Below are 101,097 nucleotides of genomic sequence, written 5' to 3'. Positions count from 1 at the left end.
CGGTAGGGCTTAGCGCATATTTTGCCGTCATAGCATCAAAGAACTTGCAGAATTCGTCTGCCATACAAAATATTTCAGTAACTTTTGCTTCGGTGAGCATAGCGATTTTTTGTTTGTAATTATTTACGCCAGTTCGGGATAAGAAAGTGCCCTAAAAAGTTGGTAATCTCACTATTATTTTATAGCTTTATAGTTGAAAATCAACAACCTACAAAACATATATAGCGATGATTACCACAGACAAAGTTACAGAAATCTTTTGTATATTGGATGAGTTCTGCAAGAATTTAGATGCCGAGTTAACTAAAAACCTACACATCGCCCCCATAGACGAGGGGTATAAGCGCATGCGAAACCGCAAAGGGCAGATGTCCAAGAGCGAAATAATGACCATCCTGCTGTGCTACCATTTTGGCTCTTTCCGCAACTTCAAGCACTATTACCTCTTCTTCATCAAGGAGCATCTGGCAAGCTACTTCCCTAAGGCCGTGTCCTATACGCGTTTCGTGGAACTCATGCCCCGCGTGTTCTTCGACCTGATGGCCTTCATGCGCATCCAAGGTTTTGGAAAGTGCACGGGCATTAGTTTCGTGGACAGTACGATGATTCCCGTATGCCACAACATGAGGAGGAAATTCAACAAGGTGTTTGATGGACTTGCCAAGAACGGAAAGGGAACGATGGGGTGGTGTCATGGCTTCAAGCTTCATCTGCTGTGCAACGAGATGGGCGATGTACTCACGTTCTGCCTAACTCCCGCAAACGTGGACGACAGGGACCCTAGGGTGTGGAGAGTCTTCACCAAGGTGCTCTACGGTAAAGTGTTTGCCGATAAGGGCTACATCAAGCAAGAATTCTTTGAGAACCTCTTCAACCAAGGCATCCACCTCGTTCATGGGCTCAAATCAAACATGAAAAACAAGCTTATGCCCTTGTGGGACAAGATGATGCTGCGCAAGCGATATATAATAGAATGCATCAACGAACTGCTCAAGAACAAGGCCAACCTTGTCCATTCACGCCATCGCTCCGTACATAACTTCCTCATGAATCTCTGTGCGGCATTGGCTGCATACTATTTCTTCAAGAATAAGCCTGAGGCACTGCCAGTGCGCATTGAAAAGAGTAGGCAATTGGAACTTTTCTAAGCAAATCCTTATCCCGAGCTGGCGTAAACCTTTCGCAGGTTTGGCAAAGCGTGCACGCCCACGATGTGTGGCGATAACGCCCATCACATCTGCGGCAAAACGCTGCACAAACCATACCTATCTGCCACTCACCATCCACCAGTGGGGACGAACACGACCAACGCCATCAGGTGGACAATCTAGCCTTAAACTTACAAAATAGAGTAAAAATCAGTGGCAAACAATTACCCTTTGGTGCTGTGGTCAGCAATAAAATGTGTATTTTTGCAATAGCTTAAACGTTTAATATGCCAACAGATATGCAGTTTGTTTCTACGAAAGAGTTTGCCGAGGCACATGGCGTGGCCGAACGTACAGTGCGCAGCTATTGCGCACAGGGCAAGATTTTGGGCGCACAACGCATTGGAAGAAAGTGGTGCGTACCCACCAATGCTACCCTACCCACACGCAGAAACGCCAACAAAAGCATTTCGCCGCTGCTCGAAACGCTTAGGCGAGAGAAGGACTGTGGCATGAAAGGCGGCATCTACCACCATACGCAGATAGCCTTAACCTACAATTCTAACCACATCGAGGGTAGCTGCCTTACCGAGGAACAGACGCGATACATCTTCGAAACCAACACGATTGGCCTTACAGACAAGGCCATCAAGGTGGACGACATTGTGGAAACCACCAACCACTTTCGCTGTGTCGACTTCATTATATCACACGCCAAGGCTGCCTTAACAGAACGAATGATTAAGCATTTGCACGCCTTATTGAAGAGTTCCACATCAGATTCGGCCAAATCGTGGTTTGCCACAGGCAACTATAAGCGGCTGCCTAACGAGGTGGGTGGCATCGAAACAACTGCTCCACAAAAGGTTGGCGAGGCCATGCGCACGTTATTAAAGGAGTATCGAGCAATAAAAGAGGTTTCGCTAACACACATTCTCGACTTTCATCATCGGTTTGAAACCATCCATCCTTTCCAAGACGGCAACGGGCGCATTGGTAGGCTTATCATGTTTAAGGAATGTCTTAACCATCATATTGTGCCTTTCATCATCACCGACGAGTTGAAAATGTTTTATTATCGCGGTCTTCGCAACTGGCCAAGCATAAAAGAATATCCCCTCGACACCTGCTTAACGGCACAAGATAGCTATAAGGCGCGGCTTGATTATTTCCAAATAAAGTACTAAGTGGCCAAAGGTTGTGCATCTTTTCGCACCCGCTAACGGCAGATTATACCATTTTTTCGCTTTGCTTTCGTCGCCATTCGATATTTTTTCATTAACTTTGTTGGTAGAACAATAAAGGATATAGCTATGACACAAGAAGAAAAATTGAAGATAGAAGAACGGATTATTGATGTGCTAAAAACGGTTTACGACCCCGAAATTCCGGTTAACATATACGACTTAGGATTGATTTACAAGGTTGACTTGCAAGAAGACGGCACGCTAGACCTTGATATGACCTTCACTGCACCAGCCTGTCCGGCGGCCGATTTCATTCTCGAAGACGTGCGCACAAAGGTGGAAAGCATCGAAGGTGTTACCTCTGCGAACATCGAATTGGTGTTCGAACCCGCTTGGGACCAAAGCATGATGAGCTACGAGGCCCGCGTGGAACTGGGATTTGAATAAGCAAAGGCCACTAAAAACCCTTGGTTATGAAGAATGTTTATTTTCTTTCGGACGCGCATCTCGGCTCGTTGGCCATCGAACATGGCCGCATGCACGAGCGGAGAATTGTGCGTTTCTTGGACAGCATCAAGCACAAAGCCGAGGCGATTTATTTGCTTGGCGACCTCTTCGACTTTTGGAACGAGTACAAGATGGTGGTGCCCAAGGGCTATACGCGTTTCTTAGGCAAGCTATCCGAACTGACGGACATGGGCGTTGAGGTGCATTTCTTCGTGGGAAACCACGATCTTTGGACATACGGCTACCTGGAAGAGGAGTGCGGACTGATTGTACATAAGAAACCTCTTACAACGGAGATATACGGAAAGGTGTTCTACTTGGCGCACGGCGATGGGTTGGGCGACCCCAACAACTCGTTTAAGTTGTTGCGAAAGGTGTTTCACAACCGCTTTTGCCAAGTGCTTTTCAACGCCTTGCATCCCCGTTGGGGCATGGCTCTCGGGCTTAATTGGGCCAAGCATAGCCGAATGAAACGCGCCGAGGGCAAAGAACCGCCTTACATGGGCGAAGATAAGGAGTATCTTGTGCTGTACACCAAGGCTTATATGAAGGACCATAACAACATCGACTTCTTTCTCTATGGGCATCGCCACATAGAACTCGACCTGATGCTATCGAAGAAAACGCGCATGATGATACTCGGCGATTGGATTTGGCAATTCACATACGCCGTGTTCGACGGCGAACATATGTTTATGGAGCAGTATGTGGAAGGCGAATCGCAGCCGTAAATTGGGGAAGAAATTCCAGGCGTGGCTTGTCGGACTTGTCAGACCTGTCGGACTTGTCGGACTTGTCGGACCTGTCTGACCAGCCAGGCCAGTTGGACCAGTCCAGCTAATAACTAACCCTTTTACACAAGCCTTCCTTCCTCGTGATAGCTGTAATAACGGCCATCGGTAACGATGATGTGGTCTAGAAAGTGGATGCGCATGGTTTCGCAAGCCTTCTTTACGGTTTGTGTAAGTCGGTCGTCGGCCGTGCTAGGCGATGTGTTGTTGCTGGGATGATTATGACAAAGCGCCAGTATGGTGGTGTTGTTAAGCAGGGCCTCGCGCATAATAACACGCACATCGACAGCCGTTTCGCTGATGCCGCCATGCGAAATACGAAAAGCTTTAATCAATTTGTAGTTCTGATTCATCAGCAAAGCCCACGCCTCTTCCACGTCGAGGTCTTGCATTCGGGCGTGCATAAAGTTGTAGATAGCCGTTGCCGAACCAAGGTCTTGCCGCTCTTCGGCCTGCTCTTGCTGACGTCGCTTGCCCAATTCGCATGCCGCCATGATGGTAACGGCCTTGGCCTCGCCAATCCCACGATAGTTCATCAGCTCGTTAAACGAAAGTCGGCCAAGGCGTTTAAGGCTGTTACCGCAATCGTTGAGCATGCGTTTCATCAAATCAACAGCCGATTCGTTCACCGAACCCGACCCAATAAGGATGGCCAAGAGTTCGGAATTGGTTAGGTTTTCGGCACCAATGCGCGCCATTTTCTCTCGCGGACGGTCTTCTTCCGCCAAATCAATGATTTTCATGATTAAGACTTTTAAAGGTGAAAAGGTGAAAGGGTGAAAAGGTGAAAAAATGGCTAACGCCCATCAACTTGTCAACTCGTTAACTTGTTAACTTGTAAACTAGCAAGGGTGAAAAAATAGCTAACGCCCATTAACTTGGATGCTTGGTTGTTCTAGGCAATCTAGTTATCCTAGAGTTTCTGGGCAATCTAGTTATTCTAGGCAATCTAGTTGTTCTAAGTAATCCAGGCCACCTAGTTGTATTTATGGTATCTAGGCAATCTTGCTTAACTGCTCATCCTCGCTTACTACTTTACTCCCTTTACAACTTACTACTTACTTATAAAACGTTTTTTCAAAGGCACTGAACTCGTCTTTTCCTTTAACACAGCGTCGCCACCATGCTTGCAAGAACCCAAACCCATAGCCCAGCAGCTGAGTAAAGGCTGCCGCCACGCTAAGCAAGGCGATATGTAGGCTGCCAAACATGGTAAGCGCATGCACGAAAAGGGCCAACGAGTAAACCAATAGGGGCGAAACACCGGCTATAACGAGCCATTGGCCCAACACCACACAGCCTAACAGCCATGCAACAACGCCAGTCAAGGCCACGCCAGCAAGCAAAATAACCCCTAAGGTGAACACCATAGGCAGCAGATGCACCAGTTTTAGCGATTCGGGATACTTCTTATAGAGGTTAATTCGAGCGATGCCGCTGTTGTAAACCTGACGGAAGAACTTGCGAAAATCCGTACGCCGCTTGTGCCACACCCACGCATCGGGAAACAAACGACAACGAAGTTGCGCCTTAAAGATACGTATCGAGAAGTCGATGTCTTCGCCAAAGCGCATCTTCGAGAACCCTCCCAACTGCGAATACGCACTGCGCCGCACGCCCATGTTGAACGATCGCGGGTAAAACTTGTCCATCTTCTTCTTTCCGCCGCGTATTCCACCCGTCGTTAAGAAAGCGGTCATCGAGTAAGAAATGGCTTTTTGCTTGGGTGTAAACGAGGGATGGGCTGCATCGGGACCGCCAAAAGCATCGGCATCGTCGGCGTTCAGCTCGTCTTCCACGGCTTGCAGGTAGCCAGACGGCACCACCACGTCGCTGTCTAGTATCAACACATAGTCGCCTTTGGCCCTTTCAACGCCGTAGTTGCGGCTCTGTCCAGGGCCAGAGTTCTCCTTATAATAATAATGTAGGTTGAGCAAGCCGCGGTATTTCTCGCATACATCGTGGCAAGGAACGGCCGACCCGTCTTCAACCACAATCACTTCAAAGTCGGTTATGGATTGTCGAGTAAGGCTTTCCAGCAGTTCGTCCACCTCGTCTGGGCGGTTATAAACGGGTACGATAAACGAGTATTTCATTTGGCGGCATGTTTTAGGCGTGGTGCGAAGTAGGTTTGTGGCTTTCGTAGCAGTGTGGCAAAAAAGGCCAAACCCACCTCCAACGCCATGTTGGAGGTGAGCATCGGGGTCTTATTGTCTTATTCTTTCACTCTTTGCAGGTACGACCCGTCGCGCGTGTCAACCTGAATCAGTTCGCCTTCGTTGATAAAGAGGGGCACGCGTACCACCACACCCGTTTCCAAAGTGGCGGGCTTTGTGGCGTTGGTAGCCGTGTCGCCCTTGATGCCAGGCTCGCTGTGCGTGATGCGCAACACCGTTTTCACGGGCATTTCAGCAAACAACACAGTTCCATCTGTGGTATCGGTAACAACTTCCACCACGTCGTTCTCTTTCATAAACTCAACACCCGTGATAGCATCTTTGGCAATGGGAGCTTGTTCGAAGGTCTCTTGGTTCATGAAGATATATTCTTCGCCATCCTTATATAAAAATTGATAGGGACGACGTTCGATGCGAACGTCTTCCAACTTAAAGCCAACTTGGAACGTACGATCGAGCACACGACCCGTGGTAACGTTCTTCAACTTAGTACGCATCACGGTGTTTCCCTTGCCGGGTTTTACATGTTGAAAGTCGATACAAGTGAAAATTTGGTTGTCAAGACGGATACATGTGCCGATCTTGATTTCTTGCGAATTAATCATTTCAGTTCGTTTATATTATTATAATAATGTGCAAAGTTAGCCATTTCGTTGAATATTTCATCCGTTTAAGGTATAATTTAACGGATGATAAGTGCTAAAAATCACCCACTAAGTACGCCCCACCATCTTAAAAACACCTATTTTATGAGATAAAAAATGTAAAATGCGGTGAAAAACCATTTTCTTAATGTATTTTTGCGTAATAAATTGACAACAAATACACATACTTAAAACAATGAAAAGAATACTGACTACCGTCTTAACAACGGCCGCTATGCTCACTGCCAACGCTGCCAACCCCGCAGAAGGCGTGTTGAAAGTGAAGGGTACGCTGAAAAACTTCGGCGACTCGCTAATCCTTTTTGTCGCCGAACCAGGGCATAACCCCAGCCCTCGCGACACTTTCGTGATGAAAAACGGTGCGTTCGACTTTACCGTTAAACTCGCAAAGGTATCCGATTTGACCGTGGCAACGCCCGAAGCCGTTAGGGGACAATCGCGCCAATACCTCACTTTTGTGGGCGTTCCGGGAGAAACACTTGTGCTAAACGGCGATGCAGACGGCAAATATACTTACGAGGGCTCTAAGTTCTACAAGGAGTTTGCCGAGATGAAAAACGCTCTTGACAACTCCAACTCGGAGTTGGAGGCGCTCATTAAGTCGCTTAACGAACGCATGGAGAAGGGCGAAAAGCAAGAAGACCTGATGAAAGAGTATCAGGAAAAGGCACCTGCCCTGCAAGCTAAGGCGGGTTTGGCCTACAAAGATTTCATCAAAGCGCACCCCGATTACGAGGCAAACGCCATCATCGTAGCCAGTCTGGCTAAACTGGAAGAAATGGAAGAGGCTGCCAGCATGATGTCGCCTGCTGTTAGGGAAGGCCGAATGAAAGACTTCTACATGGCCAGCATCAACAGGGTGAAGAAACAAAAAGAAGAAGAGGACAAAGCCGCTAGGGTGCAAGCCGCAGGCGTTGTTGCTCCCGACTTCACGCTGAACAACCTCAATGGCAAGCCTTTCAAAATGTCGAGCCTTAAAGGTAAGTACGTTGTTCTCGACTTCTGGGGCTCGTGGTGCGGCTATTGCATCAAGGGTTTCCCAAAGATGAAAGAGTATTACCAGAAGTACAAAGGCAAGTTCGAGATACTGGGCATCGACTGCAATGACACACCCGAAAAGTGGAAAGCTGCCGTTAAAAAGCACGAGCTGCCCTGGCTGAACGTGTACAATCCACGCGAAAGCAAGCTGTTGGGCGACTATGCCATCCAAGGATTTCCCACAAAAATCCTCGTAGGACCCGATGGTAAGATCGTTAAGACCATCGTTGGCGAAGACCCCGCCTTCTATACGATGCTCGACGAGCTGTTCGGCAAGGCCAAATAAGCACTCAACCCCAACGAAAATATATCGCAAACGCGGCAAGGAGGGCTGCATTGCGCACCCGTTGAATGTAACATCGTGCGCCCCATCCCGCACCGCAAACCGCAGATCCACGTGTTTTCAAGCCTTCGCCCAATGCGTCGGAGGTTTGGAAACACGTTTGGCAAGTTCGGCAAATCGCCCCCAACGGCATCCACGCCACGGGCATACACCTTGCCCAACACGCCGCAAACAAGCATAAACCCTTAACAAATGTCGTTCTCAATCACAGTTAAACAGAAACTTTTCGACCTCTCAACGCCACGTGTAATGGGCATTCTCAATGCCACACCCGACTCGTTTTACGCTGGCAGCCGCGCACGAACTGAGAAACAAATAGCCCTACGAACCAACCAAATTATCGAGCAAGGCGGTACGATGATAGACGTGGGGGCATTCTCAACCCGACCAGGAGCAGAGCAAGTGAGCCAAGAAGAAGAAATGAAACGCTTGCGCAAAACACTCGCCGTGGTATGCAAAGAACAGCCAGAGGCCATTATCTCGGTAGACACCTTCCGCCCCGACGTGGCACAAATGTGCGTAGAAGAATTTGGAGTAGACATCATTAACGATGTTTCCGACGGCGGACTAACGGGAGTTGCCAACGTTCCGTTGGAACCAGAACCAGGCGAACTGCCGCAGATTTTCCACACCGTGGCCCGCTTGGGCGTGCCTTACATACTGATGTCTGTGCAACCCACGCTGCGCGATGTGCTGCTTGGGTTTGCCCGAAAGGTGTCGCAACTGCGTACTTTGGGCGTTAAAGACATCATTTTAGACCCTGGTTTCGGTTTCGGAAAAACGGTAGAAGACAATTACCTGCTGCTTAACGAAATGGAGAAGATGCAAGTACTCGACCTTCCCACGTTGGTGGGCGTGTCGAGAAAGTCGATGATATACAAAACTGTGGGCGGCAATGCCGACACTGCCCTTAACGGAACCACCGTGCTACACACCATCGCCCTGATGAAAGGGGCCAACATCCTGCGCGTGCACGATGTGAAAGAGGCCGTAGAAGTGATTGCACTCTACAGCCGAACGATGTCGGCAACAACACCATAAACCCATCCATCACCTGCCCGAACGCGCTCATTGGCGGCCATCGGACTTACATAAACCAACCAATATGTTCTTCAACTTCGGAATAAAAGACATCATCGACATCGTGCTAGTGGCACTGATGCTCTATTATCTCTACCGACTGATGAAAGAGTCGCGCTCGCTCAACATCTTCATCGGCATCATGTTCTTTGTGCTGATATGGTTGTTGGTGAGCCAAGTGTTCGAGATGCGCCTGCTTGGCGGCATTCTCGACAAACTTGTCAGCGTGGGTGTGATAGCCCTCATCATCCTCTTTCAAGAAGACATACGCAAGTTTCTCTATTCCCTAGGGGCCCATCAGCGCGTGCGCGGCGTGATGAAATACTTCTATAAGAACGACAACAACCCCAAAGAAGATAAGGAAACCATCATCCCCATCGTCATGGCCTGCATGTCGATGGCGCGCGGAAAGGTAGGCGCACTAATCGTCATCGAACGCGGCGAACCGCTAGACGACATCGTTGATACGGGCGACCTTATCGATGCCCGCATCAACCAACGCCTCATCGAGAACATCTTCTTCAAGAATTCTCCACTTCACGATGGCGCAATGGTTATCTCCAAAAAGCGCATTAAGGCCGCGGGTTGCATCCTGCCCGTATCGCACAACCAAGACATTCCCCGCTCATTGGGCCTTCGTCACCGTGCTGCAATGGGCATCAGTCAGAGTAGCGACGCAATGGCCGTCATCGTTTCCGAAGAAACGGGCAACATATCCGTAGCCATTGGCGGCAAGTTCCGCCTGCGCCTTTCGGCAGAAGAACTCGAAAGCATATTGACGGAAGAGGCGTTTAGGTAAGGGAAACAGCCTTACCCCCTACCCCTCTCCAAGCAGAGATGGGAGTAGAAGGCGAGAAAGATTATCAGAAACTCAAGGTCACGGTAATGGCGGGCAGCTTTGGAAACAAGAAACAGCACTATGCCGTTGAGCGCATCAAGGCACGCAACATGTTCTGCGAAACATTGCTACTATTCTACGGAATCCATACGGCAAATGCCGCCTTCCTTGCCGCAGGGCAGATGGCCAAGGGCATGAAGAAGGCAGCTTGATAAAAAACAAGGTGGTTTTATACCGACCCATAGGCAGGTATGAAAGGAACAGGTGTGTCCAAACGGCTCGTCATTTGGGATTTATGCGCACAAAACACATCAAGAACTCTTCCAAAACATTTTTCAAGGAATAAGGATGTGGCATTTGTCAACCTCCAAGATTCCTAAGAGAGAATTAACTGAATTGCCCTAAAGTAAATCTGGTATAAGACATTTCCTTATAGTTGCGGGTGCGAATTTGGGAGGATTTTTCTTCAAAGAGAAATGCAAAAGCATAGTAAATGGCCAAAAACGGAGGGGACGGGCGCCCGAAAATTACTCAAAAATCATCGCTTGGGCGCATTTTATATAGCTTTTAGCGGGTTTTCCTTTCTAGAATGGTTCGGCCGAAGAACGCGATTTTAAAACATAATTACCAATTTAACAAATCACCAAAAGGCTTTTCCCGAGATAGGAGCACGGGTTCTGTATTGGCACAAACGATAGGGTTGAGCATGATGGGCGCAATGATGTGAACGATGTTAACCCCAATCGGCCATTGTCGGCTGTACGGATTTTGTGTATTGTCGGGCATGTTGTCTGTCTTATGGTCAAACAGAATTGGGTTTGGAAAGTCGTAGCTGCATTGTGAGCGAACAACGCCCTCCTTTTACTCAGCGTAAAGGTTAATGGATGCCAGACTACGCACGCTTTGCATTCAACTAACAAATATTTTCCAAAAGCAATTCTGTTTGACTATATTATTGAGGGCCTAGCGGGCTATGTCAGGAGGATACAGGCATGACGCCGACAAGCAAACGAAAGATGAACGACAAATGATGGAAACAACCTAAAATGTTTGATAAGCTACCTAATGGCCTGTTGGGGTTTAAGTTGTTGTCGCAAAAGTTCAGCATGCGGCTAAGTTTCCATTCATTTTGTCACAAGTTGTATAATGTTCGTTTCGCGCTGCATAAACATTCTACCAAAAATCGAGCATAATGGAATAAAGGGAACAAGTTGAGTGGCTAGGGGCTTGATGCTGAAAACGTTGTTGAAGTGTTAAAAAATTGCGCCCGAACAAAAAATATGTTCTAAAAGTTGGCGACATGTAAAATATTATGCGTAACTTAGCACTCGACAAACGAAAGGGGTCTTTGCCACTGAAAAGCTCAACATACCGTGAACGACATTTAGTTGTGCAAACAAGACTTCCATTCAGCTAAACTAAAATCTTAAATTCTACGCACAATGACGTTTACACAGATTCTCTCTTGCATCATTGCCCCTGTGCTAATGCCTCTATTTACACGCCGTGAACATTGGAAAGTGAAAGTGTATTTTTGTGTGCTTTGCGCACTTTGCACGCCTTTGGCTGGCATACCGCTTTTTCTTTTCTTGCGTAAGTTCTGACATTCATCCTCGTTTAGAATGAAACATCAACTTGCCGTGCATCAGCTTTGGCCACGGCAAGTGTAGAATGTTGCGCATGATTATCGTGGGTGCGACATGGTTTGTTTTTTGAAGATATGTGCCATGTCGTTGAAAGGTTTACGCCTTGTATGCGGTTGCAGGGTGTAAGAGGAATGTGCGGAGTGCTTTTCGTTTAACGGCAGGTTCTGGTAAAGGCACGTTTCTTAGGCATGTTCTAAAACACCCCACAAGGTTCTTCAATCGCAGTCCGTTGGTGTAGCACCTCACTGTCTTTCTGCTTTTATCTGGCATCTTTCGCTTGCTGTTTCAGTCGCATAGTCCACCACGCCCCTTCACGAAGTAAGCAAAATCCGTTCAGCTCAAAGCTAAAAATTATGGTAAAGCTAATTTTGTGTCCCCTGCCTTTAAGTGTTTCTTCGTGTATGGCTTTTCGGTGCCTGTTGGTTTATATCTGGCATCTTTGGCTTGCTGTTTAGTTGGCATTGCACGCAATGTACCTTCAAGAGGTAAGCAAAATCTATTTAGGTAAAGTCCCAAAAACGGCCAAAGCAAATTTTAGAACGAGCCTTAAAACCAACAAACTCATCCACTTAAATGCTTAAATCCTCATTATCATTTGGCTGTTTAAAAAGAAATAAGTAATTTTGCACCTCAAAAGCGAGATTATAACAATAAATTAAGATAAAGCAATGAAAAGAACATTTCAGCCCCACAACCGCAGAAGGGTGAATAAGCACGGCTTCCGTGAGAGGATGTCAACGAAGAATGGTCGTCGCGTTTTGGCTGCTCGCCGTGCGCGCGGTCGTAAGAAACTCACCGTTTCTGACGAACATCACGGCAAATAAGTCGCGGCCACGGCCTCGCTTAACGACATTGCAAGGCAGCGATGAAACAAATTGTTTCGTCGCTGCCTTGTTCGTTTGGGGAATTTGAGGAAACAGCCTCACCCCCAGTCCCCAACCAGCCTCACCCCCAGTCTCCCTCGGCCTCACCCCCAGCCCCAATCGGCCTCACCCCCAGCCCCTCTCCAAGGGGAGAGGGGAGTGGTATGCCTTGTGTATTACGTTGTGTTATAGTCAAACAGAGTTGGATTAGGAGAGCCACAGATACACTGTAAGCAAACCAAAGTGTTCCTTTTCCCCTGCGTAAGGGTTTATTGATGCCATGCTACGCACGTCTTGCATTCTTCTAACAACAATTTTCAAAAGCAATTCTGTTTGACTATAATGGATTAACCTTTAAATAGAGGAAACGGTTCTTTCCGCCGTTTCTCCTTTGCCAGTGGGGAATATAATAAGTTTATGAGTTTACCTGTTGACGGAGTTAATTTAGCGTGTACTTCATTAGCTACGCCAACGAGCTCATTATTCTAATCCTCTACACTTCGGCAATTTTACTGTCAACTCCAATTACATTAAGAGTCAAGACAACTTCATTAAGGCTTACGTTTAGTTCGTATCCAATCCAAAAAACCATTCCAAGAAAGAATTAAAGCTTTTCCACTGTGGTTGAAGTTTTCCATTTTGAAAATCAATCAATTTTTGTCCGAGTTCAAGTTCCAAAACTTCTCCTGTCTCTCGGTTGTAAAAAAAGCCACCCTCTGTTTCAAAGCTATCTAATGGAATGTATTCTTTTGGAAGAACTAAGTAGGATTGCAGAGATTCTATTCTTCGAGTATATGTCGAGTATATCAAATACCAACAAATATTTTCAATACTACCAGCTCTTCCTTTAAAGCTTATTTCCGCTGTATGCAGACAGAAATAGGCCAAGTCCGATTCAAGATCAATCCCCAACTCCAATAGAGCCTTTGTGTAGTCTTCCTCTTCCTTCTCTAGATAGAAATTATTTCGTTTTAGATAATTGATAATGGTTTTACTTAACATGCTAATGAACTTTTATTTAAAGTCGTCTTGGCTTTTAACTGTATCTATAACATTGAGAAGGCTTTATTGACGTTGTGATGCACAAACGAATCAAGATAAACGCTCCTCTTATGTGCGAAGTATTGGACAAAATTACAATTAAATTTGAAACTCTACACCATTTTTCAGTGGTAAAAAGTTGTCGTGTTTCGAAAAATAACCTGTGGAGGTTGTTCAGTGTATTCTCTGCAAGTTGAATTCACCACATTACCCACTAGAAGATTTATTTCAAGAGGTTTGTTTTTAAGGCACACCTTATTCTACTTTTATGTATATATCCAGTTTTTCCATCTTTTGTTTGCACTTTCCACCATTGCCCATCATTATTCAAAACTGTTAGCATTTCGTTGGTTGCAACTCGTTTTATGACTTTTGATGTAGAACTTGCTCTTTCACGGAGATTAGCATACCCGTCGGGGTCGTCAACGAAGTAAGCGTCATTGGGATCGATAGCATTCTCCATTACCAATACTGCTGCTACCAGCTCTTTCAATTGGCTGTTTCCATAATAATTGTTTTTTTTGAGGCGATGGGCTAAATGTTTGTCCTTAGACATGAAGTTGCTTAGATGTTGATATGCTTTTTCATCTTTTATTCCCCCGATGTTGTCTTTGTTCTTTGTGTCATACTCAATCAAACATGCCATCAAGTACGCCAAACACGCATCCTTTACTTGTTGTGCGTATTTTAGTTTTGTGAAAAGCTCAAAATAGGCATAAACCAAGTCGTCAAACGGAGTCATTGTTTCGTTCGTCCTGTTAGACGTACGGAATATTTCGGCAATGAGATTACGGCGAAATCCTCTTTTCTTGTTATTATAGAATAATATGCTTTCTGCACAATCCCTATAAAATGAATGATTGGGCACGTTTTTTGCAAAATCAATACTTTTGGTCATAAGCATTTTGTTGCGTTCATAATCGATGTTAAAAACGATGTCAATTGCATAATCGGGATTATTTAAGAAGAAAGAAAGCGTTGCTGCATTATCGTTGAACAACAGCTTGTTATAAGCTAGAAACTTTTCGCCTATACCGTTTTCTCGTGTAAAGAGAACCCTTTTGGCATCTTCTTCCGTTGGGTCTTCTTCCTTTTCGGGTTGGTAAAAAAGTCCTTCTGCCTCAGTGAAGATAAACCTTCCCACTTCGTTAATCGTATATTCTATGCACAGTCCTATATTTACGGTATGGTCTTGTGCCTTTTTATGAAGAGAAATGCCCCAATACTCCATACACCTATCCTGAAACTCTTGATACGTAGGAGCTTTATATCCATTTTCTTTGCCATATTCTTCCAATATAGCTGTTTGTATTAACGCTTGCTCGTCCATTAGTTTCCTATTTACATAGGCAGTGTCTTTTTTATTTCGTCCGTGGCAGAAGAATGCGAATAGGCTAAACAAGGCCATCAAAGCATACTTACTTATCATCAGTTTGTGGTTTGAAACCAGTGGGTTGCATAATCTTCTAAGCATAAATCTCTATGAAGTTGTCTTTGTTTTTAATGTTACAAACTATGAGGGGGTATTATCTTTGTGATGCGCAAACGAATCAAGATAAACGTTCCTCTCGTGTACGAAGTATTGGACAAAATTACAATATAATTTGAAATTCATCGTCCTAAGACTTTATTTTTCGATAATTTTACCTTCGCTCCTATTTATAATCGAAAGTAAAAAGATTTGGAAGATATTAAGGAAAAACGTATCTTTGCATCATGACATTAAACTTATCCATAGAAGAATTCAAAACCCTTCGTAGGCTTCAGCACAGTAGGGAATTTCGGCCCTATTGGATTCAGATTACCTGCATACTGATGCTGGCGCATGGTCACGATGTGGAAACAATCTCCAACGACCTTGGAATAAGCCCATTCTGCGTGTACAACTATGCAGAGGCCTATAGGACGGGTGGCATTTCCAAACTGACCGACAACCGCTAAGTTGACGGTGCGCATTAAATTTAACTAGATGGTAAGGATTCTGACTATCATTTTGGCTGCCTCATGGTCGATGGCCATCGTGGCGCAAGAGAAGGTGACCGGGCATGTGTACGACCCGTCACACAAGGCAATCGTAGGAGCTACTGTTGTGATGCTCAGCAGTCCCGATTCAACTTATATCTGTGGCGAGGTGAGCGATGCCCAAGGGCGTTTCGTGATGCCGCGACCGCAGGGCGAGTGGATGATTGCGGTGTCGTGTCTGGGCTATGAAACCGCCATCGTCAGGCCGAACGCTGGCGACTCGTTGAGCATCGTGCTCAGCGAGGCACAGCATCAGTTGGACGAGGTGAGGGTACAGGCTTCGCGCCCTGTGTCGCAGCTTATCCGCGACGGCTTTCGCTATGTCGTTCGCGGCACGGCTCTCGCACGCGCAGGAAACCTTGAGGACGTGTTAGCCGCAATGCCGCTCATGAGAAAAACGGAAAGCGGATACGATGTGATGGGCAGAGGGCAGGCCGTGTTCTTTGTAGACGGCCACCGCATATACAACTTGTCGGAGCTCGACCATCTCTCGTCTGATGCCATCAAGAGCTTGGAGGTGGTCACAAATCCTGGCCCTGAATACGATGCCGCTATCAAGGCTGTGGTGCGGGTAACAACCTATACCAGCGTTGCCCAGGGGCTGAGCGTTGATGCTCGCTCTACATGGTACCAAAACCGCAACACCAGCGCGATAGAGCAGATGAACTTGCGCTATAGTGCGCGGCGGTGGACGGTGTACGACAACTTTGAATACCGGTTGGACAACTATTTGAAATGGAAAGACCTCACCCAAACGGTCCATGTAGACACGCTGTGGAACGAAATCAGCAATGAGCAGGAACATCGTAAGCACAACCGTGTGGAGAACACGGTGGGCATTGACTACCAAATTGCCGAGCAGTCGTATGTTGGAGGGCGATACCTGTTGACCCTCGACACGCGTAACCGCATGGATTTGAGTTCTACCAACCGTATCTCTGCAGACGGACAGCCGTACGACCTACTGCGCACTGATGGGCAGGAGCGTGGTCACAGCAACCCGAGCCACCTATTCAACGTCTATTATTCTGGAGCCGTCGGTAAATTCAAAATCAATACCGACCTCGACTACCTCCACAGCACGACCGAAACAGACAATGCTTATGACGAGACAAGCCAAACCGGCCGTAGCCGTGCGTTCTCGGCTGTCAGCCATATCAACAACAGACTGCTGTCGCTGCGTGTCTCAGTCGGACATAAACTGTGGCGTGGTGATGCAACAGTGGGCGCGGAGTATGTCCGTACTCGGCGCAACGACGACTACACCAGCACCCTTGGCGAGATGCCCACATCGCAGAGCTTGTTGAGGGAAACGCAGCGTGCGGCTTTTGCCGACTACTCTGTGCTGACCAGCGTAGGCCTCTTCGGTCTCGGTATTCGCGCGGAGGATTCACGGTTCACCTTCCATCCCGGCAATGGCGAGGCCGATGTGAGCCAGTCTGTCTTCCGGGTCTATCCCAACCTCTCGTGGGGCATCCGTGTCGGACAGTTGCAGGCCCAGTTGCTTTACTCCACCGAAGTCAGCCGCCCCACATATCGTCAATTAAGCAAGAATGTGCTCTACGGTAGTCGTTACACTTGGCAGATGGGCAATCCGCTGCTGCGGCCGGAGTACGTACACGAATTAACGCTGCAAGGCGTGTGGCGGATAGTTCAGTTCCAGTTAAGTTACTCAGACACGCGCAACGCCATCATCAACTGGGGCACGCAGTCGGCAACGCACAGTGCAGTGTCGATAATGTCTTACCGCAACCTGCCGTCGGTTAAGCAGATGCGGCTGGCAGTGGTCGTGTCAAAGGGGTTTGGCGCGTGGACACCCCAACTTACGGCGGTGATGAACAAGCAGTTCCTGCACTTGACAACAGGCACGGGGCGGTACAACTTGAGCAGTCCCATCTGGGTTGTCAAACTGTCCAACAACTTCCAGATAGGCCGCACGCTGTCACTCTTCCTCACTGGCGACTATCAGAGCCAGGGCGACTACCGAAACGTGCATCTCAGCCGCGACATGTGGTCGGTCAACTTCAACGCCGTCAAAACACTGTGCCACGACCGCCTGAGTGTGCAGCTCAAGGTCAATGACATCTTCGACAGCAAGAAGGACCGCAACGACATCTACAACGACCAGATGGTGATGCGTCTGCTAAACCGATACGACTTCAGGGCCGTCTCAATAACCCTGCGATACAAGCTGAACAGTAAGGACTACAAATCCCACAGTCACAGCGATGCCGACCAAGAAGTCAAGCGGTTGTAACTAACTGAACGTTTTCGTTAAGTCAAATGAACAATGTCGGGCTTGCCCGAACATTGTCATGGCGAGAAAACGCACTTTTCGAGGAACGAGAGAAGAACTTTCGGGACTAGCTTGTATTCCTTTGCTTTTCTCGAATGGGGAGGTTAATAAGATGTACCTTGTAAAAAGTTAGGTGAAATGATGAGCTTATGGGTTTGCGAATTGACAAGTTAACGAGTTGGCTAGTTAACAGTTGACAAGTAAGCAAGTTTACAAATCAATGGGTTAACCATTAAATAGATGAAACTGTTATTTTCGCCTTTTCACTCTTTCCCTCTTTCACCTTTGCCAGAGGGTAAAGTAATACGTTTGTGAGTTTATCTGTTGGCGGAGTTAATTTGGCGCGTGCCTAATTAGCTCCGCCAACAAGTTTGTTATTCTACTCTTTTATTCTTCGGTAATTTTACCGTCATCCCTAATCAGTTGTCCTTTAAAAAAAAAGGCTCAGCCAAATTTAGATTGAGATAAATTCTTGGCGAAGTAGGTTTTTAAGGGACGATTAGATAATATGAATTATATTTTAATGAAGTCGTCTTGGCTTTTAATATTTCTATAAATTGAGAGGGGTGCAGGGCTAATCAACTTACTGGCTTATAATTTCGCGATAACCCAACAACTGGCGAATGCACCACCTCATCAACAAAAAAATCACAAAACCTCATCAACTCAAAACTTAAAATGATTATTTATATTTTACAATGTCACTCTAATTTTCACATCGTTCTAGCGAAAATATGGGTTAAAAAGTAGGTAAACAGGCACTATTTCTAGATTTTGTTGCCTTTCATTTTGTCTATTTTTAAGAACAAAGCCTGCATTTTGCACCATTTTACCTTTCTAGATTGGTTGCCAACTCATTATTGTTTACGCCCAATTACCCACTTTTAGCACCTAAAATCCCACTTTTTAACACCTATTTTACCCTTTTCGGCCATGTGTTTCGTGGTTTTAGAAGATTTTGTTTATACCATTGCGGTGGATATTTATGCTTTTCGCCTTGCATTTAGCAGCATTTTGCGCTGCATTTAGCACCAAAACACATTGCATTTAGTACCAAAACACCCTGCATTTTGCATCAAAACGTACTGCATTTAGCACCAAAACGCACTGCATTTAGCACCAAAACGCCCTTCATTTTGCAGCAAAACACCCCAAAACTGGTGCAAATGGCGGTCTTTACTAAATAAATATTCATTTTGCCAACATTCACATACAACCCTTTTCCCATCAAAACAAACCTTCGCGAGAATCGATTTTTTGCGGCAAGGTGGGCCGTTGGTGGACAAAAAGGGCACTCATTATGTTAAAATCTTTACCGAAAAGATTACAGTGGTTGGCCGGCTGGCGAGTGAACAGGCAGGCAAGAGAACAAGCGGATAAGTGGGCAAATTAATCGCACTTTTCGAAGAACGTTTTCGTTAAGCCAAATGAGCAATGCCGAGCTTGTCCGAACATTGCCATGGCGAGAAAACGCACATTTCGAGGAAGGAGAAAAGAACGTTTTCGTTAAGCCAAATGAACAATGCCGAGCTTGCCCGAACATTGTCATGGCGAGAAAACGCACTTTTCGAGGAACGAGAAAAGAACGAAAAAGGCATGCCTTTATAGAAACATTAAAGGTAAAGGCAACTACGGGGCTAAAACATTCGTTCTGAAAAGGCGTTCTCAACTTTTATTGCTAACTTTGCAGTGTAAGCAAACACAGTAAAACAAAAAATATGAAAACGAAGAGATTTTTGTTGGCAGCGACCCTGATGCTGACTGCGGCAACATCGGCCTTTGCCCAAAAGACTTTCACCCTTAATTTGTGGTCGTCGGCACCGGCTGTGGCAGGCAGCGACGATAAGGATACGGCAAAGGTGCAGGTGTTTTTGCCACGCGAGAAAATGGCTACGGGCAGGGCGGTGGTTATCTGTCCGGGTGGCGGATACCAGACGTTGGCGATGGATAGCGAAGGGCGCGACTGGGCACCGTTTTTCAACAATATGGGCATTGCGGCCATTGTGTTGAAGTATCGCATGCCCAACGGTGACAAGCAAGTGCCCATCTCTGATGCCGAAGAGGCCATGAAACTGGTGCGGCGCAATGCGGCCGAATGGCGCATTAAGCCTAACGAGGTGGGCATTATGGGCGCATCGGCTGGCGGACACCTGGCCTCGGTGCTGGCAACAAAGGCAACGGGCGATGCCCGACCCGACTTCCAAATTCTGCTCTATCCCGTTATCACCATGCAGCCGGGGCTTACCCATCGCGGTTCGCGCGAGCGTTTCTTGGGCAAGAACCCCAGTAAGGCCGACGAACGCGAATACAGCACCGACCAACAAGTTACGCGTTCAACGCCGCGGGCATGGATTGCGCTGAGCGACGACGACCGTACGGTGATGCCCATCAATGGCGTTAACTATTACGCAGAGCTTTATCGGCACGATGTTCCGGCATCGCTGCATGTCTTTCCTGGCGGAAGGCACGGCTGGGGGCGCAAGCAGACTTTTAGGTATAACTTAGAAATGGAACTCGAACTTAAAGCGTGGCTGCAATCGTTCTAGACTTTTAGCAACACCCAATTTATCAAAATCATGGCTACCCGTGTGGGGGGGGTGTGGCTATCACGCAAAGATAGCCACACTCCCTCTTGCAAGTAGCCATGTTTCATGTTAGTGATGGCGCAAAGCTTGCGGGCTGATTGTTTCTTAACAGGGCGGTAGGCGAAGGGAGTTACCGCTGTTTTTAACCTGCAAATGTTGCCTATTCAAGGCTGAAACTGCCATGTTGTTAACCCTGTTTTTGAGCCATATTGTGGGCGTTATGCCGTGAAACATGGCGGTGTGCAAATGCAAATTCTTTTCTAAAAGTTTTCGTAACCCATTTATTTTCATTACCTTTGCACCGTTCAAACACGAATGTTGTCTATTATGGCTGGGGGCAACGGTTGGTTGGACAAGTAATAATAGACAAGGTTTCTAGGTTCGTGGGTTGATGAATTCATGATATTTGGATAACGATTAGCAACGATGAAGTCATCAACAAACAAGGTTTCGTTTGGTGTAAACCCCGCTTGTGGTGCGCTCTCAGGCTTGCCAAGGCCTGCATCTGCTTTTGCAACATGCCCCTAAGTGGGCGGTGTTGGCGGGTAGACATGCCGTTTGTGACGTTATCTTTGGTTTGATACGACCCCAACCGCGAAACCATTTTAACAACAAGAAGAATTGAAGACATTTAAAGAATTAGGCGTGAGCGAGCCTATATGCCGCGCCATTGAAGAGTTGGGTTTCGAGCAACCCATGCCTGTACAAGAAGAAGTGATACCCTACCTGCTGGGCAATGGCAACGACGTTATTGCCTTGGCACAGACGGGAACGGGCAAAACAGCAGCCTACGGCATACCCGTACTGCAAAAGGTAAACCCCGAAGAGAAGCACACGCAAGCCCTTATACTTAGTCCTACGCGCGAACTTTGTCTGCAAATAGCCGACGATTTGGCCGACTTTTCTAAGTACGTGCAAGGTCTGCACGTCGTGCCCGTGTATGGCGGAGCCTCTATCGAGATGCAAATTCGCCAGTTGCGCAAGGGTGCACAGATAATCGTGGCCACCCCAGGCCGACTTATCGACCTGATGAAACGCGGCGTTGCGCAACTAGACAACGTGAACAACGTGGTGCTAGACGAGGCCGACGAGATGCTGAACATGGGCTTTACCGAGAGCATCAACGCCATATTCGAGGGCGTTCCTGCCGATCGTAACACGCTGCTCTTTTCGGCAACAATGAGCAGGGAGATTGAAAAGATAGCCAAAAACTACCTGAACGACTACAAGGAAATTGTGGTAGGAAGTCGTAACGAAGGCGCCGAGAAGGTGAACCACATATATTATATGGTGAATGCCAAAGACAAATACCTGGCACTTAAACGCCTGGTTGACTTCTATCCGCGCATTTTCGCCATCATTTTCTGCCGTACCAAGCTCGAAACGCAAGAAATAGCCGACAAGCTTATTCGCGACGGATACAATGCCGAGGCTTTGCACGGCGACCTAAGTCAGCAGCAGCGCGACCTCACCATGCAGAAGTTCCGCAACCACAACGTGCAGTTCTTGGTGGCTACCGATGTGGCCGCACGTGGATTGGACGTTGACGACCTGACACACGTTGTTAACTACGGATTGCCAGACGACATCGAGAGTTACACCCACCGCAGCGGACGAACAGGGCGTGCCGGCAAAAAAGGAACGTCTATCAGCATCATCCATACGCGCGAACGCTCTAAGGTGCGTGCCATCGAGAAGATTATCCAAAAGGAATTTGTAGACGGAACATTGCCCACGGCCAAGGAAATATGCAGCAAACAGCTGTATAAGGCTATGGACGCCATATCTAAGGTTGACGTGAACGAGGAAGAAATTGCCCCGTTCCTCGAAGAGATTAACCGCCACTTCGAGTACATCGACAAAGAAGACCTTATCAAAAAGATTGTAAGCATGACTTTCGGCCGTTTCTTAGACTACTACGCCAACGCGCCCGAAATAGAGAAACCGTCGCTGAAACGCAACGAACGCGAGGGCAAAAGGGCCGAACGTGGTGGCGGTCGCGATGCCCAGCGTGGTGCACGCAGCAAGCGTACGGAGCGCGGTGCACGTGGCGCACGCAAGGCCGAGGCCGGTTATCGCCGCCTGTTTGTTAACTTAGGTAAGGACGATGGGTTCTATCCTGGCGAGGTAATGCAGTTTATCAACCGCAATGTTCAAGGTCGTGTGGCCGTGGGTCACATTGATTTGTTGGGCAAATTCTCGTACATCGAGGTTCCCGAAGGCGATGCCTCGCGCGTTATGCAAGGCCTTTCGGGTGCTAGTTATAAAGGTCGCGACGTGAGATGCAACGATGCCGACGAGGGCGGACACGGACGTTCGGCCGCGGCTAAGGGCGGCCGAAAGGGGCAACGCTTTGCCGATTCGGCTCCCGCAGCAGGCGGAAAACGTGGGCGTAAGGCGCAACACCAATTTAACGACGATAACGAAACGGGCGATTGGCGGCAGTTTTTCCAGCAGCCTGCGCCCAAACTAAAAGGCGCAGAACCCGATTTCTCGGAAGAAGGTTGGGCACGCCGTCGCCCGAAAGGCTAGGGGTAGTCGGACCAGTCCGACTGGTCAGACTAGTCCGACAGGTCCGACTCGTCTGACCGATCCGACCAGTCCGATTAATCAAAAACAAAGGTAAAAACGAAAAATAACGCATTGATTATTCGTCATTTCCTTTTTTATTACCTACCTTTGTGCCAATTTATTTTTAGATGTTTTAAAACAATAAGTTTTTAGATGAACGTAATAACGAAAACAATTTCATTGCCTGATGGCAGAACCATCAGCATTGAGACCGGGAAAGTGGCAAAGCAGGCCGATGGTTCGGCTGTCGTTCGTATGGGCAACACCGTACTACTTGCTACTGTTTGTGCCGCAAAAGATGCAGTTCCCGGAACAGATTTTATGCCTTTGCAAGTTGATTACAGAGAGCAGTATTCTGCCGCAGGGCGTTTCCCCGGTGGCTTTACCAAACGCGAAGGCAAGCCCGGCGACAACGAGATTCTTACCTCGCGCCTAGTAGACCGCGTTTTGCGACCCTTATTCCCATCAAACTACCATGCAGAAGTTTATGTAAACGTGATGCTGTTGTCGGCAGATGGTGTTGACCAACCCGACGCTTTGGCCGGCTTGGCCGCGTCTTCGGCAATGGCATGTTCAGATATTCCCTTCGATTTCTACATCAGCGAGGTTCGCGTTGCTAGGGTTAACGGCGAGTATGTTGTTAATCCCACCTTCGAGCAAATGAAGGAAGCCGACATGGATATCATGGTGGGCGCAACCAAGGATAACATCATGATGGTGGAAGGCGAAATGGACGAGGTTACCGAACAAGACCTTATCCAAGCCCTCAAAGTGGCTCACGATGCCATCAAGCCCATGTGCACCATGCAAGAAGAACTGGCTAAGGAACTGGGCAAAGACGTTAAGCGCGAATACGACCACGAAGTAAACGACGAAGATTTGCGCAAGCAGATGAACGACGAGCTGTATCAGCCCGTGTACGATGTTACCAAGCAGGCTCTGGCTAAGCAAGAACGTCACGATGCTTTCGACAAAATTGTTACCGACTTCTTGGAGAAGTACGATGCCGAAAACACCGAAAAACTTACCGCCGAAGAGCTGGAAGAGAAGCACGCTTTGGCTGCACGCTACTACGACGATGTGTTGCGCGATGCCATGCGCCGTTGCATCCTCGATGAGGGCAAGCGCCTTGATGGTCGTAAGACCGACGAAATTCGCCCCATTTGGTGCGAAGTTAGTTCGCTGCCCATGCCTCATGGTAGCGCCATCTTCACCCGTGGCGAAACGCAAAGCCTTTCAACATGTACCTTGGGCACAAAACTTGATGAGAAAATGGTAGACGATGTGCTCGACAAGAGCTACATGCGTTTCCTTTTGCACTATAACTTCCCCCCATTCTCAACAGGCGAGGCCAAGGCACAACGTGGCGTTGGTCGTCGCGAAATTGGCCACGGCCACTTGGCTTGGCGTGGTTTGAAGGGGCAAATTCCCGCCGACTATCCTTACACCGTGCGCGTGGTAAGTCAGATTTTGGAGAGCAACGGTTCTTCGTCTATGGCCACCGTATGTGCCGGAACGCTTGCTTTGATGGATGCTGGTGTGCCTCTTAAAAAGCCTGTAAGCGGTATTGCTATGGGTCTTATCAAAAATCCGGGCGAAGAAAAGTACGCCATCCTCAGCGACATCCTTGGTGATGAGGACCACTTGGGCGACATGGACTTCAAGACAACGGGTACGAAAGACGGACTTACGGCCACGCAGATGGACATTAAGTGCGATGGCTTGAGCTTTGAAATTCTTGAAAAGGCCCTGATGCAAGCTAAGGCAGGCCGCGAGCACATCCTTGGTAAGCTTACCGAAACCATTGCCGAGCCACGTCCCGAACTTAAACCCCAAGTTCCACGCATCGTGCAAATCGAAATTCCCAAAGAGTTTATCGGTGCTGTTATTGGCCCTGGTGGAAAGATTATCCAGCAGATGCAAGAAGACACGGGCACGACGATTACCATCGACGAAGTGGATGGTAAGGGTAAGGTTCAGGTTAGCGCACCCGACAAAGCCAGCATCGATGCAGCCCTATCTAAGATACGTGCCATTGTGGCCGTGCCCGAAGTGGGTGAAATTTACGAGGGTACGGTTCGTTCGGTTATGCCTTATGGCTGTTTCGTAGAGATTATGCCAGGCAAAGACGGACTGCTGCACATCTCTGAAATAGATTGGAAACGCCTTGAAACAGTTGAAGAGGCTGGCATTAAGGAAGGCGACAAGATGCAGGTGAAACTGCTCGACATCGACCCCAAGACGGGCAAGTACAAGCTGTCGCGCCGCGTGTTGATGGAGAAACCCGAAGGATATGTAGAGCGCGAACGCCGTCCACGTGGCGACAGACCCGAAAGGGGTGAACGCCGCGGCCGTCGCGACGATCGTCACGACCGCGATTAATGCAAGTCGCCGCAAACCTTTGTCAGCCTATCGCGCCGACAACATGCGCTGCAACAAGCTAGCGTTCGGGCGCACATGGCGCCCCCTACACAAGCATAACATTTAATTGGTGAGCTGCCTTTACGATAAAGGTGGCTCACTTTTTTGGGTTATAGAGGAGAATAATAAGCCATAAACCAATAAGCTTACGGCTTTGTGAATGCAAAAGCCTCGCCACCTGATGAACTTACTATTAAAAAGGAATTGGTTTTAGAAATTGTTAGCATGCCCCACTTCGCCGTCAACAAATCAACACAGCATACGCCAGTTTGGTATAGGCAATTTTTAGAGCATGCCTATAAGTAATCCTTTCTCTTCCCCCTTTTTAGTGGGGAGAGAAGTGCTGCATAGACACCCGAACAGTTAAATAATTATTTTTATTTTACAAAACTACTCTAATTTCCACGCCGTTCTAGCGAAAATGTGGGTTAAAAAGTAGGTAAAAAGGTACTGTTTTTGGAATTTCACGCCTTGGGGCTTGTCTGCTTTTAAGCCTAGAACCTGCATTTTGCACCATTTTGCCTTTCTAGTTTGGTTGCCAACTCGTATTTTTCCAACTCCAAAAAACCGCTTTTAGCCCCTAAAATGCCACTATTTAATAGTTGTTTTGCCCTTTTGTGCCATATTTTTAGTGGTTCTAAAAGGGTTTGTTTATGCCATTGCAGCGTATATTTATGCTTGTCGGCTCGCATTTAGCAGCATTTAGCCTTGCGTTTAGCAGCAAATTGCACTGCGTTTTGCTGCATTTTACCTTGCGTTTAGCGGCAAAACGCATTGCATTTAGCACCAAAACACATTGCATTTAGCGGCAAAACGCACTCCATTTAGCACCAAAACGCATTGCATTTAGCAGCAAATAGCCCCAAAATGGGTGCAAATGGCGGTTGCTTGAAATAATTATTCATTTTGCCGTATTCACATCCTACCCCCTTTTTGCATCAAAACCAACCTTCGCGAGAATCGATTTTTTGCGGCAAGGTGAGCGGTTGGTGGCCAAAAAGGTACTCATAATGTTAGATTTCTTGCTGAAAACTAGACAAAGCCGCTGTGCCGCATACACGCACATGGGCAACGTAACGTATGCACGTACGCTTATGGTCGCCAGCGGAGTGGTTGCAAAGCACGCATATATTTATCCCGAATTTGCGCACAGCATGTACTTGCAGTGCTGCGAAAAGTTTTCTGTGCAGTCGCTACAAGCACTTTGTAGTGCCAGTACAAGGTACTTTGTAGTGTCGGTACAAAGTGCTTGTAGTGCCTGTACAAGGTGCTTGTAGTGTTAGTACAAGGTGCTTGTAGCACCAGTACAAGGTGCTTTGTACTGATGCTTGCGCCCGAATGTGCAAGCTCGCCTGTAAGACAATCAATTCCAAAAACTAATTCTTTTAGATTATAAAGCCCCTCAAAATTCTTACTCGCTATCGTAAACTTGCCGCAATACATCAAACGATTTCAGTTCGGGAAAGTCGGGTATGTGCAGGCGATAGAAGTTGATGGCTAGTTGCGTACAGCGGTTCCGCTCGTTGTGCGAGAGGGCGAAACGGTGCATCGTTTGGGGCGTTATGCGCATAAGCGTGGCCATTTGGGCGGCATCGGCCGGGGAGAGATAATCGTTGTGCATGGGAATGGCCGGTACGAAACAGCCACTTCGTAGGTCGAAAAGGCAGCCGGGCGAGTAGTTTTCCAAGTTAGGATAGAAACCTAAAAACCGCGAAAGCCTTATCATGAAGGCCAGGTGGAAGTTGGCGAACAGCTGTTGCGCGCCGTCGAGCCAGCGAACACTCGTTTCTACGTAGCGATATAGCGGCACGTTTTGCTGCTCGCTACGTGTGGCGTGACAAAGAAACTCGGCCAAGAAAAGCGTTATGGCCAGTTTAGCCTCGCTATATGGTATAGACGTGAAGGGGTAGGCCATGCGCGCATCACGTAGTCGTTGCAGTCGCGTGTTGGGGCGGTGGTCTAGTTCAATCTCCAAAATCGTAAGCGGCTGAAACAGCTGTTTCTTAATCTTCGCTTTCTGCGTGCGTGGAATGTTGCTCACAAACGAAACTCGCCCGAACGTCTCCGTGAGCATGTCGGTTATCAGTTGGCTGTCTCCGTATTTGATGGAGCGTAGCACGATGGCATGAGTTTTTACGAGCATAGACCTGATGATATTATGTAATGAGTGGGTGGCAAAAACACGCCTTAAAGCGACTTTACCCTTGCAAAAATACGAAAAATCAGCCTTTTAGAGAAAAATATCACATGAAAGTTTGGTAGGAAGAATAAAAATGCGTACCTTTGCAACCGCAAATAAGCGATGGTCCCTTCGTCTATCGGTTAGGACGAGAGATTTTCATTCTCTAAAGAGGAGTTCGACTCTCCTAGGGACTACTAAAAAATAAAAAGGAAATAAGAGATGGCAAATCACAAATCATCATTAAAGAGAATACGCCAAACAAAGGTGCGGACTCTGCATAACAAGTATTATGCGAAGACAATGCGTAATGCCGTTCGTAAGCTGCGCGCTCTTACCAATAAGGACGAGGCTGTTAAGCTTTATCCTACCGTTCAGAAGATGCTGGACAAACTTGCAAAGACCAACATTATACACAAGAACAAGGCAGCCAACTTGAAGTCGAGTTTGGCTCTGCATATCAATAAGCTGGGCTAATAGCTCGGTTTTAAGTCGACTTTTACAAATCCGCAGTTCCAAAATAAGGAGCTGCGGATTCTTGTTTTTTTAGCGGTACTTCGCTTAGGAGTTGGGAGATTAAGGAGTTAAGCCGTATGTTTTTGAAATGATGGGCAGACGAACTTATGGGCAGTGCTGTATGCAGTAAAACGATGTGCGGCTCCGTTGTTAAGGGAATGCTGTTTGCCGCTATGAGAGGGACGTAAGAATGTTCTTTGATTGATAATATTTCTCTCACTAGCTGTAACCTATCTGGTTTTATTTGTACTTTTGCGATGCTCGTACAGATTAGTTTTGCGACACTAGGCAAGCTGAATTCTTCGGAAAACGCGATGCTGTGCTTTTTGTCTAGAGGTAAAAGGAGAGAGAGTAAGGCAATGAGTTGCGCAATTAAGGAAGAAAAAAGATATTAGGCGAATCAGTAAAATGTGGACAACTGAACGGATTGGGGCACTTTGGGGAAAATATACAAGGTGCTTTCGATTCTCTAACTTCCACGTCTCTATATTCTTAAATTTACTACAAATTAAAAAGATAAGTATATGAAAGTATTAATTACTAGTTGTGTTATGGTGTTTGTCATGGCAATATCTGTTGCGAAAACGCCGGAGAACATAAGCTATGAGACTCTGAAAAATACACCACCAATGCAATGGACTTGCCAAGAAATAGAGAAAAACCAAGACCTTCTCGCTTCAATGCAAAACGATGACTACAAAATTTATGCAAGCAACGTCAAAGAAAAGTTTGAGTTATATGCGAGTCCTTCATCTCCTGACGACAAATACCTTATCACGCAGGCTGTACTAAAGGTCGAAAATCCTATGTTTGATACTGGCAACTTGCTTAAACACATCTCATCGTGGATTGAAACGAATAAAGGATGGAAGGTGTTAGGGGTGGATAAGAAAAACAATATAGTCAATTCAGCTGCATCAATCAATATCGCAAACAATGCAAGCTTTTTGACGATAAACAAAATATCAATCGCTCCAACGCTAAGCATACAACTCGTAGACGGTAAGATGCTAATCATGTCATTCATGGTGGACAGCTACCAAAACGTTGAGTTCCACGGTAGTGAAGACAAGCGTCCGATTACATATAGTGCTAAAATATCAAAGGTTTTCCCTTTCGTTCCCAAGTCGTCTTATAAAATTAGTTATGCAAAAGCATATGTGAACACATACAAATATTTTTGGAACTTCATTTCACAACTTCGAGATAATCTAAATGATAGTTTCCAAAAGGATAACCAGTTGCTTGCCCAATTACATTATGAATACTCCAGAGACTCGCTTAACGCAAAATACGGAGAACCAACAAAGATTGTCAAAGGTACGACAACTGACCCTGACCTCAATAAAGAAATTATCTTTTATGAGAATGCAAAAAAGGTTGTGTGTATGGGTAAAACAATAGATTTTAAGGATGTTGTTAGCTGCGAAGTAGCTGATGATCCCGAATTTATTCCTGGACGTACGACAACCTATGGCGCGGAAATCTCCTTTTTCGGACTAGGATTCGGTGGATCGGAAACGCGTGCTACCCCAGATAAGACCATACACAATTTCGTTGTGCACGTCAAAATAGATAACCTAGCAATGCCTTTCGTGCATATAGCAACTGGTAGGGACGAACAAAAGGCAAGGGAAATAGCATCTAGTTTTGAATACATCATTCGACACCAGCAGGATAAGACTGAACGCATCCAGCCTGTTACGCCCAAGAAAAGTACAAGACAAAGGCGATAATCCAGAGAAAAATCTGTCTATCTAGTTTGCCGTTTTAGCAGGTTTGGCCGCAATATGCTGTGTAGGAGGCATTCAAAGTCCTTACTGTTGGCGAAGATAATGTAGTAACGAACATCAGTTACTCTTGGTTTGACATGAGCAACACAATAAAACCTGAATAACATGCAGCAAGTTGTAGGGTGTGGGGACAAACAAACGCGCATTCTGCAACTTTAAACGGTAAATAACATTTCTTGTGTACGTCAAAATGCAGTTAAACCTTTCTGTTTCTCACTGATTTTTAGTATCTTTGCATATTAAAATTCCTAATCAAGACAATGGTAGAAAATCAAAACAACGAGAACAACTACTCGGCCAGTAACATCCAAGTGCTTGAAGGCTTGGAAGCGGTGCGCAAACGCCCCGCGATGTACATCGGAGACATCAGCGAAAAGGGACTGCACCACCTCGTTAACGAAACTGTGGATAACTCTATCGACGAGGCTATGGCCGGTTATTGTAGCAACATCGAAGTAACGATTAACGAAGATAACTCCATAACCGTGCAAGACGACGGGCGAGGTATACCCGTAGACGAACACGAAAAGCTGCACAAATCGGCACTGGAAGTGGTGATGACCGTGCTGCACGCCGGCGGTAAGTTCGACAAAGGCTCGTATAAGGTGAGCGGCGGACTGCATGGCGTGGGCGTTAGCTGCGTAAACGCATTGTCTTCGAGAATGCTCTCGCAGGTGTTCCGCGACGGAAAAATTTACCAACAAGAGTACGAAACGGGTAAGCCGCTTTATCCGGTAAAGGTTGTCGGCGAGACGGATAAGCGCGGAACGCGCCAACAATTTTGGCCCGACCCCAGCATTTTCACCACAACGGTGTACCGTTGGGACATCATTGCATCGCGCATGCGCGAATTGGCCTACCTCAATGCCGGCGTTAAGATAACCCTGACCGACCTTCGCCCCGATGAAAACGGCAAGACACGTACGGAGACGTTCCATGCCAAAGATGGTCTGAAAGAGTTCGTGCGTTACGTCGACCGCCACCGCACACACCTCTTCGACGACGTTATCTACCTTAAAACGGAGAAACAAAACATCCCCATCGAGGTGGCTGTGATGTATAACACCGATTACAGCGAGAACATACACTCGTATGTGAACAACATCAACACCATTGAAGGCGGCACCCACCTCACGGGTTTCCGCATGGCCCTTACGCGTACGCTCAAAGCATACGCCGACAACGACCCCGTTATATCCAAGCAGATAGAGAAATCGAAGATTGAAATAGCAGGCGAAGACTTCCGCGAAGGACTTACCGCCGTTATCTCCATCAAGGTGGCCGAGCCGCAGTTTGAAGGCCAAACCAAAACCAAGCTGGGCAACAGCGAAGTGTCGGGTGCCGTTCAGCAGGCCGTAGGCGAGGCCCTTGGCTATTATTTGGAAGAGCATCCCAAGGAGGCCAAACTTATTTGCGACAAGGTGATATTGGCCGCCACTGCGCGTATCGCCGCCCGCAAGGCACGCGAGAGTGTTCAGAGAAAGAACCCCATGTCGGGTGGCGGACTGCCTGGTAAGCTGGCCGACTGCTCTAACAAAGACCCCAAAACGTCTGAAATATTCCTCGTCGAGGGCGACTCGGCAGGTGGTTCGGCCAAGCAAGGGCGCGACCGCTACACGCAAGCCATACTTCCGCTGAAAGGAAAGATATTGAATGTAGAGAAGGTGCAATGGCATAAGGTGTTCGAGGCCGAGTCGGTAATGAACATCATACAGAGCATCGGCGTGCGTTTTGGCGTTGAAGGCGAAGACGATAAGGAGGCCAACATCGACAAGTTGCGCTACGATAAGATTATCATCATGACCGACGCCGACGTCGATGGTTCGCACATCGACACGCTTATCATGACCCTTTTCTATCGTTTCATGCCCCGCATCATACAAGAAGGTCACCTGTATATCGCCACACCGCCCCTGTACCTCTGCACCTATAAGAACAAGGTGCGCGAGTATTGCTACAACGAACAGCAACGCCAAGCCTTTATCGACAAGTATGGCGAAGGGCAAGAAGACAACAAGAGCATACACGTGCAACGCTATAAAGGTTTGGGAGAGATGAACCCCGAACAGCTTTGGGAAACAACGATGGACCCATCAAAGCGCCTGCTTAAACAAGTGACGATACAAAACGCCGCCGATGCCGACGAGATTTTCTCCATGCTTATGGGCGACGACGTGGAACCGCGCCGCGAGTTTATCGAACAAAACGCCACTTACGCCAACATCGACGCATAAGGGCAACCGAGTATATAGCAAAGTTTCTGAGTTCGTTAGTTGGTGTGTTCATCGGCCCTCGAACGCTTTCTGATGTATAAAGTAGCAGGCTTTGGGCAGAATGGAGCGCACAGCAGAAAACATCAAGCTAACAACTCGCAAGCTTACATGTATATATAATAAGGAGAGACTGCCTTTCGAGTGCAGCCTCTTCTTTGTTATTGGGCAGGTTCTAAAAACAAACGCGCAATTGTTGGCACCTGTCCTTAACGGTGATTATTAGCAAAACGGCCACGCTGGCCGCCCAAACGCCTGTGCAGGCAGTGCCTTGCGCGCTGCGGCTTATGGCGCAGTTAAGTGGAAAACGCCGTGGTAAGCGAATGACGTTTACCGCATATCTTTTCCACAAAAAACAACAATCGACAAATGAGAAAGACTATCTTAGCAACAGCAACCCTACTTTTTTCGGCCCTCACATCGTTCGCCCAAGGTGTTCCCTTGCGCATTTGGGACAATCGGCCCGGCTCCTTCTTCGAGAACAGCATGCCCATTGGCAACGGAAAACTCGGTGCAATGGTAGACGGAAACCCGCATTGCGATTATCTTAAACTGAACGACATCACACTGTGGAGCGGCAAACCCATCGACCCAAACGAAGATGCAGGCGCACACAAGTGGATTCCGCAGATACGCAAAGCCTTGTTTGAAGAGAATTACGCACTGGCCGACTCGCTGCAATTGCGCGTGCAAGGGCATAATTCGGCTTGGTATCAGCCGCTTTCCACCCTGTGCATCTGCGATGTGAAAGCGGCTGCAAACGCTGATGCGCCTTTGAAGAACTATCGCCGAGAGCTCGACTTGGATAGTAGCTTGGTAAAGGTGAGTTATGAAAGTGAGGGCGTGAGCTATCGTCGAGAGTACTTCGCCTCGCATCCCGGCCGCGCCATCATGGTGCGCCTTACGGCCAACAAGCCCCACGCCATCAGCCTGCAACTGTCGCTTACCTCGTTGCTCAACCATCAAACACGTGTGGAAGGAAACACCATCAGGCTCATGGGTCATGCCGAAGGCCACCCCGACAGCACCGTTCACTTTTGCAACCTGCTGCAAGCGAAGGCCACAGGCGGCACCATAACGGCGCAGGATAGCACGCTCTTGATAAGCAACGCCACACAAGTGGTGCTGTATATCGTTAACGAAACAAGCTATAACGGCTTTGACAAGCACCCCGTAACGCAAGGCGCACCTTATGTGCAACTGGCAGAAACCGACTTGAAGAACCTGCAAAACTGCACTTTCGAACAGCTAAAACAAAACCATACGGACGATTATCAGGCCCTTTTCGGACGCCTTGCCCTGCATTTGGACGGCACAAAGCTAGATATGCACCGAACAACCGAGCAGCAACTGCAAGACTACACCAAGCGGGGAGAAACCAATCCTTATCTCGAAACGCTTTATTTTCAGTTTGGTCGCTATCTGCTCATCAGCTCATCGCGCACACCTGGCGTGCCTGCTAACCTGCAAGGGCTTTGGAATCCGCACGTTAGGGCACCTTGGCGAAGTAATTACACGGTTAATATCAACCTCGAAGAGAACTATTGGCCTGCACAAGTGGCCAATCTGGCCGAACTGACCACGCCTTTAGTTGGCATGGTGAAGGCCCTATCCGTGAACGGCCGTTACGCTGCACGAAACTATTACGGCATTAACGAGGGCTGGTGTTCGAGCCATAACACCGACCTGTGGGCCATGACGAACCCCGTGGGAGAGAAACGAGAAAGTCCTGAATGGGCCAACTGGAACCTCGGAGGAGCATGGTTGTTGAGCAACCTTTGGGAACAGTACGACTTTACACGCGACCGCCATTATCTTCGCCACACACTCTACCCACTGATGAAGGGCGCGTGCGACTTTATGTTGCAGTGGCTCGTGGAAAACCCTAAGCAGCCGGGCGAGCTGATTACTGCGCCCAGCACATCGCCCGAAAACGAGTATGTTACGCCCGATGGCTACCACGGCACAACGGTGTATGGCGGTACGGCAGACCTCGCCATATTGCGCGAACTGTTCGCCAACACGGCTACCGCAGACGAAATTCTGAACGGACGGCCAACGGCTTACAGCAAAATACTGCGCCAAACGATAGGCCGCCTGCACCCATACACCATCGGAAAGGAGGGCGACTTGAACGAATGGTACTACGATTGGAACGATTTCGACCCCCAACATCGCCACCAAACCCACCTTATCGGGCTGTATCCGGGTCATCACATCGCGCCCGAAACAACGCCCGAACTAGCTGAGGCCGCCCGAAAGACACTTGTTCAGAAGGGCGACATCTCCACGGGATGGAGCACGGGATGGCGCATTAACCTTTGGGCTAGGCTTTACAATGGCGAGAAGGCTTACCAAATATATCGTAAACTGCTGACCTATGTGGCCCCCGATGCCATCAGGAAGAGCGATGCAGGCCCTGGTGGCGGCACCTATCCCAACCTTTTCGATGCCCATCCGCCTTTCCAGATAGATGGTAACTTCGGCGGAACGGCTGGCGTTTGCGAGATGCTGATGCAAAGTGCACGCGGCATTAGGCTCTTGCCTGCGTTGCCCGCGGCGTGGCCTTCGGGCAGTGTTAAAGGCCTTTGTGCGCGTGGTGGTTTCGTTGTCGACTTCTCTTGGCGCAATGGTAGCGTAACCCAAGTGCGCATTAAGAGCAACGTGGGCGGACAAACCACGCTGTACTATAATGGAAAGGCGCACAAAGTGAAGTTAAAGGCGGGTAAGGAGGCCGTCTTACGATGAAGTGCAGGGTGTGCATGATGGGTGTTCCTCTCGCCGTTGCCCTTGTAGCATTGGCATGGGCTGTGTCGGCGCCTGTTCGTGGTGCAAAGGCCATGTTTGCAGCCACGAATAATGTCTGTGCGTACAACGCCAGTGCTTTTTCGGACCCCAAAGGAGATGGTATGCAATATGCCGATGGGGCTTTGGCTGTTGTTCCCACATCGCACGCCCAGTCTTCGCCTATTATATATAAGGAGTACCAAGGCCAATATAACGCTGCTTTTTGCGTAGGTGGCGAAAATATTGGGGCAGCGTGTTCCGCCACTCCTATTATATATAAGGAGTGCCAAGGGCAAGATACTGCTGTTTTTCGCACAGACAGCGAAAGCCTTGAGGCTGTGTGTTCTGCCACTCCTATGATAGATGAAGACTCGCAGATGCAGATTCAAAGCTTGGTTGCTGGCGATGAAGACAGTTTGGTTGCGCCGCGTTCAGTACCTGTTTCAACTCCATCGAAATCCGTCGTAAACGAGGAAGGGACGAGTAATTTCGCCATTGCGCCAACATCTTCCATGCGTCTAACCCCTTATCAAGCGCCGTGGATAAGTGCGCCACAGCCAGATTCCACTGCGATGCAATGGTTTTTGCGAACGTATAAGCAGAACGGCAAGCCGCGCAAGGCTTACGTTAGCGTGGCCACCACAGGCAAAATGCAGCTGTTGGTGAATGGAATGAACGTAAGCAGAAACCTCTTTGAACCTCATCGCGCACAAGACGACACATCGGTTGTTAACATCGTCTACGATGTTACGCCGTTCCTATCCCGCAAGGCCAACACCATCTCGCTGTGGTATTGCCCTACAATGCCCCATGTGGGTCGCCGTCAAGTGGCCGTTTGCTATTGGGGCGAAAATGCGGACGGCACTCCTTTTGCCTTCCAAAGCGATGAAAACTGGGCTTGTAGGCGAGCAAATCGAGGACTGCAACCGCCTGAAAGCGAGTGGCAAGACGGCAGCGACAAGGCCGTGGCGTGGCAAATTAACTATGCCGACACCATCTCTTGGCAATCGTCTGTGCGCTATGCACACCCCGAAACGCTGCCTCCCCCCACGCCCTCACGGCTCGTTTGCGCTCCGCGAGTGGCCAAAGTGTACGGCCCTAGCTATGTAGACGTGCGCAACGATACGCTTACATGCGTCTTCCCCCATCATTTTCAGGGCGTTGTACGTATTACTTTTAGGGGAACTCGAACAGGAGAAAAAGTTTACATCAACGGTTTTCGCTATATTTGCAACGGCGCAACAGACGAGCAGTTTTTTAGCAAATTCATCGTTAAAACCACCTATAAACTTATTGTCCACGGAGACAAGTACTTTCGTTCTGAACATGTCCAAAATGTCGAGGCAATGGAAACCTCAATTGGTCTGTATGGGAAGTTTCTTTTTTAATAAGTAACTATTTTCAAATTTTCGTTCTTTTTTCTTGTCGAAAGCTTGCGGTTCTGCTCAAAATTTCCTATATTTGCGAAGTAAAAGGTAAGGAAATGCGGAAACTACAATTGAACGACTTGACAATTCCTATTGTCAAAGAAAACTGCGACGTTGTGAGTATGGACGACGACTTAGTTCTCGTCGACGACCTCAACAAGCTGTCGGACCTCATGGGTCCGTACAAAATGCAATGCCTGGTGCTGGCCATTTGTGCTCAGGGCAGCGCCAGGTACACAGTAGACACGATTACGTATGAGCTTCAACCCAACCACATCATGGTTGTCCCTGCTGGCCCAATACTCAACAGCGGGGAGCTAAGCACCAACTGCAAGGGTATAGCCATACTGTTGTCTAAGGACTTCATGAACGAAATCATCATGGGCATCCATGAACTTTCGTCCTTGATACTCTTCTCACGAACCAACCCTGTTTTTACACTCAATGCCGAAGAGGGGGGAGAAATGCTTCTCCACCTGTCGCTCATTGAGAAAAAAATGCAGCAGGCTGGGCATAGGTATCGCAAAGATACGGTGCGTTCGATGATTACGACGATGATTTACAACGCCTCGGACGCCATCTATCGGGTACAACAGACAACGGACTTGAAGAAGACACGAGCCGAAGCCATCTTCGCCAAGTTCATTAAAATGGTGGAACAGAACTTTAAAAAAGAAAGACGCGTAAGCTGGTATGGCGAACAATTGGGCATCACACCTAAGTATCTCTCCGAAACGGTGCGCAACGTTAGCAAGCGAACACCCAACCAATGGATTGACAAGTACATCACGTTGGAGTTGCGCGTGCAACTTAAAAACACCACTAAGAGCGTGAAGGAAATAGCCCAAGAACTCAATTTCCCCAACCAAAGCTTCCTAGGGAAGTTCTTCAAAGAACAGGTGGGAGTTTCCCCGTCGCAGTACCGTAAACGGTAACCGCCCTCAGGTGCATGGTTCTCTTTCTGCAATGTCGCCCCAACAAATGAGTACATCATGGCAGATTGGGCTCGGCACATGCACCACCGAGCAGGCAAGGAATAGAGTTAGAGTGAATTAGAAACTTGATTCCGGAGCAGAGAATTTAGAGTTAGACTTAACTGATAACATTTATAGAAACATCGTAGAAAGAGTTAGACAGAAACATAAGAGAACGGGAATGAGAGGGTTGGCACTTGTCGTATTGCAGCTTTCGTTGGTGCAATATGCATACCTCCTCATTCTTCCTGCAAGTGCTGCAATTAGCCTTTAAGGGCACTATTGTATCTTTGCCCTATGGATTTGAACTCCTTTTCCACTTCTTCTGCATGTGTGTTGCATGCCAACCTTAATGAATGAGCACTCGGCTTGCGTATTTGACATGCCGATAGCAGTCTTGGCGTATATATCATAGGCCATAGTGCGGCCAAAGGGAAGGCAACCGGCACGGAGTGAAGGCAAGTGCAACAGCATCCCTTGTTGAGGGCTGGGGCCTGCGGCGTAGGCATTAGCTGCGGCCTGGCCGTTCCCTAGCTTGTCAGCATCCCCTCATTGGTTTTTCGCGTTGGCGGTTTCTCCTTGGGTGTTACCTCAGTAGTCCATAATCACCAAAATAAATAACGTTCAAACACCCTTGGAGGAGTTGCCCCTCGTTGCTTGCGCATCATACCGCACCTGAACCGCAATGCGCATGGCATCGAATGGCGCGGAAAACCATTTTCACAATGCGGTAGAAGTACGTGTGCTGCTTGGCATCTGTACGTGTGTTTGATGCAAAGGCATCTGTTTCCTTGAACCCCAATCGGTTCATGTGGCACCTGTACAGATCTTGTGTATTGTTGAGCATATTGCCTGCCTTATTTTTGAAGGCGTAGCCTGCTACGTTAAGAGAATAAGGCTGGCAGAATGCCGACAAGCAAACGAAAGATGGACAGGAAACGGTGGAAATACGCTAAAATAATTGATAAGCGGTTAACGGCCGATTGGAGTTGAAGTGTTCGTGTGTTTCTCGATGTAAACATCCCAACTCTTGGCATCTGTGCATGTACTTTTTTGTATAAGTGCATGGTACTTCTTTGTATAAGGGTGTGTTTTTCTTCGTACAAGTGCACGCGTTTCGTTGTGCAAGCCTGTTAGCTATTGGGTTTTAGTGCAAAAAATCTAGTTGTTGCCGTGTGCGTTTCTTTGCGTAAGCGCGTGATTCCTTTGTATGAGTATACGTGTTTCCTTGTATAAGCGCAGGTGTTTTCTTTCTGTAAACATGTGAACTTCTTGTTTTGCTTGCATCTTGTATCGTGTAAGCGCATTCCTTGGAGGCGTAAGTCTGTTCAGTAAGCAAGTAAAAATTTGTAAACCAATCCAGCAACAACAAAAAAAAAACGTGTAAAGTAAATTTAGACCTAGTCATGTGTCTTGTGTTTTGCTGCATATTACACTGCGTTTTGACTGCATATTGCAATGCGTTTTGACTGCAAAATGCATTGTATCATCCTGTTCTTCCCCTTTGAAACAGAATTAGAGGCGAGCCAGTATTTTATTTCTCCCAACATTTTGCCATTCACCACCTTTACACTACCTTTGCAAAGAATATCAAAATAAATATACGCATGGATTGGATTAACGGCCTGTTCACCGTGCATTCAGCCATTCAGACCGTAGTTGTACTGTCGCTGATATGCTATGTAGGCCTAATTCTGGGTAAGATACACGTCAAGGGCATTTCGCTTGGCGTGGCTTTCGTCTTCTTTATCGGCATCATTGCAGGCCATTGGGGGTTAGACATCGACCCCACCGTGCTACAATATGCCGAGGCCTTTGGTTTGGTGCTCTTCGTTTACACGCTGGGATTGCACGTTGGCCCCAACTTCTTCGGGTCGTTACGCAAAGAAGGCATCTCGCTCAACCTGTGGGGATTTGCCGTTATAGCCGTGGGAACCATCCTCGCACTGGTGCTTTCGGAAGTAACCAACGTGCCAATGCAAACGATGGTAGGCATACTTTCGGGTGCCGTTACCAACACGCCAGCCCTTGGAGCCGCCCAACAAGCACTCGAAAACTTCGGCTTCTCCACGCGTAGTGCAGCACTTGGCTGTGCCGTAGCCTATCCTTTGGGTGTTCTAGGCGTTATCTTCGCCATGATATTCCTCCGTAAATTCTTTGTAAAACCCGACGACTTGGTGCCCCGTTCGCCACAAGACGAAGACCATACTTACGTGGCACAGTACGAAATTGTGAACCAAGCCATCGACGGAAAAACGCTGGCCGAGATTTCACAAATGGCACATATCCGCTTTATCGTATCGCGAATATGGCGCAACGAGCAAGTTATTGTGCCCGTTTCAACCACCAAATTAAGACTAGGAGACAACGTGCTTGTGGTAACAACCGACGACGAAGTGGGCGGAATGGAGTTGTTGTTGGGGAAGAAAGTGGATAAAGATTGGAACAAAGACAAGATAGACTGGAACCACATCGACAAGAAAGTGGAGTCGAAGGTGGTGGTTATCACCCGTCCGATGCTCAATGGCAAAAAGCTTGGTTCGCTGCAGCTGCGCAACACCTATGGCGTAAACGTCAGTCGTGTTACGCGTGGCGACACCAAACTTCTCGGCACAAACGATCTGCGCTTGCAATATGGCGACCGCGTTACGGTGGTTGGCGAACACGATGCGCTTGAAAACGTGGAGCATTATCTTGGCAACGCAGTACAAACGCTTAACGAACCCAACCTCGGTGCCATCTTCCTAGGTATGCTTTTGGGTCTTGCCCTGGGCACCATCCCCATCATGCTGCCCGGCATGAGTGCCCCCGTACGCATGGGATTGGCAGGCGGCCCCATCGTGATGGGCATACTTGTGGGCAGCATTGGCCCACGTTTCCGCCTTGTTTCGTACACAACGCGCAGTGCATCGCTCATGCTCCGCCAGTTAGGTTTGTCGCTCTATTTGGCCTGTTTGGGCTTGGATGCCGGTCAAGACTTCTTTAAAACGGTGATACGCCCTGAGGGATTGCTATGGGTGGGGCTTGGTTTCGTGCTCACGGTGGTACCTGTTCTGCTGGTGGGCTATATCGCCTTGCGCACTAAGCGACTCGACTTCGGCTCTATTTGCGGCATCCTTTGCGGGTCGATGGCCAACCCAATGGCACTTACTTACGCTAGCGAAACGCTCGAAGGCGACACACCTGCCGTTACTTACGCCACCGTTTATCCCCTCGGCATGTTTCTGCGCGTGATTATCGTGCAAATGATGGTGATGTTTTTCTTGGGATAATGAGAAAGGAGTTGTAAAGGTGAAAGGGTGAAAGGGTGAAAAGATGGCTAACGCCCACCAACTTGTCAACTCGTAAACTTGAAAGGTGAAAAGGTGAAAGGGTGAAAAAATGGCTAACGCCCACTAACTTGTCAACTCGTAAACTTGAAAGGTGAAAAGGTGAAAGGGTGAAAAAATGGCTAACGCCCACTAACTAGTCAACTCGCAAACTTGAAAACTAGTCTAATAATTTACGAGTTTGTAGATGCAGACATCTTTTCACCTTTTCACCTTTTCACCTTTTCACCTTTTCACCCTTTCACCTTTTCACCTTTTCACCAACGATGCCGCCCTCTATTCTTCGCACGAAGTTAGCCTTTCAGTTCGTCTTCTAAGGCAAAGTATTTCCACAAAGGGGCGTACATCATGGCCTGGTAAAGCTCATTGTTTTTGAGCATGCGTAACATCTCGTCGCGACTAACAACATGTACTTGAATATCTTCCGTGTCGTCTAGATGTTGCCCCGACACATTCTCCACGTCTGTGGCCAAAAAACAATGGCAACGGTTAGTCATTGTACCTGGATTGGGCGCAATCGTCATCAGCGGACGCCACGTACCGTTACCATATCCCGTTTCTTCCAGCAGTTCGCGCTGTGCGGCCTGCATCGGTTCTTCGCCTTGTTCCATCACGCCTGCACAAATCTCCATCGCTGTTACACCCAAAGCGTGGCGGTATTGGCGAACAAGCACAAAGTCGCCCTCGCGAGTAATGGCCACGGTGTTCACCCATTCGGGATATTCAAGCACGTAATACTCGTCTACCACCGCGCCCGTGGGCAAACATACCTTATCGCAACGTGCCGTTAGCCATTGTTTACGTATCAGATACTCGCGGCCCAGCACCTGCCAAGCCATTTCGTTGCCTTCTTCGCGCGTCTTTTCGTTCGGCGCAAGGTTTCTCTTTTCTTCTTTCATATTTTTGGAGTTATGAAGTTGTTATGGAGTTATGGAGTTATGGAGTTAAGGAGTTAAGGAGTTAAGCCAAATGCTTGGTTGCAGAGTGGATGGCAATCCTTGTCAACTTGTCAACTGGTCTACTCGTCAACTGGTCAACTGGTCTACTCGTTAACTGGTAAACTAACAAAGCATACCACTCCCCTCTCCCCTTGGAGAGGGGCTGGGGGTGAGGCTTTACTCCCCTCATTTGTTGAGGGATTGTGGGTGAAACCACTTATCATCTTCCACCCTCAATCCCAGCTTTTCAACCTCAATTACTTCGGCATGCAGGTACATGCGGTCGGCCTTTCGCCCGTAAAGTGGGTCGCCAAGGATGGGCAAATTTAGTCCATCGGGGTGTGCGCAGTGTACACGAAGTTGATGCGTGCGCCCAGTTAGCGGATAAAGGGCAACGATGGTGCGCCCCTCTTCGTGCCCAATCACCTCGTATCGCGTAACAGCAGACTTGCCATTTAGCCAGTCTACCATCTGTCGCGGACGGTCCAAGTAGTTGCTATTTAAGGGCAGTGATATTTCGCCCCGCTGCTTTTCGGGCGGCAACAATCCGTCTAGCACCGCCACATAGCGTTTCTTTACCTCGTGATTTTCAAAGGCCAACTGCAATGTTCGGTGCATTTCCTTGGTCTTTGCGATGATCATCAGCCCCGATGTGTCTTGGTCTAGTCGATGAACAATAAGGGGCGAGTCGGTATCTGGGTAGCGTTGGCGCATCATTTGGGCAACCGATGTGCCGCCATCTTTGCCAGGAACACTCAACATGCCATGCGGTTTGCTCACCACCACCAAGCCCTCGTCTTCGTAAACCACACGTAAGGCAGCGCGGTCTACGGGCTTTTGCGGTACACACGCCACCTCCAAGCCCTGCAACATAAAGCCTAACGTTGGCCCACATTTGCCAGGGCAGGCAGGATAGAACGCCCCTTCGCGCCTTATCTCGGTTTTGGGCGACCGCCCCAACCAAAACTCGGCCATGCTAAGCGGACGATAACCCATAACGAAAGCATGCTGCAACAGCTTTGGCGCGCAACATTCGCCCGTGCCGGCAGGTGGTGTTCGTTGGGGTGTTGGGGCGAAAATGTCGAGCAAGTTGCGACGTTCGCCGCGCGCATTAAGCATTTCAAACTGTTGGAAAAGCCAGCGTTGCAAGGCATCCGACAGGCGTTTGCGCTTGTTTTTTAAGTCTGTCATCGCCTTTTCCTGCACATTCAGTTCGGCCTGCAAGCATTCAATTTGGGCCTTAATCCGCTGTTTCAGTCGGCGCAATTCCGCCTTTTGAAACTGACTTTCGGCCACCATCGCCGCTTGTTCTTCGGCTGTTGCGCCCCGTCTGCGCTTGTTTTCGCGTTCTTTTTTGGCCTCAGCCATCATCGTTCGGTAAGCGTTAAGTTCCGTTTCTGCCGTTTCTTGTTCGTTGGCAATGCGCGTTTTCAGTTCGTTAAGCAGCGGGTTACGCTCCATTTCGCTTAGTTGTACGTTAATTTCGCTTATCTCGCGTTCGTGTATTTTGAAGTAACCATCGGGCTGCAAGTAGTCGAACACGGGCGGAACAAAGCCTTCCCACGTTGCCTTACCGCCTAATTGCCCCGAAAATGCGGCCAAATAGCCCAACTCTGTGCCGTGGGGCGCGGGGCGTTCAACCACTAATACGCCGAACATCTTGCCCTGTGCCACCTCTTCGCGCCATGTTTCGTGCTGGGCAACAAGTCCCTTTACCTGCTCGGCAGCCATTAGGCACAGCGCATCAGGCTCGTAAAAGAAGGGGTTGTTCATCTTTTCGGGCCTTGGAAGAGTGGTATGTAGGGGATGGAACATGATGTGGCGGAATGGTAAATAGTGTGAAAACCCATTGTCGGGGCAGGGCTTGCTGTTGCAAAGTTAATCAAAAAAACGTACTTTTGCCCACATCGTAACACGAAAATGGAATGAAGACAGACATGCAAAAAATGCGCAACGGCGAACTTTATCGCTTTGATGGTGAAGAAAGCTCACCAATTTGCCCACCGCAACAACCACATCTGCCAACGATTAACAACCATATTATGCGAAATAAGTTTTTTATTGGTCTGCTTTTGGGGCTATTCCTGCCCCTCCACCTTGTGTCCCAAACTCGCGAAGACGTTGTGGCCATCAACACAGCGATGTGGGAAACGAAGAAGATTAGCGAGAATATAGAGGTGCGACAGATGCGTTGGCCTTTGCTATACGGCTGTGCCCAAACCGTTACTGTGGCCGAAATTACGCCCAAACGCGGCCTAGCGTTCGACATTGCGGTTGCAGATGGCGGTGCAACGGTGGGCGAAATGGCGCGCCGCACCAAGGCATTGGCAGCCATCAACGGTTCGTATTTCGACATACATAAGCGTTCGGCCATCACTTACTTACGCCAAGGGCGCACCGTTATCGACACAACAACCACGGCCGAACTGGCCCTTCGCGTAACGGGAGCTATCCGAACGCACGGCCGAAAGCTCCACATCATGCCCTGGAGCAAGGCAATAGAGCAGCGTTACCGTTGTCGGCACGGGTCTACATTGGCCTCTGGGCATCTACTTCTCTATCGCGGCAAGGACGTTTCGTTGCGTAGCAGCAGCATGGGGTTCATAGTTAAAAAGCATCCACGCACGGCCATCGCCCTCACTTCGCGCGGAACGGTGCTTTTCGTCACCGTAGACGGACGGCATCCGGGTTATGCTGGCGGTATGAACCTTATCGAACTGCGCCACTTTTTGCAACAGTTGGGCTGCACCGATGCCCTTAATCTAGACGGCGGAGGTTCCACAACACTTTGGGCAAAAGGGTATAATGCCAATGGCATTGCCAACTATCCTTGCGACAATCGCAAGTTCGACCACGACGGAGAGCGCAAAGTAGCCAATGCGGTGGTGGTGATGAAGAGGGGGAAGTGAGGGATGTGAGACATCCAACCATGCGCATTCTACTTTTCGACAACAATAAAATGAGAATGCGTATGCTTTTGTTAAAACCATTCCTTTAATCGCGTTCGTTTCGCATTTTATGCTTAACTTTGTCACTAGTCTTGGGCTTTACAAACTTAACAGCACAGCATTCGCGGGCAACAATCCGCACTTGCACCATGCTCTATCCGCCCCAAAAACGTAACAAGCAATATAATATGGACTACATCGAAATAAAAGGATACCAGTCTATCAAGTCGGCCAAGATAGATATTGCCCCCATCAACATCCTAATAGGTGCTAATGGTAGTGGCAAAAGCAACTTCGTTTCTTTCTTCGAGTTGCTTCACAGACTGTGCGGACGCGGATTAAGCGAATACGTGGCCTTAAAAGGCGGCGAAGACAAGATACTTTTTCAAGGCCGAAAAGTAACCGAAAAATTCTCATTCCATATTGAATTTGACGGTGGCCAGAATGGCTATGCGGCTGAATTGACGGCAGGCAACGATGGTTTTGTATTCACCGACGAGCAACTATACTATAAGGGCGAGCCAAAAGGCATTACCCGTCATGGCAAAGAAGCAAACCTTAGCCTTACCGACAACTACAGAGCAGCATACATATTGAAGTACATGGCTAAGTTTAGAAAATACCATTTCCACGATACCAGTGCCAATTCGCCATTCACAAAATACAGCAATACATCAACAGACACTGCCTTTCTATATGCTAATGGTGGCAATCTTGCGGCTTTTCTCTACAAGATACGTAGCGAACAGCCATTGGTGTACAACCGAATTGTAGCCTGTATCAAATCAGTTGCCCCTTATTTCTCGGACTTCTACCTAGAACCCAATGAAGAAAACAACCTAAGACTGCTTTGGCAAGACAAGTTTAGCGACATGACTTACGGCGCAACCGACCTCTCTGACGGCACCTTACGCTTCATCGCTTTAGCCACATTGTTCTTACAACCCAATCTTCCTACCACCATTATTATAGACGAACCCGAACTGGGACTACATCCCTTTGCCATCGCTAAGCTAGCAGGGATGATCAAATCTGCATCAAAACGCAATTGCCAAGTGATTGTTGCCACGCAGTCGGCCGACCTAATAGCACATTTCGAGCCATCAGACATCATCACCGTAGACCAAGTTGGCGGTGAAACACACTTCACACGACAAAGCGAAGAGATGCTAAAAGCATGGCTCGAAGAAAATTATACGATAGACGAACTATGGAAACGCAACATGATAGAGGGCGGACAGCCCAACTACGAGGGATGAATAGGATTATAATCATTTGTGAAGGGCAAACCGAACAAGAGTTCTGCAAAACCCTGTTACAGCGGTATTTCAGTAACCAAAACATCACGCTACAAGTCCCATTGATCAAGAAAACGATGGGCGGAATAGCCAATTGGAATGTGCTGAAACGTGAAATAGAAACCTATCTGCGCCGAGAAAAAGACGTTTTGGTCACTACACTGATTGATTATTATGGCATTAAGGATAGCCACGGTTTTCCTTTGTGGGCTGAAAAACAAGCAATTGCCGACAAAAGCCAACGCCTTGACGAACTAGAAGCCGCGATGCTAGCTGATGTGGATGCTAATTTGCGCCCACGTTTTGTGCCTTATATGCAACTACATGAGTTCGAAGGCTTGCTGTTTAGCGACAAGCAGGCCTTCTATACAACGTTTTACAACAGCAACGAGCTAGTGGACAAAGCTTATCTTGAGCAAACGTTTGCAGATTTCGACAACCCCGAAATGATTAACGACGGTGTTGAAACATCTCCCTCGCACAGGCTCGAACGCATCATCAGTGGTTACGAGAAAGTGGTTTACGGATGCTGTTTGGCAGAAGCTATTGGCCTTGACAAGATGAGGCAAAAGTCGCCAAGGTTTGACAATTGGCTGAAAAGACTTGAAACAAATATTGCCATAACAAAGCCGAATAATCCATAAGGCAACAATGTGCACTTAGTGAACAAGGTAGGTAAACCATTTCATCAATGTCCATAACCTACCACTCACCCTACAATAGCTGCGTTTGTCCAAACCATTTTCGGTTCTTACCCCCACAAAATCCCTTAGTCCTTTACAACGCCTTAGCAATAAGATAGCCACCACCGAGCAGCCAACAATAAAGCAGGGCAGCAAGGAGGAAGGGTTTGGCACCAGCCTTTTTAAACTTATCGATGCTGGTTTCTGCGCCCAAAGCGGTCATCGCCATTGTGAGAAGAAAGGTATCGAAGGTGTTAATGGCATCGTTAACAGCGGGAGAAAAGAGGTTTAGCGAGTTGAAACCGATAACCACCAAGAACAAAACAGCAAACCAAGGGATGGTTATCCCCTTGCGTTTGGTTTGCGTTTCGGCATCGCCCTGCTTGCCGTGTGCCACAAACCAGCTCACCACAAGCAACACAGGAACCAACATCATCACCCTAATCATCTTTACAATGATGGCTATATCAGACACGCCTTTGCCCATTGCGTTGCCTGCACCCACCACATGGGCCACCTCGTGCACCGTGCTGCCCGTCATAATGCCCATCGATTGCGGCGAAAGGTCTAGCACACCATTGCGATAAAGCACGGGATAAAGAAACATGGAGAGGGTTCCGAAGATAACAACAGTAGACACGGCCACGGCTGTTTTGTAGGGTTTGGCATTGATTGCGCCCTCTGTTCCCAACACGGCAGCCGCCCCACAGATGCCTGCGCCCACCGAAGTAAGCAGCGTTATGCTGCGGTCGAGTTTCAAAATTCGGCCGATAAGCAACCCTCCGCCAATGGTTATGCACACCACGATGGCATCAACCACAATGGCAGACAGCCCTACGGCCGTTACGTCTTGCAGCGTTAAGCGGAAACCATACAGCACAATACCCACTCTAAGCACCCTTTTGGCACAGAAAGTGATACCCGGAACCCACGTCGGCGGCAGGTTGTTGCGTAGGCTGTTGGCATAAATCATGCCCAACACGATACCGATAATCATCGGACTAACAGAGAATTTCTTAGCCCAAGCCATGTCGCCAAGATAGAAAGCGGCAAGCGAAAAGAGGGCTATAAGCAAGATGCCGTGCAGCATACTGCTGCGTTGTTCGTTTAACATTGTGTGATATTATATTTAAAAAGCCTCACCCCCAACTACAACCGGCCTCACCCCCAACCCCTCTCCAAGGGGAGAGGGGAGTGGTATGCCTTGTTAGTTGACAAGGATTGTCGTCCACTCTGCAGCCAAGCATTTGGCTTAACTCCATAACTACTTAACTCCATAACTACTTAACAAGGAGTCTCGTCCACTCTGCAGCCAAGCATTTGGCTTAACTCCTTAACTCCTTAACTCCATAACTCCTTAACTCCATATCTCCTCAACTCCTTAACTCCATAACTCCTTAACTCCTCAATCCTTACTCCTCCCCTCCTTCTGCCATCAAGCTCTCCGCCACCTCGCACAATTCGGCGTACCATTCGCGCCCGAACCGCTCGGTTAACGGACCTTCCAAGAAACGATAGAGGGGTAGATTTAGTTCGCGACCCTTCTTTACGGCCGGCCTACACACATCCCAGCGGTGATAGTTAAGGCCAACAAGGTCGGCATCGAAACGCTTTTCGCGAATGGGATAAAGTGCACAGGATATGGGCTTGCGAAACGAAGAGAGCCCTGCTCGATGCGCCCGGTCGAACGTGCAAAGGCAAAGTCCCTTGTCGTAACAAGTAAAAACACAGTCTTTGCCGTTAACGATACTCGTCACCAGGTCGCCTTCGCGGTCGTTATAGGCCACGCCCTGCTTGTCGATAACGGTCTGCGCCTGCGCCGACAGGTCGTTCCACACGATGTCCAATGCGTCTTCCATAGCCGCAATCTCATCAAGTGTAACGGGCGCTCCTGCATCGCCCTCGATACAACAAGCACCTTTGCAGGCATCGAGGTCGCAACAAAAGCGTTCGGTAATGAGGTCGGAAGAGATAAGTACGTTGCCCACTTGCATAATGGGCGGTATGTTGTTGTTCATTGTTTACCAGCTGATGGGCGTTAGTCCGCGCGAAGAAAGATAGGCGTTGGCCTGCGAAAAGTGATGGTTGCCAAACCAACCGCCACGATTGGCCGATAGCGGCGAGGGGTGAACCGATTGCAAGATGCAATGCCTACGAGCATCGATAAGCGCGGCCTTCGAGCGCGCATAGCCGCCCCAAAGAATAAAGACAAGTCCCTCGCGCCCCGCATTTAGCCGCGCTATGGCAGCATCGGTGAATGTTTCCCAGCCCTGCCGTTGGTGACTTGCTGCCTGATGTGCACGCACGGTGAGCGTGGCGTTAAGCAAAAGCACACCTTGCTCGGCCCAACGCGTTAGGTTTCCGCTTGTGGGGATGGGTGTGCCGAGGTCGTTGTTAATCTCCTTAAAGATGTTTTGCAGCGAGGGCGGAAAAGGCACGCCATCGTTAACCGAAAAGCTTAAACCATGCGCTTGTCCATCGTCGTGATAGGGGTCTTGCCCAATTATCACCACTTTCACCTTATCGAAAGGGCATAAGTTAAAGGCATTGAACACCAGTTGTGCAGGCGGAAAGCATTGATGCTGCTTGTATTCGAGATGCACAAAGGCAGACAAGGCCTTGAAATAAGGTTTCTCGAACTCGTCGGCCAGCTGCTCTTTCCACGAAGGTTCTATCTTTACATCCATGCTTATGGTTTGTATTATCAGTTTACAAGTTGACCTGTTAACAAGTAGATAAGGCCGTAAGCTTACCTCATTGTTAACCTGTGCTTGCGAATAACGTTGTTTTTGACATACAAAGGTATGAAAAAATGCGCATTTACATAAGGCCTAATGCCCAATTGGGGTTATTACTTACCAATTGATGGGCGATTTCCCACGCTCACGAAGATACTCGTTAGCTTGCGAAAAGTGTTTTTTGCCAAAACTACAACCAAAATTAACTGCCCGCGGCGAGGGATGAGCCGATGTCAAAACGAGATGCTTGTTAGAATCGATACACCTGCCTTTCTTGCGCGCCTCTACACCCCAAAGCATGAAAACAAGTCCTTCGCATTCATCATTCAACCGCTTAATAACAGCATTGGTAAACTGTTCCCAACCTTTCCCTTTATGACTGTTAGAATCACCAGGACTCACAGTTAGGATGGTGTTGAGCAAAAGCACGCCCTGCTCGGCCCATCGTGTTAGGTTTCCGCTGGTAGGGATGGGCGTTTTGAAATCCTCGCTTATCTCCTTAAAGATGTTATTCAGCGATGGCGGAAAAGGCACACCATCGTTAACCGAAAAGCTTAAGCCATGCGCTTGCCCCTCTCCTGGATAGGGGTCCTGCCCGATTATCACCACTTTTACCTTGTGGAAGGGACACAGATTAAAGGCATTAAATAAATCTTTTTCAAGTGGAAAGCATTTATTCTGCTTATACTCGCCATCTACAAATTCAGACAATTCCTTGAAATAAGGCTTTTCAAACTCATCGGCCAGTTGCTCTTTCCACGAGGATTCTATCTCTACGTTCATGTTTACAGTTTGTATTATCAGTTTACAAGTTGACGAGTTGACAAGTTAACCAGTTGACCTGTTAACAGGTAGACAAGGCAGTTTGCCTGTCTTGCCATGAACTAGAACTTACCGAAAACATCATTTTACGACATACAAAGGTATGAAAAAAAGCCCATTTACACGTTAGCCTACGCATGCTTATTTATCTACAAGGGGTCATTAAAAACCTACTTTCTATCTTTTGTCGATGTCCAAGCAATGTTAAATCAAGTATTTATATTTTACAAAACACATCCTTCTCGCCCACCCATTCTAGCAAAAACAAACGCTCTTTAGCAGGCAAATTGCCGCTATTTTCCATCTTACACATCTTTTGTTTGCCTGTTTTTAGGGTCAGAACCTGCGTTTTGCACCATTTTAGCTTTCTAGTTTGGTTGCCAACTCATTATTTTTTGCGCCCAATTACTCGCTTTTAGCCCCTAAAATCCCACTTTTTAACCACTATTTTGCCCTTTTTAGCCATCTTTTTAACGGGTGTAAAAGGTTTATTTATACCAATTGCGGTGAATATTTATGCCTTTCACCTTGCGTTTAGTAGCATTTTACACTGCATTTTGCAGCATTTTACCTTTCATTTTGCACCAAAACGCACTGCGTTTTGCACCAAATTGCACTGCAATTAGCGGCATATTGCACCATATTTAGCAGTAAATAGCCCTAAATCTGGTGCAAATGGCGTTCTCTTTAAATAAATATTCATATTATCTCATTCGCAGACTAACCCCGTTTTGCGCCAAAACGAACCTCCGCGAGAATCGATTTTTTGCAGCAAGATGAGCAGTTGGTTGAGAAAAAGGCACTCATAATGTTAAAATTTTTGCCGAAAAATTTACAAAGGCTGACGAGTTAACGGGATGACCAGTAGACTAGTTAACCTGTGGACAAGTTAACGGGTTGACGAGCGAACCAGTTGACGAGCAGACAAGCAGACCCGTTAACAAAGCTGCACCAGCACTGCTATTAAGTGCTGGTTTAACAAAACGCTTGTTCAATAAGTCTACTCCAACCCCCGCAATCGTTCGCGACAGCTCTCCAAAATAGCAATTAGTTCTTCTTGTTTATCGGCACGCAGCATCGCTATGCGCGTCTGTTTAAAATCAGGAATGCCCTTAAATATAGGACTTGCCGCAAGATGACGGCGCGTGTGCAGTATGCCGCGATACTCGTCAATACGCTCAATGTTGATGCGCAGTTGCTCTTCCAGCAAGTCAATCTTTCGGTCGATGGTGAGCGAAGGGTCTTGGGGCAAGCCTTCAAGATGGTCTTTCATCTCCTTAAACACCCAAGGCCGACCGAATGTGGCACGCCCAACCATCACCGCATCAACGCCATAACGACTGAAAACCTCTTTGGCTTGCTGCGGCGTACAAATGTCGCCGTTGCCGATAATGGGGATATGGATACGCGGATTGGCCTTCACTTCACCGATATAACGCCAGTCGGCCTCGCCCGTATACATCTGCGAGCGCGTTCGGCCGTGTATGGTAAGGGCTGCGATGCCACAATCTTGCAGCTGTTCGGCCAACGTGGGGATGATAATTTCTTCGCAATCCCATCCCAATCGCGTTTTCACCGTTACGGGCGTACGCACCGCACGCACCACTTCGCGTGTTATCTCCAACATCAAGGGCACATTTCTCAGCATGCCCGCACCAGCCCCTTTGCCTGCCACTTTCTTCACGGGGCAACCAAAATTGATGTCAATCACATCGGGACGGCTTTGTTCCACGATACGGGCAGCCTCTACCATCGACTCCACATCGCGCCCGTAGATTTGTATTCCCACAGGGCGTTCCTCGTCGCTGATGGTTAGTTTGCTCACGGTAGACTTCACCGAGCGCACCAATGCCTCGGCACTAACAAACTCGGTGTACACCATTGCCGCGCCAAAGCGTTTGCAAAGCAGGCGAAACCCTATGTCGGTGACGTCTTCCATCGGGGCAAGGAAGAGCGGATGAGCATCAAACGATATGTTTCCTATTTTCATAAATGCAAAGGTACGAAGACTTAACCAATAAACAAAACATGCAGACAATGGGGCTGCCTTGGCCCAAGCGGAATGCAAAAAACTTGGATATTTCTTGCCCCAAAAGGCCGTTTTTTCGTTTTTTCTTTATATTTTCGTGCCACGAACCCTTATATCGACATGCCCATGGAACAGCTATTGCACTATGTTTGGAAACACAAGCTATTCGCAACTGCACCTTTGAAAACAACCGAAGGCGTAGATGTGGAGGTGATTGACGTGGGATTGCACAACGATAACGCCGGTCCCGACTTCTTTAACGCCAAAGTTAAGCTTGGAGATACGCTCTGGGTGGGCAACGTAGAGATACACGATATGGCATCGCAATGGTTTGAACATGGGCACCAAAACGACCCTCGATATAACAATGTGGTGCTGCACGTGGTGGGAAAGGCCGACATGGAGTGCCTAACGCAAGACGGCAAGCAACTGCCACAAATGGAATTGGCCGTGCCTAGCGGCCTAGCGGCTCACTATGGCGAGCTGTTGGCGGCCGATAAGTTCCCGCCTTGTCACCACATCATCCCCCAATTGCAGCGACTTACGCTGCACAGCTGGCTGGCCGCCCTACAAACAGAGCGGCTTGAAAGCAAAACCGAGGCGGTGATACGGCGTGTTGAGCGAGCAAATGGCTCTTGGGAAGGTGCATTCTTCATTACTTTGGCACGCAATTTTGGGTTCGGCGTAAACGGCGATGCCTTCGAACGCTGGGCTGCCAACGTGCCTTTGCGATGCGTTGACCACCATCGCGACAACGCTTTTCAGATAGAGGCCCTCTTTATGGGACAAGCAGGACTGCTAAACGATGTGGCCATACCCACCCGACACCGAGACGCAGCCACGGCCGAAAGCTACTTTGGGCTACTTAAAAAGGAGTACGCTTACCTTGCGCACAAGTTTAACTTGCAGCCATTAGACCCTTCCTTGTGGTTGTTTCTTCGACTCAGGCCGCAGAATTTTCCACACATCCGCCTGTCGCAACTGGCCGTTCTTCACCATTCGCGCCGGGCATCGTTGGCCAACATCGTGGCTTGCGAAAATCTAACACAGCTGCGTAAAGCCTTAGTCACGCAGGTTTCGGGCTATTGGCAAACGCATTATGTGTTTGGCGGAGAAAGCAAAGCCAGCGACAAAGCACTCTCTACGGCCTCGCGCGATGTGCTCATCCTCAACACCGTTGTGCCTGTTCTCTTCGCTTACGGCCGTCATCGCCACAACGATGCTCTGTGCGACCGCGCTTATCAGCTGCTAGATGAACTGAAAGCGGAGGATAACCACATCATTAGGATGTGGAAAGCGTGCGGTCTAGAAGTGAATAACGCTGGCGATACGCAGGCTCTTATACAGCTTAAAAACGAATATTGCGACCGCAAAAACTGCCTAAGATGCAGAATTGGGTATGAATATTTGAGGAGATAACTTGTTGAGGAGTTAAGGGGTTGAGGAGTTATGGAGTTAAGCCAAATGCTTGGCTGCAGAGTGGGCGGCAATACTTGTTGAGGAGTTAAGGAGTTAAGCCAAATGCTTGGTTGCAGAGTGGACGGCAATCCTTGTCAACTCAACTACTCAACAACTCAACAACTAACTCATCAACTAATAAGGCATATCACTCCCCTCTCCCCTTGGAGAGGGGTTGGGGGTGAGGCTTAACCAACAAAGCATACCACTCCCCTCTCCCCTTGGAGAGGGGTTGGGGGTGAGGCTTTACTCTCCTCCCTCTTTGTTGAGGGGCTGGGGGTGAGGCCGGTTATAGTTGGGGTGAGGCTTTTAAATAACTATATAATATATGTACACATTCACAACCGAGATGGAAGTTCGCGATTACGAATGCGACATCCAAGGCATTGTTAACAACGCCAATTATTTGCATTACACAGAACACACGCGCCACCTTTTCTTGAAACACACAGGGCTAAGCTTTGCTGGCCTGCACGAAAAGGGAGTGGATGCCGTGGTGGCACGCATGACTCTGCAATACAAAACACCACTGCAATGCGATGACATCCTTGTGTCTAAACTTCGAATTACGCAAGAAGGCATCCGATATGTGTTCCATCACGACATCTTCCGCAAGCGAGATGATAAACTTTCGTTCCGTGCCACGGCCGAACTTGTATGCTTAGTGGACGGCAGACTGAGCCGAAGTGAGGAAATAGACAAGGCTTTCGCACCCTTTGTAGATCAGCAATCGGCCGATAAATAAGCCATGTTCCCGTTAGCTAACGGTTATAGAAACGGCAAAAAATAGAGCCAAGTAAACATGTTACCCGTCAACATGTTTACTTGGCTACGGCCTTGTATATTTATAAACACGTCAACTCGTTAACTTGTCTACGTGTAAACTTGTCTGCTTGTCTACTTGTTAACTCGTAAACTAAAAGAAACTTAACCCTATCCATGAACGACAACGAGACCCGAAACGCCATCGCACTGACGCGCGTTAATTACTTTAACCTTGCTGGTTTGGCACAGCTATACCGACTGTTGGGTTCGGCCACGGCCGTTATTGCACACCGAAACGACTTGCGCGAGGTGCTGCCCGATGCCTCGCCACGCCTGCAAGAGGCTATGCGCAACATCGAACAGCACCTAAAAGCGGCCGATGCCGAAATGGAATACAACCTGCGCAACGGCATACGGGCACTTGCTTTGGCCGACGACGACTACCCACAGCGACTTAAAAACTGCGACGACGCACCGCTTGTGCTGTTTTATAAAGGTACGGCCAACCTTAATCGGGCACGCGTTATCAACATTGTTGGCACGCGCCACTGCACAGCCTACGGGCAAGATCTTATTCGCCGCTTTGTTTCGGAGTTGAAAAACCTTTGCCCCGAAGTGCTTATCGTTAGCGGACTGGCATACGGCGTAGACATCAACGCGCACCGACAAGCCTTGGCAAACGGGCTAGACACGGTGGGCGTGCTGGCTCATGGGCTGGATTATCTATACCCCACCCGCCACAAACAAACGGCCAACGAAATGCTTACACAGGGCGGACTGCTCACCGAATTTCTCACCAACACCAACGCCGACAAGCTAAACTTTGTGCGAAGAAACCGCATTGTGGCCGGCATTTCAGACGCTTGTGTGTTGGTAGAGAGTGCTGCACATGGCGGAGGACTTATCACTGCGGCCATCGCTCGCGACTACAACCGCGATGTTTTCGCCTTCCCTGGTCCCGTTGGCGCACCATATAGCGAGGGCTGCAACAACCTGATACGCGACCATAAGGCCCAACTCGTTTCCTCGGCAGCCGACTTTGTACACGCACTAGGCTGGGAAACCGACCTTAAACGCATGCAAGCCACACGCCAAGGCATAGAACGACAATTGTTTCCACAGCTCTCTGGCGAAGAACAAGCCGTGGTTCAGGCGTTGCAAAAGCTGAACGACCAACCCATAAACCAACTGTCGCTCACGGCCAACATCCCCATTTCGCAACTCACCGTGTTGCTTTTCCAACTCGAAATGAAAGGTCTTTTAAAGCTTTTGGCAGGCGGCAGCTACCATCTTTACGTCTAAAAAAGGTGAAAGGGGATAAAATGAAAAGGCTAAAAAGATGGCTTTTATCCCTTTTTTCGCTAACTTTGCGCAGTAAATTAGGGCATTACACGCCATTGGCACTGCCCCACAGCAAGTTCAAAGGCTAACTGCCGAGAACGCATTACATCATAATAGTAGAAAAAATACAACCCATGAACATCGCCATTATAGGCTACGGAAAGATGGGCCGCATGATTGAAGAGATTGCCAAACAACGCGGCCACCACATCGTTTGCATCATCGACAAAGACAACCAAGCCGACTTCGACAGCCCCGCCTTTGCTTCGACAGACGTGGCCATCGAGTTTACCACGCCCCAAGCGGCCTTCGACAACTACCGCAAGGCCTTTGCACACAACGTAAAAGTGGTGTCGGGCTCCACGGGATGGCTTGCCCAACACGGCGAAGAGGTGCGCCGAATGTGCCAAGAAGAAGGCCAAACGCTGTTCTGGGCCAGCAACTTCTCTATTGGCGTGGCCATTTTCCAGGCCTTAAACCGCCGTTTGGCCGAACTGATGAACCGCTTTCCGCAATACAATGTGCACATCGAAGAAACCCATCATGTTCACAAACAAGACGCGCCATCGGGCACGGCCATTACTTTGGCCGAGGAAGTGGTGACACAACTAGACCGCAAGGCAACGTGGGTAAAGGGCGAACAGCACTTAGCCGACGGCTCAATCGTACGCAGCGAGCAAACAACCGACGACCAATTGGCCATCGACAGTTTCCGTCGCGGCGAGGTTCCAGGCATTCATTCCATCGTTTACGACAGCGAGGCCGACAGCATCAGCATCACCCACGACGCCCATTCGCGCCGCGGTTTTGCCGAAGGCGCAGTGCTGGCTGCCGAATATGCCGCCACACACAATGGCTTATTAACGATGAACGACCTCTTTAAGTTCTGACAACAACATGCGCCTGCACCCACATACGGCACCGAAACCAACCATGTTTCACCACAACGTAAGGGGCAAAAGGCACAAAACATATAACTAACACTTGCAATGATAAACAAGAAAAAGAAAGAATTCAACCCACGCAAGCAGTGGACTAAATTCATCATCGTGGCACTTCTCTACCTCGCATTCCTCTTTTGGGTGGAAAGTTGGTGGGGATTGCTCGTTCTGCCTTTCATCTACGACGTTTATATTTCGAAGAAAATAAAGTGGCAATGGTGGAAAGACTCCGAAGGACCAACACGCTTTATCATGGGCTGGGTAGATGCCATCGTCTTCGCCCTTGTGGCTGTTTACTTCATCAACCTGTTCTTCTTCCAAAACTTCGTCATCCCTTCAAGCTCGCTCGAAAAGAGTTTGCTCACTGGCGATTACCTCTTCGTAAGTAAGTTAAGCTATGGTCCGCGCATCCCACAAACGCCGCTCACCATGCCATTAACCCAACACACCATGCCAGTGATTAACGTTAAGTCGTACATTGAGGTGCCACATTGGGACTATCGCCGCGTAAAAGGCCTGGGACACGTTAAGCTTAACGACATCGTTGTGTTTAATTATCCCTCGGGAGACAGTCTTGTTAACGAGGCACGATGGGCTGCTGCCGACTATTACCAAATGGTTTACTCGTATGGCAAGCAGCTTTACGACCAAGCCAACCATCCCGTTAACCTCGACAGCATGTCGCTTTTGCAACAGCGCGCCTACTTCCAGCACATCTATGCGCTAGGGCGCGCCTACATCTTGCAAAACCCCAACGAGTATGGCGACCTCATTTCGCGCCCCACCGACCGCCGTGAGAACTACGTTAAGCGTTGTGTGGGCCTTTCGGGGCAAACCCTTCAAATAAAGAACCGCATCGTTTACCTCGACGGCAAGCCCAACAAAGAACCAGACAACGTGCAATATACCTATTATGTTAAGCTGAAAGGAATGCTGCCCGACGACTTGCTTACAAGCCTAGGCATAACGCAAGAAGACCTGCAAAGCCTTAACACGAGCGGCGTTATGCCACTTACGGCAATGGCTGCAAAGGCACTTGCTGCACGAAAAGACATCGTTGAGAGCGTGAAACTGAACACCGATGCACCCACAGGCGACCTCTATCCCCTCAACGCCAACACTGGATGGACGCGCGATAACTACGGACCGATATGGATTCCCAAGAAAGGGGCTACCATTAAGCTTAGCTTAGCCAACCTGCCGATGTACGAACGTGCCATTCGCGTGTACGAAGACAACGAGGTTGACGTGCGCAACGGACAAATATACATCAACAACAAGCCCGCCAACAGCTACACCTTTAAGATGGACTACTATTGGATGATGGGCGACAACCGACATAATTCGGCCGACTCGCGCTATTGGGGCTTTGTGCCCGAAGACCATGTGGTGGGCAAACCCATATTCATCTGGTGGTCGCATGATGTAGACCATCCCGGATTTAAGGGCATCAGATGGAACCGCTTGTTCAAATTGGTGGATAAGATAAAATGATGTAGCGGCTAGCACCCTAGCCTTTACAGGCGTAAATGCCGCAGTTTAAGACCGATGGGACAAATGCAACGCTGTGTTCTTGGTTCGTTTTGAGCCAGCCGTGTTGCATTTGTCCCACCTGTTTTTAGGTTTCATCCGTCTTATCCTGCACATTAAGCCCATCTGTGCTGGGCAATCTTTTGGCATCATCGTTCTTATCAGCCCTATCATTCTTGTTTGTCTCATTCATTTTCGCTCAAAATCATGTTTCCCCTCCTCTCTTCTGCCTATCTCGCCCCCGTACAATGGTATGCCAAACTCTTTCAAAGCAATGGCTGTTGGATGGAGCAACACGACCATTTCATCAAGCAAACCTACCGCAACCGCTGTATCATAGCCACGGCCAATGGGCCACAAGCCCTAACCATCCCCATCGAACGGCCATCGGGCGAGCAGGTCTCGTGCATGGCCATGAAAGACATTCGCATAAGCGACCACGGCAATTGGCGGCACATACATTGGCAAGCCATCGTTTCGGCTTACAACGAAAGTCCCTTTTTCGAATACTACGCCGATGATTTTCGCCCCTTTTTTGAACGCCGTTTCGAGTTTCTTTTCGACTTCAACCTCGAACTAACGCACACCGTTTGCGCCCTACTCGACTTTACACCCAACATCATTCTCACCCCCGCCTTTGTACCAACGCAGGCGCAACTGGCATCGGGTGCAAGCCTTCCAGCTGCTTTTGTCGATGCCGACACTGTCACTTTCCCCACCTTTCAAGACTTCCGCGACACCATCGTGCCCAAAAATCCGCCCCACGACCCCGTTTTTACGCCCCGCCCTTATTACCAAGTGTTCGCCCAACGCCACGGTTTCTTGCCCAATCTAAGCGTTATCGACTTGCTTTTTAACATGGGTAACGAGGCACCGCTGTACCTTTAATGCCCGGCCTCTCGTAACGTTAGATACCTGCTTGGCACTATCTAGGCCATTCATTTCACAGCCCATCACCGCCAACAGCTCACCCTTCTAACCTCCAAACGCCATCTTTCATTCCACAGGCTATAAGCGCTTGTAGAGAGCTTTTTCAGCTCTCGCTTTGGTACAAAACGTATTTAACACGGCGGTTAACGTAATAATGCATCATCAAGGCTTAGCAAGCGCATTTGCGGAACTATGAAAATGCGAACGATGGAATGGTTATGGTTTCGCTCTTAGACATTTGGCACTTGCGGTTTCTCATGCGCTTATATCCCTCACCTACGGGTGCAACATGGAGGTTTTTAGTTCATTCGGCATCTAAATTCTTACTTAACTCATCCAATATACACAACACTTCAGTAGCTTTATCAGTGGTAATCATGGCTGTATGTGCTTTGTAAGTTAGTGATTTTCAACTATAAAAACACAAAACAATAGCAAGACTATTAACCTTTTAGCGAACTTTCTTATACCGAACTGGCGTAAATAGTATAATCTTGTTCTTTTTATTGTTGCGTTTGTTAGTAATTGTATTATCTTTGTAAAACAAGATTAGGTAATCCTTACGAACAGCTGGTAGGGACTATTTGACTACATCTATTTTTCAATTAAGCAACAATGCGGATATACAGTCTATTATGTTTGGCCTTCCTGCTCGCCTATAATGGTTTTGCCCAAACAGGAATTATCCAAGGGCGCGTCATCAATGACAAGAACAACGAACCACTAGAGTTCGCCACAGTACAAGTACAAGGAACTTCTCTCGGTGCGAAAACCTCTATAGAAGGAACATTTAAAATCACGGGCGTACAGCCCGGTTTCCATAAAATCGTCGTCAGTATGGTAGGTTTCGAGACTAAAATCTCCGAGGAACTACAAGTACTGGGTAACCAAACCACTTTTATAGACATTATGGTCAGCGAAGCCTCCACAACGCTCAAAGAAGTTTTAGTTAGCCCCAATCTATTGCTTCGCCCTACCGAGAGTCCGGTCTCGGTACTCCCTTTAGGGGTACATCAGATTGAGAAGAGTGCTGGAGCCAATCGCGATGTTTCCAAACTGGTGCAAATACTGCCAGGAGTTGGTGCCACGGCTCCTAACCGGAACGACCTCATCATACGTGGCGGAGGCCCCACAGAGAATGTGTTTTACCTAGATGGCATAGAGATACCCGTGATTAATCACTTTGCCACACAAGGGGCATCGGGAGGAGTTGTCGGCATCATTAACCCCGACTTTGTGCGCGAAATCAGTTTCTATACGGGAGCTTTCCCTGCTAACAGACCCAATACGCTTAGCTCCGTGATGGAGATCAAGCAAAAAGATGGTAGCAGAGACAGGCTGCATACAAAGGTTGCGGTAGGAGCATCGGATGCAGGGATTACCTTAGACGGCCCTTTGGGCAAGGATGCATCGTTCATCGTCTCTTTTCGTCAATCTTATTTGCAGTGGTTATTCAAGGTGATTGGCTTGCCTTTTTTACCCACCTACAACGACTTTCAAATGAAATACAAATGGCGCATCAACCCACATCATGAGATTACCGTGATTGGTATAGGCGCTATCGACAACATGAGCCTCAACAGAAACCTCGAACAGACAGGTACCGAGGCGCAGAAATACATACTAGGCTACCTGCCCGAGTACTCCCAGTGGAACTATACCTTCGGGTTGGCCTACAAACACTACGGCAAACGCTTCGTCGATAGTTGGATTCTAAGCCGAAACATGCTGCGCAACGCAGGTGTAAAGTATAAAGATAACGATAAGTCGGCATCCAAAATATCCGACTACCAATCGGACGAAGCCGAGATTAAACTACGCTACGAGCGCAACTATACTACGCTGCCTATCAAACTGAACTTTGGAGCTGGCATCAAATACAGCAACTATGCAAATGACGTATATCGCTTACAGTTCGCATCGGGAAATGTTGTCCCCTTCCAATATCACAGCAGCATCGACCTGCTTTCTTACCAAGCATTCGTGCAAGCTTCGGATCAGTACCTTAACAATCGGTTCAAGGTTTCTCTTGGGGTAAATTTAGTGGGTAATACTTTCACAGCTAGCATGAGTAATCCGCTCAAGCAGTTGTCGCCCAGACTATCGCTATCGTATTCATTTTCGGAAGACTTCGACCTCAATGCCAACATCGGGCGCTATGCGATGCCCCCCTCCTACACAACGATGGGCTACCGCAATACCGAGGGAAACTATGTCAATCGCAGCAATGCACTCAAGTATATCACCTCCAATCAAGCTATTGTGGGCATGGAATATCATCCCGGTAACTTCCTGCGTTTCTCTCTTGAGGGCTTCTATAAGCAGTATAGCAACTATCCTATTTCCCTTACCGACGGAATTAGTTTGGCCAGCAAGGGAGTAGACTATGGACAAGTTGGCGACGAGGCCGTTATGTCTACGGGCAAGGGCAGGGCCTATGGTGTGGAAGTTGTGGCTAAGCTTATGGGGTGGCGCGATATAGACCTGACTGCTACATACACACTTTTTAGGAGTGAGTTTACAGACAAAAACGGCATCTACCGCCCCTCTTCGTGGGACACGAGGCACATCCTCAATCTTACAACAAGCTACAAGCTACCCAAAGGCTGGTACATCTCAGCTCGCTGGCGTTACATAGGCGGTGCTCCTTATTCGCCCATTGATGTAGAGCGTTCTACAAACAAGGCTGCATGGTCTATTACCAATCAGGCCTATACCGACTACGAGCAATTCAACACACTACGCCTTGCTGATGCTCATCAGCTGGATGTGCGCTTAGATAAGGAGTTCTATTTCAAGCATTGGATGCTCAATCTATATCTCGATGTGCAGAATGCCTACATCAGCAATACGCCATCCAAACCGATATATACCAATCGTGATGCCGAGGGGCATGTAATGGACGACCCCACTTCACCCCACACCAAACAGTTGCTTCGTACACTGGTGTACTATAGTGGAACAATTCTCCCCACGGTCGGGATTATGATTAAGTTCTAGACGAACCACTTACAGATAGCATAAATGGCTGTATCAAGAGAGCATCCGATACAGCCATTTTTGTCTAATCCTAAGGTTTCACCACGAAGTCCCCTTGTAAAAACAAGCCCAATGAACTTTACTAAAGACTACCTAACCAAGAAATCAAAGGGGCTAACACCATTTTGATACCGAGTTTACACATTTCTGATTACCTTTGCAAGAAGTAAACATCCCCACAAAAGGCATGAAAAAAATAAATATCCCAATGATTCGGCTGCGCGCCCAACAGTTAATTAACCCCGATTTTACCGACGTAAAAGATGTTGTAGCCTGGATGGGAGCCATACAAGCACAACAACCCCGAATGGCAAAGCTGGCACTAGGAATACGTACACGTGGTGCAACGATGCAGCATATCAAGCAAGCCCTCGACCGTGGAGAGATTCTTCGCACCCACGTACTACGCCCTACATGGCATTATGTAAGTCCAAACGATATTCGTTGGATGCTCAAATTGTCGTGCAACAGGCTGAAATCTGCCTACGCATCGTTGATGAAAGGACACGGACTGACCATCACCGAGCAGATGTACGATACCGCTAACCAGCATATCTATGATATGTTAAGCGGTGGAAAGAGCCTTACCAAACAGCAAATTACAGAACGAATAGCTGAAAAAGGCTTACCTTCGGACACCATTTTTATGAACCGCTTTTTGGAGAATGCCGAATGCGAGGCACTCATTTGCAGCGGTCCTGAAGCGGGAAACACACATACCTACATGCTCTTAGACGAGCGAGTAGCCCCTATGCCCTTACCCACAAAAGACGAGGCGTTGAGCATATTGGCACGCAATTATTTTAGAAGTCATGCCCCCGCAACGTTAGACGACTTCTGTTGGTGGTCGGGATTGTCAATAAAAGAGGCGCGATTGGGCGTTGAAATTATTGAAAAAGAGCTTCAAAAGGTCGCTTTCAACGATAAAACTTACCTGCTGCACGATTCTTCTTCAATCGACATCAAAGAGAAAGAAAGCTTTATCTTTCTGCCTGCTTACGACGAATACATCATTGCCTACAAGTATCGCGGCGATGTTTTGCAAGCTTCTCACAACAGCAAAGCATTTACTAACAACGGTATTTTCTTTCCTCTTATCCTACAAAATGGCAGGGCGACGGGTAATTGGAAAATGACTTTGACACGCCGAAACATCGCCGTCAACACATCTTACTTTGATAACGACACCCCAACTGATTTGTCTGCGGCTGAAGAAAAAGCCCGTTTGCAACTTATTTCATTCCATAACTAACGGTAAAAATGCCGAAGTTATCGAGTTTCATGCCACATTTGGTTAAGCCATAAAAGGCGAAAAGACTGTCCAGTTCGCGTTGCGAACGCCGCCGCATAATCCAATCGCGCTCTTGATGGCTGTTTAATACGAAAGCAATCATTTTTAACTGAGGGTGCCAAGGCTGACCAGTATAGACCAAAAAGCCGCCTGGTTGCAGTGCGGATAAAGCGCCGGAGATGGCGTTACAAACAAGCTCGTTATCACCAAACAGCTCGAATATACCGGAAATAATAACGATATTAGGCTCAAAATTCAGCTGTTGATATGAGTCTTTATTAAAACAATCAAGACGAGTAAACCGTATATTTTGAAGTCCTTGCTGTTGTATCTGTGCCTCGCCGAAAGCAATGTTTGCTTCCGAAAAGTCGTTTATAACCACTTCTATTTCAGGAAACTTACGCTTGATGTCGAACAAATAATTACCCGTTCCACCGGCTATATCGAGTATTTTCACCGGTTCATTGCGCTGTTCGAGCGCTTTAATACGTTCTTCTACAATTGATACGAGATTCTCTCGGCGTATTCTCACTCCTCTCCAACCAATGGCGTTAAGATAACCTCTGTCTATCCATCGTCCAATTGGTCCGCATCCCTGTGCGTGGTTGCGATAAACATAATCGAGAGACATACCCGAATCAAAACCATATTTTAGTCCCACACGCATTCCTTTACTAAGAAATCCCAAATGATGGAGCATCCATTTCTGTATCCCAAAGCCCCAACGTTCAATTCGGGGAAGCATATTCAGAGCCATTTTGTTATACTCGTCAACTGTAAATTTATCAGGCATACAGGTCGTTGGCGGTTGTTCGAGTGAGAAACAGCGGTTGATAAACTCGGCAATAGGATTGTAAACCTGCTCACGTTGCGTTTCAAACAATAGCCCGTGATAAAACCCTTTGAGCTTGATAAACCGCTTTTGGGTGGAGCTGATGTCAACAAAAAAACGCTTTTGCATATCGTCTTTCACCACGTAATCTTTACCGGCAGAGAGCAACAGCGTTGGTATCGTAATGGCAGCAGCATCTTCTACGATACGCTTTCCTGCTTTCAGCAAATCCAAGAGATAGTGCGCATCAATTTCTCTAGTAATTAGCGGGTCGGTGTCGTACGCCTTTTGCTGTTCCACATCATGTGTCAACACCTTCGATTTTACATAACTGGGCACCGTAAGATGTTTGAAAAGCCGCGCTGCCAACGCAATTCCCGTCTTTGCAAAAGGCACATATAACTTAATGGTAAACGCAGGAGCGAGAAGTGCCATACCGGCAATACGGGGCGCAAAGTCGTGACACCACGCCGATACAATTACGCCTGCAATGCTGTTAGCCACCACAAAGATGTCTCTCTCAACAATTCCATACTGCTCATGGAGGTATTTTACGAAAGCATCCAAGTCGCGCACATAGTCCATAAAATGGGGCGAAACGGGTTGCGAAGTGTGCCCCAGTCCACGCATATCAAAGCCAAAGATGTTGAAATGCACAAATTGTTCGTCCTCGGCAAAGGCTTGCAAACGTCCCGAATGTTCGTGCCCGCGATGCAATATCACAATGGTCTTCTGCGAAGGGTTGTAATTCCACGCCCTGTAAAAAATATCTGCGTTGTCAAAACTCTTAAATGTTCCTGTTTCCATTTTTATCTCTGGTTAAATTTTTACTTATCGTTAACAGCACCGCTTCACCTATTCGGCAACTCCGAAAACGGCCCATTGCACAATGAATATATAGCTTTCGAGGCACTTCACTGGCTTTCATCTTCTCTAAAACTGTGGTTACAATACGCTCCTCACAGGCTTTGGGGATAGTGGCAATATCCAAAAGCGGAAAGCAATGGTAATCTGCCGATGTGCGAAAGTAGGCGTTTTCGGGTAATTCGGCTGAAAGGTCGAACACCGAAACCTCTCCCAATAGGGCGAATTTCCGCGCAGAACGGCATGAAAGCAAGCCTCCAACGAAGATGTTGGGTGCCATTTCTACAGGTGCCTGACGAGAAAACAGCCACAATATGCGATACACTGCGATATAGGGAAAATAGAAAATATAACGCAAAAAACCGATGCAACCGTGGTCGTCTTTAAGAAAATGTCGATTAGAGCGATAATAAGCACGGCCCAATAAAAGCAAGACGAGTATGCCCCACAATAAAAAAATACTTCCTAAAACCGAATGTTCGATGGCAAACAACAACGCCGTCAGTGCCACGGCGGCAACAAAAAAGTAAACCTTTGCTATTTGTCGGTTACGCTTTTTACGGTAAGGAAACATCCATAACGTCAGAAAACCTGCCATCAAACCGGTAGTAATATCGATGAAATGGTGCTGATATACCAAAAGGGTAGACAGCATTAACAACACCAACCACATTCTCAGAAAGTTTCTCAACCTGCTATTTCGCACCCCACTCCAAAAGATGCAGGCATAACCTATATGCAAAGACGGGGCCTGATTAAAAGGCGTATCGTACGTATTGATGAAAGAAAACAAAATATGGGCTGTTTCCGGACGTACAAAACTTTGTTTTAACGGAAAGACAATAAAACAAATTCCCGATAAAATGGTTATAAAAACGATGCGTTTACTTAATGTCGACAGTTGACGAAAGGTATTACAAAGGAAGAAAACCCATATAAAAAACACCACACTACTGCTATAAAAATAGATGGCAAAAGGTACAAACGGTATGGCCTTTTCAAACGAAAAGCAAAGCGAAGACACCTCTTTAAGCGATGCCGCATAGCTTGCTGCAAAAGTATAAACAGCATAGAATACTCCCCAACAGATAACAAGGGCGATGTATTTGCTTACTTGCAAGCATTTGTTATCTATACCGCAACGCTGCATCAAACCGTTTGGCAAGGGCCGCTTACACGCCCATATCGTTTTATCGTTTATTTGGGAATGCTCCATAATGTCTTTCGGTGCATAAAAGCCGATAACAAACAAGTGGGTAAAAGCGAAAGAAAGGCGATGGAAAGGCGCATTTTTGGCGGAAAAACCACCTGTTCTTTGCGCTGCGCTATGGCCTTTGTCATTGTTTCGACAGCCCGATTTAAGGGCATGCAGAACGGACATTTGGAAAGGTCGTTACGGTATATCTCTCTCAATCGAGGCGTGTCTATGTAGCCTGGAACAAGTGTTGTAACCGTTATTTGATAGTCGGCCAAACTTCGGCGATAAGCATCGGCTATTTGTATCAAGGCTCGTTTGCACTTGGCATATACGCTTGCGCACGGATAATGCAGCAATCCTGCCACCGAGGCAATCACGACCAGATGTCCACCCGATGCTTTCATCGTTTCTCGCGCCACTTCCATCGCATTCAATGCACCCGTGATGTTAACTTTCAACATTTGTGAAGTCTGCTCAAAATCCACTTCTTCGGTAACGCCGTTACGGTAATATCCGGCAGCAACAATCATCATGTCCAAGCCTTTATCGGCACAAAACACTTCTACGGCAGCGGCTAATGCGTCCTTATCACACACATCTAGCTGGTATGCAAGCAACAGTTTGTTAACCTCATCACTCCTGTCTATTCGTGCCGTATTTCGTCCGCACACCCCTACCCGGTGGCCTTCGGCAGTATAAAACCGCGCCAAGGCCAAGCCGATACCCGATGTTCCGCCGGTAATAAAGATGTTCATACCTGTTTGTTTTTAAAATGTTGGGCAACCCTATCGTATCCGTATTGCCATTGAAAGTCCATATCTTCTACAAACTGCGCATAGGTTTTGGGCAGCTTGAGTTCTACGCGGAGCTTGAAAATGTTGATGTTTTTCTCGATGTAATGGCCCGAAAGCGCTTGGTTCATGTCGGCCGTGTCTACCCAATAGTTCACCGAATGCGTCATCACCTCTTGCAATCGGCGGTTTCCACTATAGCCAAAAACGGCTCTAACAAGTGCCTCGTCGATGGTGCCAAAACCCTTTTTCTTCTCAAAGAAAATCGTTTCGCCAAGTTGTTCGGCCAGTTCTATGGGCATCAAGTCAACAATTCCGCCCGCAAAATAGGCGCCGTTGTAATGTACGGGTTGAACGTAGAACATATCCGAAACAGATATTCGGGTGGCAATGGGCAAGGGAACGTCTTGAAACAGCTCAACTTGCGAGTCGATGGCACTACCCTCATAGCTTTTAAAATTGCAGTTAATGGCAGACAAATCGATGTTTCGAGCTGTCTCAGCATCGGTAAAAAGCACCTTCCTATAAAGTTTTCTTCCGTTTCTTTCTTTACCGATGTCGGCCCTGTCAAACAACAATCGGGCACCGACTACGATGGTGGGAAGGGTGGGCTGCACAGCCAACGAGGGCAAAAGGGGGCGTATGTCGGTGGGCATGTCTACGATAAACTTATCGAAAATATTTTCGACATAAGGTGCATAGCATGTGTTTCGCACCTTGCGCTGACAATAGAGACCTATCTTATACAGCATCTTAAACCGTGTCATTCGAGTGTTTTGCACAAAGCGATACAGTTCTTCCGACTGTATGAAGGCCTTTCGTTGCTCATCGGTAGCAAACGAATTGATAATGTTGGCAGCGATACTGCCACCGCAAGAGGCAATCAGCAGGTCGGGTTTTACGCCATAATGCTGCATCGCCGCATACATGCCGAGATACAAAGCATAACGTGTACCACCGCCAGAAAAAACCGCAACCGTTGGATAAGGTTTCTTTTTCATACTCCACTGCTTATCTATATCGTCGGTTTACTCAGGCGTTTGCGAACTTCCAGTTACTTTTAACGTCTTCTTTATCCTAATCCACGTGCTGACTACAAGCAACAAATCGATAGCCCCAAAGATGTAAACAGAACATCCTGAAAGGTTTATGCCAAACAAACAGACCACTCCGTAGAGGCCGAGAACGAAAGCACGGTCGCTCTTTCCCATCGGACCATCATACCGTCGTTCTGCCGACAGCACCTTTCCCATCACTCCTGCGTATTCATTAATAATGCTGAGGGCAATGAAAGCCACAATAAAATAAAGGCTTTCGGGATGATACTTCAACAGCGGAAAATAAATAATGGTGTCCGAAACGACATCACCCAGTTCGTTTAACAGCTCTCCTTTTCGGGTTATTTGATTGTAACGACGAGCCATCATCCCGTCTAAGGCATTCAGGGCCATACGTATCATCAGTCCCACAGGCAGGCAGAGGTAGAGCCACGTACCCACATCGCCCGCAAACCAAAACAAAATGCCGATGACAAGAGAGAGGATGCCGGCCCACAGGGTGATTTGGTTGGCGGTAACCTTTGCACGATGCAACAACTCTAAAATAGGTGTTAATGCCCGTTGAAACTGCGGTTTGATGGAATAGACAGATATCATAAATACTTTGTTTTACATGAATATGTGCTTATATCGTTAACGTTTTTAATGCGAAAGCATTTTCCTCAGGGTGCGATTGGTTTTGTTCGGAACGGCACTGCCCCTCAACCAAAAGCCGTATTACGGCGGTAAAGGTAATAATACTTTTTTAGATGCGCAATAAATGCCGTAAAAACTTGTCGCGCCGTTGCCAATGCTGCGCAAATTCGGGATAAAAGGTGTATGCCTTGCAACCGCTCGCGCTGGCCGCCGTAAGCGTACATGCTTTCCTTGCCGTTGCCCATGCACATGTAAACGCACGGTTGTTTTGTCTAGTTTTTAGTCAAGAATTTAACATTATGAGCGCCCGTTTTCTCCACCAAGCGTAAGCAGGCGTGCAAAAAATCGATTCTCGCGAAGGTTTGTTTTGATGCAAAAGGAGGTTAGTATGCGAATGCAGCAAAATGAATTTTTATTTAAAGAGAACGCCATTTGCACCAACTTTTGTGCGTTTTGGTGCTAAATGCAGTGCGTTTTGACGCTAAATGCGGTGCAATAAGCCGCTAAACGTAGTGCGTTTTGGTGCTAAATGCAGTGCGTTTTGATGCTAAATGCAAGGTAAAAAGGTACAAAACGCAGTACAAAATGCCGTTAAATGCAAGGCAATACGCATAAACATTCAACAAAATGGTATAAATAAAGCCCCTTCTAACCATGTGTTTTATGATTAGAAAGGGCAAAATAGCCGTTAAAAAGTGGGGTTTTAGGGGTAAAATGTGGGTAATTGGGCTTGCAAAATTACGAGTTGGCAACCATTCTAGAAAGGCTAAATGGTGCAAAACGCAGGTCTTATGCTTAAAAACAGACAAGTGCCAAGGCGTAAAATAGTAGAAAAAGCGGCTATTTGCCTACTTTTTGACCTATCTTTTTCGCTAGAATGACGTGAAAATCAGGTCGGGTTTGTAAAGATAAAAATAATAATTTAAGATTTCTGACTGCCCATGCAGCACACCTCTCCCCATTAAAAAGGGGGAAGAGGGAGAATTATTTATACCGAACTGACGTATAAATTGATGGGCTAGCCCATTGGCGAACTGGCGAGTAAGCCAGTTGGCCAATGGGCGACAAAACAAAAGGGTAGCTAGGAGGAAGGTGGCATCGGCAGCTTTCTACCCTTTCTACCTTTTCAATTTTTCAGGTTTAAGCAAGCCTAAACGCAACACGTAGTTAGGCTAACAGTCGCTTAACGATGGCCGAGATGGTTCCGCCATCGGCCAAGCCAGCCATTTGTTTGCTAGCCATGCCCATCACGCGGCCCATATCTTTCATTGTGGCAGCACCCGTTTGTGCGATGATTTCTTTCACCTTCGCCTCTATTTGAGCCTCCGACAGAGCGGCAGGCAGGTATTCTTCAATAACCTTTACTTGTGCCAATTCGGCATCGGCAAGGTCTTGGCGAGCCTGTTGAACGAAGGTTGCAGCAGATTCTTTACCCTGCTTGGCTAGCTTTTGAAGTATTTTCAGGGCGTCGGCGTCTTCAAGAACGTCGTTTGCTCCTGGTGCCGTCTTGGCCTCTAGAAACACTTTCTTAATGTTGCGAAGGGTGTCAAGGCGCACCTTGTCGCGCGCTTTCATCGCCTCCTTAATGTCGTTGCTTATCTGTTCGAATAATTGAGCCATAATTTTAATCTTAATGGGGTTGATGCAATGGATGAAACGGGTGGGGTGGGATAAGGCCTGTACCTCCCAGGAATGCCCACTAGGCAAAGCTAATGGTTCCCTGCATGGTTGTTGGCGGCTCCACCTCGTCTTGTTTTTTCTTCTGCACGGTAGTGCTGTAACCACGTATCTCTTCAAGCTTTTGTTGCGAACGAGCGTAGGTTGGCGACTCGTCGACGGCGAAAATAATGTCTTCGTTGTCGAGGTCGTCTGGGCGGAAGAGGTAGATATTGGTATGCCTTTTGGTGCGGCCGCCAGGCATGTCGGTACCATAATACGTGTCGATGCGCTTGGTTCTATCCAATCGTTCTTGGGCTTTGCGTGCGGCATCCTCGATGTCTTCAATCGACTTACGGGCAGTTCTTTCGGGTGTAGTGGTGATGTTCTCCACGCCAAAGCCTGTGGCAAGGACGGTAACTTTTACCTTATCGCCAAGACTCTCGTCGAAAGTGACGCCCCATTTGAAGATGAAGTCGGGGCCGAACTTGGCCATAAACTCGTCTACATCGTTAATCTCTTCCATCATGAGGTTAGAACCTTGGTTGTTCTTCTCGCTGAACGAGATGTTGAGTAGTAGTTTCTTAGAGTTGAACACATCGTTATCGTTGAGCAAAGGCGAGTTAAGCGCATCGTGTATGGCCTGTTGAACGCGGTTTTCGCCTTCGCCATAGCCCGAACTCATGATGGCCACGCCACCATCTTCTAACACCATCTTCACGTCGTTGAAGTCGAGATTCATAAAGCCGTGGTAGGTTATTATCTCGGCAATGCTCTTTGCGGCAACGCTTAGTGTGTCGTCGGCGCGCTTGAAAGCCTCGATTAAGGACAGTTCGGGGTAAACCTGGCGCAGACGTTCGTTGTTGATAACGAGCAAGGCATCTACGTGTTTGGCCATTTCTTCTACGCCATCCAAGGCTTGGTCGATCTTTCTTAGGCCTTCGAAACGGAAAGGAATGGTAACGATACCCACGGTGAGGATGCCCATTTCTTTGGAAATGCGAGCGATTACAGGTGCGGCTCCCGTACCTGTTCCGCCGCCCATCCCGGCTGTAATGAAGGCCATCTTGGTGCCATCACTGAACATTTCTTTGATGTCGTCGATGCTTTCTTCGGCGGCAGCCTTGGCTTTGAGCGGTCGGTTTCCTGCTCCAAGTCCTTCTTTACCCAATTGCAGGTGTACGGGCACAGGCGAATCGTCCAAAGCTTGCTTGTCGGTGTTGCACAGAACGAACGACACTTTGTGTATTCCTTCTTTGAACATGTGGTTAACGGCATTGCCGCCACCGCCGCCAACACCAACAACTTTGATGATGCTGTCCCCGTGCTCTTCGTCTACGAAGTTCACAATTCCTTTGTTAATATTCTTTTCTGACATAGCGTTGTTCTTTTTTAAGTTGACCTGTGAAAGGGTTAAAAGGTGAAAGAGTGAAAAGGTGAAAAGATGAAAAAATGGCTAACGCCCACCAACTTGTCAACTGGTTAACTTGTTAACTGGTTAACTTGTAAACTAGAAAGGGCGAAAAGATGGCTGCGCCTGGTGCACTTGGCTTTTTAGTTGTTCTAGGGTTTCTAGTTATCCTAGGGATTCTAGGCTGTCTAGTTATTCTAGTGCTCCTAGGGTTTCTAGTACTCCTAGGGTTTCTAACCTAGCTGTTTTAAACCTACTAACCAAGCCCAAGCACGCGGCTTAACGCTTTACAACCTCTTATCTTTTACTCCTCTTATTTTTTATTCCTCCTCAGCCATTTGCCTAATGAAACCACTAAGTTTTTCTTTCCACTGTTTGAATTTGGTTGGTCCTTTCTCTTCCTCTGGCTCGTTATTGGCCTGTTCTTTCTCGGCTTTATCCTCCTTTTTCTCCTTAGTTTCGAATTTAGACTTATTGTTTGCCTGTTCCTGTTGGGCTCTGTTGTCGGTGGCATTAGGCATGTGTTCACCTTCCGACGGTAGCGTTGCAGGGCGTTCCGTTTCGGCATCGGGGAAGAGATTGTTAGATATTTCCCGTCCTGCACAATTGAGATTACCTTTTGCAAGAAGACCAAGAACGGTGTTCATCGTGCCATCTTGCGCAGTGATTTCCGGATGTTTTGAATGCAAATCGAACTTCACCGTCTTGGCAAAGCGTATCTTGTTGAAGTTGGTTTTGCGTTGGAAGGCCTCCTCGATGTTCTTCAACAGTGCGCCACCGCCCGTAAGAATTAGTCCGCCAAGCAGTTTACCCTCGTACTTCTCTGGTATTTGGTACCTCACATTGGCGATAATCTCCTCAATTCTAGCCTCAACCACGTTCATGAAGGTGTCGCTTTGGATAGAGCGGTCGCTGTCGATGGCGTAAGTTAGCCCCGTATTGTCTTCTTCGGGATTGGTGTATGCGGCGCCGTAGGTGAGCTTTAACCGTTCGGCATGCTCTTCTTCAATTTGCAAAGAAGCGATGTCTTTGGTGATGTTTGCCCCACCCAAGGGTATTACGGCCAAATGGCGAAGAAGGCTTTTGCTGTAAACGGCAATGGTGGTGGTTTGCGCACCAAGGTCTACCAGCACACATCCACTTCGTTTTTCCGAGTCGGTCAGCACGCTGTCGGCCAAGGCCAGTGGCGAAATAAACACATCGGCAATGGCGATGCCAGCGTTAGAGAAACATTTTTTGAGGTTTCGATAGTTGCTGTTACGCCAAAGAATGTTTAAGAAGTGCCCCTCCAAGTGGGTGCATGGCACGCCAACTGGGTCGATTTGATATTGTTGCCCAAGCTTATATTCGAGGGTTATGGCCTCAATGATGTCGGCATCGGGATAGTCCATGCTGCGGTTAGCATCCATCAGCGAGTCTACCATGTCTTGCGACACGATGGTATCGTTAGGCAATTCCCTGGTGATGACGTTCTCGATGCTCCGCGTAGACTGTCCACCCACGCCCACATAGGCGTAGGCAATCTCGGCTTTGAGGGTGGTTTTGAGTTTGGACACGATGCTGTTGAGACACTGCACGGTGCGGTCGAGGTTGTACACCACGCCTTTTTTAACGCACGAAGAGGGCGTCTCTTTGGCCACAGCCAAGATGGAGATACTTCCATCTGTGTTCTTTCTTCCTGCGATACCGGTAATCTTAGACGAACCGATCTCGATAGCCACGATAAAATCCTTTGCCATAACACTATGCTTATTCGGGGTTGTTCTTGTTTTCTTTCTTCTTTTTGCAGATAATCTGGTTGTCGAACTCTAAGTCGATGTAGCTGTACTTGTTCCATCCAACCTGCGAGAGCCCATACTTATAAAACTTTTCTAGCCGTAGGAGCTTTTTCTCTACGAAGTCGGCTATCTTCTCGTTGCGTTCTTTCTGCGTATCGGCCTGTGGCAGATAGCCAATGAACACAACATGCTGGCCCACGCGCGGCACGAGTTCAACACCTTTGTCGGGCAGTATGTTGATTTGCTCCACTTGGTTCTCCCATAGCTCGTTGCCCATGAAGAGTTTGGCGAGGGGCGCGATGTAGTTTCGCGCGAATGCCTTAGAGATGTGCCCCGTGGCGATGATGAGGTCGGCCGAATAATGCGAATTGGGCATTACCTGATTGTTGTCGTCGAGGTAATAGTCCTCGCCATTGGCGGCCTTAATGCGCACGATGGGCATCCGTTGGGTGATGCTTATGCTGACACATCCGTCTTGCGTTTTGTAACAGTCCACCGTTTTCACAAACGGACTGCGTTTGAGCATCTCTTCTATTTTCCTTGCCTGCACCGCCTGCATGGGCTTGTTCAGCGGGTATAGCTGGTTGGCATCCAGCCTACTGCGTATGTCGTTGGCGGTGATAAAGCCGTTGGTGTTTTCGTCTTGGATGTCTATCTGCACCTTTTGGCACAATGCGGCCTTGGCGTTGGGCTTGTTGAAAGCCGTGAACGCCAGCACAAGGTAGACGGCCAGCAGCGCATCTACCAGCATGGTTACAGTTTTCTTCCAATTCACATTCATACACCTATGCCCTCAGGCGGGGGTTAAGCCTTTACTTTGCCTTACTTTCCAATATCTTTGTTACCTGCGGCGCAAGGCTGTCAAGGTCGCCTGCACCGAGGAATACCAGCACATCGAAGTTGCGCTGTTGAACCAATTCCAGCACGTCGTCTTTGGCTATCATGCTCTTTTCTACACCGGCATCGAGGTTGTCGTATATCAGTTTGCTGCTTACGCCCTCGATGGGTTCTTCTCGTGCCGGATAGATGTCGCAGAGTATAACCTCGTCGAGCAGGCTTAAAGCCTTGGCAAACTCCTTATAGAAATCGCGCGTGCGCGTATAGAGGTGCGGCTGGAACACCGCCGTTATCTTTCTGTCCTTATACAATTGGCGTAAACTTTGCGCGCTTTGCAGTATCTCGTTGGGATGGTGTGCATAGTCGCTAAGGAACACCAAGTGGGGCGTCTTAATCTTAAAGTCGAACCGGCGGTCTACGCCGTGGTAGGTTTTGATGCCGTAACGCAGTTCTTCGGCATTGCATCCGTTAAGTTGTGCCATAGCCATAGCGGCCACGGCGTTCTCGATGTTGATGGGTATGGGATGGCCCAAGGTTACATTCTTGACGTTTTCGACAGGCGAAACGAAATCGAACGTAATGTTGCCGTTGTCTATCTTCACGTTCTCTGCGTGGAAATCGCCTGCATCCAGTGCGTATTCGTACACCTTCACCCCAGGTTTCACATCGGGTTTCAGCTCCACTCCTTTTTTAATGATGAGTACGCCGCCCTCGCGAATGAGGGTGGTGTAATGGCGGAAACTCTCCATATAGGCCGCTTTGGTGCCGTAGATGTCGAGGTGGTCGGGGTCGGTAGAGGTGATTACGCTCATCCACGGGCGTAGCCAATGGAAGGAGCGGTCGAACTCGTCGGCCTCGATAACCACGTATTCGCTTTTGGGACTCAATATATAATTGGTGCCATAGTTCTTGGATATGCCTCCAAGGAAGGCGTTACAGTCGGGATGACTTTGGTGCATGATGTGCGCGCACATGCACGACGTGGTTGTTTTGCCGTGCGTTCCGGCGAAACAAAGCCCTTTTAGGGTGCGGGTTAGCGTGCCCAACACCTGCGCGCGCTTTTGTATTTCGAACCCATTTTGGCGAAAATACACCAGTTCTTTGTGGTCGTCGGGTATGGCAGGCGTGTACACCACCAGGCACGACTGCGCTTTCTTGCATGCCTGCGGTATCTCGTCTACGTTTTCTTCGTAGTGCAAGAGCATTCCCTCCTTCTCCAATTGGTTTGTAAGCTGTGTGCGAGTTTTGTCATAGCCAGCCACAACATAACCTTTTTTGATGAAGTAACGGGCAATGGCACTCATGCCGATGCCGCCCGCCCCTACGAAATATACTGCTTTAATTTTCTTTATGTCCATAATGATGTTGTAAGTTTGGCAGCCATGCACTGCACCTTTGTTTTTTTTGTCAACGGGTTTCGGCTGCTTGTTCTTCTGCCAAAGCAATCACCTCGTCGGCAATGATTTCTGCAGAATTGCGCAAAGCCATCTGCTTGATGTTATGGCTTAACTGCGACAGGGCTTGATCGTCGTTAACGGTTTGTAAAGCCAGGGGGATAAGCTTTTGAACGGCCTCGGCATCGCTTACAAAGCGTGCTGCCTGCCTGTTAACCAGTGCCATAGCGTTCTTTGTTTGATGGTCTTCGGCCACATTGGGGCTTGGAACCAATATCACGGGTTTGCCGATAAGACAGAATTCGGAGATGCTACTTGCTCCGGCACGACTAATCACCAAGTCGGCGGCGCGATAGGCGGCACCCATGTCGGCGATAAAGTCGGTGGGTTTGAGCGTGGGCAGCGGCGACTTATCGGCCAGTTCGGCCTTAATGCCCTCGAAATAGTTCTTACCTGTTTGCCATATCACCTGCACACCACTGTCTCGCAGTTCGTCGAGATGTGCCATTACACTTTCGTTCAATGTGCGTGCACCCAGACTTCCGCCCACGATGAGGATGGTTTTCTTGGTGGGTTCGAGCCCGAAAGTCCTTAAAGCCTCGGCTTTTGTCAGTTGACTATCCAGCAGTTGTTGGCGCACGGGGTTTCCCGTAAGCACGATTTTGTCTTTGGGAAAGAACCGTTCCATGCCCTCATAGGCCACGCATATCTTGCGTGCCTTCTTGGAAAGCAACTTATTTGTTACGCCAGCATACGAGTTTTGTTCTTGTATCAGGCAGGGAATGCCCATCGCCGCACATTGGTTTAGCGTGGGACCGCTGGCATATCCGCCCACGCCCACTGCCGCCATTGGCTTAAATTGCTTTATAATCTGCTTGGCCATGCGCTGACTTTTCCATATCTTAAACAGCACGGCGAAGTTCTTTAAGAGGTTCTTCCGGTTGAAACCGCAGATGGGCAATCCCTTGATATCGTAGCCTGCGGCCGGAACGCGCTGCATCTCCATACGGCCCAACGCGCCAACAAAGAGTATCTGCGCATCTGGCCGTTTGGCTTTTAGGGCATTGGCAATGGCCACGGCAGGGAAGATATGGCCTCCGGTGCCGCCGCCGCTGATGATTATTCTCAAGTTATTTTCCATTCTTTGCTTGTTTTTGTTGGTATGGGGAATACAAGAATGTATGGTTTCGCCATTGTTCACCCCCTCGTGTAGCGTCTTCACTTGGTTGTCTTCCCTCCCTTATTCTGCACGTTAGACGAGCCTGCACAGCTTAATCGCTTACTGGTAGGCCTGCACAAGATGCTCGTTTCTTAGTGCAAAAGTACTCATTTTTTTTCTGCCACACCACTTTTTGTTTGTTTTTCAGCTTTCTTTGCCGTTCGGCTTACGCTGATTATCGCGCCCATGAAAACGCAATTGATGATGGTGGAGGTGCCGCCCTTGCTGATAAGCGGCAGCGGCTGACCCGTAACTGGCACCAAACCAACGGCCACACACATGTTGAACAAGGCCTGCGTAACCAGCAAAAGGGCTAAGCCCATAGCCAGAAAAGCAGGGAAATTGTTTTCGCAACGGTTGGCAATCTTGCCTGTTCGGAAAAGCAAGAACACGTAAAGCATGGCCACGACAACGGCACCGATGATGCCCATCTCTTCGATTATCACGGCATAAATGAAGTCGGAGAAGGCTTGCGAAAGGAAATCGCGTTGCACGGAGTTGCCCGGACCTTGCCCAATAACGTTGGAAGAGGCGATGGCTATGTTGGCATGACCCACTTGGGCGTCCTTGTCGAGGTCGAATTTCTCTGGCGGTACTTCCTCATTCTTCATGAATTTGTAGATGCGCGACTTCCAAGTGTCGGCTCGATGGAACATGCTGCCAAAGAATCCTTTTTCTTCTTTCTTCGGCTCTACGTTTTCGGTTAGGCTTTGTTCGGGCACATCGGTAGCCTTGGCATGGCCGAAAATCAACACGAATGAGAGGGCCGCGGCCGCAAAGAGCACCACCACACCCAATATCTTGCCCAACTGCGACACCGGCACACGGCCCAAAATCATCATCATATAGACAACCAGGCAGATGAGCAGAGCCGTAGAGAGGTTTTCAAACAAGATGGGGCCAACGATGAAAAGGGTGGCCATGCCTATCCAACCGATGGCCTTGCGGTCGGCACCATGCTCTGTTTGGGCAATACTAAGTATCTGCGCCACTATCAGCACGAGTGTTCCCTTACCAACTTCGGAAGGCTGAAACTGTATGCCCAAAAGGCTAACCCAACGCTGCGCGCCGTTGGTGCTTTGTCCGCCCCAAAGCACCCACAAGAGCGTTAAGACCGAGAAGAGGAACAAGAAGGGCGTTAGTACCTTGAAATAACGGCAGGGTATGTTCACCGTAAACACCATGAACACCACACCCAAGAACAATATTCCAAGGTGCTTAATGATGGGTGCGAGATAACTTCCGCCCTTATACGTAAGGGAAGAGGATGCCGAAAACACCTCTACGGCACTGATGAGGCACAGGAAGAAGAATATCATCCATATCACCTTGTCGCCCTTGAAGAAGTTGCCTAATGATTTGTTAAGTGCCATTTGCGTGTGAAGTTAGAGGTTTCGAACCAATGTCTTGAACTGCTCGCCTCGGTCTTCCATGTTTTTAAAGAGGTCGAAACTAGCGCAACAGGGACTCAGCAGCACGGTATAACCCGCCTTAGCCATGCCGGCGCAGGCCGTTAGGCATTCTTTCATGCTGTGTGTGTCGGCCACGGGCAAGCCCAGATGGTCGAAGTTTTGGTGAAGTTTGGTGTTGTCGGCGCCAAGATATACCAATGCGGCGCACTTTTCTTTCACCAAATCCTTGATGGGTTCGTAGTCGTTGCCCTTGTCTTTGCCGCCGATGATGAGTATTGTTGGGGCTGTCATGGCCTCCAAAGCATAACGGCAAGCATCTACGTTGGTGGCTTTCGAGTCGTTGATGTAGTTTACGCCGTGCATGGTGGCCACGCGTTCCATGCGATGCTCAACGCCTGGGAAATCGCTAAGACCTTGTTCAACCACGTTTTGCGGAATGCCTGCGGCGCGTGCGGCCAATGCCGCGGCCAACGAATTATAGAGATTGTGCTTGCCCGGCAAGCTCAAACGCGCTTGCGGCATGTTGAATTCTAGCGGTGCAGGTAACGTTATCTGTCCGTCCGCAACGTATGCGGCCGCGCCCGTTTCGCGATTTTCTGCAAAGGGACAGACGCGCGCAGACACATCATACTTCTGCAATTCGGGTTTCACAACGGGGTCGTCGGCCCAGTAAATAAAGTAGTCTTGCGGCCCAAGGTTTTGCAATATGCGCATTTTAGCATCTACATAACCCTGCATGCAGTAGTTGTAACGGTCCAAATGGTCGGGCGTGATGTTGAGCAACACGGCGATATGCGCCTTAAAGCGGTACATGTTTTCGAGTTGAAAGCTGCTTAACTCGATAACATACCACTCGTGTGCGCCCTCGGCCACTTGCAAAGCCAAGCTACGGCCAATGTTTCCGCCTAGTCCTACGTTATAGCCCGCCGCCTTAAAGATGTGATAGATGAGCGAAGTGGTGGTGGTTTTGCCGTTACTTCCCGTGATGCACACCATCTTAGCATCAGTGTATCGGGCAGCAAACTCAATCTCGCTGATAATGCCGATGCCCTTATCTATGGCTTTCTGTACCATAGGCACTTCGCTTGGGATGCCCGGACTCTTCACTATCTCCTTGGCGTTGAGTATTTTCGCCTCGGTGTGTTGTCCTTCTTCCCAATCAATGCCGTGGCTGTCGAGCATCTGCTTGTACTTGTCTTTGATGGTTCCCATGTCCGAGACAAACACGTCCAAGCCCTTTTGTTTGGCCAACACAGCCGCTCCCACGCCACTTTCGGCCGCACCTAATATCACTATTCTGTCCATTTCTGCTTTTTTTCCTTTGTTGTTTGTCGTTGCGGTGCCGGCTCGTTGCCGTTAGCCGAATGGGTCGACACCTTATTATATATATAGGGAGAGGCCCTACCTCCTAGCCTATCTTATTTTAAGGGTGATGATGGTTAGAGCCGCAAGGATGATGGTTATAATCCAAAAGCGGATGGTAATCTTCGACTCGTGTACCGCTCCCTTGGGCTTTTTCAGCACGTAACGGCAGTCGGGGTCCAGCTGTTCGTCTTGCGTACGGAAGTTATCGTGTATGGGTGTGCGCTTAAATATGCGCTGCTTTACGCCCCGCCGTTTGCCCATCTTGAAATAATACACCTGCAACATCACGCTCAAGCTCTCTACGAAGAAGATGCCGCAGAGTATGGGCAGCAGCAGTTCTTTGTGAATGATGATGGCTCCCACGGCGATAATGCCGCCAATGGTAAGCGAACCCGTATCGCCCATAAACACTTGCGCCGGGTAAGCGTTGTACCAAAGGAAACCAATGAGCGCGCCAATGAAGGCACAGAAGAACACCACTAGCTCTTGCGAACCCGGTATATACATGATGTTGAGGTAGGCGGCGAACTCTAAGTGCGAACTGACGTAGGCCAAAATACCCAACACCACGCCGATAATGGCACTGTTGCCTGCACACATGCCATCCATGCCGTCGTTGAGATTGGCGCCGTTGCTCACGGCCGTCACCACGAAAATGGTCATAATCACGAAGAGAACCCATCCTGCCGCGGTTTTGTACTTGCCCATAAACGACATCACACGCGAGTAGTCTAGGTTGTGCCCCTTAACAAAGGGGATAGTGGTTTTAAGCGACTTGCGCGCCTCGCTGCGGTGTTTCACCACCACCTCGGTATTGTCTTTGCGTTGCAATGCCAGGTTTTCGTTCATCTTCACGTCGGGCGAAGACCACAGAACAAGGCCGACGATAAGTCCGATACCCACCTGTCCCACAATTTTATACTTACCTTTCAGCCCCTCTTTGTTGTGGCGGAATATCTTAATAAAGTCGTCCATGCCGCCCAAAAAGCCCAACCACACGGTGGTTATCACCATCAATATGAGGTAAATGTTGCGCAACCTTCCCAGCAACAGCACGGGAACGAGTATGGCAACGATGATGATGATGCCGCCCATGCTGGGTACGCCAATCTTCTTAACGCCGAAGGGGTCGATGCTGGCATCGCGTTGCACCTCGGTTATTTGCTTTCGTTTGAGGTATTTGATAAACTTCTCGCCGAACCATGCCGATATAACTAACGACAATATCATAGCCAACAGTGCCCTGAACGAGATATATCCCCAAATGTGGGCTCCCGATATGCCAAACTGTTCTAAGAAACGGAAGAGATAATATAACATGTTTTGAGTTTATGAGATTGTAAGTTTATGAGGAGTTATGTAAGGAGTTAAGGAGTTAAGGAGTTAAGGAGTTAAGGAGCTAAGGAGCTAAGCCAAATGCTTGGTTGTAGAGTGGACGACAATCCTTATCAACTCGTTAACAGGTAAACTAACAAAGCATACCACTCCCCTCTCCCCTTGGAGAGGGGTTGGGGGTGAGGCTTTTTTAAAAGTTCTCCTTCACCACCTCCTTATCATCGAAGTGGTGTTTAACGCCTTCTATTTCCTGATAGTCCTCGTGTCCCTTGCCTGCAACAAGCACCACGTCGCCTTTTTGCGCCATCATACACGCCGTGCGGATAGCCTCGCGGCGGTCTACGATAGAAACAACCTTCTTCATTTGTTGTGCATTAAGCCCCGCAAGCATGTCGTTGATTATGGCCTGTGGGTCTTCAAAGCGAGGGTTGTCGCTAGTTATGATCACGCGGTCGCTCTGTTTCACGGCCTCGACAGCCATCAACGGGCGCTTTCCCTTGTCGCGATTGCCGCCTGCTCCACACACGGTGATAACCTTTCCCTTGCCGTTCAGCACCTCGTGAATGGCATTCAACACATTCTCCAAGGCATCGGGCGTGTGGGCATAGTCAACAATAACCGTGTAACCTTCGGGCGAACGCAGCGGTTCAAGCCTACCGTTAACGCTGTGCAGGGTGCTCATCACCAACAAGATGTCTTCGGGACGCTTGCCCAACATCACTGCCGTGCCGTAAACTGCCAACAGGTTGCTAACATTAAACTTGCCAATGAACTGCACACCCACCTCGGCACCGTTTATTTCGAGATACATCCCTTCGAAGTGGCACTCCAAAATCTTCGCCTTGAAGTCGGCCATGCTCCGCGTAGAATAGGTCTTCACCGTGGCGCGCGTGTTCTGAACCATCACCATTCCGTTCTTATCGTCGGCATTGGTAATGGCAAACGCCTGCTTGGGCAGCATGTCGAAGAAGGCTTTCTTGGCATTGCGATAGTTCTCGAAGGTTTTGTGATAGTCCAGATGGTCGCGTGTGAGGTTCGAGAACACGCCGCCAGCGAAAGTCAATCCGCCAATGCGCTTTTGCGCGATGGCATGCGAACTGCACTCCATAAACACATATTCGCACCCCGCCTCCACCATCCGATGCAGCAAGGCGTTAAGCGCGATGGGGTCCGGTGTGGTATGGTCGGCAGGTATGGCCTCGTCTTCGATGTAGTTGCACACCGTGGAGAGCAGTCCGCAACGATGTCCGAACTTCCTGAACATATCGTATAATAAGGTGGCGATGGTGGTTTTGCCGTTCGTTCCCGTTACGCCCACCAGTTTCAGTTTCTTCGAAGGCTCGCCGTAGAACAGCGTTGCCACGGGGCCAACGGCGTCTTCGGTGCTCTCCACCTGCACAAACGTAACGCCTTGGGGCAGCTCGGCCGGCATCGTTTCGCACAACACGGCCACCGCACCTTGCGCCACGGCCTTGCTGATAAACGCGTGCCCGTCTACCTGCGTGCCCTTAATGGCCACGAAGAGATGACCCGGACCCACCTTTCGCGAGTCGATATCCACAGCCGTTACCTGCACTTCGGCATTGCCCACCACGTTTAGGGGTTTCACATTTTTTAGAATACTGCTAAGTGTCATTGTCGTTATTGTTTTGTTCTGCCAACGAAAGGGGTGCGTGCATAGCATGCCTCGCGCGCCTTGCCGTGGCCCTATGTATATTGCTTATCCTTCCAAAACCAGTTCGCACTTCATGCCCATTTTGAGCGGCGTACCCGGTTCTATGCTCTGCTTAACCACCTTGCCGCGACCCACAAGCCTTACTTTCACACCCCGACTTTCCACCAGATACACGGCATCGCGTGCACCCATGCCATGCACATTGGGCATTTGCGAACGCACAAACTGCCTTGTTCTTTTCAGCGATACGGCTTTTCCGCCTTCGATGGAGGCCTGCCCCCAAATGGGTTTCGTGCTGGCATCGCCGGCTTTCCAGTCTACAAAGGTCTTTACGCCAAGATGCGACAGCACATAGTCGGCCGCCAGCACGTTGCCCGACTTCACTTCGGGATAGAGTATCGACGAGCTGTCGCGGGCGTCGCGGGCATCTAGCTTGATGTCTTTGGCCATGATGCCCTCGGCTATGTTCCTAAAAACAGGGCCGCACATCAGTCCACCCGATGCGGGGATGCCCGTCTTCTGTATGCAGACGATGCAACTGTATCGTGGTGCCTCGGCGGGGAAGTAGCCGGCAAAGCTCAACAGATAGTCTACACTACCGCTTTTATAGCCTGCCGCGCCCTTAGACATTTGCGCCGTGCCTGTTTTGCCGGCCACCTGAAAGAGGTTCGAGCCGGCTTTCTTGGCCAACCCTTGGCTCACCACCTTGCGCAACACATCTTGTATCAGTTTTACCGTTCGGGGCTTGCATATCTGTTCGTAGCCTTTCATCGGCTCTGGGGGGAAGTCCATGATGGTAACGCCATCCTTCATCACCTTTTTAACAAAGCGCGGACGCATCAGCTTGCCGCCGTTGGCTATGGCGTTATAGAAAGCCAGCATCGAAATGGGCGGCACCTGCGTTTCGTAGCCGATGCTCATCCACGGCAAGGCCGTGTTGCTCCAATTCACCCATTGTCCGTTGGGGGCTTTCTTGGGCATGCGTATCTTTGCCGGCGACGAACCTACGAGGGGTATTTGAAAGTCTAACCCAAGCCCCAGGCGATAAATGCCGCGCACAAACCGCTCGGGATTGTTGTGATAAAATTGGTCGATTACGCGGCTCACACCGATGTTGGAACTCACTTCGAGCGAACGCGACACCGACAGCACGCCATATCCACCGCGCCGCCAGTTGTGGTCGCGCATCTCTCGGCCATACATGGGCCACGTTCCGCCACCCGTATTCACTTGATATGCGGTGTCTACCACGCCGTCGTCTATGGCCGTCATGATGCTGGCCACCTTAAACACCGAGCCTGGTTCCAGCAAATCGCTTACCGCATGGTTTTTCAATTCGCGGTATTCGCCGTCCTGACAGCGTTCCATGTTAACGATAGCCTTCACGTCGCCCGTGGCCACTTCCATCACAATCACCACGCCCACCCTTGCGCTAATCTCCTTCATCTCTTCGAGAAGCGAGCGTTCGGCCAAGTCTTGCATGCCCACGTCGATGGTGGTAACGATGTCGGCGCCATCAATTGGAGGCGTGTCCATGATGTCGAGGAACCTGTTGAGCACCTTGCGACGATGGATAATGCCGTTAGAGCCGCGCAGGATTGAGTCGTAAGACAGCTCCAAGCCAAAGCGCGCCGTGTCTTTTGCGCCATACATGTCGCCCACGGTGCGCCCTGCCAACGAGCCATACGGACGTTGGCGCGCGTTAAATTCTTCGGTATGGAAACCGCTCTTATACTTCGACAGGTTGAATACGGGCAGCATGCGCACCTCGGTATAGGTGTTATAGTCCACGCGCCTGTCCCACAACAGCCAATGCCTACTTTGCTTGTTGCGCCCTTCTTCCAAGTGTCGCCTGAAACTTGCGGCCGACTTTTCGGGGAAAATGGTGTGCAGGCCCTGGCAAATGGAGTCGAGTTTCACCTCCCACAGCGAGTCGTTCTTGGCCTCGCGCAAGGCGTTGAAGTCCATATACAACTTATATTCGGGCAACGACGAGGCCATCAGTTGCCCGTCGCAGCTCAATATGTTCCCGCGCATGGGCTTAACGCTCACGCTGTCTTTCTTCTGACGGTCGGCCACGGCCATCCAATAGTCGCGCTTGGCCATCATGATATAAAGCGTCTTGCCAATCACCGCAATGGCCACCATCGTCATCAAAATGGTGATGAAGGTGTAGCGCGGCATGATTTTCTTCGACTCGAACTTGCTCATTCTTCGGGAACGTTTATGATATATGGTGGTTGGTCGGGCATGTGCAATGTCGTGTCGTTGCTTTCGCGCAGCAACCTCAGCACGTGGCTCTCCCTACTCTTCTCGGTTATTTGGCTATTGCTCGACAGCGACTTGTACTTGGCGTCTTGCAACTCTTTCGTCAGCTGGTCTATCTCGATGAGATACTGTTGGCAGCTGTACCTGTTGGCGATATACACAAAGATGAAAGCCGTGATAAGCAGCAACAACCATATCTGCTTGCGTATGGTTGACGTGTTGAGGATGTCGCCACCAATGATTTTCATGAAGGTGAGGTTCGATGTCAATGGTGCATCGCTCTCGGTGGCTTGTTCCATAATGGCCTCTTTCAGCGTAGGCAGCTCGTCGGTTGCGGCCTCTTTCGTTTCGGCCTCATCCTCGTTTGTACCCCCGCGCTCGCCTGCTTTGTCTTCGTTTGGGCGTTTCTCGCCTTTCGCGACCGCTTTCTTAGCGGCCTCGCTCTCTCGCTTGGCTATGTTCTTCAATGTCTCCACGGGGTCTGGTCCGTCGTTCGGCTGCTCCACAGTAAACCGAAGGTCGGGTTCGCCCGCGTTCATGTCTTTGTCTTTCATCTCTTTTCTGCAATTCTAAGTTTTGCACTTCGGCTCCGCGGGTTGCGCAGTTGCTCATCGTCTGTGGGCACAATCACCTTATTGTTCACCAACGTGAATGGCGTTTGCGCTCGCCCGAAGAAGTCTTGAGATAGTTTTCCTTCCACATTTCCCGTCTTCATAAAGTTTTTCACCATGCGGTCTTCCAGGCTGTGGTAGGTTATTACGCTCAGTCGGCCACCCTTTCCTAACCATTGTGCTGCGGCTTGCAGCATCTCTTTAAGGGCGTTCATCTCGTTGTTCACCTCGATGCGCAGGGCTTGGAAAAGCTTGGCCATCTCCTTTTTTTCGCGTTCGCGCTTAAAGAAAGGCTCCACAATGGCCGCAAACTGCTGTGTGGTTTGCACGGCGGCTTTGGCTCGCGCCTTTACAATGGCCGAGGCTATGCGCCGCGATTGGCGTATCTCGCCATAAAGGAAGAACACATCGGCCAACCTCTCCTCGTCGTAAGTGTTCAGCACTTGCGCGGCGGTTAGGGCGGCGTTCTTGTTCATGCGCATGTCCAGCGGGGCGTCGAAACGGAAAGAGAACCCCCGTTCTTGGTCGTCGAAATGGTGCGACGACACGCCCAAGTCGGCCAATATGCCGTCAACATGGTCTACGCCATAGTAGCGCATCCAGTTGTCTAGGTATCTAAAATTGCTCCGCACAAAGGTAAACCGCTCGTCGTTGGCCAGTGGTTGCTGCCCGTCGGGAGATTTGCGGCGCGTGTTTTCTTCGGCATCCGCATCTTGGTCGAAACTGAAAAGGCGCGCCGTACCGTCCATTTTCGAAAGAATATGGCGCGTATGTCCCCCGCCGCCAAAGGTTACGTCTACATAAACGCCGCCTTCAACGATGTTCAATGCCTCTACGCTCTCGGCAAGTAGCACCGGCACATGATACCCTTGGGCTGTAATGATGTTGTCGTTGTTCATTGGTTTTCTCCTTCCGGCAATGCCATAATGGCCTCAACAGCTGGCCCGAAGTCGTGGGCAGCCACGAAAGGCTGTTGCGTATTGGCCTCGCTCCAAATCTCAATGGTGTCGCCCATGCCCAAGAAACGAATGCTTTGGCTTATCTGGGCCATCGCCATATAACGTTTCGGGATGAGGAAACGCCCGTTTCCATCGAGCGTAACCAGTTCCACATCAGACACGAATTGCCTGAAAAGCTGTTGGTGGGCGGCGTTCCAACGCGACAGTCGGTTGCGTAGCGCGTCCATCTGTTCGTTCCAAACGCTTTCTGGGTAAAGCACCAAACAAGGCTGGTGCAGGTCTTTGCAAAGCACAAGACTTTCTTCGCCCGATGCTTGCAGCACCTTGCGGAAAGCGACGGGCAAGAACACCCTTCCCTTCGCGTCTGTCTTTGCTTCTGTGTTACCCAAGAACCGCATTCTTTTCTATTAGATGGAAACTACCGCCAAAGTTAATCATTTTTCCCCATCTTCCCCCACTTTTCTCCACAAAATGTGCTAATTGCGAAAGAAGAATTATGTTAAAAGAGAATTTTCAAGGCGTTGTTGTCCTCGTCCATTGGGCTAGAAAAGCCTGCATTTATAGGGGCATACGGGGTTAAGGCAGCTACAACGCCCCGCATTTTTAGGGCTTTTAGGTGGGCAAGATTATCCAACAGCATTGGAACACTTAGCTACATTAAAGGCTTGAAGTGCTTAAAGAGCCAAGCACGACTGAGAAACCAAGCACATCAAACCTGCCTAAACGACCCCAAAAGGCGAGGATATAACCGAGCCACAGCGAGGAATGTTGGCATATTCGTTGACAAGTTTTCAGAGAATAGCTTGCATATCTCAATGTTTTTGACGAATTTTGTGTAAAGGTTGTGCCTGTCTCGGTTTGAACTTAACAACCTAAACGCCACCAAGCCACTAAAAATTAGCGGCATGTAAGGTCTCTTAATCATGTTTTATCCATTTAATTCCGCCAACGAATTTAGTTATGAGATGTGTTGTTATTTTATCTTTCTTGGCTCTATGCGCATGTAAAGCAACCTCAAAGAAAGCATCCTACCCAGAGCAAAGGCTAACTTATTCAAAACAAGAGGCAAAGTCTTCTTGTGCTGGAGAACGTATTAACCGGCAATTCATATCATTAACCAATAAGAGCCACCTGGTGAAGAGCAAAGAAACCTTGCCATACGATAAACGTATTGATATAAAGACCGTGAAATACAATCTGATAGAAAGTAAGTTGTTGAAAGGTGCTTCAGCGTTTATTTGTGATGGAGGAAACAAACTAAGATACCTACCTTTACCCAATAAAGGAGACGTGTCTTTGATCTTAGTACCAATGGACTGCGGGGATTTTGACTATCGATTTTATTTGCTAACAATAAAGAATAACACCATTATATCAGACCTCTATGTTGAAGGCATTTGGTATGAACCAGGTGGCCCTGAGTTGGAGGAGGTTACATCCTTCAAAATTGATAAGAACTTTTCTGTTAAGGTTAAGACTACATCATTGGGGTCTCCGCAGAAGGTTAGGAATTATATAATTAGGGATGACGGTAAAATTATCAAAAAGTAAAAACTTAGAATGGTGAACTCGTTGGCGAGATTAATTAAGTACGCGCTAAACTAATTCTGCCAACAGATACACTCACGACACAATAAACTCGCGAACTTACAAAGAAGACGTCTTAACTATTTCCTCATTGCATGTGGCAAAACATGGCTATGCCTCAAAAAGGTAGTCTGGTGGGAGTTCTTTCAATACGTTCCTTACAAGTTGAAAGCATCTTCCCCGTGGCATATAATGAGGAGAAAGCAAGGAGGACTTCTTTATGTTTCTTATGTTCTTATGTCAAAACCCGAAAGATGAACGTTTTCGTTAAGCCAAATGAACAATGTCGGGCTTGCCCGAACATTGTCATGGCGAGAAAACGCACTTTTCGAGGAACGAGAGAAGAACGTTTTCGTTAAGCCAAACGAACAATGCCGAGCTTGCCCGAACATTGTCATGGCGAGAAAACGCACTTTTCGAAGAACGAGAGAAGAACGATTACCCCGTTTACTTATCCACTTGTCTTCTTGTTAACCTGCCCATTCGCTAATACGCCAGCTGATGTAAACTATTCGGTAAGAAATTTAACATTATGAGTGCCCTTTCTCTTCACCAACGGCCCACCTTGCCGCAAAAAATCGATTCTCGCGAAGGTTTGTTTTGATGGAAAAAGGGTTGTATGTGAATGTTGGCAAAATGAATATTTATTTAGTAAAGACCGTCATTTGCACCAGTTTTGGGGTGTTTTGCTGCAAAATGAAGGGCGTTTTAGTGCAAAACGCAGTGCGTTTTGGTGCTAAATGCAGTGCGTTTTGATGCAAAATGCAGGGTGTTTTGGTACTAAATGCAATGTGTTTTGGTGCTAAATGCAGCGCAAAATGCTGCTAAATGCAAGGCGAAAAGCATAAATATCCACCATAATCGCATAAACAAAACCTTCTAAAACCACGAAACACATGGCCGAAAAGGGTAAAATAGGCGTTAAAAAGGGGGATTTTAGGGTATAAAAGGGGACATTTGGGCCTGAAAAATCATGAGCCTACCACCAAACTAGAGAGACAAAAAGGTGCAAAATGCAGCTGTTTTCTTAAAAGTAGACAAGGGAAGGGGCGCGAAAGGGATGAAAATAGTGACTTTTTAGCCACTTTATAGCCAATGTTTACGCTAGAACGACCTGAAAATTAGAAGGTGTTTGTAAAATAAAAATAATGATTTTAAGATTTTTGGATGAGGAGATTTTGAGATGAGGAGCAGACGAGTTGATGAGTTTTTGAATTTTGTTTATTCTGGGGTTTGTGAGTTCCTGAGTTGATGAGCAAACGAGTTGATGAGTTTTTGAGTTTTGCTTATTTTGGGGTTGGTGAGTTTGTGCGTTGGTGAACAGACGAATTGATAAGTTTTTGAGTTTGTTTTTGCGGAGGTTGTGCGTTTTGTTTTTGGGGAGGTTGTGCGTTTGTGCGTTGATGAGTTCTCGCGTTTTTGAGATGGTGGGTTATTGAGTTGACGAGTTTGCAAGTTGAGGAGACTATAAGCTGATGAGTTCTTGAGCCTGTGAATTGACAAGTTGATGCCTGCGGGAGTTGTTGAGCTATCTCGAGCTTGCCTACCCGCGAGTAGCCTTTTGTTCCCGCGCTATGTATATAAAGAGGAGTGCTCATCTTGTGTTGGCAGCTCAAATTTAGACCCATTAAAGGTAAACACGGCACCAATAAAAGTTGAAAATGCCTTTTCGAAACGAATGTTTTAGGAATTGACAGAAATCAAAAAACACACGAAAGCTTGCCAAATTCGCAACTTTTTCGTAATATTGCAAACGAATAACAAAACGCTTTTAGGATATGCACCCATTAGAGAAGTTTAGATATTGCCCCTGCTGCGGCAGCTCGCGCTTTGAAGAGAACACGGAAAAGAGCAAGGTTTGCAAGAGTTGCGGTTTCGAATATTTTCTCAATCCCAGCAGTGCCAACGTGGCCTTCATCGTTAATGCCAAAGGCGAACTACTTGTTGAACGCCGCAAAGAAGACCCGGGGAAAGGCACACTCGACCTGCCTGGCGGCTTTTCGGACACCAACGAAACGGCCGAAGAAGGCGTGCGGCGCGAGGTGAAAGAAGAAACGGGGCTCACCGTTACCAATTGCCAATACCTGTTTAGCCAACCAAACGTTTACCGCTACGCTGGATTCGACGTGCATACGCTCGACCTGTTTTTCCGCTGCGAGGTGGAAGACGAGAGCCAACTGCAAGCCATGGACGATGCCGCCGAGTGTTTCTGGCTCGCTCCCGAAGACATCCACACCGAGGAATTCGGCCTGCGCTCCGTTCGCCAAGGGCTTTACGAGTTTCTTAAATATGTGGAGGCAAAGAAGGCCGAGAGCAAAGGCGAACCCTCGAAATGGAAAAACTGCCTACCATTTAGAAAGGAAGAGAAAGCTGAATAAGGTAAGCTACAGGCCGACGGTCAGGCACTTGACCACCCCTTTTATTGGTATTGCAAGCATTTGTGTTTAAAACACTACCTGCAACATGGCGGCTACAAACATCGTACAAAGGGCGTTGTAGCCACATCGCAAGTGGCGTTGCACACACGCAACGGGAGCTTTTTAACCGCCACAAGGGGCAGGGAGGCGCACCGCAAGGGGCTCGCAACATCACAACTAGCAACCGGTAGCCCCGCCAAAAGCCGTACAAAGCCCACGCATGGCCTGCAACTTGTTGGCAACAGCCCGCCTACGCCCAACTTATTATACAAAGAAACCAACACATCTCTTTGTCCCCCACCCCACTTCCAAGGGGCTGTCGCCCCACCATAGGTTAACCTACCCATCAGGAAAACAGAAGAAAACCTGAACTCAACGACACCATTTTATAATCAAACCAAATTGGGCATGAAACGCGCGTTCCACTCATAGGCAAAGCAAGCGGCCGATAATGATTGGCACAGAACAAAATTTCACGCTCCCAACTACCGCGTAGCGTTTGACCACACAAAGAACCACCGCATGAAGACCACCGTCACCGACCTGCCCTTCATACGGCCAGACAACACCTCATCTTTTTAATGTCGGTTGACTATAATCCCCCCTCTTCCACTTATAGCACCATTAAATTCCAAGACAGCACCCACGCTTTGCTTGCGTCTTACCAAACTACCAAAGTGAAAGAACATATCATTCTTACGCTTACAAAAACACAAATATCCGCATCAATCAATCGCAAAAAGAAACAAAAAGATAGCTAAACGTCAACAACATGCTTTCTTCACCCTTTAAAACGAATAAAAAACGCTGGAATGTAACATTACGTACACTTTTCAAACAAATATCATACAGAAAAGGCAATGTCAGCAACAAAATTGCAAAAAAGTTCAGCCTTAAAGAGGTTTTCTACACATTATTCACTAACTTTACCGCCGTGTTAGGAACGATTATGGTAGATTGAAGCAGCTCAACCCACCACGAATGTCCTGTAACACAGACAGAGTTGGGCGCACCAACCGCCTAACCATTGGAAATTTCGTATCAACCAAACAACAACAATCGCTGCATTTTTTTATGTTTTGAGCCTATGAAGAAGTTCTACTCGTTTCTTTTAGGAACAATTTTAGTTATGGTTTCGTCGGCCGCTTATGCCGACAGCAACATCAAGATAAACGTTGATGATGCCAGCCGAGTGAGTATTAAGGTTAACGGCGTTGCGATAAACAACCTTGTTAACGGAGAAAACAACATCCCGATTACCGCAAGCGGCTCGTTTGAAGTGAGGGCAACAGACGGGAACTGCCTGGTAGACGTGGTAAAGAAAACTGCCAAGGGAGACACAAAACAGAACATTTACAGCATGACCAGCTGCTATGTCTACGTCAGCCTGCCCGACGACAATGGGTGTACCATCAACATCACCACCAACACTTTCGCCAAATTACGCACGGCTTCGTGCACCGTTAAGGTAGACAATGCCGCAAAAGTGAAGGTGCAACGCTCTGGCACTTATACGGAGGTGACGCTAAAAGACGGCAACAACACCATTCATTGGATTCCCGACGTGGAGAAAGAAATTGTCATCAGCACAGTATCTTATACCGCCGCACCGCTTTACAGCATCGTGGTAGACGGATTGCAACTGCCCAAAGGCAACACTTCCTACACCGTTAAGCCCAAAGACGGCGGACTGATCGACATCACCGCAAACTATCCCGACAAAGACTGCCGCGTTAAATTCGCATTCAACACCGAAGAAGCCAAGGGCGTTGTAAGCAGTGTTACTGTAGACGGAAAGCCCGTAACCAACTATACCGACCCCAATTTCTCGGTAAAAGCCGGTTCAAGGCTCACCATCACGTTCAACACCACCACCCACGCCATCGATGCAGTGAAGGTTAACGGAACGCCAAACACCATATACGGCAGCCTTAACCTCACGATTACCGACGACATGAACATCGACATAGCCGCACATAAGCTTGGAAAGGTAAAGGCCATGTTCTATGTAGACCATGCCGAAAACATCATCTTATTCCAAGGATGGGACTATAACCAAAACCACATTGCCCTACAAGACGGCATGAACACCATCGAACTGCCCGAAACAAACTGCGTGGTTAAGGTCAGGGCAAAGAACGGATGCAAGATTAAAGTGCTAAGGCTGAACGGCAAACAATATACGAACAACATCGACGGGGTGTACGAAATAACCCTGAAAAACGGAATGAACATCGGCGTTGAAACTTCGGCACCCAAGCGCGACAAAACGGCTACGGTGTTTGTAGACAGCAAACAACTAGCCGACCGCTTCTTCTACTTCAACCGACAAGACCGAACGGAAGTGCAACTGAACAACGGAGAGAACACCATCAAATTCGGTGAAGACGACAACCCCTTCACACTGGCCTTCGACGGAACCGACCTGAGCAAACTTAAAGTGCGGCTCAACGGAAAAGAAGTTGAAGCAACGGGTGGAGGAGGACACACCTACGAACTTGAATTTGCTAACGGCGACCGCCTTGAAATATGGTTCAACGGGATTTCCACCAACGGCATTGCCAACCCAGCCGCAGCCAACAAAACCAACAAGCGCGTGGTTTACCGACTCGACGGAACGCGCGTTGATGAACAAAAGAACCTTCCAAAAGGGCTATATATCATTAACGGAAAGAAAATTTTTATCAACAAGTAATGAAGCGAACATTTCTCACCACCATTTGTGCTGGCCTCCTATTGGGAGGCTATGCACAGTCGAAAATCGACTTGCAAAGCCAAGTTACGTTGAAAGAAGAGCTTAATTTTAAAATTCCACGTTACAACCCACAAACCAGAAGCATCGGTAGGGGCAACGCTAACCCCCAACGAACGATTGGCATGATTGAGTTTGACGGGAAGGAGGCTCTTGGAACTCTTGCCGAAAACAATGTGAGCGTATTGCGGGTAAAAGGCAACATCGCCATCGTTAGCATGCCGCTAAATGGCGTTGAGCACATAGCCGAACTGAAATGCGTACGCAGAATACAACTGTCGCGCCCTGTTGCACAGAAAATGGACCGCGTTAGAGAGGCCGTTGGCGTAAACAAAATACACCAAGGCGTTGGCCTGCCGCAAGCCTATACGGGCAAAGGAGTGGTTACGGGCATCGTAGACGGAGGCATCGATCCCAACAACATCAACTTCCTTAAACCCGACGGAACCACACGATATGGTTACCTCAGCAGGCTTTACACCAGCAGTGCAGGCAAACACGGGTACATCTGGGAGAGCTATTTCCCCAAGGCACAGTTGCCCGAAATAGCCAAACACAAGAAATCAATGGACAACGTGTTTGCCATTGAAGACTTTGAAACCGACAACAGCAGACAATTTCATGGCACCCACACCACCGGAATTATGGCCGGAGGGTACAAGGGAAAGGCCACCGTTGCCGTTACCAAGGACAACAAGACCTCGAAAAACGTCGAGATGCCCAACCCCTATTACGGAATAGCAACAGAATCGGAGTTGGTGGCTTCGTGCGGAGACCTGCGCGACGTGTTCATCGCACTGGGCATAGACGACGTTTATCAATACGCCCGCCTATCAGGGCCGCAGGCCAAGCCATGCGTCATCAACCTCTCGTTAGGCAGCAACCTGGGCTCGCACGACAGCACTAGCGTGATGAACCGCTACTTAGCCGGCTGCACAGACAGTGCCATCATCTGCGTGGCAGCAGGCAACGAGGCCAACTATCCCGTGGCACTGAACAAGACTTTCACCCAAACCGACAACAAGCTGCAAACCTTCATCCGCCCAATGGCAGAAGGAAAACAACACATAGGAAAGAAAGACTACTACAACTTTCGCAATGGGCAGGTGTACGCTTACAGCTCGGATGCCACCGAGTTTAAGATGCAAGTGGTGGTCTTTAACGAGAAACGAGGCCGTATTGCCACACGCATCACCGTAGAACCCAGCCCCACCGGTAAGCTAACCATGTATTCATCTGGTGGCGAATATGCCGAAGAAGGGGCGATAACCAGCAACTCGGTCTTCAACCAAGCCTTTGAAGGATACGTAATGGTGGGCGGAACAAAAGACCCTGAAACGGGTCGCTACTACGCCATCGCCCGTTTCCTAACCAGCGACAACCAAACAACCAACAAAACGGGTAAATACAAACTAGGCATACTTGTTGAAGGGAAGGATGGCAAACGCGTAGACCTGTACGGCGATGCGCAGTTCGTTTACTTCGACGACTACGACGGTGCCTACAACGATGCCAATGGAAGTGGAATTTGGGCGAAGGGTTCGCGCAACGGCACCATCAACGACATGGCCTGTGCAGCAGGCATGATTACCGTGGGAAGCTATAACGTGCGCGACCACTGGGCAGCTATGGACGGATGGGTCTACGGCTACAACAGGCACGAATATGATGAAGGCAAGGTGACGCGTTTCTCTTCTTTCGGGACGCTTCTCGACGGCCGCAATCTGCCATTAGTTTGCGCACCCGGCGCAGTTGTTATATCTTCGGTTAACACCTACACCGTTGAAGACCCCAAGAACGGCTACGCCCCGGTGAACTTGCAAGCCAAGCACACCGTCAACGGCAAGAGCTATTACTGGCACCAAACCCTGGGCACATCGATGGCAACACCTGTTGTGGCAGGTTCTATCGCACTTTGGCTCGAAGCCGACCCAACGCTTAAAGCCGCAGACGTTGCCGACATCATCCGCAAAACGGCTGTTGTTGACAATGATGTGAAAGAAGGAGACCCCGTACAATGGGGCGCAGGAAAGTTTGATGCCTACGCCGGACTGAAAGAAGTGCTACGCCGCAAGGCCGGCTCAACAGGCATCAACACCGCCGAAGCCGACAACAAAACCATCATCAACCCGGCCGGGCCAAGGCGCTTTAACGTGTTTAGGGCTGGCGAGAAGCAATTGGAAGTGCGCGTTTTCACCATGGCAGGGCTGCTTGCACATACCCAATCGACCGTGGGAGACGAAACAACCATAGACGCCAGCGCATGGAGCAAAGGCGTTTACCTTATCCAAGTGAACGGAAAATCAGCGAAAAAAATTATTATTTACTAACAGCGTATGAATTACAAACAAACCCTACTTGCATCTTTGCTGTTGGCATTGATGGCAGTGGTGGGCCTGCCGGCGTTCGCACAGAACAAAAATCAGCAACCCATCATCACATTCCATACCACCGTGTATGAGGAAAATAAAGGCGAATCGCCCATCGTAACCTTCTCGCTTGGTAGCACACAAGGCAACGAATACGTAGAGATAGACTGCGGAAACGGCTCCGAAGAACTGGCCGTTGGCGTTGCCAAGCTGAAACAAGGCGCAGAAGTGCCCACAGGAACCGACTACTCGGGAACGGTTACCAGGGACGGAATCGTAAAGATCTACGGCGACCCAAGCAAAATAGACTTCTTCAACGCTACGGGTTGTAAGATAGACCAAATTACCTTTCATAAGGATTTGAAACTGTCTTACCTGCGATTGGCCTACAACTCCATTAAGCAGATAGACCTTTCCAACCTCAAATCGTTGCAGTTCCTCTACCTGCGCGACAACCCCTTCTCGGCACAAACGCCGCTTAGGCTGGGCAACATGCCCGAACTTCTGGAACTGGAAATTGCACAATGCGCATACGTACAGTCTAAGTTCGAGTTAAAGAACTTCCCCAAGCTGGTGTCGTTCGATGCCTACCACTGCCGCACCATCACTGAGGTAGACACCAAAGGCTGCACCACGCTGCGCCGTTTGAGCCTCGACATGACCGACATCAGCACCATCGACGTTTCGCACAACGCCAACCTGAATGTACTGAATGTTAGCGACACGCGAGTAAACAAGCTGGACATCAGCAAAAACTCCAAGCTGAACGAACTCTACATAGAGCATGCTTCGGGTACGATTAACACCGATGTGAAGTTCGACGACATCGACCTCACCCACTGTCCTGACCTACGCCACTTATATTGTGCGGGCAACAACCTGCGTTCGCTCAACCTGAGCAAAGTGCCTAAGCTGGTTACGTTGGGAGCAAACCACAACAAGCTTACCTCTATAGACGTGAGCAAATGTCCCGACTTGTACATCTTCAACATACGCAAAAACCTGATGACCTTCGCCTCGCTGCCCAAACCACAGAACACTTGGCGCGAGTATTACTACGACCAACGCGACTTGGTGCTGGACGATACCTACAAGGTGGGCACCGTGCTCGACTTCTCTAAACAAGTTTTGCGCGAAGGAACAACCACATTGGGCAAACTCTACAAGCTGGATAAAGACGTACTGGCTCAACGTACCGAGCTAGATGCCAGCTATTACTACTACGATAACGGAAAGGTAACGCTGCTTAGGCCCGTAGACGGCAAGGTGGTGCTTATCTTCACCAACACCATTTTCAACGAATACCCCCTATTTACCGAACCATTCACCGTTAAAGACGATAGCGAATTTGGTAAGGACGTAAGGGCAATAGACTTTGCCACCACCGCAACGGCTGGACAAACCATCAACCTAACCGTGGGAATGAAGGGCGCAACGCCACAGAAACCCGTAAAAGTTAAGGTAGACTTTGGCAACGGACAACTGAAAGAAGTAAACATCACCGCCGAAAAGCCCACTGCCGCGAACATCACCGGTCAGCGAGCAGGTAACGGAAACATCGTGGTGACCGTACCGCAAGACAACTATGTGACGGCTCTTGAAGTGAAAGACTTGAACATCACAAGCATAGATGTTACCGAACTAACAGACCTGCGCGTGCTGTCGCTCGTTAATACGGGGCTTACCACCATCGACTTGGGACGTAACAACCAGCTCGAAAGGCTCGACTTGTCGCACAACCAACTCAAAACCATCTCGCTGAAAGGCAAGTCTAAGTCGCAATACAAGAGTCTGCTCACCAACGTGAACCTCAGCCATAACCAGCTTGAAACAATCACGGTAGACGATTACTTCACCATTACCGACTTCGACCTAAGCCACAACAACTTGGCCAACCTCGACCTGCGACGTGCCGATGCACTGGTAAGGGGCAACCTCTCGTACAACAAGCTTACAAGAATGATTCTCGACCACAGCGAACAGCTCAAAGAACTAAACGTTTCTAACAACGAGCTTACCTTGCTGGGCATTATCCCCTTAGCGCCAGTTGCCAAACTCGACATCAGCAACAATCACTTCACACTGGCCAACATGCCCAACAGGTTTGGCCTAGACGAGGCTCACTTTACGTACGCTCCGCAACGCGAAGTGGTGATTGCCACCACATCGCCCGGTATCGACCTCACCGAGCAATACGTAACCATCAACAACAAAACCACCAACTTCGTTTGGAAAACCGAAGGCGGACAACCCTACGTGCTGGGAACCGACTACCTGGACGACAAGGGTTCTACCAGGTTTAAGACCCTAACCAAAGGCAAAGTGTATTGCGAAATATCACATCCTGCCTATCCCGCATTCACGGGTAAGAACATCTTAAAGACCACCTTGGTGCAACCCATCCCCGCACCAACAAACGAACTGGCATCGTTTACCACCACAAACAACAAAGACAGCGTGCAACTGTCACTGCGTGGCAACATCGAGGGCATGTCTGTTTACTTCGACTGGCGCGGCGACGGTGCCATGAGCCAATACGTTTTGAAGGCCGATACCTACACACGCTTTAACGCCCTCACCAACAAAGGCGTGAAGGTGCGCGTGTTGGTGTCGAAACCCGAAGAGAAACTTACCGTGTTCAGCGTTACCAACGCCAAGATGTCTTCGGTAGATATCAGCAAGTTGGCAGACACCCGCTCTATTACATTAGACAACGTTGGCCTCTCCAAGTTCGACTTCGCGCCTAGCACAGCACTTAAACAGCTAGACCTTAGCCGCAACAACATCTCTGACATAGACCTCTCGAAGTATCCCAAGCTCGAATACCTGTCCATGTCCGACAACAAGCTTACCAAGCTCGACCTTACTAAGAACAAAGACCTGATAGTGGTAAGCCTTAGCCGAAACAACCTGACAGAGGTTAACTTCCGTGGACTTACAGCATTGGAGAGCCTCGACCTAACCGCCAACTCGATGACAACGCTCGACTGTAAGCCACTGCTCAACTTGGGCCAGCTCTTCGTCAGCAACAACAAGCTCACGTCTATCAACGTGAAGAACAACGCCTACTTGCGTGCGCTGAACCTTGTTGGCAACAACCTCCGTTTCTCTTCATTGCCTCCCACAACGGGCACTTACCGCACATCGTATGCCTATCAAAGGCAAAACCCCGTTGACGTTAGTGCCAACGGCAACAAGGTAGACCTCAGTTCAGAGGCTGTCATCGACGGAACACCCACCGTGTACCGCTGGTTTACGGGTAATGTGAACGTAGATAAGAACGGAAACCTACAAGGCGAGGAGTTTGATGTAGATGCCGAATACACCATAACCAACGGCGTTACTACGCTGAAACTCACCAAACGCTACGAAGACTTGGTTTGCGTAATGACCAATGCCAAGTTCCCCAAACTGTTGCTGCACACCAAGCACATCCGCTTCATACCCGACGCAACGGGCATCGAGGGTGTAAATGCCGACAACACCGACACCTTTATCAAGGTTGTTGAAGGCGGTATCGTGGTAGAAACCGCAACAGGAAGCACCGTTAACGTGTATGGCATAAACGGCGGTTTGGTACAGAAGGCTAAGATGAACGGCACAAGCCAAAGTTTCTCTCTACCCAAAGGCGCATACGTTGTTACCGTAAACAATAAGGTTGCCAAGGTAATGGTGAAATAAACCTCACACATTTGCCTAGTGGCAGAAATCCCAAAAGGGGATGGCAGATTGGTTTCTGCCATCCCCTTTTCGTTATTGTGAAGCCCCAATTGCCTTATCCCAATCGGCCGTTAGAGCCTATTCAGCCCCTGTGTATTGCGGAGCATATTGCTTGTCTTATGCTTGAAGGCGAGGCGTGATAGGCAAAAAACAAGGCAGGCAAGATGCCGACAAGCAAACGAAAGACAAACAGGGGGCGATGCAAACAACCTAAAATGATTGACAAGCGGCATAACTACCCGTCGGGGGTATTTTAGAACATGATGAGAAAGAAGCTTCAGCTGTCAACTCTAGTTGATGAGTTGATGAGTCGATGAGTATGGAAGATGATAAGAAAGAAGCCTCGCCTATCAACTCTAGTTGATGAGCTGATGAATTGATGAGTATGGAAGATGATTAGAAAGATGCCTCGCCTATCAACTTATTCGCTCCTTAACTTGTCAACCCGTCCGCTTGTCAACCCCTCAACCACTCTCCTTTTGTCTGTTTTTCAGCAAGAAATTTAAGACTAAGAGTGCCCTTTTTGTCCATCAAGACTCACCTTGCCGCAAAAAATCGATTCTCGCGAGGGTTCGTTTTGATGCAAAAAGGGGGTAGGATGTGAATGCGGCAAAATGGATATTTATTTGCAAACGCCGCCATTTGCACCCGTTTCGGGGCTATTTGCCGCGAAATGAAGGGCAATATGCTGCAAAATGCCGTGCGTTTTGCCGCTAAATGCCGTGCGTTTTGGTGCTAAATGCAATGCGTTTTGGTGCTAAATGCAATGCGTTTTGGTGCTAAACGCAAGCCGTTTTGGTGCTAAATGCCGTGCAAAATGCTGCTAAATGGAAGGTAAAAAGGCATAAGAATACACTGCAATGGTATAAATAAAACCTCTCCGAAGCATGAAACACATGGCCGAAAAGGGAAAAATGGACATAAAAAGTGGGGTTTTAGGGGCTAAAAGCGGGTTTTTGGAGTTGAAAAAATACGAGCAGGCAACCAAACTAGAAAGGCAAAATGGTGCAAAATGCAGGTTCTAGGCTTAAAAATAGACAAACCCCAAGGTGTGAAAAACTAGAAATAGTGCCTTTTTACCTACTTTTTGACCTAAATTTTCGCTAGAACGGAGCGAAAATTAGAGCCGTTTTGTAAAATATAAATAACGATTTAAGTTTTTGAGCTGGTGAGTTTGTGAGCTGGTGAGTTTGTGAGTTGACGAGTTGGTGAGTTAATGAGTTGGTGAGTTAATGAGTTGGTGAGTTTGCGAGTTGATGAGTTGATGAGTTGATGAGTTAGTGAGATTGTGAGTTGGTGAGATTGTGAGTTGGTGAGATTGTGAGTTGGTGAGATTGTGAGTTGGTGAGATTGTGAGTTGGTGAGATTGTGAGTTGGTGAGATTGTGAGTTGGTGTATTCGCGAGTTGTTGGTGTTTCGTGAGTTGTTGGTGTTTCGTGAGTTTATAAGCAAGCGAGTAGATTTGTTCTGCACGCCGTATATGAGAGAAGCGTCTATTTTGTGTTGGCAACCAATATTGTCCTAAATAAATTTTGTGTATCTCTCAAAGCACGGTGCCCACAGGCTCCGCAAAAAGAGCCTACTTTCAATCCCCCTATTCCGAGATGTCATCCTCTGGCGGAGGCGTGAAAGGCTCATTGAGCCACTTTTCGAGGTCTATTTTTGTGAATGTGTTTAGGCGGAGGGAGACGACGAGGTTTGCCAACGC

At 48.4% G+C, this 101,097-nt stretch carries 72 protein-coding genes, 1 tRNA gene and 1 pseudogene; 40 read left to right on the top strand and 34 right to left on the bottom strand.

The window, feature by feature from the left end; genetic code table 11:
- Positions 1–100 (bottom strand): annotated as a pseudogene (locus HMPREF0670_RS17470) (IS982 family transposase); the annotation flags it as partial.
- A 127-nt stretch (positions 101–227) separates the two neighbouring features.
- Here HMPREF0670_RS17470 and HMPREF0670_RS13195 point away from each other — a divergent pair.
- From HMPREF0670_RS13195 to HMPREF0670_RS13180, 4 genes are all read left to right on the top strand, one after another.
- A complete protein-coding gene (locus HMPREF0670_RS13195) occupies positions 228–1,148 on the top strand; it encodes an IS982 family transposase (protein WP_009231653.1) in 921 nt (306 codons plus the stop codon).
- A gap of 287 nt (positions 1,149–1,435) precedes the next feature.
- Positions 1,436–2,335, top strand: a complete 900-nt coding sequence (locus tag HMPREF0670_RS13190; RefSeq protein WP_009231652.1) for a Fic family protein — start codon at positions 1,436–1,438, stop codon at positions 2,333–2,335.
- 126 nt (positions 2,336–2,461) lie between these two features.
- Positions 2,462–2,782, top strand: a complete 321-nt coding sequence (locus HMPREF0670_RS13185) for a metal-sulfur cluster assembly factor (protein ID WP_009231651.1) — start codon at positions 2,462–2,464, stop codon at positions 2,780–2,782.
- Positions 2,783–2,808: 26 nt separating this feature from the next.
- Positions 2,809–3,573, top strand: a complete 765-nt coding sequence (locus tag HMPREF0670_RS13180; protein WP_009231650.1) for a UDP-2,3-diacylglucosamine diphosphatase — start codon at positions 2,809–2,811, stop codon at positions 3,571–3,573.
- 122 nt (positions 3,574–3,695) lie between these two features.
- Here the strand turns inward: HMPREF0670_RS13180 and radC are convergent, their stop codons facing one another.
- From radC to efp, 3 genes are all read right to left on the bottom strand, one after another.
- Positions 3,696–4,376, bottom strand: a complete 681-nt coding sequence (radC, locus tag HMPREF0670_RS13175; protein WP_009231649.1) for a RadC family protein — start codon at positions 4,374–4,376, stop codon at positions 3,696–3,698.
- Positions 4,377–4,691: 315 nt separating this feature from the next.
- The gene (locus HMPREF0670_RS13170; protein ID WP_009231648.1) at positions 4,692–5,729 is read right to left on the bottom strand and encodes a glycosyltransferase; all 1,038 of its coding nucleotides are present in this window, start codon (positions 5,727–5,729) and stop codon (positions 4,692–4,694) included.
- A 119-nt stretch (positions 5,730–5,848) separates the two neighbouring features.
- Entirely contained in the window at positions 5,849–6,415 is a 567-nt protein-coding gene (gene efp, locus HMPREF0670_RS13165; RefSeq protein ID WP_009231647.1) for an elongation factor P, read from the bottom strand.
- A 235-nt stretch (positions 6,416–6,650) separates the two neighbouring features.
- Here efp and HMPREF0670_RS13160 point away from each other — a divergent pair, with 235 nt between their 5' ends.
- From HMPREF0670_RS13160 to rpmH, 5 genes are all read left to right on the top strand, one after another.
- Positions 6,651–7,799 carry a TlpA disulfide reductase family protein gene (locus tag HMPREF0670_RS13160; protein WP_009231646.1) on the top strand — a complete coding sequence of 383 codons (1,149 nt, stop codon included), beginning with the start codon at positions 6,651–6,653 and terminating at the stop codon, positions 7,797–7,799.
- A 249-nt stretch (positions 7,800–8,048) separates the two neighbouring features.
- Entirely contained in the window at positions 8,049–8,897 is an 849-nt protein-coding gene (gene folP, locus HMPREF0670_RS13155) for a dihydropteroate synthase (RefSeq protein ID WP_009231645.1), read from the top strand.
- A 64-nt stretch (positions 8,898–8,961) separates the two neighbouring features.
- Positions 8,962–9,735 carry a diadenylate cyclase CdaA gene (gene cdaA, locus HMPREF0670_RS13150; RefSeq protein WP_009231644.1) on the top strand — a complete coding sequence of 258 codons (774 nt, stop codon included), beginning with the start codon at positions 8,962–8,964 and terminating at the stop codon, positions 9,733–9,735.
- A gap of 38 nt (positions 9,736–9,773) precedes the next feature.
- A complete protein-coding gene (locus tag HMPREF0670_RS13145) occupies positions 9,774–9,986 on the top strand; it encodes a hypothetical protein (RefSeq protein ID WP_009231643.1) in 213 nt (70 codons plus the stop codon).
- Between the two features lie 2,102 nt (positions 9,987–12,088).
- The gene (gene rpmH, locus HMPREF0670_RS15905) at positions 12,089–12,244 is read left to right on the top strand and encodes a 50S ribosomal protein L34 (RefSeq protein WP_009228614.1); all 156 of its coding nucleotides are present in this window, start codon (positions 12,089–12,091) and stop codon (positions 12,242–12,244) included.
- Between the two features lie 603 nt (positions 12,245–12,847).
- Here the strand turns inward: rpmH and HMPREF0670_RS13140 are convergent.
- Positions 12,848–13,285, bottom strand: coding sequence for a hypothetical protein (locus tag HMPREF0670_RS13140; protein ID WP_009231640.1), 438 nt, complete (start codon positions 13,283–13,285; stop codon positions 12,848–12,850).
- Between the two features lie 262 nt (positions 13,286–13,547).
- Positions 13,548–14,753: an SH3 domain-containing protein gene (locus tag HMPREF0670_RS13135; protein ID WP_157579649.1), complete on the bottom strand. Its 1,206-nt coding sequence runs from the start codon at positions 14,751–14,753 to the stop codon at positions 13,548–13,550.
- A gap of 287 nt (positions 14,754–15,040) precedes the next feature.
- On the opposite strand from HMPREF0670_RS13135, the gene HMPREF0670_RS13130 reads away from it, so the two are divergent.
- The 5 genes from HMPREF0670_RS13130 to pnp all read left to right on the top strand — a co-directional run bounded on the left by HMPREF0670_RS13130 (position 15,041) and on the right by pnp (position 25,180).
- The gene (locus HMPREF0670_RS13130; protein WP_009231638.1) at positions 15,041–15,265 is read left to right on the top strand and encodes a helix-turn-helix domain-containing protein; all 225 of its coding nucleotides are present in this window, start codon (positions 15,041–15,043) and stop codon (positions 15,263–15,265) included.
- Between the two features lie 28 nt (positions 15,266–15,293).
- Positions 15,294–17,603 carry an outer membrane beta-barrel family protein gene (locus HMPREF0670_RS13125; protein ID WP_009231637.1) on the top strand — a complete coding sequence of 770 codons (2,310 nt, stop codon included), beginning with the start codon at positions 15,294–15,296 and terminating at the stop codon, positions 17,601–17,603.
- 1,757 nt (positions 17,604–19,360) lie between these two features.
- Positions 19,361–20,188 (top strand): alpha/beta hydrolase, encoded by an 828-nt coding sequence (locus tag HMPREF0670_RS13120; RefSeq protein ID WP_009231635.1) that lies wholly within the window; start codon positions 19,361–19,363, stop codon positions 20,186–20,188.
- Positions 20,189–20,848: 660 nt separating this feature from the next.
- A complete protein-coding gene (locus HMPREF0670_RS13110; protein WP_009231634.1) occupies positions 20,849–22,759 on the top strand; it encodes a DEAD/DEAH box helicase in 1,911 nt (636 codons plus the stop codon).
- Between the two features lie 192 nt (positions 22,760–22,951).
- A complete protein-coding gene (gene pnp / locus HMPREF0670_RS13105) occupies positions 22,952–25,180 on the top strand; it encodes a polyribonucleotide nucleotidyltransferase (protein ID WP_009231633.1) in 2,229 nt (742 codons plus the stop codon).
- 1,450 nt (positions 25,181–26,630) lie between these two features.
- On the opposite strand, the gene recO is transcribed toward pnp, so the two are convergent.
- A complete protein-coding gene (gene recO / locus HMPREF0670_RS13090) occupies positions 26,631–27,362 on the bottom strand; it encodes a DNA repair protein RecO (RefSeq protein WP_009231632.1) in 732 nt (243 codons plus the stop codon).
- Positions 27,363–27,523: 161 nt separating this feature from the next.
- Between recO and HMPREF0670_RS16480 the strand changes: the two genes are divergently transcribed.
- From HMPREF0670_RS16480 to HMPREF0670_RS13060, 7 genes are all read left to right on the top strand, one after another.
- Positions 27,524–27,595, top strand: a tRNA-Glu gene (locus HMPREF0670_RS16480).
- A 25-nt stretch (positions 27,596–27,620) separates the two neighbouring features.
- Positions 27,621–27,875, top strand: a complete 255-nt coding sequence (gene rpsT / locus HMPREF0670_RS13085) for a 30S ribosomal protein S20 (protein ID WP_009231631.1) — start codon at positions 27,621–27,623, stop codon at positions 27,873–27,875.
- A gap of 563 nt (positions 27,876–28,438) precedes the next feature.
- Entirely contained in the window at positions 28,439–29,650 is a 1,212-nt protein-coding gene (locus HMPREF0670_RS13080; protein ID WP_009231630.1) for a hypothetical protein, read from the top strand.
- Positions 29,651–29,967: 317 nt separating this feature from the next.
- Positions 29,968–31,941, top strand: coding sequence for a DNA topoisomerase (ATP-hydrolyzing) subunit B (gyrB, locus tag HMPREF0670_RS13075; RefSeq protein WP_009231629.1), 1,974 nt, complete (start codon positions 29,968–29,970; stop codon positions 31,939–31,941).
- A gap of 405 nt (positions 31,942–32,346) precedes the next feature.
- Positions 32,347–34,725 (top strand): glycosyl hydrolase family 95 catalytic domain-containing protein, encoded by a 2,379-nt coding sequence (locus HMPREF0670_RS13070; protein WP_009231628.1) that lies wholly within the window; start codon positions 32,347–32,349, stop codon positions 34,723–34,725.
- The gene (locus HMPREF0670_RS17210; protein ID WP_009231627.1) at positions 34,722–36,152 is read left to right on the top strand and encodes an alpha-L-rhamnosidase N-terminal domain-containing protein; all 1,431 of its coding nucleotides are present in this window, start codon (positions 34,722–34,724) and stop codon (positions 36,150–36,152) included. Before HMPREF0670_RS13070 ends, HMPREF0670_RS17210 begins: the two co-directional genes overlap by 4 nt.
- Before the next feature lie 95 nt (positions 36,153–36,247).
- Complete coding sequence (locus HMPREF0670_RS13060) at positions 36,248–37,126, top strand: helix-turn-helix domain-containing protein (protein ID WP_009231626.1); 879 nt, start codon at positions 36,248–36,250, stop codon at positions 37,124–37,126.
- Between the two features lie 703 nt (positions 37,127–37,829).
- On the opposite strand, the gene HMPREF0670_RS16770 is transcribed toward HMPREF0670_RS13060, so the two are convergent.
- Positions 37,830–38,012: a hypothetical protein gene (locus HMPREF0670_RS16770; RefSeq protein WP_198009314.1), complete on the bottom strand. Its 183-nt coding sequence runs from the start codon at positions 38,010–38,012 to the stop codon at positions 37,830–37,832.
- A gap of 760 nt (positions 38,013–38,772) precedes the next feature.
- Here HMPREF0670_RS16770 and HMPREF0670_RS13055 point away from each other — a divergent pair.
- Entirely contained in the window at positions 38,773–40,437 is a 1,665-nt protein-coding gene (locus HMPREF0670_RS13055) for a putative transporter (RefSeq protein WP_009231625.1), read from the top strand.
- A 350-nt stretch (positions 40,438–40,787) separates the two neighbouring features.
- Here the strand turns inward: HMPREF0670_RS13055 and HMPREF0670_RS13050 are convergent, their stop codons facing one another.
- On the bottom strand, positions 40,788–41,393 hold the full coding sequence (locus HMPREF0670_RS13050; protein WP_009231624.1) for an NUDIX hydrolase: 606 nt from the start codon (positions 41,391–41,393) through the stop codon (positions 40,788–40,790).
- A gap of 225 nt (positions 41,394–41,618) precedes the next feature.
- Positions 41,619–43,247, bottom strand: a complete 1,629-nt coding sequence (locus HMPREF0670_RS13045; protein ID WP_009231623.1) for an RluA family pseudouridine synthase — start codon at positions 43,245–43,247, stop codon at positions 41,619–41,621.
- A 110-nt stretch (positions 43,248–43,357) separates the two neighbouring features.
- Here HMPREF0670_RS13045 and HMPREF0670_RS13040 point away from each other — a divergent pair, with 110 nt between their 5' ends.
- From HMPREF0670_RS13040 to HMPREF0670_RS13030, 3 genes are all read left to right on the top strand, one after another.
- Positions 43,358–44,341, top strand: a complete 984-nt coding sequence (locus HMPREF0670_RS13040) for a phosphodiester glycosidase family protein (protein WP_232213931.1) — start codon at positions 43,358–43,360, stop codon at positions 44,339–44,341.
- A 227-nt stretch (positions 44,342–44,568) separates the two neighbouring features.
- Positions 44,569–45,639, top strand: coding sequence for an AAA family ATPase (locus tag HMPREF0670_RS13035; protein ID WP_044078338.1), 1,071 nt, complete (start codon positions 44,569–44,571; stop codon positions 45,637–45,639).
- Entirely contained in the window at positions 45,636–46,322 is a 687-nt protein-coding gene (locus HMPREF0670_RS13030) for a DUF4276 family protein (protein WP_009231620.1), read from the top strand. Before HMPREF0670_RS13035 ends, HMPREF0670_RS13030 begins: the two co-directional genes overlap by 4 nt.
- Positions 46,323–46,455: 133 nt before the next feature.
- Here HMPREF0670_RS13030 and HMPREF0670_RS13025 read toward each other — a convergent pair whose 3' ends face one another.
- From HMPREF0670_RS13025 to dusB, 5 genes are all read right to left on the bottom strand, one after another.
- Entirely contained in the window at positions 46,456–47,475 is a 1,020-nt protein-coding gene (locus tag HMPREF0670_RS13025) for a YeiH family protein (protein WP_009231619.1), read from the bottom strand.
- Positions 47,476–47,773: 298 nt separating this feature from the next.
- Positions 47,774–48,379 carry a DUF3109 family protein gene (locus HMPREF0670_RS13020; RefSeq protein ID WP_009231618.1) on the bottom strand — a complete coding sequence of 202 codons (606 nt, stop codon included), beginning with the start codon at positions 48,377–48,379 and terminating at the stop codon, positions 47,774–47,776.
- A gap of 3 nt (positions 48,380–48,382) precedes the next feature.
- A complete protein-coding gene (ung, locus tag HMPREF0670_RS13015; protein ID WP_009231617.1) occupies positions 48,383–49,048 on the bottom strand; it encodes a uracil-DNA glycosylase in 666 nt (221 codons plus the stop codon).
- Positions 49,049–49,216: 168 nt separating this feature from the next.
- Complete coding sequence (gene ung / locus HMPREF0670_RS13010) at positions 49,217–49,882, bottom strand: uracil-DNA glycosylase (RefSeq protein WP_009231616.1); 666 nt, start codon at positions 49,880–49,882, stop codon at positions 49,217–49,219.
- 1,039 nt (positions 49,883–50,921) lie between these two features.
- Complete coding sequence (gene dusB, locus HMPREF0670_RS13005; RefSeq protein WP_009231615.1) at positions 50,922–51,911, bottom strand: tRNA dihydrouridine synthase DusB; 990 nt, start codon at positions 51,909–51,911, stop codon at positions 50,922–50,924.
- Positions 51,912–52,076: 165 nt separating this feature from the next.
- Between dusB and HMPREF0670_RS13000 the strand changes: the two genes are divergently transcribed.
- From HMPREF0670_RS13000 to HMPREF0670_RS12965, 8 genes are all read left to right on the top strand, one after another.
- Positions 52,077–53,369, top strand: a complete 1,293-nt coding sequence (locus HMPREF0670_RS13000) for a DUF2851 family protein (protein WP_009231614.1) — start codon at positions 52,077–52,079, stop codon at positions 53,367–53,369.
- 367 nt (positions 53,370–53,736) lie between these two features.
- Positions 53,737–54,153 carry an acyl-CoA thioesterase gene (locus HMPREF0670_RS12995; protein ID WP_009231613.1) on the top strand — a complete coding sequence of 139 codons (417 nt, stop codon included), beginning with the start codon at positions 53,737–53,739 and terminating at the stop codon, positions 54,151–54,153.
- Between the two features lie 194 nt (positions 54,154–54,347).
- A complete protein-coding gene (gene dprA / locus HMPREF0670_RS12990) occupies positions 54,348–55,475 on the top strand; it encodes a DNA-processing protein DprA (RefSeq protein ID WP_009231612.1) in 1,128 nt (375 codons plus the stop codon).
- Between the two features lie 173 nt (positions 55,476–55,648).
- Positions 55,649–56,404, top strand: coding sequence for a 4-hydroxy-tetrahydrodipicolinate reductase (dapB, locus tag HMPREF0670_RS12985; RefSeq protein ID WP_009231611.1), 756 nt, complete (start codon positions 55,649–55,651; stop codon positions 56,402–56,404).
- A gap of 99 nt (positions 56,405–56,503) precedes the next feature.
- The gene (lepB, locus tag HMPREF0670_RS12980; protein ID WP_009231610.1) at positions 56,504–57,949 is read left to right on the top strand and encodes a signal peptidase I; all 1,446 of its coding nucleotides are present in this window, start codon (positions 56,504–56,506) and stop codon (positions 57,947–57,949) included.
- A gap of 243 nt (positions 57,950–58,192) precedes the next feature.
- Positions 58,193–58,873 carry a WbqC family protein gene (locus HMPREF0670_RS12975; protein ID WP_009231609.1) on the top strand — a complete coding sequence of 227 codons (681 nt, stop codon included), beginning with the start codon at positions 58,193–58,195 and terminating at the stop codon, positions 58,871–58,873.
- Positions 58,874–59,530: 657 nt separating this feature from the next.
- Positions 59,531–61,915: a TonB-dependent receptor gene (locus HMPREF0670_RS12970; protein WP_009231608.1), complete on the top strand. Its 2,385-nt coding sequence runs from the start codon at positions 59,531–59,533 to the stop codon at positions 61,913–61,915.
- A gap of 226 nt (positions 61,916–62,141) precedes the next feature.
- The gene (locus tag HMPREF0670_RS12965) at positions 62,142–63,206 is read left to right on the top strand and encodes a winged helix DNA-binding domain-containing protein (protein ID WP_009231607.1); all 1,065 of its coding nucleotides are present in this window, start codon (positions 62,142–62,144) and stop codon (positions 63,204–63,206) included.
- Here HMPREF0670_RS12965 and HMPREF0670_RS12960 read toward each other — a convergent pair.
- The 19 genes from HMPREF0670_RS12960 to mraZ form a co-directional block, all read right to left on the bottom strand.
- The gene (locus HMPREF0670_RS12960) at positions 63,187–64,884 is read right to left on the bottom strand and encodes a bifunctional alpha/beta hydrolase/class I SAM-dependent methyltransferase (protein WP_009231606.1); all 1,698 of its coding nucleotides are present in this window, start codon (positions 64,882–64,884) and stop codon (positions 63,187–63,189) included. The genes HMPREF0670_RS12965 and HMPREF0670_RS12960 overlap by 20 nt on opposite strands.
- Complete coding sequence (locus tag HMPREF0670_RS12955; RefSeq protein WP_009231605.1) at positions 64,865–66,157, bottom strand: phosphatase PAP2 family protein; 1,293 nt, start codon at positions 66,155–66,157, stop codon at positions 64,865–64,867. Before HMPREF0670_RS12955 ends, HMPREF0670_RS12960 begins: the two co-directional genes overlap by 20 nt.
- Positions 66,139–66,894, bottom strand: coding sequence for an SDR family NAD(P)-dependent oxidoreductase (locus tag HMPREF0670_RS12950; protein ID WP_009231604.1), 756 nt, complete (start codon positions 66,892–66,894; stop codon positions 66,139–66,141). The genes HMPREF0670_RS12955 and HMPREF0670_RS12950 overlap by 19 nt, the downstream gene beginning before the upstream one ends.
- The gene (locus HMPREF0670_RS12945; protein WP_009231603.1) at positions 66,891–67,931 is read right to left on the bottom strand and encodes a patatin-like phospholipase family protein; all 1,041 of its coding nucleotides are present in this window, start codon (positions 67,929–67,931) and stop codon (positions 66,891–66,893) included. The genes HMPREF0670_RS12950 and HMPREF0670_RS12945 overlap by 4 nt, the downstream gene beginning before the upstream one ends.
- 27 nt (positions 67,932–67,958) lie before the next feature.
- On the bottom strand, positions 67,959–68,585 hold the full coding sequence (locus HMPREF0670_RS12940) for a CDP-alcohol phosphatidyltransferase family protein (protein WP_009231602.1): 627 nt from the start codon (positions 68,583–68,585) through the stop codon (positions 67,959–67,961).
- A gap of 1,206 nt (positions 68,586–69,791) precedes the next feature.
- Complete coding sequence (locus HMPREF0670_RS12930; protein WP_009231600.1) at positions 69,792–70,244, bottom strand: GatB/YqeY domain-containing protein; 453 nt, start codon at positions 70,242–70,244, stop codon at positions 69,792–69,794.
- A 79-nt stretch (positions 70,245–70,323) separates the two neighbouring features.
- The gene (gene ftsZ / locus HMPREF0670_RS12925; RefSeq protein WP_044078315.1) at positions 70,324–71,658 is read right to left on the bottom strand and encodes a cell division protein FtsZ; all 1,335 of its coding nucleotides are present in this window, start codon (positions 71,656–71,658) and stop codon (positions 70,324–70,326) included.
- A 353-nt stretch (positions 71,659–72,011) separates the two neighbouring features.
- Positions 72,012–73,430 carry a cell division protein FtsA gene (gene ftsA / locus HMPREF0670_RS12920; protein WP_009231597.1) on the bottom strand — a complete coding sequence of 473 codons (1,419 nt, stop codon included), beginning with the start codon at positions 73,428–73,430 and terminating at the stop codon, positions 72,012–72,014.
- A gap of 10 nt (positions 73,431–73,440) precedes the next feature.
- A complete protein-coding gene (locus tag HMPREF0670_RS12915; RefSeq protein ID WP_044078314.1) occupies positions 73,441–74,250 on the bottom strand; it encodes a cell division protein FtsQ/DivIB in 810 nt (269 codons plus the stop codon).
- Between the two features lie 31 nt (positions 74,251–74,281).
- Positions 74,282–75,664: a UDP-N-acetylmuramate--L-alanine ligase gene (gene murC / locus HMPREF0670_RS12910; protein ID WP_009231595.1), complete on the bottom strand. Its 1,383-nt coding sequence runs from the start codon at positions 75,662–75,664 to the stop codon at positions 74,282–74,284.
- Between the two features lie 49 nt (positions 75,665–75,713).
- Positions 75,714–76,841, bottom strand: a complete 1,128-nt coding sequence (murG, locus tag HMPREF0670_RS12905; protein ID WP_009231594.1) for an undecaprenyldiphospho-muramoylpentapeptide beta-N-acetylglucosaminyltransferase — start codon at positions 76,839–76,841, stop codon at positions 75,714–75,716.
- 185 nt (positions 76,842–77,026) lie between these two features.
- Positions 77,027–78,292 carry an FtsW/RodA/SpoVE family cell cycle protein gene (locus HMPREF0670_RS12900; RefSeq protein ID WP_009231593.1) on the bottom strand — a complete coding sequence of 422 codons (1,266 nt, stop codon included), beginning with the start codon at positions 78,290–78,292 and terminating at the stop codon, positions 77,027–77,029.
- A 12-nt stretch (positions 78,293–78,304) separates the two neighbouring features.
- The gene (murD, locus tag HMPREF0670_RS12895) at positions 78,305–79,636 is read right to left on the bottom strand and encodes a UDP-N-acetylmuramoyl-L-alanine--D-glutamate ligase (protein ID WP_009231592.1); all 1,332 of its coding nucleotides are present in this window, start codon (positions 79,634–79,636) and stop codon (positions 78,305–78,307) included.
- 108 nt (positions 79,637–79,744) lie between these two features.
- Positions 79,745–81,016 (bottom strand): phospho-N-acetylmuramoyl-pentapeptide-transferase, encoded by a 1,272-nt coding sequence (locus tag HMPREF0670_RS12890; protein WP_009231591.1) that lies wholly within the window; start codon positions 81,014–81,016, stop codon positions 79,745–79,747.
- A 205-nt stretch (positions 81,017–81,221) separates the two neighbouring features.
- Positions 81,222–82,667, bottom strand: a complete 1,446-nt coding sequence (locus HMPREF0670_RS12885) for a UDP-N-acetylmuramoyl-L-alanyl-D-glutamate--2,6-diaminopimelate ligase (RefSeq protein WP_009231590.1) — start codon at positions 82,665–82,667, stop codon at positions 81,222–81,224.
- 84 nt (positions 82,668–82,751) lie between these two features.
- Positions 82,752–84,917 (bottom strand): penicillin-binding protein, encoded by a 2,166-nt coding sequence (locus tag HMPREF0670_RS12880; protein ID WP_009231589.1) that lies wholly within the window; start codon positions 84,915–84,917, stop codon positions 82,752–82,754.
- Positions 84,914–85,528, bottom strand: a complete 615-nt coding sequence (locus HMPREF0670_RS12875; RefSeq protein WP_044078313.1) for an FtsL-like putative cell division protein — start codon at positions 85,526–85,528, stop codon at positions 84,914–84,916. Before HMPREF0670_RS12875 ends, HMPREF0670_RS12880 begins: the two co-directional genes overlap by 4 nt.
- Complete coding sequence (gene rsmH / locus HMPREF0670_RS12870) at positions 85,525–86,484, bottom strand: 16S rRNA (cytosine(1402)-N(4))-methyltransferase RsmH (protein ID WP_009231587.1); 960 nt, start codon at positions 86,482–86,484, stop codon at positions 85,525–85,527. Before rsmH ends, HMPREF0670_RS12875 begins: the two co-directional genes overlap by 4 nt.
- Positions 86,481–86,942, bottom strand: coding sequence for a division/cell wall cluster transcriptional repressor MraZ (gene mraZ, locus HMPREF0670_RS12865; RefSeq protein ID WP_009231586.1), 462 nt, complete (start codon positions 86,940–86,942; stop codon positions 86,481–86,483). The genes rsmH and mraZ overlap by 4 nt, the downstream gene beginning before the upstream one ends.
- Positions 86,943–87,678: 736 nt before the next feature.
- Between mraZ and HMPREF0670_RS12860 the strand changes: the two genes are divergently transcribed.
- The 7 genes from HMPREF0670_RS12860 to HMPREF0670_RS16470 all read left to right on the top strand — a co-directional run bounded on the left by HMPREF0670_RS12860 (position 87,679) and on the right by HMPREF0670_RS16470 (position 100,414).
- Positions 87,679–88,095 carry a hypothetical protein gene (locus HMPREF0670_RS12860; RefSeq protein ID WP_009231585.1) on the top strand — a complete coding sequence of 139 codons (417 nt, stop codon included), beginning with the start codon at positions 87,679–87,681 and terminating at the stop codon, positions 88,093–88,095.
- 319 nt (positions 88,096–88,414) lie between these two features.
- Complete coding sequence (locus HMPREF0670_RS12855; protein ID WP_044078311.1) at positions 88,415–88,621, top strand: hypothetical protein; 207 nt, start codon at positions 88,415–88,417, stop codon at positions 88,619–88,621.
- A gap of 1,288 nt (positions 88,622–89,909) precedes the next feature.
- Positions 89,910–90,509 carry an NUDIX hydrolase gene (locus HMPREF0670_RS12850; protein ID WP_019187629.1) on the top strand — a complete coding sequence of 200 codons (600 nt, stop codon included), beginning with the start codon at positions 89,910–89,912 and terminating at the stop codon, positions 90,507–90,509.
- A gap of 1,126 nt (positions 90,510–91,635) precedes the next feature.
- Positions 91,636–93,243 carry a hypothetical protein gene (locus tag HMPREF0670_RS12830; RefSeq protein WP_009231582.1) on the top strand — a complete coding sequence of 536 codons (1,608 nt, stop codon included), beginning with the start codon at positions 91,636–91,638 and terminating at the stop codon, positions 93,241–93,243.
- Positions 93,243–95,630, top strand: a complete 2,388-nt coding sequence (locus tag HMPREF0670_RS12825; protein WP_009231581.1) for a S8 family peptidase — start codon at positions 93,243–93,245, stop codon at positions 95,628–95,630. The genes HMPREF0670_RS12830 and HMPREF0670_RS12825 overlap by 1 nt, the downstream gene beginning before the upstream one ends.
- 6 nt (positions 95,631–95,636) lie before the next feature.
- A complete protein-coding gene (locus tag HMPREF0670_RS12820; RefSeq protein WP_009231580.1) occupies positions 95,637–99,350 on the top strand; it encodes a leucine-rich repeat domain-containing protein in 3,714 nt (1,237 codons plus the stop codon).
- A gap of 926 nt (positions 99,351–100,276) precedes the next feature.
- On the top strand, positions 100,277–100,414 hold the full coding sequence (locus tag HMPREF0670_RS16470; protein WP_157579647.1) for a hypothetical protein: 138 nt from the start codon (positions 100,277–100,279) through the stop codon (positions 100,412–100,414).
- Positions 100,415–101,097 lie beyond the last annotated feature (683 nt).

The organism is Prevotella sp. oral taxon 317 str. F0108 (assembly GCF_000162415.1).
GTDB classification, from domain to species: domain Bacteria; phylum Bacteroidota; class Bacteroidia; order Bacteroidales; family Bacteroidaceae; genus Prevotella; species Prevotella conceptionensis.
The sequence above is the reverse complement of the archived record's forward strand: the minus strand, read 5'-3'. Positions and strand labels throughout refer to the sequence as shown.

Coding starts and splice junctions, on each gene's coding strand:
- HMPREF0670_RS13195 (WP_009231653.1), top strand. CDS start 228: ATGATTACCACAGACAAAGTTACAGAAATCTTTTGTATATTGGATGAG.
- HMPREF0670_RS13190 (WP_009231652.1), top strand. CDS start 1,436: ATGCCAACAGATATGCAGTTTGTTTCTACGAAAGAGTTTGCCGAGGCA.
- HMPREF0670_RS13185 (WP_009231651.1), top strand. CDS start 2,462: ATGACACAAGAAGAAAAATTGAAGATAGAAGAACGGATTATTGATGTG.
- HMPREF0670_RS13180 (WP_009231650.1), top strand. CDS start 2,809: ATGAAGAATGTTTATTTTCTTTCGGACGCGCATCTCGGCTCGTTGGCC.
- radC (WP_009231649.1), bottom strand. CDS start 4,376: ATGAAAATCATTGATTTGGCGGAAGAAGACCGTCCGCGAGAGAAAATG.
- HMPREF0670_RS13170 (WP_009231648.1), bottom strand. CDS start 5,729: ATGAAATACTCGTTTATCGTACCCGTTTATAACCGCCCAGACGAGGTG.
- efp (WP_009231647.1), bottom strand. CDS start 6,415: ATGATTAATTCGCAAGAAATCAAGATCGGCACATGTATCCGTCTTGAC.
- HMPREF0670_RS13160 (WP_009231646.1), top strand. CDS start 6,651: ATGAAAAGAATACTGACTACCGTCTTAACAACGGCCGCTATGCTCACT.
- folP (WP_009231645.1), top strand. CDS start 8,049: ATGTCGTTCTCAATCACAGTTAAACAGAAACTTTTCGACCTCTCAACG.
- cdaA (WP_009231644.1), top strand. CDS start 8,962: ATGTTCTTCAACTTCGGAATAAAAGACATCATCGACATCGTGCTAGTG.
- HMPREF0670_RS13145 (WP_009231643.1), top strand. CDS start 9,774: ATGGGAGTAGAAGGCGAGAAAGATTATCAGAAACTCAAGGTCACGGTA.
- rpmH (WP_009228614.1), top strand. CDS start 12,089: ATGAAAAGAACATTTCAGCCCCACAACCGCAGAAGGGTGAATAAGCAC.
- HMPREF0670_RS13140 (WP_009231640.1), bottom strand. CDS start 13,285: ATGTTAAGTAAAACCATTATCAATTATCTAAAACGAAATAATTTCTAT.
- HMPREF0670_RS13135 (WP_157579649.1), bottom strand. CDS start 14,753: ATGATAAGTAAGTATGCTTTGATGGCCTTGTTTAGCCTATTCGCATTC.
- HMPREF0670_RS13130 (WP_009231638.1), top strand. CDS start 15,041: ATGACATTAAACTTATCCATAGAAGAATTCAAAACCCTTCGTAGGCTT.
- HMPREF0670_RS13125 (WP_009231637.1), top strand. CDS start 15,294: ATGGTAAGGATTCTGACTATCATTTTGGCTGCCTCATGGTCGATGGCC.
- HMPREF0670_RS13120 (WP_009231635.1), top strand. CDS start 19,361: ATGAAAACGAAGAGATTTTTGTTGGCAGCGACCCTGATGCTGACTGCG.
- pnp (WP_009231633.1), top strand. CDS start 22,952: ATGAACGTAATAACGAAAACAATTTCATTGCCTGATGGCAGAACCATC.
- recO (WP_009231632.1), bottom strand. CDS start 27,362: ATGCTCGTAAAAACTCATGCCATCGTGCTACGCTCCATCAAATACGGA.
- rpsT (WP_009231631.1), top strand. CDS start 27,621: ATGGCAAATCACAAATCATCATTAAAGAGAATACGCCAAACAAAGGTG.
- HMPREF0670_RS13080 (WP_009231630.1), top strand. CDS start 28,439: ATGAAAGTATTAATTACTAGTTGTGTTATGGTGTTTGTCATGGCAATA.
- gyrB (WP_009231629.1), top strand. CDS start 29,968: ATGGTAGAAAATCAAAACAACGAGAACAACTACTCGGCCAGTAACATC.
- HMPREF0670_RS13070 (WP_009231628.1), top strand. CDS start 32,347: ATGAGAAAGACTATCTTAGCAACAGCAACCCTACTTTTTTCGGCCCTC.
- HMPREF0670_RS17210 (WP_009231627.1), top strand. CDS start 34,722: ATGAAGTGCAGGGTGTGCATGATGGGTGTTCCTCTCGCCGTTGCCCTT.
- HMPREF0670_RS13060 (WP_009231626.1), top strand. CDS start 36,248: ATGCGGAAACTACAATTGAACGACTTGACAATTCCTATTGTCAAAGAA.
- HMPREF0670_RS16770 (WP_198009314.1), bottom strand. CDS start 38,012: ATGCTCAACAATACACAAGATCTGTACAGGTGCCACATGAACCGATTG.
- HMPREF0670_RS13055 (WP_009231625.1), top strand. CDS start 38,773: ATGGATTGGATTAACGGCCTGTTCACCGTGCATTCAGCCATTCAGACC.
- HMPREF0670_RS13050 (WP_009231624.1), bottom strand. CDS start 41,393: ATGAAAGAAGAAAAGAGAAACCTTGCGCCGAACGAAAAGACGCGCGAA.
- HMPREF0670_RS13045 (WP_009231623.1), bottom strand. CDS start 43,247: ATGTTCCATCCCCTACATACCACTCTTCCAAGGCCCGAAAAGATGAAC.
- HMPREF0670_RS13040 (WP_232213931.1), top strand. CDS start 43,358: ATGAAGACAGACATGCAAAAAATGCGCAACGGCGAACTTTATCGCTTT.
- HMPREF0670_RS13035 (WP_044078338.1), top strand. CDS start 44,569: ATGGACTACATCGAAATAAAAGGATACCAGTCTATCAAGTCGGCCAAG.
- HMPREF0670_RS13030 (WP_009231620.1), top strand. CDS start 45,636: ATGAATAGGATTATAATCATTTGTGAAGGGCAAACCGAACAAGAGTTC.
- HMPREF0670_RS13025 (WP_009231619.1), bottom strand. CDS start 47,475: ATGTTAAACGAACAACGCAGCAGTATGCTGCACGGCATCTTGCTTATA.
- HMPREF0670_RS13020 (WP_009231618.1), bottom strand. CDS start 48,379: ATGAACAACAACATACCGCCCATTATGCAAGTGGGCAACGTACTTATC.
- ung (WP_009231617.1), bottom strand. CDS start 49,048: ATGGATGTAAAGATAGAACCTTCGTGGAAAGAGCAGCTGGCCGACGAG.
- ung (WP_009231616.1), bottom strand. CDS start 49,882: ATGAACGTAGAGATAGAATCCTCGTGGAAAGAGCAACTGGCCGATGAG.
- dusB (WP_009231615.1), bottom strand. CDS start 51,911: ATGAAAATAGGAAACATATCGTTTGATGCTCATCCGCTCTTCCTTGCC.
- HMPREF0670_RS13000 (WP_009231614.1), top strand. CDS start 52,077: ATGGAACAGCTATTGCACTATGTTTGGAAACACAAGCTATTCGCAACT.
- HMPREF0670_RS12995 (WP_009231613.1), top strand. CDS start 53,737: ATGTACACATTCACAACCGAGATGGAAGTTCGCGATTACGAATGCGAC.
- dprA (WP_009231612.1), top strand. CDS start 54,348: ATGAACGACAACGAGACCCGAAACGCCATCGCACTGACGCGCGTTAAT.
- dapB (WP_009231611.1), top strand. CDS start 55,649: ATGAACATCGCCATTATAGGCTACGGAAAGATGGGCCGCATGATTGAA.
- lepB (WP_009231610.1), top strand. CDS start 56,504: ATGATAAACAAGAAAAAGAAAGAATTCAACCCACGCAAGCAGTGGACT.
- HMPREF0670_RS12975 (WP_009231609.1), top strand. CDS start 58,193: ATGTTTCCCCTCCTCTCTTCTGCCTATCTCGCCCCCGTACAATGGTAT.
- HMPREF0670_RS12970 (WP_009231608.1), top strand. CDS start 59,531: ATGCGGATATACAGTCTATTATGTTTGGCCTTCCTGCTCGCCTATAAT.
- HMPREF0670_RS12965 (WP_009231607.1), top strand. CDS start 62,142: ATGAAAAAAATAAATATCCCAATGATTCGGCTGCGCGCCCAACAGTTA.
- HMPREF0670_RS12960 (WP_009231606.1), bottom strand. CDS start 64,884: ATGGAAACAGGAACATTTAAGAGTTTTGACAACGCAGATATTTTTTAC.
- HMPREF0670_RS12955 (WP_009231605.1), bottom strand. CDS start 66,157: ATGGAGCATTCCCAAATAAACGATAAAACGATATGGGCGTGTAAGCGG.
- HMPREF0670_RS12950 (WP_009231604.1), bottom strand. CDS start 66,894: ATGAACATCTTTATTACCGGCGGAACATCGGGTATCGGCTTGGCCTTG.
- HMPREF0670_RS12945 (WP_009231603.1), bottom strand. CDS start 67,931: ATGAAAAAGAAACCTTATCCAACGGTTGCGGTTTTTTCTGGCGGTGGT.
- HMPREF0670_RS12940 (WP_009231602.1), bottom strand. CDS start 68,585: ATGATATCTGTCTATTCCATCAAACCGCAGTTTCAACGGGCATTAACA.
- HMPREF0670_RS12930 (WP_009231600.1), bottom strand. CDS start 70,244: ATGGCTCAATTATTCGAACAGATAAGCAACGACATTAAGGAGGCGATG.
- ftsZ (WP_044078315.1), bottom strand. CDS start 71,658: ATGTCAGAAAAGAATATTAACAAAGGAATTGTGAACTTCGTAGACGAA.
- ftsA (WP_009231597.1), bottom strand. CDS start 73,430: ATGGCAAAGGATTTTATCGTGGCTATCGAGATCGGTTCGTCTAAGATT.
- HMPREF0670_RS12915 (WP_044078314.1), bottom strand. CDS start 74,250: ATGAATGTGAATTGGAAGAAAACTGTAACCATGCTGGTAGATGCGCTG.
- murC (WP_009231595.1), bottom strand. CDS start 75,664: ATGGACATAAAGAAAATTAAAGCAGTATATTTCGTAGGGGCGGGCGGC.
- murG (WP_009231594.1), bottom strand. CDS start 76,841: ATGGAAAATAACTTGAGAATAATCATCAGCGGCGGCGGCACCGGAGGC.
- HMPREF0670_RS12900 (WP_009231593.1), bottom strand. CDS start 78,292: ATGGCACTTAACAAATCATTAGGCAACTTCTTCAAGGGCGACAAGGTG.
- murD (WP_009231592.1), bottom strand. CDS start 79,636: ATGGACAGAATAGTGATATTAGGTGCGGCCGAAAGTGGCGTGGGAGCG.
- HMPREF0670_RS12890 (WP_009231591.1), bottom strand. CDS start 81,016: ATGTTATATTATCTCTTCCGTTTCTTAGAACAGTTTGGCATATCGGGA.
- HMPREF0670_RS12885 (WP_009231590.1), bottom strand. CDS start 82,667: ATGACACTTAGCAGTATTCTAAAAAATGTGAAACCCCTAAACGTGGTG.
- HMPREF0670_RS12880 (WP_009231589.1), bottom strand. CDS start 84,917: ATGAGCAAGTTCGAGTCGAAGAAAATCATGCCGCGCTACACCTTCATC.
- HMPREF0670_RS12875 (WP_044078313.1), bottom strand. CDS start 85,528: ATGAAAGACAAAGACATGAACGCGGGCGAACCCGACCTTCGGTTTACT.
- rsmH (WP_009231587.1), bottom strand. CDS start 86,484: ATGAACAACGACAACATCATTACAGCCCAAGGGTATCATGTGCCGGTG.
- mraZ (WP_009231586.1), bottom strand. CDS start 86,942: ATGCGGTTCTTGGGTAACACAGAAGCAAAGACAGACGCGAAGGGAAGG.
- HMPREF0670_RS12855 (WP_044078311.1), top strand. CDS start 88,415: ATGTCGGGCTTGCCCGAACATTGTCATGGCGAGAAAACGCACTTTTCG.
- HMPREF0670_RS12850 (WP_019187629.1), top strand. CDS start 89,910: ATGCACCCATTAGAGAAGTTTAGATATTGCCCCTGCTGCGGCAGCTCG.
- HMPREF0670_RS12830 (WP_009231582.1), top strand. CDS start 91,636: ATGAAGAAGTTCTACTCGTTTCTTTTAGGAACAATTTTAGTTATGGTT.
- HMPREF0670_RS12825 (WP_009231581.1), top strand. CDS start 93,243: ATGAAGCGAACATTTCTCACCACCATTTGTGCTGGCCTCCTATTGGGA.
- HMPREF0670_RS12820 (WP_009231580.1), top strand. CDS start 95,637: ATGAATTACAAACAAACCCTACTTGCATCTTTGCTGTTGGCATTGATG.
- HMPREF0670_RS16470 (WP_157579647.1), top strand. CDS start 100,277: ATGAAACACATGGCCGAAAAGGGAAAAATGGACATAAAAAGTGGGGTT.